124 protein-coding genes, 2 pseudogenes and 1 riboswitch (1 of these 127 running past the window's edge) are annotated in these 115343 nt (G+C 44.3%); of the genes and pseudogenes, 101 read left to right on the forward strand and 25 right to left on the reverse strand.

Translation table 11 applies throughout. From position 1 onward, the window contains the following. The first annotated feature begins 181 nt into the window (after positions 1–181). The 9 genes from IQ294_RS08290 to IQ294_RS08330 all read left to right on the forward strand — a co-directional run bounded on the left by IQ294_RS08290 (position 182) and on the right by IQ294_RS08330 (position 7753). Positions 182–1348 carry an MBL fold metallo-hydrolase gene (locus tag IQ294_RS08290; RefSeq protein ID WP_203333564.1) on the forward strand — a complete coding sequence of 389 codons (1167 nt, stop codon included), beginning with the start codon at positions 182–184 and terminating at the stop codon, positions 1346–1348. 1037 nt (positions 1349–2385) lie between these two features. Continuing rightward, on the forward strand, positions 2386–2916 hold the full coding sequence (locus IQ294_RS08295) for an RNA polymerase sigma factor (RefSeq protein ID WP_203333565.1): 531 nt from the start codon (positions 2386–2388) through the stop codon (positions 2914–2916). Positions 2917–2920: 4 nt separating this feature from the next. Next, positions 2921–3859: an anti-sigma factor C-terminal domain-containing protein gene (locus tag IQ294_RS08300; RefSeq protein WP_238942716.1), complete on the forward strand. Its 939-nt coding sequence runs from the start codon at positions 2921–2923 to the stop codon at positions 3857–3859. Between the two features lie 279 nt (positions 3860–4138). Then, complete coding sequence (locus IQ294_RS08305; protein WP_238942717.1) at positions 4139–4573, forward strand: hypothetical protein; 435 nt, start codon at positions 4139–4141, stop codon at positions 4571–4573. Between the two features lie 452 nt (positions 4574–5025). After that, the gene (locus IQ294_RS08310) at positions 5026–5538 is read left to right on the forward strand and encodes a GNAT family N-acetyltransferase (protein ID WP_203333568.1); all 513 of its coding nucleotides are present in this window, start codon (positions 5026–5028) and stop codon (positions 5536–5538) included. A gap of 13 nt (positions 5539–5551) precedes the next feature. Further along, entirely contained in the window at positions 5552–5800 is a 249-nt protein-coding gene (locus tag IQ294_RS08315; protein ID WP_203333569.1) for a DUF1871 family protein, read from the forward strand. A gap of 84 nt (positions 5801–5884) precedes the next feature. Beyond that, complete coding sequence (locus IQ294_RS08320; protein ID WP_203333570.1) at positions 5885–6646, forward strand: kanamycin nucleotidyltransferase C-terminal domain-containing protein; 762 nt, start codon at positions 5885–5887, stop codon at positions 6644–6646. A gap of 30 nt (positions 6647–6676) precedes the next feature. Next, positions 6677–7042: a hypothetical protein gene (locus tag IQ294_RS08325; RefSeq protein WP_203333571.1), complete on the forward strand. Its 366-nt coding sequence runs from the start codon at positions 6677–6679 to the stop codon at positions 7040–7042. A gap of 222 nt (positions 7043–7264) precedes the next feature. Beyond that, positions 7265–7753: a DUF5412 family protein gene (locus tag IQ294_RS08330; RefSeq protein WP_238942754.1), complete on the forward strand. Its 489-nt coding sequence runs from the start codon at positions 7265–7267 to the stop codon at positions 7751–7753. A gap of 42 nt (positions 7754–7795) precedes the next feature. Here the strand turns inward: IQ294_RS08330 and IQ294_RS08335 are convergent, their stop codons facing one another. Both IQ294_RS08335 and IQ294_RS08340 read right to left on the reverse strand, forming a co-directional pair. Next, the gene (locus IQ294_RS08335) at positions 7796–8407 is read right to left on the reverse strand and encodes an FMN-binding negative transcriptional regulator (protein ID WP_203333573.1); all 612 of its coding nucleotides are present in this window, start codon (positions 8405–8407) and stop codon (positions 7796–7798) included. Positions 8408–8461: 54 nt separating this feature from the next. After that, complete coding sequence (locus IQ294_RS08340; protein ID WP_203333574.1) at positions 8462–8755, reverse strand: hypothetical protein; 294 nt, start codon at positions 8753–8755, stop codon at positions 8462–8464. A 121-nt stretch (positions 8756–8876) separates the two neighbouring features. Here IQ294_RS08340 and IQ294_RS08345 point away from each other — a divergent pair, with 121 nt between their 5' ends. Then, on the forward strand, positions 8877–9737 hold the full coding sequence (locus tag IQ294_RS08345) for an SDR family NAD(P)-dependent oxidoreductase (protein ID WP_203333575.1): 861 nt from the start codon (positions 8877–8879) through the stop codon (positions 9735–9737). Then, complete coding sequence (locus IQ294_RS08350; protein ID WP_203333576.1) at positions 9730–11277, forward strand: AMP-binding protein; 1548 nt, start codon at positions 9730–9732, stop codon at positions 11275–11277. Before IQ294_RS08345 ends, IQ294_RS08350 begins: the two co-directional genes overlap by 8 nt. A 90-nt stretch (positions 11278–11367) precedes the next feature. Here IQ294_RS08350 and IQ294_RS08355 read toward each other — a convergent pair whose 3' ends face one another. From IQ294_RS08355 to IQ294_RS08375, 5 genes are all read right to left on the reverse strand, one after another. Next, positions 11368–13818 (reverse strand): PAS domain S-box protein, encoded by a 2451-nt coding sequence (locus tag IQ294_RS08355; protein ID WP_203333577.1) that lies wholly within the window; start codon positions 13816–13818, stop codon positions 11368–11370. 277 nt (positions 13819–14095) lie between these two features. Continuing rightward, positions 14096–14587, reverse strand: coding sequence for a DMT family transporter (locus IQ294_RS08360; protein WP_203333578.1), 492 nt, complete (start codon positions 14585–14587; stop codon positions 14096–14098). Positions 14588–14597: 10 nt separating this feature from the next. Then, positions 14598–15263 (reverse strand): Crp/Fnr family transcriptional regulator, encoded by a 666-nt coding sequence (locus IQ294_RS08365; RefSeq protein WP_203333579.1) that lies wholly within the window; start codon positions 15261–15263, stop codon positions 14598–14600. A gap of 12 nt (positions 15264–15275) precedes the next feature. Continuing rightward, positions 15276–15701 (reverse strand): DMT family transporter, encoded by a 426-nt coding sequence (locus IQ294_RS08370; protein ID WP_203333580.1) that lies wholly within the window; start codon positions 15699–15701, stop codon positions 15276–15278. Positions 15702–16294: 593 nt separating this feature from the next. Then, the gene (locus IQ294_RS08375) at positions 16295–17386 is read right to left on the reverse strand and encodes an NAD(P)-dependent alcohol dehydrogenase (RefSeq protein ID WP_203333581.1); all 1092 of its coding nucleotides are present in this window, start codon (positions 17384–17386) and stop codon (positions 16295–16297) included. Between the two features lie 281 nt (positions 17387–17667). Between IQ294_RS08375 and IQ294_RS08380 the strand changes: the two genes are divergently transcribed. After that, complete coding sequence (locus tag IQ294_RS08380) at positions 17668–18519, forward strand: MBL fold metallo-hydrolase (RefSeq protein WP_203333582.1); 852 nt, start codon at positions 17668–17670, stop codon at positions 18517–18519. A 333-nt stretch (positions 18520–18852) separates the two neighbouring features. Further along, positions 18853–20283 carry a proline--tRNA ligase gene (proS, locus tag IQ294_RS08385; protein ID WP_203333583.1) on the forward strand — a complete coding sequence of 477 codons (1431 nt, stop codon included), beginning with the start codon at positions 18853–18855 and terminating at the stop codon, positions 20281–20283. Between the two features lie 300 nt (positions 20284–20583). Here proS and IQ294_RS08390 read toward each other — a convergent pair whose 3' ends face one another. Then, complete coding sequence (locus tag IQ294_RS08390) at positions 20584–20871, reverse strand: hypothetical protein (protein WP_203333584.1); 288 nt, start codon at positions 20869–20871, stop codon at positions 20584–20586. Positions 20872–21074: 203 nt separating this feature from the next. Here IQ294_RS08390 and IQ294_RS08395 point away from each other — a divergent pair, with 203 nt between their 5' ends. Further along, the gene (locus IQ294_RS08395) at positions 21075–21524 is read left to right on the forward strand and encodes a DUF4362 domain-containing protein (RefSeq protein ID WP_203333585.1); all 450 of its coding nucleotides are present in this window, start codon (positions 21075–21077) and stop codon (positions 21522–21524) included. Positions 21525–21831: 307 nt separating this feature from the next. Here the strand turns inward: IQ294_RS08395 and nadS are convergent, their stop codons facing one another. From nadS to IQ294_RS08410, 3 genes are all read right to left on the reverse strand, one after another. Then, positions 21832–22155 (reverse strand): NadS family protein, encoded by a 324-nt coding sequence (gene nadS, locus IQ294_RS08400; RefSeq protein WP_203333586.1) that lies wholly within the window; start codon positions 22153–22155, stop codon positions 21832–21834. After that, complete coding sequence (locus IQ294_RS08405; protein ID WP_203333587.1) at positions 22152–22514, reverse strand: type II toxin-antitoxin system RelE/ParE family toxin; 363 nt, start codon at positions 22512–22514, stop codon at positions 22152–22154. The genes nadS and IQ294_RS08405 overlap by 4 nt, the downstream gene beginning before the upstream one ends. A gap of 201 nt (positions 22515–22715) precedes the next feature. Continuing rightward, the gene (locus IQ294_RS08410; protein WP_203333588.1) at positions 22716–22922 is read right to left on the reverse strand and encodes a hypothetical protein; all 207 of its coding nucleotides are present in this window, start codon (positions 22920–22922) and stop codon (positions 22716–22718) included. A 299-nt stretch (positions 22923–23221) separates the two neighbouring features. Here IQ294_RS08410 and IQ294_RS08415 point away from each other — a divergent pair, with 299 nt between their 5' ends. From IQ294_RS08415 to IQ294_RS08435, 5 genes are read left to right on the forward strand one after another with little or no spacing between them, the layout of a single operon-like run. Then, positions 23222–23578 carry a GNAT family N-acetyltransferase gene (locus IQ294_RS08415; protein WP_238942718.1) on the forward strand — a complete coding sequence of 119 codons (357 nt, stop codon included), beginning with the start codon at positions 23222–23224 and terminating at the stop codon, positions 23576–23578. 2 nt (positions 23579–23580) lie between these two features. Further along, positions 23581–24159, forward strand: a complete 579-nt coding sequence (locus IQ294_RS08420; RefSeq protein WP_203333589.1) for a histidine phosphatase family protein — start codon at positions 23581–23583, stop codon at positions 24157–24159. A gap of 30 nt (positions 24160–24189) precedes the next feature. Then, positions 24190–25260, forward strand: coding sequence for a tetratricopeptide repeat protein (locus IQ294_RS08425; RefSeq protein ID WP_203333590.1), 1071 nt, complete (start codon positions 24190–24192; stop codon positions 25258–25260). A gap of 51 nt (positions 25261–25311) precedes the next feature. Next, on the forward strand, positions 25312–25452 hold the full coding sequence (locus tag IQ294_RS08430) for a hypothetical protein (RefSeq protein ID WP_203333591.1): 141 nt from the start codon (positions 25312–25314) through the stop codon (positions 25450–25452). A 21-nt stretch (positions 25453–25473) separates the two neighbouring features. Further along, positions 25474–25740 carry a hypothetical protein gene (locus IQ294_RS08435; RefSeq protein ID WP_203333592.1) on the forward strand — a complete coding sequence of 89 codons (267 nt, stop codon included), beginning with the start codon at positions 25474–25476 and terminating at the stop codon, positions 25738–25740. Between the two features lie 20 nt (positions 25741–25760). On the opposite strand, the gene IQ294_RS08440 is transcribed toward IQ294_RS08435, so the two are convergent. Beyond that, the gene (locus IQ294_RS08440) at positions 25761–26198 is read right to left on the reverse strand and encodes a hypothetical protein (RefSeq protein WP_203333593.1); all 438 of its coding nucleotides are present in this window, start codon (positions 26196–26198) and stop codon (positions 25761–25763) included. A 116-nt stretch (positions 26199–26314) separates the two neighbouring features. On the opposite strand from IQ294_RS08440, the gene IQ294_RS08445 reads away from it, so the two are divergent. The 5 genes from IQ294_RS08445 (at position 26315) to IQ294_RS08465 (ending at position 29399) form a co-directional block, all read left to right on the forward strand. Beyond that, complete coding sequence (locus tag IQ294_RS08445; RefSeq protein WP_238942719.1) at positions 26315–26521, forward strand: hypothetical protein; 207 nt, start codon at positions 26315–26317, stop codon at positions 26519–26521. 192 nt (positions 26522–26713) lie between these two features. Then, the gene (locus tag IQ294_RS08450; RefSeq protein WP_203333595.1) at positions 26714–27322 is read left to right on the forward strand and encodes a bifunctional transcriptional activator/DNA repair enzyme AdaA; all 609 of its coding nucleotides are present in this window, start codon (positions 26714–26716) and stop codon (positions 27320–27322) included. After that, complete coding sequence (locus tag IQ294_RS08455) at positions 27273–28181, forward strand: DNA-3-methyladenine glycosylase family protein (protein ID WP_203333596.1); 909 nt, start codon at positions 27273–27275, stop codon at positions 28179–28181. The genes IQ294_RS08450 and IQ294_RS08455 overlap by 50 nt, the downstream gene beginning before the upstream one ends. Further along, positions 28174–28662 (forward strand): methylated-DNA--[protein]-cysteine S-methyltransferase, encoded by a 489-nt coding sequence (locus IQ294_RS08460; protein ID WP_203333597.1) that lies wholly within the window; start codon positions 28174–28176, stop codon positions 28660–28662. Before IQ294_RS08455 ends, IQ294_RS08460 begins: the two co-directional genes overlap by 8 nt. Positions 28663–28838: 176 nt before the next feature. Next, on the forward strand, positions 28839–29399 hold the full coding sequence (locus tag IQ294_RS08465; RefSeq protein WP_203333598.1) for a DNA-3-methyladenine glycosylase I: 561 nt from the start codon (positions 28839–28841) through the stop codon (positions 29397–29399). 28 nt (positions 29400–29427) lie between these two features. Here the strand turns inward: IQ294_RS08465 and IQ294_RS08470 are convergent, their stop codons facing one another. Next, entirely contained in the window at positions 29428–29817 is a 390-nt protein-coding gene (locus IQ294_RS08470) for a hypothetical protein (RefSeq protein WP_203333599.1), read from the reverse strand. Positions 29818–30158: 341 nt separating this feature from the next. Between IQ294_RS08470 and IQ294_RS08475 the strand changes: the two genes are divergently transcribed. From IQ294_RS08475 to IQ294_RS08485, 3 genes are all read left to right on the forward strand, one after another. Beyond that, a complete protein-coding gene (locus IQ294_RS08475; RefSeq protein WP_203333600.1) occupies positions 30159–30383 on the forward strand; it encodes a hypothetical protein in 225 nt (74 codons plus the stop codon). 23 nt (positions 30384–30406) lie between these two features. Then, positions 30407–31111 (forward strand): class I SAM-dependent methyltransferase, encoded by a 705-nt coding sequence (locus IQ294_RS08480; RefSeq protein WP_203333601.1) that lies wholly within the window; start codon positions 30407–30409, stop codon positions 31109–31111. A 321-nt stretch (positions 31112–31432) separates the two neighbouring features. Then, entirely contained in the window at positions 31433–32257 is an 825-nt protein-coding gene (locus IQ294_RS08485; RefSeq protein WP_203333602.1) for an MBL fold metallo-hydrolase, read from the forward strand. Positions 32258–32343: 86 nt separating this feature from the next. Here the strand turns inward: IQ294_RS08485 and IQ294_RS08490 are convergent, their stop codons facing one another. Next, a complete protein-coding gene (locus IQ294_RS08490; RefSeq protein ID WP_203333603.1) occupies positions 32344–32889 on the reverse strand; it encodes a hypothetical protein in 546 nt (181 codons plus the stop codon). Positions 32890–32908: 19 nt separating this feature from the next. Further along, positions 32909–33352, reverse strand: coding sequence for a hypothetical protein (locus IQ294_RS08495; protein WP_203333604.1), 444 nt, complete (start codon positions 33350–33352; stop codon positions 32909–32911). A 144-nt stretch (positions 33353–33496) separates the two neighbouring features. Here IQ294_RS08495 and IQ294_RS08500 point away from each other — a divergent pair, with 144 nt between their 5' ends. From IQ294_RS08500 to IQ294_RS08510, 3 genes are all read left to right on the forward strand, one after another. Next, entirely contained in the window at positions 33497–33937 is a 441-nt protein-coding gene (locus tag IQ294_RS08500) for an NUDIX hydrolase (RefSeq protein ID WP_203333605.1), read from the forward strand. 439 nt (positions 33938–34376) lie between these two features. Continuing rightward, positions 34377–34880, forward strand: coding sequence for a PH domain-containing protein (locus tag IQ294_RS08505; RefSeq protein ID WP_203333606.1), 504 nt, complete (start codon positions 34377–34379; stop codon positions 34878–34880). After that, entirely contained in the window at positions 34873–36357 is a 1485-nt protein-coding gene (locus tag IQ294_RS08510; RefSeq protein WP_203333607.1) for a PH domain-containing protein, read from the forward strand. The genes IQ294_RS08505 and IQ294_RS08510 overlap by 8 nt, the downstream gene beginning before the upstream one ends. Positions 36358–36420: 63 nt before the next feature. On the opposite strand, the gene IQ294_RS08515 is transcribed toward IQ294_RS08510, so the two are convergent. After that, positions 36421–37113 carry a DUF3169 family protein gene (locus tag IQ294_RS08515; RefSeq protein WP_203333608.1) on the reverse strand — a complete coding sequence of 231 codons (693 nt, stop codon included), beginning with the start codon at positions 37111–37113 and terminating at the stop codon, positions 36421–36423. Next, entirely contained in the window at positions 37110–37316 is a 207-nt protein-coding gene (locus IQ294_RS08520) for a helix-turn-helix transcriptional regulator (protein ID WP_203333609.1), read from the reverse strand. The genes IQ294_RS08515 and IQ294_RS08520 overlap by 4 nt, the downstream gene beginning before the upstream one ends. A 137-nt stretch (positions 37317–37453) precedes the next feature. On the opposite strand from IQ294_RS08520, the gene IQ294_RS08525 reads away from it, so the two are divergent. From IQ294_RS08525 to IQ294_RS08555, 7 genes are all read left to right on the forward strand, one after another. Beyond that, complete coding sequence (locus IQ294_RS08525; RefSeq protein WP_203333610.1) at positions 37454–37900, forward strand: hypothetical protein; 447 nt, start codon at positions 37454–37456, stop codon at positions 37898–37900. A 107-nt stretch (positions 37901–38007) separates the two neighbouring features. Continuing rightward, a complete protein-coding gene (locus tag IQ294_RS08530; RefSeq protein ID WP_203333611.1) occupies positions 38008–38511 on the forward strand; it encodes an RNA polymerase sigma factor in 504 nt (167 codons plus the stop codon). After that, positions 38504–39442: an anti sigma factor C-terminal domain-containing protein gene (locus IQ294_RS08535; protein WP_203333612.1), complete on the forward strand. Its 939-nt coding sequence runs from the start codon at positions 38504–38506 to the stop codon at positions 39440–39442. Before IQ294_RS08530 ends, IQ294_RS08535 begins: the two co-directional genes overlap by 8 nt. A gap of 468 nt (positions 39443–39910) precedes the next feature. Continuing rightward, entirely contained in the window at positions 39911–40306 is a 396-nt protein-coding gene (locus IQ294_RS08540) for a hypothetical protein (protein ID WP_203333613.1), read from the forward strand. Positions 40307–40458: 152 nt separating this feature from the next. Then, complete coding sequence (locus IQ294_RS08545; protein WP_203333614.1) at positions 40459–40842, forward strand: hypothetical protein; 384 nt, start codon at positions 40459–40461, stop codon at positions 40840–40842. A 52-nt stretch (positions 40843–40894) separates the two neighbouring features. Continuing rightward, positions 40895–41134 (forward strand): hypothetical protein, encoded by a 240-nt coding sequence (locus tag IQ294_RS08550; protein WP_203333615.1) that lies wholly within the window; start codon positions 40895–40897, stop codon positions 41132–41134. A gap of 158 nt (positions 41135–41292) precedes the next feature. Further along, positions 41293–41577: a 2-acyl-glycerophospho-ethanolamine acyltransferase gene (locus IQ294_RS08555; protein WP_203333616.1), complete on the forward strand. Its 285-nt coding sequence runs from the start codon at positions 41293–41295 to the stop codon at positions 41575–41577. A 35-nt stretch (positions 41578–41612) separates the two neighbouring features. On the opposite strand, the gene IQ294_RS08560 is transcribed toward IQ294_RS08555, so the two are convergent. Further along, positions 41613–42170, reverse strand: a complete 558-nt coding sequence (locus IQ294_RS08560; RefSeq protein ID WP_203333617.1) for a hypothetical protein — start codon at positions 42168–42170, stop codon at positions 41613–41615. A gap of 712 nt (positions 42171–42882) precedes the next feature. Continuing rightward, entirely contained in the window at positions 42883–43644 is a 762-nt protein-coding gene (locus IQ294_RS08565; protein WP_203333618.1) for an SDR family oxidoreductase, read from the reverse strand. Positions 43645–43785: 141 nt separating this feature from the next. Here IQ294_RS08565 and IQ294_RS08570 point away from each other — a divergent pair, with 141 nt between their 5' ends. The 8 genes and pseudogenes from IQ294_RS08570 to IQ294_RS08605 all read left to right on the forward strand — a co-directional run bounded on the left by IQ294_RS08570 (position 43786) and on the right by IQ294_RS08605 (position 49982). Continuing rightward, the gene (locus tag IQ294_RS08570; protein WP_203333619.1) at positions 43786–44343 is read left to right on the forward strand and encodes a TetR/AcrR family transcriptional regulator; all 558 of its coding nucleotides are present in this window, start codon (positions 43786–43788) and stop codon (positions 44341–44343) included. 24 nt (positions 44344–44367) lie between these two features. Further along, positions 44368–45219, forward strand: a complete 852-nt coding sequence (locus IQ294_RS08575) for a DUF2785 domain-containing protein (protein WP_203333620.1) — start codon at positions 44368–44370, stop codon at positions 45217–45219. A 2-nt stretch (positions 45220–45221) separates the two neighbouring features. Next, positions 45222–46079 (forward strand): phosphotransferase, encoded by an 858-nt coding sequence (locus IQ294_RS08580; RefSeq protein ID WP_203333621.1) that lies wholly within the window; start codon positions 45222–45224, stop codon positions 46077–46079. A 146-nt stretch (positions 46080–46225) separates the two neighbouring features. Then, positions 46226–47470, forward strand: coding sequence for a serpin family protein (locus IQ294_RS08585; RefSeq protein ID WP_203333622.1), 1245 nt, complete (start codon positions 46226–46228; stop codon positions 47468–47470). 320 nt (positions 47471–47790) lie between these two features. Continuing rightward, positions 47791–47940, forward strand: coding sequence for a 50S ribosomal protein L33 (gene rpmG / locus IQ294_RS08590; RefSeq protein ID WP_112221669.1), 150 nt, complete (start codon positions 47791–47793; stop codon positions 47938–47940). Between the two features lie 57 nt (positions 47941–47997). Further along, positions 47998–48267, forward strand: a complete 270-nt coding sequence (gene rpsN, locus IQ294_RS08595) for a 30S ribosomal protein S14 (protein WP_203333623.1) — start codon at positions 47998–48000, stop codon at positions 48265–48267. Between the two features lie 41 nt (positions 48268–48308). Continuing rightward, a complete protein-coding gene (locus IQ294_RS08600) occupies positions 48309–49340 on the forward strand; it encodes a metal ABC transporter solute-binding protein, Zn/Mn family (protein WP_203333624.1) in 1032 nt (343 codons plus the stop codon). 109 nt (positions 49341–49449) lie between these two features. Beyond that, positions 49450–49982, forward strand: a pseudogene (locus tag IQ294_RS08605) (DinB family protein). A gap of 239 nt (positions 49983–50221) precedes the next feature. Here IQ294_RS08605 and IQ294_RS08610 read toward each other — a convergent pair. Both IQ294_RS08610 and IQ294_RS08615 read right to left on the reverse strand, forming a co-directional pair. Then, positions 50222–50887 (reverse strand): class D sortase, encoded by a 666-nt coding sequence (locus tag IQ294_RS08610; protein ID WP_203333625.1) that lies wholly within the window; start codon positions 50885–50887, stop codon positions 50222–50224. Positions 50888–50890: 3 nt separating this feature from the next. Continuing rightward, the gene (locus IQ294_RS08615; protein WP_203333626.1) at positions 50891–52225 is read right to left on the reverse strand and encodes a processed acidic surface protein; all 1335 of its coding nucleotides are present in this window, start codon (positions 52223–52225) and stop codon (positions 50891–50893) included. Between the two features lie 158 nt (positions 52226–52383). On the opposite strand from IQ294_RS08615, the gene IQ294_RS08620 reads away from it, so the two are divergent. The 6 genes from IQ294_RS08620 to IQ294_RS08645 all read left to right on the forward strand — a co-directional run bounded on the left by IQ294_RS08620 (position 52384) and on the right by IQ294_RS08645 (position 56098). Further along, positions 52384–53058, forward strand: coding sequence for an HAD family hydrolase (locus IQ294_RS08620; protein ID WP_203333627.1), 675 nt, complete (start codon positions 52384–52386; stop codon positions 53056–53058). A gap of 191 nt (positions 53059–53249) precedes the next feature. Then, a complete protein-coding gene (locus IQ294_RS08625) occupies positions 53250–53801 on the forward strand; it encodes a copper resistance CopC family protein (RefSeq protein WP_203333628.1) in 552 nt (183 codons plus the stop codon). After that, positions 53798–54859, forward strand: a complete 1062-nt coding sequence (locus tag IQ294_RS08630; RefSeq protein WP_203333629.1) for a copper resistance D family protein — start codon at positions 53798–53800, stop codon at positions 54857–54859. Before IQ294_RS08625 ends, IQ294_RS08630 begins: the two co-directional genes overlap by 4 nt. Before the next feature lie 215 nt (positions 54860–55074). Beyond that, positions 55075–55371: a replication/maintenance protein RepL gene (locus tag IQ294_RS08635; protein ID WP_203333630.1), complete on the forward strand. Its 297-nt coding sequence runs from the start codon at positions 55075–55077 to the stop codon at positions 55369–55371. A gap of 5 nt (positions 55372–55376) precedes the next feature. Continuing rightward, entirely contained in the window at positions 55377–55613 is a 237-nt protein-coding gene (locus IQ294_RS08640) for a helix-turn-helix domain-containing protein (RefSeq protein ID WP_203333631.1), read from the forward strand. Positions 55614–55663: 50 nt separating this feature from the next. Then, positions 55664–56098, forward strand: coding sequence for a hypothetical protein (locus IQ294_RS08645; protein WP_203333632.1), 435 nt, complete (start codon positions 55664–55666; stop codon positions 56096–56098). Positions 56099–56378: 280 nt separating this feature from the next. Here the strand turns inward: IQ294_RS08645 and IQ294_RS08650 are convergent, their stop codons facing one another. Continuing rightward, positions 56379–57680 carry an MFS transporter gene (locus IQ294_RS08650; RefSeq protein WP_203333633.1) on the reverse strand — a complete coding sequence of 434 codons (1302 nt, stop codon included), beginning with the start codon at positions 57678–57680 and terminating at the stop codon, positions 56379–56381. A gap of 329 nt (positions 57681–58009) precedes the next feature. Beyond that, a riboswitch (cobalamin riboswitch) is annotated at positions 58010–58186 on the forward strand. A gap of 161 nt (positions 58187–58347) precedes the next feature. Between IQ294_RS08650 and IQ294_RS08655 the strand changes: the two genes are divergently transcribed. The 14 genes and pseudogenes from IQ294_RS08655 to IQ294_RS08720 all read left to right on the forward strand — a co-directional run bounded on the left by IQ294_RS08655 (position 58348) and on the right by IQ294_RS08720 (position 73388). After that, a complete protein-coding gene (locus tag IQ294_RS08655) occupies positions 58348–58833 on the forward strand; it encodes an acyl-CoA thioesterase (protein WP_203333634.1) in 486 nt (161 codons plus the stop codon). A gap of 1 nt (position 58834) precedes the next feature. Next, positions 58835–61117, forward strand: coding sequence for a ribonucleoside-diphosphate reductase subunit alpha (locus IQ294_RS08660; protein WP_203333635.1), 2283 nt, complete (start codon positions 58835–58837; stop codon positions 61115–61117). Between the two features lie 13 nt (positions 61118–61130). Continuing rightward, positions 61131–62177 (forward strand): ribonucleotide-diphosphate reductase subunit beta, encoded by a 1047-nt coding sequence (locus IQ294_RS08665; protein WP_203333636.1) that lies wholly within the window; start codon positions 61131–61133, stop codon positions 62175–62177. Continuing rightward, the gene (locus IQ294_RS08670) at positions 62158–62646 is read left to right on the forward strand and encodes a flavodoxin domain-containing protein (protein WP_203333637.1); all 489 of its coding nucleotides are present in this window, start codon (positions 62158–62160) and stop codon (positions 62644–62646) included. Before IQ294_RS08665 ends, IQ294_RS08670 begins: the two co-directional genes overlap by 20 nt. A 255-nt stretch (positions 62647–62901) precedes the next feature. Further along, the gene (locus tag IQ294_RS08675; RefSeq protein WP_203333638.1) at positions 62902–63231 is read left to right on the forward strand and encodes a helix-turn-helix transcriptional regulator; all 330 of its coding nucleotides are present in this window, start codon (positions 62902–62904) and stop codon (positions 63229–63231) included. A 5-nt stretch (positions 63232–63236) separates the two neighbouring features. After that, complete coding sequence (locus IQ294_RS08680) at positions 63237–64418, forward strand: DUF2812 domain-containing protein (RefSeq protein ID WP_349291345.1); 1182 nt, start codon at positions 63237–63239, stop codon at positions 64416–64418. 121 nt (positions 64419–64539) lie between these two features. Further along, a complete protein-coding gene (locus IQ294_RS08685) occupies positions 64540–64845 on the forward strand; it encodes a hypothetical protein (RefSeq protein WP_203333640.1) in 306 nt (101 codons plus the stop codon). 299 nt (positions 64846–65144) lie between these two features. After that, the gene (locus IQ294_RS08690; protein ID WP_203333641.1) at positions 65145–66659 is read left to right on the forward strand and encodes an amidase family protein; all 1515 of its coding nucleotides are present in this window, start codon (positions 65145–65147) and stop codon (positions 66657–66659) included. Between the two features lie 608 nt (positions 66660–67267). Next, positions 67268–67891, forward strand: coding sequence for an anthranilate synthase component II (locus tag IQ294_RS08695; RefSeq protein ID WP_203333642.1), 624 nt, complete (start codon positions 67268–67270; stop codon positions 67889–67891). Beyond that, a complete protein-coding gene (pabB, locus tag IQ294_RS08700) occupies positions 67866–69611 on the forward strand; it encodes an aminodeoxychorismate synthase component I (protein ID WP_203333643.1) in 1746 nt (581 codons plus the stop codon). Before IQ294_RS08695 ends, pabB begins: the two co-directional genes overlap by 26 nt. Positions 69612–69629: 18 nt before the next feature. Next, entirely contained in the window at positions 69630–70526 is an 897-nt protein-coding gene (gnd, locus tag IQ294_RS08705; RefSeq protein ID WP_203333644.1) for a phosphogluconate dehydrogenase (NAD(+)-dependent, decarboxylating), read from the forward strand. 151 nt (positions 70527–70677) lie between these two features. Further along, the gene (locus IQ294_RS08710) at positions 70678–71406 is read left to right on the forward strand and encodes a ferredoxin reductase domain-containing protein (protein ID WP_203333645.1); all 729 of its coding nucleotides are present in this window, start codon (positions 70678–70680) and stop codon (positions 71404–71406) included. A gap of 618 nt (positions 71407–72024) precedes the next feature. Further along, a complete protein-coding gene (locus IQ294_RS08715; protein WP_203333646.1) occupies positions 72025–72588 on the forward strand; it encodes an NADPH-dependent FMN reductase in 564 nt (187 codons plus the stop codon). A 152-nt stretch (positions 72589–72740) separates the two neighbouring features. Further along, positions 72741–73388, forward strand: a pseudogene (locus IQ294_RS08720) (SDR family oxidoreductase). Positions 73389–73599: 211 nt separating this feature from the next. Here IQ294_RS08720 and IQ294_RS08725 read toward each other — a convergent pair. Further along, positions 73600–73902 carry a glutamate ligase domain-containing protein gene (locus tag IQ294_RS08725; RefSeq protein WP_203333647.1) on the reverse strand — a complete coding sequence of 101 codons (303 nt, stop codon included), beginning with the start codon at positions 73900–73902 and terminating at the stop codon, positions 73600–73602. Positions 73903–74305: 403 nt separating this feature from the next. Here IQ294_RS08725 and IQ294_RS08730 point away from each other — a divergent pair, with 403 nt between their 5' ends. From IQ294_RS08730 to IQ294_RS08760, 7 genes are all read left to right on the forward strand, one after another. Continuing rightward, positions 74306–75157: a GAF domain-containing protein gene (locus tag IQ294_RS08730; RefSeq protein WP_203333648.1), complete on the forward strand. Its 852-nt coding sequence runs from the start codon at positions 74306–74308 to the stop codon at positions 75155–75157. A gap of 188 nt (positions 75158–75345) precedes the next feature. Further along, positions 75346–76086, forward strand: a complete 741-nt coding sequence (locus tag IQ294_RS08735; protein WP_203333649.1) for an SDR family NAD(P)-dependent oxidoreductase — start codon at positions 75346–75348, stop codon at positions 76084–76086. A gap of 78 nt (positions 76087–76164) precedes the next feature. Further along, positions 76165–77028, forward strand: coding sequence for a fumarylacetoacetate hydrolase family protein (locus IQ294_RS08740; RefSeq protein ID WP_203333650.1), 864 nt, complete (start codon positions 76165–76167; stop codon positions 77026–77028). Positions 77029–77064: 36 nt separating this feature from the next. Next, on the forward strand, positions 77065–77862 hold the full coding sequence (locus IQ294_RS08745) for a carbon-nitrogen family hydrolase (RefSeq protein WP_203333651.1): 798 nt from the start codon (positions 77065–77067) through the stop codon (positions 77860–77862). 533 nt (positions 77863–78395) lie between these two features. Next, a complete protein-coding gene (locus tag IQ294_RS08750) occupies positions 78396–79595 on the forward strand; it encodes a quaternary amine ABC transporter ATP-binding protein (protein WP_203333652.1) in 1200 nt (399 codons plus the stop codon). Further along, positions 79588–80448 (forward strand): ABC transporter permease, encoded by an 861-nt coding sequence (locus tag IQ294_RS08755; RefSeq protein ID WP_284699726.1) that lies wholly within the window; start codon positions 79588–79590, stop codon positions 80446–80448. The genes IQ294_RS08750 and IQ294_RS08755 overlap by 8 nt, the downstream gene beginning before the upstream one ends. Positions 80449–80516: 68 nt before the next feature. After that, the gene (locus IQ294_RS08760) at positions 80517–81446 is read left to right on the forward strand and encodes a glycine betaine ABC transporter substrate-binding protein (RefSeq protein WP_203333653.1); all 930 of its coding nucleotides are present in this window, start codon (positions 80517–80519) and stop codon (positions 81444–81446) included. A gap of 79 nt (positions 81447–81525) precedes the next feature. On the opposite strand, the gene IQ294_RS08765 is transcribed toward IQ294_RS08760, so the two are convergent. Then, a complete protein-coding gene (locus IQ294_RS08765; RefSeq protein WP_203333654.1) occupies positions 81526–82281 on the reverse strand; it encodes an IclR family transcriptional regulator in 756 nt (251 codons plus the stop codon). A 208-nt stretch (positions 82282–82489) separates the two neighbouring features. Here IQ294_RS08765 and IQ294_RS08770 point away from each other — a divergent pair, with 208 nt between their 5' ends. From IQ294_RS08770 to IQ294_RS08870, 21 genes are all read left to right on the forward strand, one after another. After that, the gene (locus IQ294_RS08770) at positions 82490–83437 is read left to right on the forward strand and encodes a sugar kinase (protein WP_203333655.1); all 948 of its coding nucleotides are present in this window, start codon (positions 82490–82492) and stop codon (positions 83435–83437) included. A gap of 36 nt (positions 83438–83473) precedes the next feature. Further along, positions 83474–84094, forward strand: a complete 621-nt coding sequence (locus IQ294_RS08775; RefSeq protein WP_203333656.1) for a bifunctional 4-hydroxy-2-oxoglutarate aldolase/2-dehydro-3-deoxy-phosphogluconate aldolase — start codon at positions 83474–83476, stop codon at positions 84092–84094. A 189-nt stretch (positions 84095–84283) separates the two neighbouring features. Continuing rightward, entirely contained in the window at positions 84284–85048 is a 765-nt protein-coding gene (gene kduD, locus IQ294_RS08780) for a 2-dehydro-3-deoxy-D-gluconate 5-dehydrogenase KduD (protein ID WP_203333657.1), read from the forward strand. A gap of 458 nt (positions 85049–85506) precedes the next feature. Further along, positions 85507–86283, forward strand: a complete 777-nt coding sequence (locus tag IQ294_RS08785) for an IclR family transcriptional regulator (RefSeq protein WP_203333658.1) — start codon at positions 85507–85509, stop codon at positions 86281–86283. Between the two features lie 75 nt (positions 86284–86358). Continuing rightward, on the forward strand, positions 86359–87249 hold the full coding sequence (locus IQ294_RS08790; RefSeq protein ID WP_203333659.1) for a fumarylacetoacetate hydrolase family protein: 891 nt from the start codon (positions 86359–86361) through the stop codon (positions 87247–87249). Positions 87250–87316: 67 nt separating this feature from the next. Then, positions 87317–88783: an alpha-ketoglutaric semialdehyde dehydrogenase GucD gene (gene gucD, locus IQ294_RS08795; protein WP_203333660.1), complete on the forward strand. Its 1467-nt coding sequence runs from the start codon at positions 87317–87319 to the stop codon at positions 88781–88783. A 221-nt stretch (positions 88784–89004) separates the two neighbouring features. Next, positions 89005–89754 (forward strand): IclR family transcriptional regulator, encoded by a 750-nt coding sequence (locus tag IQ294_RS08800; protein ID WP_203333661.1) that lies wholly within the window; start codon positions 89005–89007, stop codon positions 89752–89754. 238 nt (positions 89755–89992) lie between these two features. Next, positions 89993–91024, forward strand: coding sequence for a C4-dicarboxylate TRAP transporter substrate-binding protein (locus IQ294_RS08805; RefSeq protein ID WP_203333662.1), 1032 nt, complete (start codon positions 89993–89995; stop codon positions 91022–91024). 184 nt (positions 91025–91208) lie between these two features. Further along, entirely contained in the window at positions 91209–91973 is a 765-nt protein-coding gene (locus IQ294_RS08810) for an SDR family NAD(P)-dependent oxidoreductase (protein WP_203333663.1), read from the forward strand. An 84-nt stretch (positions 91974–92057) separates the two neighbouring features. Next, entirely contained in the window at positions 92058–93182 is a 1125-nt protein-coding gene (locus tag IQ294_RS08815; protein ID WP_203333664.1) for a UxaA family hydrolase, read from the forward strand. A 22-nt stretch (positions 93183–93204) separates the two neighbouring features. Next, on the forward strand, positions 93205–93522 hold the full coding sequence (locus IQ294_RS08820) for a UxaA family hydrolase (protein WP_203333665.1): 318 nt from the start codon (positions 93205–93207) through the stop codon (positions 93520–93522). Then, a complete protein-coding gene (locus IQ294_RS08825) occupies positions 93519–94676 on the forward strand; it encodes a UxaA family hydrolase (protein ID WP_203333666.1) in 1158 nt (385 codons plus the stop codon). The genes IQ294_RS08820 and IQ294_RS08825 overlap by 4 nt, the downstream gene beginning before the upstream one ends. A 69-nt stretch (positions 94677–94745) precedes the next feature. Next, complete coding sequence (locus IQ294_RS08830) at positions 94746–95639, forward strand: fumarylacetoacetate hydrolase family protein (protein ID WP_203333667.1); 894 nt, start codon at positions 94746–94748, stop codon at positions 95637–95639. Positions 95640–95799: 160 nt separating this feature from the next. Then, the gene (locus IQ294_RS08835; RefSeq protein ID WP_203333668.1) at positions 95800–96285 is read left to right on the forward strand and encodes a TRAP transporter small permease; all 486 of its coding nucleotides are present in this window, start codon (positions 95800–95802) and stop codon (positions 96283–96285) included. Continuing rightward, entirely contained in the window at positions 96286–97569 is a 1284-nt protein-coding gene (locus tag IQ294_RS08840) for a TRAP transporter large permease (RefSeq protein ID WP_203333669.1), read from the forward strand. A gap of 103 nt (positions 97570–97672) precedes the next feature. Further along, positions 97673–99133: a tagaturonate reductase gene (locus tag IQ294_RS08845; RefSeq protein ID WP_203333670.1), complete on the forward strand. Its 1461-nt coding sequence runs from the start codon at positions 97673–97675 to the stop codon at positions 99131–99133. Further along, complete coding sequence (locus IQ294_RS08850) at positions 99130–100140, forward strand: zinc-binding alcohol dehydrogenase family protein (protein WP_203333671.1); 1011 nt, start codon at positions 99130–99132, stop codon at positions 100138–100140. The genes IQ294_RS08845 and IQ294_RS08850 overlap by 4 nt, the downstream gene beginning before the upstream one ends. 310 nt (positions 100141–100450) lie before the next feature. Further along, complete coding sequence (locus IQ294_RS08855; RefSeq protein WP_203333672.1) at positions 100451–101182, forward strand: (Fe-S)-binding protein; 732 nt, start codon at positions 100451–100453, stop codon at positions 101180–101182. 2 nt (positions 101183–101184) lie between these two features. After that, the gene (locus IQ294_RS08860) at positions 101185–102615 is read left to right on the forward strand and encodes a LutB/LldF family L-lactate oxidation iron-sulfur protein (RefSeq protein WP_203333673.1); all 1431 of its coding nucleotides are present in this window, start codon (positions 101185–101187) and stop codon (positions 102613–102615) included. Continuing rightward, on the forward strand, positions 102616–103317 hold the full coding sequence (locus tag IQ294_RS08865; protein WP_203333674.1) for a LutC/YkgG family protein: 702 nt from the start codon (positions 102616–102618) through the stop codon (positions 103315–103317). It begins immediately after the preceding gene. 381 nt (positions 103318–103698) lie between these two features. Beyond that, positions 103699–105069, forward strand: a complete 1371-nt coding sequence (locus tag IQ294_RS08870) for a hypothetical protein (protein ID WP_203333675.1) — start codon at positions 103699–103701, stop codon at positions 105067–105069. A 1003-nt stretch (positions 105070–106072) separates the two neighbouring features. Here IQ294_RS08870 and IQ294_RS08875 read toward each other — a convergent pair. Continuing rightward, a complete protein-coding gene (locus tag IQ294_RS08875; RefSeq protein WP_203333676.1) occupies positions 106073–106324 on the reverse strand; it encodes a hypothetical protein in 252 nt (83 codons plus the stop codon). 733 nt (positions 106325–107057) lie between these two features. Between IQ294_RS08875 and IQ294_RS08880 the strand changes: the two genes are divergently transcribed. The 8 genes from IQ294_RS08880 to IQ294_RS08915 all read left to right on the forward strand — a co-directional run. Next, positions 107058–107708, forward strand: coding sequence for a helix-turn-helix transcriptional regulator (locus tag IQ294_RS08880; RefSeq protein ID WP_203333677.1), 651 nt, complete (start codon positions 107058–107060; stop codon positions 107706–107708). A gap of 712 nt (positions 107709–108420) precedes the next feature. After that, positions 108421–108885 (forward strand): RidA family protein, encoded by a 465-nt coding sequence (locus IQ294_RS08885; protein ID WP_203333678.1) that lies wholly within the window; start codon positions 108421–108423, stop codon positions 108883–108885. Between the two features lie 80 nt (positions 108886–108965). Then, entirely contained in the window at positions 108966–110018 is a 1053-nt protein-coding gene (locus IQ294_RS08890; RefSeq protein WP_203333679.1) for a DctP family TRAP transporter solute-binding subunit, read from the forward strand. 65 nt (positions 110019–110083) lie between these two features. Then, the gene (locus IQ294_RS08895) at positions 110084–110593 is read left to right on the forward strand and encodes a TRAP transporter small permease (protein WP_203333680.1); all 510 of its coding nucleotides are present in this window, start codon (positions 110084–110086) and stop codon (positions 110591–110593) included. A gap of 11 nt (positions 110594–110604) precedes the next feature. Further along, positions 110605–111885: a TRAP transporter large permease gene (locus IQ294_RS08900; protein WP_203333681.1), complete on the forward strand. Its 1281-nt coding sequence runs from the start codon at positions 110605–110607 to the stop codon at positions 111883–111885. A 108-nt stretch (positions 111886–111993) separates the two neighbouring features. After that, on the forward strand, positions 111994–113571 hold the full coding sequence (locus tag IQ294_RS08905) for an N-acyl-D-amino-acid deacylase family protein (protein WP_203333682.1): 1578 nt from the start codon (positions 111994–111996) through the stop codon (positions 113569–113571). A gap of 75 nt (positions 113572–113646) precedes the next feature. Beyond that, positions 113647–114894, forward strand: a complete 1248-nt coding sequence (locus IQ294_RS08910; RefSeq protein WP_203333683.1) for a threonine synthase — start codon at positions 113647–113649, stop codon at positions 114892–114894. A 173-nt stretch (positions 114895–115067) separates the two neighbouring features. Further along, positions 115068–115343, forward strand: partial view of an N-acyl-D-amino-acid deacylase family protein gene (locus tag IQ294_RS08915; RefSeq protein WP_203333684.1) — the beginning only. The gene runs 1329 nt beyond the window's last position; only the first 276 of its 1605 coding nucleotides appear in the window; it begins with the start codon at positions 115068–115070; its stop codon lies beyond the right edge, outside the window.

A 115343-nucleotide genomic window follows, 5' to 3' on the forward strand; every position in this document is an offset into this window, starting at 1 on the left:
GAAAAACTCCAATCCCTTAAGGAAGGCGTCGCGTCCGCGAAGCCTTTTTCATCTCCTGCTTGTGGTGGAAGAGCAGGATCCGGTTGTCCAGTCATCATGAAAATTGGGCAAGCCTGTTATAATAGAGTCACAATGCCTGTACTGCAGATAAACCAGTAAGACGAAGGAGAAAACACCAACTATGATACATGCGCCCCCAAATAGAAAGAAATCACCAAAAAGCAAAAAAAGCCTGCTCTGGAAAATACCGCTCGGTCTGCTGCTGTTGCTGGTTTTATTGACAATCGCGATTCTCATATTCACAGTGACCTATCCAACGTTCGGAAGCAGTCCGAGTAACGAACAGGAAGAATTCTTTGAGACATTCGAGAATTATGAGGACGGAAAATTCACCAATCTGCCTTCAGAGGAACCAGATGTCGAAATCGATATCCTTGCCGCGCCGGATGAAACCGGATCAGCCGATAAGGAGATGAATCCTGGCGGCGACTTGCCGATGGTGGAAATCGACTGGAAGAAAATCGAGGCAGAAGAAGACAGCCTGACCTGGCTCGGCCATTCCACTTTTATCCTGAGCATTGATGGCAATAAAATCCTGATTGATCCGATGCTGGGGCCGGTTGCTTCACCTGTTTCCTTTGCCGGACCGAAACGATATGGCGGAGATTTGCTGCATCTGGGGGAAGAGATGCCGGCCATCGACGCTGTATTTATTACCCATGACCATTACGATCATTTGGATTACGAGTCGATCATGAAGTTGGACAGCAAAGTTGCTCATTTTTTCGTACCGTACGGTGTCGGCAGCCATTTGATCGGGTGGGGCGTGGCGGAAGAAAAGATTACGGAAATGAACTGGTGGGGCGAATCAGAATATCAGGGATTGACTGTGGCGCTGGCGCCGGCCAAGCATTTCTCCGGCAGGGGGATTCTGGACCAGGGTTCGACGCTTTGGGGCGGCTGGGTCATCCTGGGTGAACAAACCCGAATGTACGTAACCGGCGACGGCGGATACGATACGCATTTCAAGGACATCGGCGAAAGATACGGTCCTTTTGATATCGCGCTGATTGAAGGTGCGCAGTATGATGAGCGCTGGGCTGAATCCCATATGATACCGGAAGAATCCGTGCAGGCGAGCATCGATTTGCAGTCAGAGCAAATGATGCTGATGCACTGGGCAGGCTTTACACTTGCCCGCCACAGCTGGACGGAACCGGTGGAGCGGGCGATTCTAGCAGCGGAACGAAAAGATGTGAACCTCTTCGTTCCGCAGATTGGGGAAACTGTTACGATTGGTGAGGGTATGCAGCTACCGTTTTCGGCTTGGTGGAGGTCATTGCAATAAATAAGAAAAAGGCGTTGCTGCAAATGCGGCAATGCTTTTTATTTTTATCCAGTTGGTTTTATTTCCAAATAAAGGTACACTATGTAAAGTGAATGACTATTCTGATTAGTCGAAAGGCAGCAAAGGATTGCTGAAAATAAAATAATCCAATGGAAGAAGTGAAACAATGGAACTGATAATGATCTTACTCGTTCTCCCTGCGCTGGGAGTTGTATGGTTTTTGAATCTCGTTACTCTTATGGAGAAATTACATAAAGGCAAAAGCATAAAAAATCAAAAGATTTTAGGCAGCCTTTGGACTTTCCTCTTTATCTTCTTGCTGATGTATTGTTTTCTCGCCATGACCTATAATTAGTCAGGAGAATTTTAAGATAACCAACCGAACCGAATGGATGCTTTTCGCTCAAACCCCTGCGAAAAGCGCAGAACCATAAATTCAAAACCACAGCGGACGTTTTTCGCCTTGCGAAAAACTCCTTCTTTTGGGAAACCTTCGAGTATGCGAAGGTTTTTTCAATATGGGGGTTGGCGGAGGAGAGTGGAGTCGGTGTAAATATATTCCATTTTGAAACTGGTAGATTGCCGATAGGTTATTTCGTGTCATAAAAGATGCTGCTTTCCATTGAATTAGGGCAGTTGGGCATATACAGAGAGAAGTTGAGCATAAATCAGTGAAAGTTGGGCATAAATCGAAGCTAGTTGGGCATAAATTTTGAAATGAGTAAGCCAATGAAATATTATGTTAAATTATTCCATCCAGAAAGCCGATTTTATCAGAAAATCTTCACCTTGTGAGGCAAAGGCTACTCTTTTCAACTGATTTTTGTCGAGTTGATCGTATTTCAGTGAAAGTTGATCGTATTCGGACTGAAGTTGATCGTATTTCATCTAGAGTTCATCGTATTCGACCCCCACTTGAGCGTATTGCTGATTTTTCATTCCACAATAGAAATCTTTTAAGAAATACTTCTGGAAAAAATGTAACATTATAGGAAGTGAGACGTGGTAATAGTAACAAAGCGATAAAGGGGGAGCGAATGAAAAATCAGCAGCTGGAAAATCTATTTAAACTTTATTCGCGCCCCCTTTATTATTATTTGTGGAAAATGTCAGGCTCTGCGCATGCGGCTGAAGATTTGACGCAGGAAACTTTTGTCCGGGCGACGATTTCACTGCATACCTATGAAGGGGAAGAAGCGCGCGCATGGCTGTTCAAAGTGGCACGGAACATCTATATCGATGAATGGCGAAAAAGGAAACGCAGGCAAGCCAATCCTTTATTGAAATTATTTTATTCGAATGAAGAACTGATCAGTCCCTATGGTTTGCCGGAAGATGAAATGCTGAAGCAGGAGAGGATCGGCGATTTGAATGAGCTGCTTGGATTCCTGCCGGAGCATTACCGGACGATTCTCTATTTAAGGGAAATGGAGCAATTCAGTTACGCCGAAATCGGGGAAGCTATGGACTTATCCGAATATCAAGTAAAGGTCAATCTGTACCGGGCCAGAAAAAAGCTGGAAACAGTCGCAAAAAAGAAAGGGTGGCAGCATGACCGAGTGGAATAAGGAAATGGAAAAGAAGATTTTGAAGAAGTCGCGTTTTACGCTGACGATCCGGATTCTCCGGCTGTTGCTCAATTTCGTTTCAGATAAATTGAATATGGCTAAAGAAAATGAGTTTTATACTAAGCTTGCTTTAGACTGGCAAGTGCCGAATCTGCGGGGGAATTTTGATTTTCAGGAAGAGAAAACCACTCCTCTCGGAACGAAGAAATTATCCTATCCTTTAATCAAACAAGTTGGAAAAGCCACGATCATGATGGGCGAGGCAGAGGTTACAAAACGCCTTTTAAACAGTAATTCGACTATCCAATATAATCTCCCCGGAAAAGAGCGGATCAATGATTTTTCCTTTTTCTATCCGGACGATCCGGACAGCGGAGAAAAGCTGTCGGCAGGTGCCCAGACGGGAGTATGGGAAACATTAGAAATGCTCCATGAAGGAACAGTGGCAGAATTGGCATTTTCGACCGACCGATTCATGTCGCCGGAAGAACTGCTGAAAACATTGTCATCCTATGATGTTGATGTACTCTGGATGCCGCTCCGCTCAGGCGAGTTTGAAGACTTCTCAACGGCTTCGACCATGAGTGAAGGAAGTCTAAGCGTCTTTAATACTATCGGTTTAACAGGTGGCCGTACTATTGATGAAGATTTTTATACAGATTCATTAGCCTACAGTATAAATCAGGCAAGCGTCGAAGAGAGCAAGAAAATCATGCTGCAGAATATGGAGAAATTGCTTGCTGAAAAGCCTTCGTCCTATTACGAAGGATTCCTTAGCTTGGGACATCTGGAAGAGCGATATAATTACCTGAAAGAAAATGGCTTCGTGGTTTATGGTGCAGTCGTAACAGGCCCGGTTAAAGAATTGCTGAAACTTCAAGATGAAGAAATGATTCGCGGAGAGCAGCTGGGCGAAGTGGAACTTTGGAATTGGGAGGAATAGTGAACTGATACGGCAAGATTAACAGGAAATAAACAGCAAAGACCGAGTCATAGCCTGGGACTCGGTCTTTGCTGTTTATATAGAAAAATTTATATCGAGAAAATAGAAATTTATGATAGAATTTTCTGAAACGTTAGTAGAGAAATGGGAGTGAATGACTTGCTCAAAAGATTTTTTATTGTCCTGGCTTCAGTCATTCTGGTCGTCATTGCCAGTTTTCTGACATTAAGGTTCATGTATATATACGAACCGACTCCCAACAAAGGAGATGTTGAGGAAATGGTGAAAGCACGTGATCTTGAGGAATTTGGCAAAGTTGAAGGTTCTTTTCTGTATACTCCCAAAAATTATGGCTTTTACAATGACACTAGTATTTATATCGTAGAACAGAATTTGGATAAAGGCCAAAATTATGAGGACCAGTTTGTCGTCATAGAAAAAGGCGTGGCACTAACAGATGAAGACTGTCCGGCGATCAGTCAAATCGAAGCCAGAGAAGGATTCAATGATGGTTACACAGAGGAGCTTCAAGTGCTGTCAAAGCATCAAATGACTGTCTACAGAGATAGTGAAGAAATTGAATCAGCCTGGCTGTATAAAATCACTTTTCATTCCAATGACGAATATTATTTAACTTTTTTGCTTCCTGAAGAGAAAGGAGGAGACAGATTCAACTTTTTCACAGAGGGATATGAGCAGTTTCGAGGGTTCTGACCCTGAAAGAAATTGGAATTTTGTCAGTAAAGTGAAAAGAGTTATTAAGCGTTAAGGTAATACCCAATCGCCATGAAAATGAAAAAGCTGAAAAACATAAAAATGTTTCCGATCAACAGGAAATAATGTCTGCCAAGAGCAGCAAATACAGCACCCACGATTCCAAGGATGAAAGTCCCCAGCCAAAACGGGCTGGCAATTTGAAAGACTATATTGGGAATCCATGCGAATAAAGAGAGAAGCAAGCAGAGAAGAGAAAGTTGCCTATACCTTTTTACAGTCATTTTCATCATCCTTTCTTCAAACAGGCTTAAGTTAAATTGCTTCCATCATTAAGAGCATATCATTCAGTTTACAGATAATGTATAATTTTATTGATTAGTTAGAAAAATATAAAGGTTTAACACGAATATTATATCTAACCGGATCCTGAGGAAGATTGGAGAATAGAAATGAAGGATGACAGGAAAGCATCGACCTGCATAACATTGAGACCTTTAGCCATCGAGGATTACGAGACGGTGCTGAAATGGAGCAAAGACGACGCCTTTTGTTCAGCCAATGGATGGGAATTAAATCGGAGTCCAGAAGAATTGGATAGATGGTGGGGCATGTGTGTTGAAAATGTCGTGGAAGATTTTCTGCGGATGGGAATCGAGTGTGACGGGAAATTAATCGGTTATGCGGATTTGGCAGGTATTCAGGATGGGTGCGCTGAATTGGGTATCGCAATTGGAGACAGCGAAATGTGGGGGAAAGGGCTCGGATCCCGTGCTGCGCTGGCCATGATGGATTTTGCCGCAGAGAAATTGAGCATCACGGGTTTTACCGCAGAAACAAACGAAGCAAATGTGCGGTCACGGAAAATGCTGGAGAAAATCGGTTTTGAAGAAGTCGGCAGTGACGGCAGGGAAGAGTATATGGGAATGGATGGTTTGCTGATTCAGTATAAGTTGGAAGTTTGAAGGGGCGAATGCAATGATGGAAAAGTACAATTTCACTAAGAAAATCGTTGATGAATGGGATCCGATCGGTTTATTGGCAATGGGCTGTCCGGATGACGAATACAGCCCGGAAATTGTTGATATTGTAAAACTCTTGCCTCAAATGCAATCCGTTGAAGAATTGGCATCAGGACTTCGCCAGGTTTTCCTAGAGTGGTTTGGCGAGCATCTGCCAATCGAAAAATGTTTGCCTGTGGCAGAGAAAATATGGAATAAAGACTGACTCGCATTTCATAAGATAGAAGAGATCGAAAAAATCCATACATAAAAAATCCATACATAAAACATCAGGAATCGGAGGTCCCCCATGCTCGCATATCCCGCTCCAACAACCAAGGAAGAGAAGATGGCAATGATCAGCATCATCAAAGACAGGCTGCTCGCTGCCCACGGTGAAAATATATTGGCCATCGGAGCCTATGGTTCGATCGGGCTCGGGACGGATGGTCCGTATTCGGATATTGAATGCCATGTTATTACGAGAGACGGCGTCCGGCTGCAGACGCTCGAGTTCGTCTGCGGCAAATTCAAGATCGAACTCAGCACGACTGACAGAAGCGGCTTCTTTAAACAGGCGAAAGAAGTGGATGATTCCTGGGCCATCAAGGCCGGGATCTTCATTCATGTTCTTCCGGTCCATGATCCGACGGGCTTGTTTGGGCAGGTTAAGAATCTTCCGCTCGAAATATCGGATGAGGCGAGGCAACATGTCATGAAAGAGTTCATGATTTGGGAGCCATACGAAACGGTTGGAAAGATCCGGAACAATTACAGCGTCGGGAATGCCGACTACCTGCATCTCGGCGCGAAGGATCTGCTGTGGCAGACAGCCAAGCTGATCGGGTTGGCCAATAAATCGTATTATACGACGCGGGCGAAGACGTACGCGGAATCACTGCAGATGGAGGCGGTTCCTGTAGGCTATAAGGAACTCCTGGCTTTTAACCTGGCAGGGGATCTGCGGGACCATGAAAAACTCTATCGGCTTTGCGAAGAGCTGTGGACCGGCTTGAATCTGTGGTTCGATGAGATGGGGCTGGATTACCGGATGACAGAACTGCCTCTTTGATTCGGATAAAAAATGAAAAGTGGTGACTTTATGACATACTATTATTACATTGCAGCTGACATCGAGCTGCCGAAAGAAAGTTTAAAAAATGTCTACCTGGATATCGATGAATCCGAGGAACGCATCAAAGGTTTTGAGTTTCCCATCCAGCTTGAGATTTATAATGGCATCGGCAGGGAAAGGGAAGCGCGGATTCTGCTGGAGTACCTTATGCAGCAAGCCGAAAAGCATAAGACGTGTACATTCCAGATTGCCAATCTTATCAATTCGAACCGTGTGCCTTTTAAAATTCTGGAGCGGAGGCAGGTCCAGCTCCATAAGATAAAGTCACCCGCGGAATTGATATTGGAGGAAGGAGAATTATTGACGATCCGGAAAGTGAATTTGGTGTATTGATGGAAAAAGATGAAGCTGCTGATCTGAGCAAATTCTCCTCAGATCAGCAGCTTTTCTATTATCTATGCATCTTCATTTCCTCTGCAAAATTTTTACAACAACACTGAAACTTGCTGGGTCAATTTATCGTTCATATGGAAAGGAGGCTGGATGATGCACCCACTGCTTAATCTAATCGGTTTATTTATATTATTCATTACAGTCATAATGTTCATGGTTTTCATGGTTAAGTTGGTCATTTATTTCTTTAATCGAAAAAACTTTCCCCGAAAAGCTTTGAGATCGACTTTCATAGGGGTCCTTTTGTTTTTCGGCATCTTTCTGTACATTCAATATTTCTTTTCGTTTGATGACATCAATCGAAAGTATATGCAAGAAGGACCGGAAATGTCATCACCGACCGGAAAATACATCGCCAATGCTTATTACGAACCTTATGGGGGTGCGGTGGGAGGAGTAAATGTCTGGATTGAAATCACAAGCGATGCCGGGAAAAAAGTCATTTATTATGCAGATGCAAAACATGATTTTGAGATGACTTGGATCGATGAAGACACTCTGTCGATTATCAATAAAGGCGGAGGGCCAGATTCAAATCGAAACATTGAATTAGATGTTAGAGATGAAATTTACCACGAAAATGGGTTGGCTTGCCAAAGTTTGCTGATGAAAAATGATTACGAAGAGTGTTACCGGTTTGAAGCTTCCTGACTCGTCCCATGAGACAAACTTTTCTCTCAGCCGATAACGTATTTATCTTCTTTTATCCATCTCATCCGCCATTTGGCTGGAGACAGGGTTTTCTTCTTTCTGCAATTGCTCAATGATGTTCCGGTAATCCGTATCATTGCGGTTCTGGCTCATCTTGTAGGCGGCCTGGATTTCATTCACCTTGATCTTGAATCCGACGATGCCTTTCAGTTCTTTTTCCAATAAAGACGGCGAGAGTTTCTCCCACAGGACGGGATTCTCGCGGTGTTTTTCATAAGTCTCCATGAGTCTCGTCAGATCCTGCTTCAATTCTTCTTCATCTAAAATCTGAGCCGCTCCGTAGAGGTGAACAGCCTGATAGTTCCATGTCGGCACATTTTCCTGCTCGTACCACGACGAAGAAATATAGGCGTGCGGCCCCTGGAACATGACCAATACTTCTTCGGAAGATTCGAACGTCCGCCATTGCGGGTTGCCGTATGCCATATGCCCGGTTATATAATAATTATCGCCTTCCTGAATCAGCTGGAGCGGCAGATGCGTTGCGATGGGCCGGCCTTTCCTCGTAGAGACGAGCGTGCCGAACGAATGGTGCTGCACAAATTCGCGAATTTCCTCAACATCAGTGATTTTATAAAATTTCGGGATATACATAGCAGGCTCCTTTTTAATAAAGTGATATTAAATTTATAGTAGCATCCGGATAATTTAAAACCAATGTTGAATAGGAAGCCGGAAGTGCCGAACGCCGATAAAAAGTGCTGAGCGCCGATATAATTCTTTGAACGCCGATATCCCCTCCACGAACGCCGATAAACGAATAAACCAGTCTTTTTCCAAAGAAAAAACGAGCGCCAAAGCCAGTGGAAGGCTAAGTCGTATCACTTTCTTCAGAAAAAATGGCCAATCACCATCAATCAAAAGAAAAATGGATGCTTTTCGCAAGCGAAAAGCGAAAAACCGACAGAAATTTCCGGACTTGTCTCCGCTGCCGATATTCAACTAATTATTCTCCGAGCAATTTCTAAAACCCCTCCCAATCCTGTAGTTTAATGGTAAAATTTATAAAAAGGAGTCGGAAAATTCTTGCTTCAATTCGATTCAATTAAAAGGTGCTGACCGGATGCGAAATTATACACGGCTAGAAAAGATTTTATACATATCCTCACCCTTCAATCCTAAAAAGCTGAAAAACGAATTGGATGGAAAGACCGTTCTGATCACCGGTGCAAGTTCAGGCATCGGCAGGGAATTTGCGTATCTGCTGGCAGGTACGACTGCGCATCTGATCCTGGTGGCCCGGCGAGAAGGGGACATGCGCATTATGAAAGAGGAAATCGAGAAAGGCTCGGCCAGTGTAATGGTGTTCCCGGCAGATTTGCGGAATGAGAAGGAATTGGCGAAACTGCTGGAATTGCTGCACGGGTTGCCGGACGGACTGGACGTCATCGTCAGCAATGCCGGCATATCCATCAACCGGCCGATCGAGAAATCACTCGATCGCTATCACGACTTCACGCGCACGATGGCCCTTAATTATTTTGCGCCGGTTCAGTTAATGCTGTCGCTCATCCCGCTGCTCGAGAAAAAGAACGGCCACATCGTCAATATCTCTACGATCAATGCATTATTATTGCCGGTTCCGCACTGGGCGGCTTATCAGGCATCGAAAACGGCGTTTGATACATGGCTGCGATCAGCAGAGCCGGAGCTGAAAAACCGGAACATTTCCACGACTTCGATTTACCTGCCGCTGGTGAGGACGCCGATGATCGAACCGACAACCGCTTACCGGAAAGCGCCGGCGATGTCACCTGTTCATGTGGCTGAAATCATCGGCGAGGCATTGTATTCAAAAAGAAAAGTATATAAACCGTGGTGGCTGATCTTCGGACAATTGGCATCGGTCGTTTTCAGAGCACCTTTATCATTCATCCTGCCGCGTTTGCTGAAGAAGAAGGAGGGCGGAAGAGCCGATGTTTAATCTACTGAAGATATTAGCGCAGCTGAATTTTCTTTCACCTCCGAATATATGGCATCTCGGCCGTGCCATCCGCCAAAACGGCATCAACCTGCCGCTTTTATTCACGTTGGCGGAAAAAAGGGACGGCAATCGCACCGCTTTAGTCGACAGCAGGGAAACCGTCTCCTACCAGGACCTGCAGGAGCGTTGCGGAAATCTTGCCTGTCATCTGGCGGATCAATACGGATTGGGAAGAAATCAAAAAGTAGCGTTCTTTTGCAGAAATCACGCTTCGCTGGTACAGGGCATCTTTGCTGTGTCACGTCTTGGCGCGGATGTCTTCCTGCTGAACAATTCCATGAGCCAAGCACAATTTGACCGGCTGGTGGAGGAGCATGGATTCGACTTCCTGATTCATGATGATGAATTCAGCGGGATGATCGAAAAATCACCTTACCGGAATCCGAAAATTTTCAGCTATCATGATACGGAAAAGGCAATCAGCCTATTGGCTGCTGTGCCTCCGGCTGCAATCCAAAAACTGCCGCCGTCTTCCAGCGGCAAAATCGTGCTGTTGACAGGCGGTACGACCGGCAAGCCGAAACAGGTGGTCCATAAGCCGTCCCTGTTTAATTTCCTGTCGCCATTTTTGGCTTTGCTGAACCGCCTGCAATTGCCAAAATACAGCACTGGCTACATCGCGACGCCGATTTACCATGGCTACGGGATTGCCGTGTTGCTGTCATTTTTTGCGCTTGGCAAGAAAGTGGTCATACAGGACCGCTTTGATGCGGAAAGCGCATGCACCCTTATCCGTGAACATCAGGTCGAGGTCATCACCGCAGTGCCGCTGATGGTCCATAAAATGCTGAAAGCCGATAAATCCGCTCTCGGTTCCCTGGCCTGCATAGCGTCGGGCGGTGCCAAACTGAATTCGGCATTAGTGGAGGAAGTGAACGATCACCTAGGGGGAGTGTTGTATAATCTGTACGGAACTTCCGAGGCGGGGCTTAATATCATCGCGGCGCCGGAAGATTTAAAGCAGCATCCGAACACGCTCGGCAGGCTGATTGGTGGCGGGCAGCTGCGCGTAATGAAAGATGGAAAAGAAGTGGAGCCGGGCATTACGGGTGAATTTTGTTTTCAAAACAAGTGGTCGATGCAGAACAGCCAGAGCCGCTGGATCCAGACAGGGGATATCGGCTGGCGGGATCAAAACGGTTATTTTTTCCTGTCCGGCCGCACCGATGATCTGATCATTTCAGCCGGCAACAACATCTATCCGCTGGAAATTGAAGCCGCGCTGACAAATCACCCACTCGTTGAAGATGCAGCAGTCATCGGAGTGGATCATGTTTACAGCGGACAGATTTTGACGGCTTATGTCCAGTTGCGTCCGGGAGAAAAGCTGACTGTGGATGCCTTAAAGGAATGGCTTCGCCCGCACTTGGCTGACTTCCAGGTTCCACGTGACATCGTTTTTGTCGATGAATTGCCTTATACAGCAGTTGGAAAGCTTGATAGGAAACGGGTTCAGAAGCTTATGCCCATTGGAGCCTGACGTTAAGTTAGACTAGAAGAACCAAAAAGCTTGCCCCCGTCAATTTCCGGGTGCAAGCTTTTTGGATTCAGGCTGTAGGTTCCTGCTGTTTTATTCATTCGGCTCCTGCACTTCTTCTAAACCATAGATCCTGTAGGCATCAATTCCCGATTTCTTCGCTTCGTATAAAGCAGTATCAGCAGACTTGATCAGCTGTTTTTCATTCGTGGAATGATCGGGATAGAGGGCAATTCCAATTCCGACGCTTATTTTAATTTCTGCGCCATTGAAAAGTATCGGTGGTTCATATGATTTCAAAATTTGGATGGCCATGTCTTCAGCTTCATCTAAAGAATCGATTTCCGGCAGAATGACACTCATCTCATCACCGCCAAGGCGTGCTGCGGTGCCTTTTGAGTAAACACACTGCTCAAGACGGAGAGCCATTTCCCTGATTACGGCGTCGCCTGCATCGTGGCCGAACTGGTCATTGATCTGCTTGAACTTATGTCCATCGAGCATGATTACGGCCACTTTCTTACCGCTTGTCTGTGCCTGGTTGAGGGCTTTTTCCAATTTATCGTCAAAAGTTCGCCGGTTTGGAATGCCGGTTAAGTGGTCGTAATAAGCCATGCGCGCTATTTCCTCCTGGAGTTCCCGGCGTTCCGTAATGTCCCTGGAAATCGTGAAGACCTGCTTAACTTCACCATTTTCCAGTACGGGGGTCGGCGATACTTCCATCCAGAGGTAATGGCCCTGTTGGTGCCTGAAACGAATTTCTATCGTGGCGGGCTTTCCGCCAGCAATTAGAGACTTCACACTTTCAATCAAAGTCTCCGCATCTTCCGGGTGGACGTTCTCCAATAAAGAGGTGCCGATGCAATCCTCAGACCTATAGCCGGTAATCGTTTCATAAGCGGGAGATACATACTCGACCAGACCGTCCATATTGACCATCGTAATGACATCGAATGTGCTTTCTGTAATGATTTTGTATTTCTCCTGGCTTTTCTGCAGCTCTTTTTCCGCTTTTTTCAGCTCGGTCACATCTTTATAGATGATGGTTGCTCCGATGACTTCTTTGTCAGCGTTCCACACCGGTGAATAGGACGAAATGATGTTAAGTCTTTTCCCGGATTTGGTGATGCGGATGGTATCGTGTGAATTGATGGTTTCTCCTTTAAGAATCTTTTCTACAACCCTGAACTGATCAGATTGCATCCCTTGTGGAATGATTGTGCCTTTGCCGGCCACCATCTCTTCTTCGGTAAAGCCGAAAGTTTTCTCAAATGCGGGATTCACCTTGAGGATATCACCTTTCGTATCGATGTAGAAAATGGGATCTGTGGAATTTTCCCAGAACACTTCAAGTTCTTTTTTTGTTTCCGACAAGGCCTGCTGAGCCGTGTGTATTTCTGTGACATCAGAAACGATGCCGTGGATTCCGACCAGCTTTCCATCGGCTATGATCGGGACATTCATCGCCTGAAGAATGATCAGCTCTCCGTTCTTGTGACGGAATTCCAAAGTGGAATGAGCCGGTTTCTTTTCATGGATCGCTTTATAGAAATGGTTCTGAATCGTTTCCGTTTCGCTTGGCAGAATAAATGATAAAAAAGGCCGGGATTTAAAATCCTGGATGGTGTACCCCAGGATATTTTCGGCACCCGCATTGATGCTCAGCAATTCTCCTTCCCGGTCAAAAGTCAGGATTCCGTGCGGATGATTTTCGAACAAGGCCTTGTAGCGCTGTTCACTTTCCAGCAGGCGCTGCTCCATTTCCTTCTGTTCGGTGATTTCTTTGGCAATGACATAGATGCCGATCACTGCACCCTCGACTATAATCGGTACAGTGTTTAGCTGGAACGTCGCCAGTTGCTGCGTTTTAGTCCAGATGGTTGTTTCAAAATCAAGTGCATGGCCAGCCAGCGACTTGTCAAAATTAGCAACCGTTTCTTTCATGCAGTTTTCCGTCACTACAAAAAGGATGGATTGGCCAATCAATTCCTCTTCGCTGTAACCGGTGGATTCTGCCACCATCTTATTGATGCGGGTGAATTTTTTTTCCTGATCAAATTCAAAAACCGCATTCGCATTATTTTCTATCAGGGATCTCAGTCTCAGACGTTCGATTTCCATTTCCCTTTGAGTTTTCAGCAAATCTTCTTTCTTTAATTCCCGTTCGGTGACGTCTCTGACGATCGCTAATATATACTGGCATTCACCCTCTTCGGTCAAGATCGGATTCAGCATGGTTTCCCCAAAAAAATCCCCGTTTTCTGTCCGGATGCGTTTTGTGAATTCAACGGGTTTTTGGACGGCCATGACTTTCAGGTAATAAGGGATGATCTCTTCGATTTGATCCGGCGGAAAGATCTCGTCAATCCGGCGGCCGATAAGATCCTGCGATGAAAGAAGAGCGAATGACGATGGATTGGCATAAACATAACGAAAGGAATCCTCATCTTTTTCCATCAGGAAAACCGGATCTTTCATTATATTCAATAAAGCTGTATAGCCTGAAATGTCCTGGCTGGATTTTTCTATGTTGTAATCATCCATTCTATTTTCCTCCCATCGGCACATAACCGGTTCAGTACGATTAAATATAGACTATGCTTATCAGCCGATCCAATTTCGAAACGAGTTAATAGTTATTATTTTCCATTAAATTTAAGTGTAGCTGATAAATCTGTAGTTAGATAGTATTTTAAATTATTTAAGCCAATGAATCCTAAATACTTTAAATTTTTTTAAAGTTTAATTAGCTAAAGTTTTCCGTATCAAAAAAATCCCAACTCTTCCTGCATCATCAGGCTGGTTGAGATTTCCTTATTTATCATCCGTCATTCGCATTGGCTGTCCGCGTATCCAAACGGGCATAGGGCTCTTTTTCCATTTTAGGTCCAAGCTGGAACAGCACCACGCCCCCGCTGATCAATATTACGCCGAGCAGCGATTGCCAAGTAAACGGCACTTTTTCAAGTCCGAACCAGCCCAGCGTGTCCCACATCAGACCGAAGAAAATCTGGGAGACCATGACGAGGGAGATGGCCCGGCTTGGTCCAAGCATCTGCACGCCCGAAGTTACGCAGGCCACGACGCCGACACCGACAATGCCGCTGAACCAAAACCAGGGTTCCGCCTGGAAACTGAACAATCCAGCTCCTTCGACTGCAAGCCCTGCCGCAAACGAAGCCGCAAATCCGAGAAACAGGACAAGGGCAGTGGTGGTCCAAACACTTACACGTTTTTTTACATTTGCATTAAAGGTATTCTGGATACTGACGAACGCGCCGCCGAGAATCGCCAATAAGATGCCAAGTGCCATATGTGTCCCCCTATTCATAAATATTCTGCCCAGCCTGTTCCAATAAGGCTGCGCGATCGAGCAAAGTGATTTTTCCACGCTTTTTCACAATCCATCCCGCTTGTTCAAACTGCTGCAGCACCCGGTTCAAATGACGATAGCTGGTACCGATCAAATCCGCCATATCAATGAGTGAAGTCGACTCGAGCATCTGCTGGGTGGGTGTCATCGCAAGCAGATAACTCGCGACACGGACGTCGACTGTATAGAGCAGATTGAAGTTCATCGCCCGTGTTTTCGTTTCAAATTTCTGCGTGATGGTCTGGAGAAGAAATTGGAGCCAGGCTGCATTATCTGCCATATTCCTGCGGAGTGCATCATAGGAGATCCCGATGACGACGATGTCCGTTACTGCTTCCACCGTATTGATAAACGGGATGCCTCTTACATATTCCACGTCGCCGACAATATCAAATGGCGTCTTGAAAGCGACAATCAGGCGTTTGCCTTCGGGTGACAGCATCGAGATTTTCAGTTTCCCTTTGATCAGCAGATAAAGTGTATCTGCTTTATCGCCTTGAGAAAATAAGCGTTCGCTGCTTGAATAAGTCGCGACGTTCATGTCTTCCCGGACGTGTTCCGGAAACAGATCGGATAATTGATGATGTTGAAGAAACTCCGCAATGCGCTGGTCCATGTTATTCCTCCTTTATAACTTCAGGATGATCACACCTGCAATCATCATGAGCACTCCGGCAATTTGGGTGCGGCCGATTTTCTTTTTCGGCATATCAAACCAGCCTTTACTGTCAATTGCGAGTGCCAGCATGAGCTGAGCGATCAAAAAGACGGCAATGGTCAGCGTCACTCCCATGATGTGGACGGCGGTCATATTGCTGAACAACACGATGGCTGCCAGCATGCCGCCGGAGGCATACAGGGGAGAAACCTGAGTCAATTGGCGATATGAACGGTCTCTGATGGTGATCACGATGGCGATCGCCAGCACAAAGCCGGTGAGCTGCGTCATCGCGGCCGCCTGCCAGGAGCCGATCTGACTGCTGATCGTCGCATTGGCAACACTTTGGAACGTTAAGAAAAAACCGCCCATTAATGCAAATACAATCCCTTTCATAGCCTGCACGCACCTTTCTCTAATACTAACCTACAAGGAAATAAAAGATACGAAAAGGACACATGTCCCATTCTTATTTTAAAAAGGAGTAAGAATATTAGAAGAAAGTGCAAAATTTTTAAAAATTTCATATGGAATAAGGATCAAATTTTTATTATTTCAAAAGAAGCGGGTTGAACTTGCGGTGAGAGGGTAATGCAAGGTATATCACCAATTTGAAATTTACCAGGGAGGCATTTGATGTCATATACTCTGACTCTCTTCGAATTCATGGAAATAAATGAATTGCTTTCTTTTAAAAGCAGGTCCCTGAGCCAAAGCAGATTATTTCTTCGGACGGTTGAAGGCAAGCGTGATTGCAGATCATTGGAAGCCGATATTAAACTTTCTGTTCAGGAGATTGCAGATTTGGAGGATTTGCTGCTTTGAACTGCCGATTAATTTACGGGGCATATATATTGCTCGAGCCGGACTGTTGCCAGCTGAAGCGGATAGAAGGCAGCAGAAGATGAAATAAATAAAACTGCAGGCAGGCTCTATCTGTCTGAGCCTGTCTGCAGCTTTGACGACCCAATCGGAAAGGGGCGTTTTTATTATTGGCCTATTTTTACGATCGGCTTGATGGAAGTTCCATTTTTCGAGTCTTCGAATGCTTCGTTGATCTGATCGAAATCATATATTTTGGTCAGTTTATCGAACGGGAACATGCCGCGTTTGTAATAATCGACCAGTCGAGGAATGAAGACCTGCGGAACTGAATCTCCTTCGATTACACCCATCACAGTTTTGCCTTCAGCCATGATGTCATTATGGACATCGAATGTAATTTCGGGTGTTACGCCGACAATGGCGCACGAACCGAGAGGGCGGAGCGCATGGATGGCTTGTTTGACGACAGGCGGGACGCCCGTTGTTTCAACAGCATAATGTGTGCCGCCCTTGGTGATTTTTTTGATCTCCGCTACAACATCCACGTTTTTGCCGTTCAGCGTATGTGTCGCACCGAGTTCTTTGGCCAATTCCAGGCGGCTGTCATGGATATCGACGGCAATGATATTGAGGCATCCGGCGATTTTCGCCGCCATTACCGCACTTAAGCCGACTGCGCCGCTCCCATAGACGGCGATGGAAGAACCGAATTCCGGTTTGAACCGGTTCAATACGGTGCCTGCGCCGGTCTGAATGCCGCAGCCTAAAGGACCAAGAAGCGACAGATCCACTTCCGGATCGACTTTTACGACATTCCGTTCATTGGCCACAGCAAAAGTACCGAAAGACGATTGGCCAAAAAATGTCGATACTCCCTGGTCATGATGATGGATCCGGTTGGTGCCGTCCTGCATCTTGCCGCCGAAATTCAGATCGTTGAAATTCAGGCATACGGTCGGATGTGCAGTACGGCAATTTTCGCAGTGCCCGCAATATGCGAACGACAGCACCACATGATCGCCTGCTTCGATGGCCGTGACCCCGGAGCCCACTTTTTCAACGATTCCTGATCCTTCATGTCCAAGGACCGCAGGGAACGGTGATAACCCCAAATCCCTTGCCACCGCATCGGTATGGCAGACGCCAGACGCAACGATTTTCACCAGCACCTCATCCGCTTTCGGTTCGCCAAGTTCCACTTCCTCAAATTTAAAATCTTCTCCCTGGCCGTGTGTAACGGCTGCCTTAATTTTCATTTTTATCCTCCTTTAAATTTCTGATACTGCTACACAACTACCCGATTCCTGAAGATTTACTCGCATTATTGCTGTTGAATGGCGATAGTGGCAGAATTTTTAGTGAAAATGAAAAATTCATCTTTTTATATGGTATGCTTTTCCATATTAATGGAGGAGGACAAGTCCGATGGTGAAAAAATAACACAGGAAAATCTCATCAATATTTTAGTGATCCATCAGATACGCATGCAGATTTTCTCTTACAACAGACCAATAATAGAAATAAGGAGAGAAATGGCATGCTGAATAAAATAAGTGATTCGATTTATTATCTATCCAACCAGGACGACCGGGAACGGCCGGTATTAGGGTTGGTATGCGGCGAGGAAGCAAGTCTGATAATAGACTGCGGAAATTCACCTCAGCACGCCAAAGAATTTCTGGCGGAAATCAGTAAACTGGACGTGCCACCCGTTAAATACGCCGTCATTACGCATGCACATTGGGACCATTTTATGGGCATGAATGAATTTGATGCAATGGCTGTCGTCAACACGGAAACAGATGGATTGCTGCAGAAATGGCAAAGTCTCTCGTATGGAGATAGTTCGCTTCAAACGTACGTAAATAGTGGTTTTATGAATGCGAAATGTATGGAAGTCCTGCAGGAAGACATGCCGAACCGGGAGACTTTTAAATTGAAGCCTTCCGATATAATCTTTGAAAAGACTCTGGTCATTGATCTGGGCAATAAAAAATGTGTGCTTGAAAAGATTAGGAGCACCCATACAGATGACTCCACTATCGTCTATATTCCGGATGATAAAGTCATTTTCCTGGGCGATGCTGCCTATGGCACAACCACAAATACCTTATTCCATATCAAGCAACCGCTGTTATTGCCCATGATCCAGGATATTCAAAAGTATGATGCGGAGTGGTCCGTGCTCGGCCATGAATCCATTTGCGACCGGGAGGAAATGGAACTTTACTGGAAAGAGCTGATTGCGGCAAGTGCTGCTGCAGAGTCTGCTTCAGTTGAAGCGGGTGAAGAGAACTTTAAAGTGCAAAATAACAGAGAACCGAACGGCAATGAATTATTTTTCATCAAAGCATTCGCAAATGACCATGTGATCCGTCATCAGCAGTGATGTCGACCCGGATGTACCAGTCTGAGAAAGCGTATTGACTTCTTTTGTGAATTCGATTAATCTGGATAAAATTCAAATATCGAACAATTCGCGCGTTTAAGGACCAGTAGATGAACAGGACTTTCCCAGAGAGGATATCGAAAGCTGCGAGATATCCAAAGGACGTTCTTCGAACCTGCCTTTCATACCTGTATTGAAAAATACAGCGGTTTATTCCGTTATCGATTTCGAGAGTAAAGCTTTGCTTTAAAGAAGGGTGGTACCACCTCAAGGGGTCCCTTTGTTTAAAGCGGGCTTTTTTTATTTTCCAAAAAACAGTGGAGGAGAATGGATATGACAAAGCAGATGGTTGAAAAAATCACCAATATGGATGAGGATTTTGCGCAGTGGTATACGGATGTCGTGACGAAAGCGGAACTGATCGATTACTCGAGCGTCCGCGGCTCGATGATCATCCGCCCTTATGGCTACGCGATCTGGGAGAACATCAAAGCTGCGCTGGATCATAAAATCAAGGAGACAGGGCACGAGAATGTCTATATGCCGCTGCTGATTCCGGAAAGCCTCCTTCAAAAGGAAAAAGATCATATCGAAGGCTTCGCACCGGAAGTGGCCTGGGTGACGCACGGCGGAGAAGAGGAACTGGCTGAACGGCTGTGCATCCGCCCGACTTCGGAAGTCCTGTTCGCCGAGCATTATAAGAACATCATCCATTCCTACCGGGATCTGCCGAAACTTTATAACCAATGGGCGAATGTCGTCCGCTGGGAAAAAACGACACGGCCGTTTTTGCGTACGCTTGAATTCTTGTGGCAGGAAGGTCATACATGCCATGAAACGGAAGAAGATGCCCATGAAGAAACGGTGAGAATGCTGGAAGTCTATGCCGATATCTGCGAACGTCTCCTGGCGATTCCTGTCTTGAAAGGGCGGAAAACGGAAAAAGAGAAATTCGCTGGAGCGGAGTACACCTACACGATTGAAAGCTTGATGCACGACGGAAAAGCGCTTCAATCCGGAACTTCCCATAACCTCGGTACGGGATTTGCGGAAACGTTCGGCATCGAGTTCCTGAACCGGGAAGGCAAACTGCAGCCGGTCCACCAGACTTCATGGGGTTTCACTACAAGAATCATCGGCGCCATGATCATGGTGCACGGTGATGACAAAGGACTGGTGCTGCCGCCGGAAGTTGCGCCGGTGCAGGTTCAGATCGTGCCGATTGCCCAGCATAAGGGAGGCGTGCTCGATGCGGCTTATGAACTTCAGCGGCAATTGAAGAAATCTGTGCGGGTAAGCATTGACGCGAGCGATAAGAAACCGGGCTGGAAATTCAACGAATCGGAAATGAAAGGCATCCCGATCCGTCTGGAAATTGGACCGAAAGATATCGAAGAAGGAAAAGTGGTGCTGGTCAGGAGAGATACGGGCGAGAAAATCCACGTCAACAATGCGGACATAGAAGCGGAAATCCAGCGCCTGCTGCAGGACATCCAAAAGTCGCTGTACGCTAAAGCACTGGAGCACCGCATGAATAAAACAAGCATTGCGCTGGATATGGATGAGTTCAAAGAGAAGCTCGCGGAAGTCGGCGGATTCATCAAAGCGATGTGGTGTGGAGATCGTGCCTGCGAAGATGCGATAAAAGAAGAGACGCAGGCGACATCGCGCTGCATCCCCTTTGAAGACGAGGCTGTTTCTGAGAGTTGTGTGTATTGCGGGAAAGAAGCGAAGGAATTGGTGTATTGGGCGAAGGCTTATTGAGTTCTAGAACTTTCTTTTGAAAAAAATGGGGCAGCAGAAGAAATAAGCCGGAGAATCTCTCATTTGCGAGAAGATTTCTCCGGTTTTTCGCTTTTCGCCTGCGAAAAGCATCCATTCTTTTCTTTTGATCTGGGCTTTTGCTTGAGGAGGAGGTGGGTTTGCGTTGAAAGTGACAATTTTAATAAGTGTAATTCGGCCACGAGAGCGGATATCCGCATTCAGCAGAAAATATCCGTGTTCAAAAGAAAATATCCGCGCTCAGCAATATATATCCGCGTTCGCCGATTTCTCGCCGTTTTTTCATTCGTCTTTACTCAGCACTACATCCGGAATATCCCAGATAAAATAATGGCTGGAATACTGCCGGGTTTCGATAATGATCGTATCTTCGCCTTTATCAAAAATAAGCCCGGAGCCCAGCTGTTCGGTGAATTTCCAGCCTTCAGCCGCCATGAAATCTGTGACGACGCCATATCGGTCGTCTTGTCCGGCTGCTGATATATATCTCGTTCCTGTCGGCTTTTCGAGTACTTCTTCATAGCCGTTATCGGAGAACTCATATTTGGCGATCGCCTTCAGATAAGGCATAGGATTGCCTTCCTGACCCAAAGCACTGCCAAATCTCAGGACAATGAAACCGGTAAATAACAGGGAAATTATCAATAGGATCAGCAAAAATTTTTTTCAAAACCTCAACTCCTTGTTAATTTTCATCCATCGAGTTTCTTCATAGACAGAATGTAACTTTTCATCTGCGGAAACGGTCTAGTCTCCATAAGGGGTGAGTGGATATGAAGAGGTTGCTGATTTTAGCTATAAGTTTGTTGAGTCTGTCTGGATGCGGCAATGGCCAAACGAATACGTCAGCTCCACAAATAAAAGAACAAAAGCAGACTGAGCCTGCATTTTCTTCGCTTCCGGCGGATGATGTAATTGAAGTTGCGAGTTCGAGCGAAATAGGAAATTTGAATCGCTTCTATAAGTTCCTGGAGAATATCGAAGCAAAAGAAGCGGACCACATTCAGATCAGACGGTTTACGACAGAAGGAGATCCGATTTCAAGGGACATCCAATTTGATGGATCCGTATTTCAATTCATCTTCAACAGTTCGCGGGATCAATACGGTGCCGAAGCGGTTTGTGACGAGTTGACCAGGACAGAGACAGTTGAAAGCACAGATTATCAGCTTGAGGGTTGTGAGAGTGACCAAGTGAATTCTTTGCTGACTGTCTGGAAATAGCCGGTGAGCGTGGATATGGCGCTGAGCGCAGAAATAATTCTCTGAACGCAGAATCAATTTCTCGCATGCTCATAACCGGCACTTTAACCTCGTCCACAGGTGGAATTGGCAGCGTAATCGCCTTAAAAGAGGAGGACTTAACTCCAATCTTATACAAAAGCTGAGTCAAAAGACAAATGGATGCTTTTCGCGGGCGAAAAGCGAAAAGAGCAGGACACTCCAAAAGTTAGATGATTAACTCTAACATTTGAGGTACCCTGCACTTGATTGTCTTTTATGATGATTTAATTGAGTAAATGATTTTAGGTCAGACTGAGACGATTTGTTGTTCCTCTGCAATATGAGGCTGATTGCTCAAAATTTCCAACAAACGTCGAGCCGCACCGCTGGGTTGGTTAGTGCCGTGCTCCCACGATTCTATCGTTTTGACGGAGACTCCCAACAAGGCAGCAAACGATTTTTGAGTTAAATTCATCTGCAGGCGCAAATCTTTGATGTCCTGTGCAGAAAAAGTGGCAAGCTCCTTAATGGCCACAGTTTTGGTCCGGACTTTTGATTGATTGCCTTCTGCGTAATCAATAGCTTGGCCCAAACTGGTTTTCAGTTCCTCGAAAAATTGGTTCTCTTTCATTTTTCATCCATCCTTTCGGAAGTGTACAAACTCTTCAGTTGCTCTACGAATTGTTTAAGCACCTTCTTTTGATCGGGCTTTAACGCAGCTTGCTGATTTTTTTCGTAAACCAGCAGCAAAATGGTATGTGAGGCTGTCTGAATATCTAAATAAATAATCCTGTAATCGCCGCTTTTTCCTTTATTCTCGCTTTCAGGTGAAAAGCGCATTTTTCGGAGCCCGCCCGTATCGGTGATAACAGCCCCTTGACCCGGATCCATCAGCAACTGAAACTCCAGTTCCCGCTGTTCAGCAGCACCAAGTCCAAGTTGTTTCCACTTTTGATCAAAATTTTCTACATATATAAATGTTCGTTTCATGACGACCTCTTCAATGAATGACTTATGCATTAAGTATACCCTATTAAATAGGGTTTAACAATTTTAGTGAAAGTTTATTTGCAAAGCAGTAAAAAAGAAAAGGTGCATATACTACTTATATTTACATAACCAGTATGAGTGCGAAGGACAAACGGCTGCTTTTCGCGGGCGAAAAGCGAAAAGGACGGAAAAAACATTAGCTTAAAATTGTGCAACAAGCCAGGTGCTTGCCTGGAATAGAACCGTCAAGATCAGAATATCCACCGCCATTTGATAGGAGAAGAATTTTCCGCCATCTTCTCTATCAAAAAAGCTTTTATAAAAACAAAGACTGCCGCAGCTGCCACGATTCCTAAAAACCCACCCCAGTTGAAATCCATTTTTCCCCCTGCTTCCTCTTCTATCCATTTTTAAAATCTCCTTGATACGATAATAAATATTATATTCTTAATTGTAAGAAACTTTGGTAAAATATAGAAGGAATTGTTTTGATATATATCGGTAACTTGATGTGTATAAACTGCGGTAGTTGTACGAGAAAGAGAGTGTGCAAAAATGGGCATTATGCTGGAATTGCTGAAGTATGAAGACGCAATGGACCTATTCCATTTTGAAAATGAGAATCGATTGTTTTTCGAGAAGATGGTGCGGGCAGAGGCGATGGCTATTATACGTGGGAGATATTTCTCCAGAGGCATCGCGAAATATTGGCTGAACAGGCGAGTGGCCTTTGCCGTTTTTATTTGGTTAAAGATTCTGGCGGAAATATTGCCGGACGGATCAACCTGGTCGATATTGATGCGGCGGCGGGCACAGCGGAAATCGGCTTCCGGATGGGCGAGAAGTTCGGAGGAAAAGGAATCAGAAGCAGCGCATTGAGTTTGCTGTTATCCACCGATTCTGCTGTGGACAAGATCCACGCAAAAACGACGACTGTGAATAAGTCGTCTCAGAGAGTTCTCGAGAGGAACGGATTTATCCACATGGGGATAAGTGATGCCGAATTCGAGATGAACGGGGAACGGATGAAGTTCGTGCATTATGTGTGGATAAGGGAGGACTAAACGTGGAATTGACTTTTATTCGACATGGTCAAGGGGAGCACACAATGAATCTGCCTGATAGTCTCCAAATGAATAGTCCTGCGTTGACTCACAAAGGAAGAATTCAGGCGAAAAGACTGAATCCTGAAATCCCTATAACTTCAAAAGACGCTCTAATCGCCAGCCCAACCTTAAGAACGTTGCAGACTGCTGCAATTTGGAGTGAGAATATGGATTGCCGTAAATTTGTATCTCCTTTGGCAGGGCCGCGCATTTTTCCGTACCGGCTGGATGCTGCGACACTGCCGTGTGATGAGCTGCTTGATTTAAAAAGATTTAAAGAGGAATTTCCGGACTTTATTCCAGTGCCGAGTTTGGCTGTTTCTTTGTGGTCGACGGGCATTAATGTAAAAACGGAAGATGAATTTAATCTGCTGGCTGAAGAGTTTATCGGATTTTGTCGGAGCTTACAATGTGAAAAAATCTATATCGTCACGCATGATGGAACGATTACGTCTTACAGGCAAAAAATTTCAGGACAGCCGCTTACCAGGGCAGATTTTCTGAAAGAGGCGGAATGGGTTCGGTTGATTTTGAAATAGATCTTGGGAAGAGTGAAGGGGTGGAACGATATGGATAAGTTGTTCAGATATGCGTTGGAAAAGCGCCGTAACGGAGACTTTCTGGAATCCAACAGACTTCTCAAAGAACTCCTTTCGCAAAATCCTGATGACGCTTTATTGCATTATGAATGTGCATGGAATCATGAAATTTTGCTGCAGGAAGAGGAAGCGATCCAATTTTACGGACGGGCGATAGAGCTGGGGCTTTCCGGCAAAGAAGGCGTGAATGCTTATGCGCAACTTGGTTCGATGTACAGACTGCATGGTCGGCTGAAAGAATCTGAGGAGATTTTAATGGAAGGGATGATGAAGTTTTGGGAATCCGGGAATTGCAGCGTCCTAAAAACTCTATATGCTTTTACGATGTATAAAATGAAAAAACCAGGCGAGGCCATGCGCTGGATGACGGAGGCTCTTCTGGATTCTGCAGCGGAAGAGGGGATCGTGAACAATCGGCGGATGCTGCAGTATCTCGGCAGCAATTTGGATGTTCCCGATATTATGGAGAAGCTGCGTGATGAGCCACTACCTGAGGCTGGATTTACAAATGACGGGAAGTCCACCGTGGAAAAAGTGGAGGATGTCCTGAAGAGGTTTCACCCGGCGTATTTCCACGGAGGATGGATACCTGACTTTGATCATTATGAACAGCATTTTACAGATCCGGACGCTGACACCCGGCGAGCGGCAATGGCGGCTTTCGCTATTATGATTGGGGCTTGGGAAACCTATAGCGCTTTCCCTTTCACGCCTCAGCACGAACGGAAGTATGATGGCGGCTATGATCCCGACGAACCCCATTTCGAGCTGAACGGCTACATTGCAGCTTTCTCTTCCAATTTCCTTGCCATTCAGCGAGAATTTCCGGTTATGACGGCTTATACTGTCGCTGCTTTGTCCGCTGTTGATGAAGAAAGTAAAATTGGTTTGGAACGCAAATTCCCGGAAACGGATGCGGATTTATTCCAGAAACTCCGTGAAGAAATCCTTCTGCCGTATCGGCAATCCAAGGAGAAACTGCCGCCTATTGAAGACTTTCTCGAAGAAATTGGTTGGAATTCGTCTTACAGTGGCTGGTGAATCGCATATTTCCAATGGAATAAAAAATTTATGATTCAGGAGGCGGATAAATTGGACTTTATTCTTGTGGGCTTATTGATTGTTGTCATAGCCATATCTTCAGGCAAAATAGAAAAGAAACTGGATGAGGCAAAAGAGCAAAACGAGCGGATGATTGGAATTCTTGAAGACATTAGAGATAAGAAACAGTAATGGAAATGAGGAGGCACAGCAATGAAACTCATCACCCGATCACTTATCGGAGCCACCGCTCTTTTCGGTATTTATACGGCCGGCACACTTACGTCAGGGTACATCAAAACGAAAAACTACGAACCGGATTTTGAGGCTGCTTGGGAAGATGCAGAAAATTTGCCGAGTGAAGCGGCTTTTGGCCAAGGCCCAGCCCTCGTTTCGTTGGCCGGCTTATTTGGTGGAATGGTGCTTTCGAGTGCGGTATTCCTATCTGTTTACGACAAGATCACACTGGAAAAAGTTTAAAGAATGAATGCGGAATTTCCTCATTCCCCCGACTTGAACATCTTGCCGTTATGCGGGACGACGAGGACCGAAACGGCTTCATCCGAATCCTTGTCACGTCCGCTGAACAAGTAACCTCTGCTTGATTCGAATGGATTCCAGCTCTTTGAAGTATCGAATGGAACCCTTTCGACTTTCACATCAACGAGGCCGTAATCATTTTCGACTTTCGCTTTCGCCTGTTCGTGCGTATATTCAGGCACGGAAAAATAAACGGCGGCGATGACTATAAGAACATACAAAAAGTAAGGACGGTACTTCTTTTCGGGAATGAGCGATTTATAAACCACTACATGCATGACCAGAAAAGTAATGATGAGATGGCCAGGCATGACGTTCATATAGACTTGCGAATCGACGATAAAGAATATGACCAACAAAACGAGTGAGATGATTGCGCCGGGCAGGTAGTCTTTCAAGGGAATTCTCCTTTTCATCAATCCATCATGGATGAGTACATAGTTTTAACTAATATTAGGGAGGGTGGGCATACACGGCTGATCCAGCTGATGTATGGCGAAAAAAGATGAATAAGATGACGAAGTACTATTTTATCGGTTATTTTCTTATGTTCCCCCTGGTTTACATAGTGAGTTCATTTATATGGAGATTTGTCATCAAAAGCTATGATCTGGCTGAAGTACTGACTGACACTCTATCCATTACGGCCATTTACTATGTGCTGATCAGCATTCTTTTTGTCCTATTCGGCAACAAGATACATAAGCGTGAAGCGAGCTAAGGCTGCCGGGCAGGCAGTCTTTTTCATTTGCAGTTAGATGGTATAATAAGTATAGACGAAGTCGGCGGAAAGTTCTGTATATTTTTTATTCGCATCAATCAAGACCGTAAGCGCAAAATCGAGGACGAAGCGGCAACGGTCCAATTGGTAAAATAGAGAGAGAAGAAATCCGCGAGTTGGGAGTGAAGCGTGATGGCAGGCTTTACGTTCGAAGAAATGTGGGAGAAGATCATGGCGTGTGACCAGACATACGACGGATTATTTTATACAGCGGTGAAAACGACGAAGATCTACTGCAGACCGTCGTGCCGGTCACGAAAACCTAAAAAGGTGAATGTGGAATTTTACGCGACGATGGAGGAAGCCGAAAGCAAGGGTTACCGGGCATGTAAAAGGTGCCAGCCGGAAACGGAGCGGACGCCGAATGAGGAAGTCACCCGGCAGGTGATGGCATTTTTGGCAGAGAACCATAAACGGAAGCTGACCCTGGATGAGGTGGCGGCTCATGTTGGACTGAGTCCTTCTTATCTGGACCGCATATTTAAGGAGGAAACTTCGGAGACGCCGCGCGTATTTCTGGAGAAAATCCGTGTCGACAAAGCGGCGCATTTATTGGAACACACGGATTACACGAATCTGGAGATTTGCTTCGAAGCGGGTTTCCAAAGCACATCGCATTTCTATAAAGCGTTCCGGCGGCTGAAAAATCTGTCGCCGAGTGAATACAGGAAAATGATGAAGGAGCTGCTGTATGAAGACGACAACAGACGACAATTGCTTGCGAATTCCTACTCCAGCTGACTTCAATTTTGAAGAATGCCTGATTTTCCTCAACCGCTCGCTTCAGGAAAACCTCCACCGAATAGAAGATGGCCGCATCCGGAAGCTGATCCGCGATGAGGAAGAAATGATTTTATTTGAGATAACGCATTCGCACCGGCATCTGCAACTTGAGTTTCTGAACGGGACGCCTTCTGAAGCGGGGCAGCGGGCAGCCGGCGATTATGTGTGGCAATGGTTTGATCTGAAAACGGACCTGACGCCATTTTATGAACTGGCAGAGCAGGATGCAATTTTGCAGCCGATCGTAAGAAGATATTACGGGCTGCGGATTCTGGGCATGCCTGATTTATTCGAAGCGATGGCCTGGGCGATCATGGGCCAGCAGATTAATCTGACGTTTGCCTATACGCTGAAAAAGCGGCTGGTCGAGAATTTTGGAAGTCCGTTCGTATACGAAGGAGAGGATTACTGGGCGTTTCCTTCCTTTGAGACGATTGCGGCGCTGTCGGTGAGCGATTTGACGTCCCTGCAATTTTCGGGCAGGAAAGCAGAATACCTTATCGGTGTTGCGGGTGAAATGGCTGAAGGCAAGCTGGCCAGGGAACAGTTCATGGAGCGGAATGACACGGAAGCGATTGAAAAAGAGCTTGTGGCTCTCCGCGGCATCGGCCCATGGTCGGCGAATTACGTAATGATGAAATGCCTGGCGATTCCGTCGGCTTTCCCGCTGGCTGACGTCGGCCTGCACAACGCGTTGAAGGTGCAGCTGGGACTGGAACAAAAGCCGACATTCGCGGAAATTGAGCGCTATGCAGAAAACTGGAAAGGGTGGGAAGCCTACGCCACTTTCTATTTATGGAGGAGTTTATATGAGTAACTTGCATCAAGTCGATCTGCAAACGCCGATCGGCATCATCGAAATCATGGGCACAGAAGAGGGAGTCTCCTCGGTTTTATTCACGGAGCGCGAAGAAATAAAACATTGCGTGCAGCCGGATACGCCGCAGGTTTTGAAAGAGTGTATGACGCAGCTGGAGGAATACTTCCGCGGGGAGCGTCTGGAATTCAGCGTTCCAGTCATGTCGAAGGGAACTGAATTCCAGACGAAAGTATGGTCGGCCTTAACAACGGTCGGTTATGCGGAAACGGCATCCTACCGTGACATTGCGGTGAAAGTTGGCAGCGAACGAGCTGTGCGGGCAGTGGGCAATGCGAACAGCAAAAATAAGCTGACGATCATCGTGCCGTGCCACCGGGTGATCGGATCGAGCGGGAAGCTGACGGGCTACGCGGGGACGCTGAGCCGGAAGGAATGGCTGCTGAAGCATGAACAGGAAGTGAGAAGGAAGAGTTTGTAGGGTGTTGGGGCTTTCGGAGAACATTGGAAAGGGGAGAAACTTGAAGGCGGTTTCTTCCCTTTTCCGGTTTGATTGAGATCAAAATCTGTTAAAAGACAAGGTCAAAGGACAGAATGGATGCTTTTCGCAGGCGAAAAGCAAAAAACCAGAAGAAAATGATAGGGGGCGGATCGCAGATGGAGAATTGTTCATGGCCGGGCAGCAGCGAAATGATGCAGGCGTATCACGACGAGGAATGGTGCAGGCCGACGCGGGATGAGCGCTATATTTTTGAGCTGCTGAACCTGGAAGGCGCGCAGGCGGGCTTGTCGTGGAGCATCGTGTTGGCAAAGCGGAAGGCGTACCAGGCAGCTTTTCGCAATTTTGATATCGGCTATTGTGCGGGATTGAGCGACGCGGATTTGGAAAACATTAAAGAAAATTTTGGCGTCATCAAGCATTTCGCCAAGATTAAATCAGTCCGCAGCAATGCGCAGGCGGTATTGGCGATTCAAAAGGAATTCGGCAGTTTCGCCGATTTCCTGTGGAGTTTTGTGGATAACGAACCAATTATAAACGCCTGGGAAGATCAATCGCAGATGCCTGCCGAGTCGCCGTTGTCCGCCAAAATCAGCAAGGAGCTGAAAAAGCGCGGCTTTAAATTCGTCGGACCGGTAACGACCTATTCGTTTCTGCAGGCGATCGGAATTGTCGATGATCATATCCGGACGTGTGCGTTTCATACGTTGAACCGGTGAGACTGGAAATGTGACTTTATATAGTGGGTTACGGCAGGAACTCAAAGAAATAATCTCTTATTTCTTCAGGCGCCTCTTCCACTTTCAGCACCTTTAATCTGTCTGTCCCCGGCGAAGTCATAATCACAAAAGTTTTATCATCATATTCAAACAGTGTGACTTGGCTTACACTATTGGCGGAGTTCTCCAGGCTATTGATGAAATCAAAATCCGCTTCAGTAAAATTGCCTTCGTAGCCATCCAGCATCAACTTTTGTGCGTCATTGAAGTCTTCTGCAAAGGAAATGCCCTGGTATAATTCGAGTGAATCTTTCGGTGTGTGGAATAAAACATAATAGGTGAATCCACCGATTATAAGAAAGCACATCAGCAAAAAAGAAATCCAGCTTTTCACGGTCATTTTCTTTGAGTTCCACATTTAGATATTACCTCATTTCCCAGCATTATTTATATTGCTGTGGCACATAATGGAGTTCTTTCTGAAGATGGTAAAAATTTGAATTTACTTTATTTTACACTAAGTATTCACAATTCCAATGAATTAATAAAGAAAGAGAATCCGCTCATAAATGAGTGGGTTCTTTTTTGTAGATTACTGTTAAGTAGGGACAAATGTTATGGGTGAAATGGTATAATTAGTAAAAGGTAAATGACGGAAATTTCTGCTTTTATTAGTAGAGAGAGAATAAAAACTAATCCTTCACCTGATATTCGTCTTACCGAAAAATAATCATTCATGTGAGAAAAGAGGAATTTACTTTGTCTGATTTAGGTCTATTGGCAAACGGCAGCTGGATAGGAATACTATCCATAATTTTATTGATCTGCGGTATCTATTTCACTTTCACCTTTTTTGAGTATTTGAAAGATGGCGAACAGCGACTGAGAAAACAGGCGAAATTTGCAGCTATCATATGCATAGCAGCGGCTTTGCTGGTGCCTGCGTTCCATCAGCTCTATCTTTATAACGAAATGATGAGATAAAACCGATGAAAGAAGGGCGACATATGAATGAAACAATCCGTAGCCACGACGATTTGCTGAACATGCTCGACTCTCTATTGCGGGAGCCGAGCGGATTTTGGAATGAGTTCTATTCAAACCGGGAGAAAGGTATCCCGTTTTTTGTGAACAAGCCGGATGAAAATCTGGTTGGCTATTTCGAAAAAGGGATTTTCCAGGCTGGAAAAGTTCTGGAGCTGGGAAGCGGCCCGGGAAGGAACGCTATTTACTTTGCCGAAAAGGGATGCGCGGTTGACGCAGTCGACTTGTCGGAAGAATCGATTGCCTGGGCGAGAGAGCGGGCAGAAGAGAGAAATGTTGAAATCAATTTTAGTCATAATAATATTTTTGAAATTGCGATTGAGGAAGGTACATACGATGTGGTCTATGATTCCGGCTGTTTTCACCATATTGCCCCTCACCGGCGGAATAATTATATCGAGCTGGTGGAAAGTGCATTGAAACCGGGCGGGCATTTTGCCATCACATGTTTTGTGGAAGGCGGGGAACTTGGCGGCTCGGATATCACGGACTGGGAAGTTTACCGGCAGCGAAGCCTGAACGGCGGTCTCGGCTTCACTGAAGAAAAGCTGCGCGACATTTTTGGGAGTCTGGAGCCGATCGAGATCAGAAAGATGCGAAAAGCGGAGGCATCGGACGATGTTTTTGGCGTTTCCGGCTTGTGGACGGCATTGTTTAAGAAAAAATGATCTATTTGGAGTTGAGAGAGGAGAAACTCAGATGCGGGTTTCTCTTTTTTATTCGCGTGAAAATTTCTATGAGCGGTTTATGGGGTTCTATGATCACTTTTCGGCAGTCTATGATCACTCAAACGATTCTATGATCATTCAAACGGTTCTATGATCACTTTTCCCGATTCTATGATCACTCAGCCTTTATTCGAATAACAAAGCAGTGACTTCAGTCGCTTGGCTAAGAAACAAGACCTATGGATGAATGCCCGCTGAAAATTCTGGGATACAATATAAAAAAGAATATATACATAGGAATGACAAGAAAGGATGAAAGAAATGAAGAATTTCATCTGCACGACATGCGGCGTTCAAACAGAAAGTTCAGCGACGGAGCCGGAAATGTGCACTATTTGCAATGAAGAGCGGCAGTATGTGAGCCCGGCCGGTCAAAAGTGGACGACGCTGGAAGAGATGGTCCAGTCACAGACCTACAAAAATGAGATCGTACCAGAAGAGGAAGGAATCTTCGCGGTTTCCACTTCGCCGGGATTTGCCATCGGGCAGACCGCGTATCTGGTGCAGGGGAAGAACTTTAATTTATTATGGGACTGCATTACTTATTTAGATCCGAAAGCGATCGGCGAAATCAAGAAGCGCGGCGGCATTGATGCCATTGCGTTGTCGCATCCGCATTATTACTCGACGCAAGTCGAATGGGCCGAAGCGTTTGATGCGAAGATTTATATTCACGAAGATGACCGGCAGTGGGTGACGCGGCCGAGCGACCGGATCGTCTTTTGGTCAGGCGAATCGGTGGAGCTGACGGAAGATATCCGTTTGCACCGCACCGGCGGCCACTTCAAGGGTGCAGCTGTCGCGGAATGGAAAACGGGAAACGATGGCAAAGGGGTATTGTTCACCGGGGATATAATCCGCGTAGTGGCAGACCGCGAGTGGGTGACTTTCATGTACAGCTATCCGAACTTCATTCCTTTGCCGGCATCAACCGTCGAACGGATGGCGGGGCAGCTGGATGCCATTCCGTTCAACCGGATTTACGATGCATTCAACCGTATTGTGAAGGAAGATGCGGGAGCGGCGGTTCAGCGCTCGGCGAAGCGGTACGTTGCTGCGTTGAGTGGGGAGCTTTTTGAGACGTAACCACTTATAGAAGATGACGAAAGGACTTCCATATAAGGGGAAGTCCTTTTCGTTTTTATTCATGGTATCTTCAATTCAAATACTGTTCACACCATGACTCTTTCATTATTGCGAATAAAGACATTGTAGAACCCGAAGAGGAAAATGACATTCAGAGCCAATAAGACACTCATCAGGATTGGGGCTATTCCAGGAATAAAGAAATAGCACAGCCCGGCGAAAGCGAATGTCATCATCATTAATACGACTACCATACTCAGTCTTCTCGCAGGAAACTCAATTTGTAAGCCTTCAATGAGGAAGGAAATAATGACGAAGACCATAAACATCCCTGCAATGGCAAAACCCAGTCCGACTAAAGAGACGATTGCGAGGCGAGAGTCCATGGGTATGGTCAAAGGTGATTTTCCGGAAATATTCAAGAGGAAAAAGAAGATGCTGTGCACCACCATAAAGATGACATAAGGTTGAGCCTTCAATACCTTTTCATACTGACGCCCCAACTCCCGAACTCCCAAAAACAGCAATAGATATCCAATAATATTGGTTAAATAATATACAATGCCGATATCGAGGAACTCAAAATTTGGTTTGAAGAATACAAACAGTAATCCAAATAAAACATTGATCATAATTAGCCTCCTTCATTACTTACTGATCTACAAACCTGCTGTTCCGAATGATGATTCCGGCTATGACGAGGATAATCAGCACTACAGTCGCTATTAAATAGGGACTCGTGAGTATATTCATAATGTGAAAAGGCGCTTTGTTGACATACACAGCCTTCAGCCACTGGCCGTCGACTTCTACAGCAATTGCTTCGGAAGTGGGGGTGCCTGTTATTTCGTAATATTTGGTCCCTATTGGATAATAATTGGAAGCATTCCCGTAATGAGCGCCGGTCATGTCATCGGCCTGCGTTTCGACCTCTCCGATAACTTCTCCAACTTCCTCGTCCTGCAGAAATTCCTCGTCCTTCACTTCATAGACATTCCCGTCCCAGACAACGAAACCGTAAGCCCAGGTCAAGGCCTGTGCTGAAGCAAAACTTGTAAATATTAGCACGAGCGATAACAGAAAGATCTTTTTCATGGGCACCTCTCAGTGGAAATCAATTTTATTTCATCGTAACAGAAAATTCTGGAAATAATAGATGATTTTCCAAATAAAAGCTGAGGGACAGAAATGATATGGTACATTTAATGTAAATAAAAGACAAAGAGTGGGGGATTTATCATGGCATCAACAGAAAAAAGTATTCAAGCGGTTTACACGCCGCCAAAGCATATCGTTTCAGCAGGGACGATTGTGCTGAATGAGCAAGGGGAAATTTTGCTGATCAAAGGTCCGCGCAGAGGCTGGGAAATGCCGGGCGGCCAGGTCGAAGAAGGCGAGTCGCTGAAAGGCGCCGCTGTCCGGGAAACGTTTGAAGAGTCGGGCATCGAGGTGGAAATCGTGAAGTTCTGCGGCATTTTTCAGAATGTGGAGGCGTCCATCTGCAACACGCTGTTCCTGGCGAAGCCGGTTGGCGGCACACCGACAACATCGTCAGAAAGTCTGGAAGTGGGATTCTTCCCGATTGCTGAAGCGCTCGAAATGGTGACGTGGAAAAACTTCCGGGAGCGGATCGAGCTTTGCCTGAATGAAGAGGCACAGCCTTTTCATGTGGAGTTTTGATTTTATTACGTGGAAAATGGAGAGGAAATTGCTGAACGCGCATATCTTTTTTTAATCGCGCATAAAACTTTCTAATCGCGCATAAAAAAATTTAATCGCGCATAAATTCTCCTCACCGCGCATAAAAGATTTTAATCGCACGCAAGCGACAGCTTATCGCACGCAAATGGATTTAATCGCACGCAAGTGACAGCTGATCGCACGCAAACGAAAATAATCGCACGCAAATCGTCTGACCAACCCATTTCCGCCTTTCCCAAAGCCCCAAAACCCAAAAGGAAGCTTTTCGCTGAGCGAAAAGCCTCCCTTTCACCAACCCAAAGCACAAATTCACTTTATTTAGCGACGCCCTATTCCAAATTGACTCATAAAACCGGAAACGTTCTCATTTTCCGAAACCTAACCCGCACACAATCGTATTACAATTGAGGTGAAACAGATGGAATACATATTAAAAGAGCCAGAGAGGCAGATTTCCACTAAAATCATTAAAATCTGGCGCACGACGAATACGATCGGACACGGCTCGTTCCTCTTGGTATTCGGCGCGCTGCTTGCCGCGAGCCACTACTGGGACTGGTATAATTGGGTCAACATCACGCTATACATATTAATTGGCATCACCGTTTTATCGGCGATCTTCAGTATTTTTTTCGAGCCCGTATTTATTCAGCGCACGTGGCGCTATGATGTGGATGAGAATTTTATCCAGCTGAAGCACGGCCGCTGGAATGTGGAACACACGATCATCCCGATGGCGAAAATCGAATACGTCACAACTGACCAGGGTCCGTTTCTGCGGAAAGCCGGTCTTTATTCGCTGAAAATCGGCACGACCGCTTCAAATCACACGATTCCGGCCATTCCGGAGGAAGAAGCGCTGGCGCTGCGGGCGCAGATTGCTTCCTATGCCAATGTGAAGGAAGATGATTCCCTTGGATAAAACGAAAAATGCGAAACGGTATCATCCGGCTTATTTGCTTGTTGAACTTTTTGGATTCCTGCGCAATAGCTTTTTCTTTATATTATTCCTTTTCATCTTGAATTATGACGTAACGGAAGGGTGGGTATACTGGGCGAAATATGTCTTTCTTGTCGCAGCCGCATTTACGATCGGGAAAATCTTCCTGTCGTGGTGGCTGAATACATATGAAATTACCCCTGCATCCATCACGTTGCGTGAGGGTGTATTCGTCAAGAAAGTGCGGACGATTGCGTTCGACCGCGTCCAGAATAAAAAAACGGCGACGACCTTCATCCATAATTGGTTCGGATTGACGTCGTTGACGCTTGAAACGGGGACTGCAAGCGAAGATGCTTCGGTGCGTTTCCCTGTGTTGAAAAGACAGGAAGCGGATGAAATTGTCCGTGTGATTGAAAGCGGAACATCGAATGTACTTCTGACGGCTGTAAGTGAAGACAAAGAAGAGATGGAAATCGAGACGACAGCACCGGTGAAAACAGAACGCCGCGAATATTTCAGGTCGACAAAAAAAGATACGCTGCGCGCCGCTTTCACGTCGCTCAGTTTCCTGGCCATTTTCCCGATTTTGCTGGCGCTGTATTTCCAGATTGATGATTTTTTCTCAATCGAAGATGAAGCGGAAAACGCGGTTTTCTTTTTCGTGGATCACCTTTGGCTGTTGGCACCGCTGTTCATCGCCGCAATTTTGATTTCTTCCGTGATCGGTTATGTGCAGACGACGATTCGCTACGGCAATTACCGGATCGAAGCCGACAGCGACCGGATTTACATTTCCCGGGGAGTCGGGCAGGTTCATACATTTACGATTAAACGGAATAAAGTGCAGGCCATTCAAATTGAACAGCCTCTGTTGAAGCGGGTCTGGGGGATTGTGGAGATTAAGCTGATCAGCGCGGAAGCTCTCAGCGTCGGTGAAGGGCCGGCAACTAATTCGCTCTACCCGTTCATGAAGACGAAAGACGCCTACAGATTATTGAACGAGCTGCTGCCGCAGTACACGGTTCAGGACCAGCTCCAACGTTTGCCGCGCAACACCATTTGGCTGAAAGTGCTCCGCCCGTATTATTTTACGGCCATTGCGCTTGTCGCATTGTGGATTTTCCAGCCTGGAATCTTGTGGGTGGCTGGAATCGTGTTTTTGCTGAGCCTCGGCAGCCGCTTGTTTGAGTATTTTTTCACGCGCTACGCAATCGAAGGCGATTCGATCCAGATCCGGACGGGCGGTTTCACGACGACAACGTTCATCACCCGCCGGGAACGGATCCAGGAAATCAAAGTGAGCCAGTCACGGCTGCAGCGCGCGTTCGGCGTCGGCAGTCTTGGCTTCACGAACCGTGCGAAGCCGATTCACGTCAGCTCAATCCAGGATGTGCCGGATGGACTGCGCCATGATTTTAAGCATTGGTTCGTGCAGCGGAAAGTTAAATTTGAATAAAAATAAGACCGCTCCAGCCGATTCCATAGGAAACCGGCTGGAGCGGTTTTTCATTTTCGCATCTTATTTATTTCGTATGCTGAACATGTACTGGGCATTGGTGACCGCCAAAATCGCGACGACCACGAATATGCCGAACAGCTGGGATGCGCCTGTCACCATCGAATAGAGCAGCAACAGTATTATCGCTCCAATCAGCAGGGAGTTCAGGCTCAAATAAGTTTTATACAAACCGTCGAGCATAACGTGTTTTTCGCCGTCATCGGAACTTTCCAGCAGTTTATTGGCATAATCCTTGTCACTGATGGAAGGCAGATTGCGCTCGGGATACATTTTGTGCATCAAGCCAGGCAGCAGGAACGAAACCACGAAACTGATGAACGTGAGCACGACGCCAGTTACCGCCGTCCATACAGGCTGCTCTGTCAGAAGCGCCAGGCATACAGCTGCAAGGCCGAACAGCAGAGCCAGGGTAATGCTCAGGTTGGCGTCGCTGTATTGTCTGTACATTTTTCCTTCAGCTGCGTCTTCCGCGTCACCGCTCAAATCCTGTTTCGCTGTTTTGCGGATGCTCGAGTAGCAGTACAATGAAAATACAATCAGCACAGCAGCAGCTGCAAGTATCACGATGCTGGCTGGATAGGCGTAGTTGCCAAAGTCAAAAGTGATTTCGGCCTCCAATAAAGCCAGCATTCCAAAAAATCCGATCAAGGCTCCTATTAACAGCTTTCCGCTTGTTGTTAATATTTTCTTCATTCCAGTTCCTCCTCTTCGAATCGAAAGATTTCTTCAATGGGTTCGTCAAATACGCGTGCGATTTTCATTGCGATGAGCAAAGACGGCATGAATTCCTCCCGCTCAATGAGGCTGACCGTCTGGCGTGAAATTTTCGCCCTTTTGGCCAATTCGGTTTGATTGATCCCGTGCCTCGCCCGCAATTCTTTCAGCTTTGTTTTCATCTCATCACCTCTTCATGATTTTATTGTATATGATTGATTTCAATTTGACAACTATAATGGTCAAAAAGAAAATGATGATGGTCTTTTTGTCGGAATGGTAGAATGGAATTAAAGAATAATTTGTGGGAGATGATTTTATGAAAAAGGTGAAGCTGGCGGATTGGGTGTTGGATGTGGACGCCGAAAAGACGCTCGATTACAATCGCAATAAATTGGACGTATGCGACTGCCTTTATTGTGAAAATTTCGCAGCAGTAATTGAACAGAAGCACGCGTTGCTCCGGGGGACCCTCTTGGAAATCGGTATCGAAGCGACGAGGCCGAATCATGTTTCATATTTCCCGGGAAATAAAGCCGGACAGCATCTCGCGATCGGCAATTATCATATTTCCGGCATATTGTTGAAAGGCGAGTGGAGCACGATGGAAGACTGGCATGCGGGCAACACCGTTGAAGTGGACGGGATGCAAATCGGCCTGTCGACAGAAATGGAATTGCTGCCGGACGATTTTCCGGAACCGGTGATTCAGGTGAATTTTGAGTTGGTGATGGAGTGGGTGCTGGAGGAGGATCCGGGGGAATAAAGTGGTGGGCGGTTGGCGGTGCGCCCGCCATTTTTTATTTTTATATGTTGTACGATTCTTGTTCACCTTTTCCCGAGTTGAACGTTTATATAGGGGGAGGCCGGTGAATGGGCGATTTGATGATGGACCAAAAATTATATGATTACTTGAAAATCGTGAAATCCTATTTGATGAAAATGGGCGCTTCAAAAGAAGATGCAGAAGATATCGTTCAGGATACCGCGTATAAATTCATCCTTTACATAGATTCCATCAGCCACAAAAACGTTGAGAGCTGGCTGTTCCGCGTGGCGGTAAATGGTTATTACGATTTGTACCGAAAGCGGTCGCGGCGGCAGGCGATCGATTTGAAGTTTAATTCCCAGCAATTATTCGAGGAATTCACGCCGGAACAGGCGGTGCTGGATAATGAGCGAAAGCAGGACGTGGATAGTGTGCTGAAACAATTAAAGCCGAAGCATCAGCAGGTTTTGCTGATGAAATACAGCCTCGACCTCGCAATCCGGGAAATTGCGGAGCTGTATGAAATGAAGGAAGACTCGGTCAAAACGACGCTGTACCGGGCGCGCCAGGAATTTGTGAAAGAGTACAGGAGGCAGGGCTATGAGTGAAAAAAATGAGTTGTTTCCGGGAGACGGCGATTTTTCGAAGTTGGTGAAGAAGGCGCGGAGGAAATCGTTGATCCGCACTACTTTGGTGTCGGTGATTGTGAGTTCGTTGCTGATATTTGGCCTCATGTGGCTGGGGACGTATCTGATGTATAAGAATATGGAGACTGAAATGGATTACTTCTACGCGACGGAATCCATCCGCGGTGCGAATGTGGAAACGGGCGGTTCCCATTATAATTACACGCCGTTTTCAGCTTCAGTTATGACTTCTTCCACGAAATATGTGGCGGGCGTGCCGGTTCCGTGGGAGACGAAAAAAAAGAACTTTTCTATTTTCGGCGCCTCGCAGCCTGTACAGACCCCTTCCTATTCCGGAAGAGGATCGATTGAAGATGACCGTATGGTTATGTATTTCGAGGGAGAGCGGCTGATTGAATTTTATTCGCCTGAGCTCGATTACGAATTCCTGCCGGATGAACGGTCGCTGTTGGAAGAAATCGATGGCAATAAAGTCGTGGAAATGGCTTTTTCGTTTGATGCAGCTTATGGACTGGAAGAAGTTGAGGAGCAGTTTGCCGAGCTGGCGGACTGGTATTGGGTGAATGTGAGCACCACTGCGGATCAAAGCGAAGAACAGCAGCCGGTTTACGGGTATGAAGCGTACGGCTTTTTCCAGGGTCGTGATGTGAGGGAGTCGGCAGATATGTTTATCCGCCAGCTGGACTGGCTGCGGAATGAAAAAGGTGATTTTCAGCAGGAAGCTGGGCGGATTTATGATGTGATCGCTGGAGACGATTCGTCTGAAGTGGCGGTGGACGAATTGTCGATTTCCGGAGTCGTTGTCACCGGTTCTCCGGAAGAATTGGAGGCATTTGCTGACTTTCCGATGGTGCGTGCCGCAGTTTTAGGTGCGACCACTGATAAATATTAAGGTTTTGAGGTTAATAGAGGCTTTTCGCACAGCGAAAAGCTTCTTTTTTTGTTTTATGGGGTTGGGTGAGAGAGAGAAATGGACGGTTGGCGAGCTTGCGGGCGATTAAAAAATAATGCGGGCGATTAGAAAGATTTGCGGGCGTTTAATTCAGAATGCGGGCGATTAAATTAAAATGCGGGCGATTAAAAATATTTGCGGGCAATCAGCAAAAAAACGGCAAATCCGACTGGCCAGCCTGTTCACCTTTACCCGATGCAAACGTTTTAAAGATGAAAGGGGCTAAAAAATGGTGAGTGATACAGAAGTTCAATTAAAAAACGAGCAGTTCAGTTTATTGGTCAAGCGTGCGAGGCGACAAGCCCTGTTGAAGAGTATGCTGATTTCAGTGGGTACAAGTATAGTCTTTCATTGTTTGATTGGACGGAAATTATTTAGACGCAGAGAGTCGGAGAAAGGGTGGAAATGATGTTGAAATCTAAAGGTGCGATGGTTGTGGGAAGTATGATTGGAATTTTTATCCTGGTTTATGGAACGGCAATTTTGTTCCGTTTGCTTTTTGAATCGTATTTGTTTGATGGCGGATTGCCGAATTTGAATTACGGACTTTTGGCTTTACTATGTGCAATCCCTTTTGTGCTGATCGCCATTGTTGGGAAAAAAGATGCTGCAACAAGTTACAGCGTTATCAGCGCCGCGTTATTATTTTCTGTTTTATTCGTGCTGATTCATCTTGTGCTGGTTGTGTCAGCGGGACCATTGGACGCCGCTGCAATTAGAAGGACGCTGGCCGTTTTCCCGGTAACAGCTTTGCTGCTCGTGGTGGTCCTGTATTTTACAGCTGGAAGAGAAAATATTGTTTAAAAACGATCGAAGAAGGGCTCGGATTTTGAGCTCTTTTTTTAATTTCCTGAATACAATAAAAACTGTATAGAGTTCTGGAAGCTCCTGCTATAATAAAGAAGAGATGGAAGGTATTACCTTCCGAATTTTGATAAAAGAGATGGGGAAAAGGTATGGGGGATTCTAAGAAGAAATCACGGAATGACAGGTTTGCCATTTACATTTTGGCAGCAATAATATTCGGCGTTCTCATCTATTACAATTTTTTTCTGACACCCAAGAACTCCATCGAATTACATCAGAAACTCCAATTTGCTGGTGATTTTGAAGAAGCACAAAAATATATACTGGAAGGCTATGAAGATAATTTCTCTGAAGATGATTTCGATTTCATTCAGGAAAACACTGCAAATAGGGTAGGGCAGTTTTCGCTGTTTGAGTATAATGACAAATCTTATGTAATTATGACTTCGCCGGGAACCGAAAAATTAAAAGTTTTGGATGTGGAAGAACTGCCGGAAGAAGCAAGAGATTTCTTTTGGGAATTTGGAAAATAAAAACCGGCTTATTGATAAATTGAGCAAAAATGACATCAAAGGGGAAACGAAAATGATTGAAGAAATCTATGTAAATTACGGTGATATTGCCGCAACAATTATCCTATTGGGCACAATGGCAGTTCTCTTTTTCCTTTTCTTCAAAGTTATTAAGGCCTTCAAGCGGGATGCAAAAAAGGCAAATGAACGGCTGGAAAACGAGAAAGAAAATACGCTGCTGCTGCAAAAACGCATCGACGACTTGAATGAGCGGGTTGAGGTGATTGAGAAGAAGCTGAGTATGGGCGAGTAAGGGTGAGTAAGGGAGGGGAACACCGCTGTGAGAGGGTGTTTTTTTCGTTCCTGCCGAAAAAAATATGCTCCGGCAGTGGAATATATTAGAATAGGGTAAACTGGCAGTGATGATTTTCCAACGGTTTCATCCCCAAATTCCAGAAATGAGGTGGCCACATGAAAAGAAAGGACTTGAAATTATTTACAAAAATTTCATTCTACATAGCACTTGCTGTGATTCTTCTATTGCCCATCTCGATAATGTTGACATTAAATGGCTTGGCAATATTCATATTTCTGGCTTCTGTTTTCGGCATTCCTCTCAGCATCGTCTCAATGTTCAGCAAAGAAAATCTGGCAATGCGCATTTTTTCGCCGATCATCAATTTTGCACCGAGTATGCTTATCGGCTATGCACTTTTCATGGATTTCGTGGACGAATTTCTCCGCTCGCCGCCTTGAGGATAATATATGAAACGAATTTTCCTCGAAAAACCTCATTTTAACTTCTCCAGCAGAATCCGTCTTTCATTGATTTCCACTGAAAGCTCTTCAGCATCCAATTGCATATCAGAAAGTTCCCTCAGCTCCTCCGCATCCAACTCAATCCGGCTGTGGCCGATTTTCGTATAAACAAAAGGCGCTGTTTTTTCGTACATATAGATATCCCGCGGATCGCCGCTGTCCGGATGCAGGCCATTCAAATGGCCAATCACAACCAAAAGCTCTTCATTGCTGAAAAATTGCCTGCTGTGTTCATCGTTGGCGTTCATTGCTATGTACAGAAAAGACACGAGAACCGAGAAAGGAATAAAAAATATCATCAGCGCAATGGAGATATACTTCATAGTGCGATTGGTTTTGAAGAAATTATAAATGCTGAAAAAGAATAGGGTTGTGAAGGCGATATCAGCATAGGGCAGCAGTAAGTCGAAATCATGATTGTTATAAATGAAAAGATGATTCTTGTCAGCCATCGCGAACAGCATGGCTAGCCTCGCGATGAAATAGACGGAAACTGCAGATGAAATTATTAGATTGAGTTTCTTTTTCATCTTATGAGTCCACCTTTCCCATCAATCTTATAAGACGGTTCAGCAATAGGGATAGTTGCTTGTTTTTGTAAGCTCGAGGTTAGAAAACGAAGAGAATTATAGATTTGGCATGTGGATCGGTGGCCGAATAAGGGTGATTTCTTATTAGGGAACAAGAAATAAGCAGCGGTCGGTAGTTTGTTTGCGCAGATTCAAATTTATTTGCGCTGACCCAATTTGAGCCGTCTTTCACCCGAATCTTCCCATCCGAATCAACCACTTCCGCCCCACCCAGCCTATCTAAACCCAAACCCAAACCCAAACCCAAACCCAAACCCAAACCCAAACCCAAACCCAAACCCAAACCCAAACCCAAACCCAAACCCAAACCCAAACCCATTAATATGAAAAAGCCTTAGCGGTCCAGCCGCTAAGGCTTCCTTAAAACCATGGAGTTTTTCGCACAGCGAAAAACATCCGCTGTAGCTCTTGTAACTGGTCATGAGGGTGATCTATTTAGCGTCTGGATAACAATTTGAGCGAAAATGCCACATGGTTTTTCCAGTAAATTGGATATACTATCCGGATTCATTGAAATACTATCCGCGTTTCGAAAATACTATCCGGAATCACTGAAATACTATCCGCATTCCCAAAATACTATCCAGATGCGAAAAACGCCATAAAAATACCCGCCCCACAATCTGTGGAACGGGCGCTATTACTTTTCTAATTAGAAAGCAGAAGTCCATCCTGCGTCGGCAACAATAACTGTACCGTTCACAAAGCTTGATTCGTCTGAAGCCAGGAATAACGCCACTTGTGCGATTTCTTCCGACTGGCCGACGCGCGGCATAACGCCTTGAACTGCTTGCAGACGGCCTGCGCCAAACTGGCTGACGTTTGTCATCGACGAAGAAATGTTTGTTGCGACGCCGCCTGGTGCGATGGCGTTGCAGCGGATGCCGGATTTCGCATACATGTAACCTGTGTTCTTCGTGAAACCAACGACCGCATGTTTTGATGCTCCGTATGCAGCACCAGCGTGAGCGCCGTTCAATCCGCCTGTTGAAGCGGTGTTGACGATGACGCCTTTGCCTTTTTCAAGGAAAATCGGAATCGCTTTACGTGTCGCGCGCATGACGCCTTTCGTATTTACATCAAAAATCAGGTCCCATTTTTCATCCGTGATCTCGCCGGCCGGCTCAAAATTGTCCATGATGCCCGCATTGTTGACCAGAATGTCCAATGTGCCGAATTCATTTACTGCTGTATCAATCATATTGTCGATATCTTCCTGGCTCGTGACGTTCACTTTCACCGCTTTAGCTGATCCGCCGTTCGAGGAAATGCCTTGCACGACTGCTTCCGCGCCGTCCAGATTCATGTCCGCAACGACCACTTTCGCGCCTTCAGCCGCATACAATTCCGCAATCGCCTTACCCATTCCGGATGCAGCTCCAGTAACTACCGCAACTTTACCTTCTAATCTCATCAATAAAACCTCCTCATATTTAATGAACAAGTGTACAATAAAATTATAATCCCTGAATGGAAGAACATTCAACAAACAAAAAAGTGCTAAGTGTTCGTTAATGTACAAAAAGTCAAAATATGTTCAATAAGGGGTGGGAAAATGAAGACAGACCTGCGGATTTTCAAGACAAAAGAAGCTTTGCGGAATGCACTCATGCATTTATTGGAACAAAAGAGCTTGAACTCGATTTCAGTAACGGAATTGTGCCAGCTGGCGAAGGTCAACCGGGGAACATTTTATGCGCATTACGGACAGGTTGAAAATCTGTTTGAGGAATACTTCAAAACCATCATGGAAGACTTGGCCGATTCATATCAGGAACCGTATAAATATGTGCAGAATCTGCTTTCCAAGGATCTTAACCCTGCGACCATCCGTATTTTCCATCATATTGAGAAATACCAGCCGTTCTACCACATCGTATTTTCGAAAACGGTGCCGCTGGCCTATTATTATCTTCTCTTCGACCACGTTCAAACACTCATCAAGGATGATGTCAGTGAACATTACGGCAACGGGATCGACATCGATATTTCGATGGTGAGCGCCTACCAGGCGAATGCCATTCTGGGCCTGGCAATCGAGTGGCATCGCCAGGATTTCAAGCAAAGCGCCGAAGATATGAATCAGCTGCTTGTGCGGGTTCTAAGTATATAGATGCAAGAGGAAAAGAGGGGTTACATGGATAAAACGGAGCACGTTGCTTTATTGACAGCAGCGGAGCTGAAAGAGTTCCTGAAAAAAATCCATTCCGGTGTAGAAGGCTGGGAAGAAGAAAAGAGCGAGGTGATCATCGCATCGATGCTCGAACACATCGGCTCAAGCGACAGCCTCTTGCGTGACACTTATATCTACGGCACATTCTGCAACCTGGTTCTAGAAAAGCGGCTGGATGAAAGTTTACTGGGAGAAATGCTAGGAGCTTGTTTGACGGACAAACTGTTATTTCACGGCATTGGTGAGGTGGATACGGATTCGGTGTTTACGAGGTCGTTCACAACCTTGCTGATTGCGCTCATCCTTTACAGTGACAATGAATCGCATTTCCTTTCAGCGAAGACAGTATCGGAAGTGAAAGAGAAGTTGATCGTTTATCTGGATGCCGAAAACGATCTGCGCGGTTTCGTGCCGGGCAAAGGCTGGGCCCATAGCATCGCTCATGCGGCGGATGCTTTTGATGAACTCGCAAAAAATCCATTTGCAGATATGGAAATGCAGGCGGAGCTTTTAGGTGCTCTATGGAATAAAGCATTTGTATCCGATTCCGTCTATCTCCATGATGAAGAAGAACGGATTCTGGTGCCGATTCTTGACATGTTGAACAGGGAACTGGACTTTGAAATTATCGAAAGTTTACTGCAGAAGTTGCCTGCGGACATACTTCAGCAAAAAGAATTTCTCCAAGAAGAGAATTACTGGTTCCTGATGGCCAATGCCAAAAAGTTTTTGAAGAGCTTCTATATGCAGATTGAGGGGAAAGATGAGTTGGGTAAAGTACAACAAACGATCAAAGAATGTCTAACGGCATTATAGGAGTGGTTAATATAAAGGTTCAACAAGTAATTTCAACGCTTCTCTCACGTAACGTCATACCTGCGGAACCGGCGAGCTTTAAGAAATTGAGCGGTGGGACTGTCAGTGAACTGTATCTATTGCATGTAAATAACTTGGAATTCGCATTGAAGTTCAATGAGCCGGATGTTACCGGTCCGGAGGCGCTGTTCCTGAATACATACGGTATGCAGCGGGTATTGCCCAAGCTCCTTTTTGTTGATCCGTCTCAGACTTATATGGTGTATTCCTTCATGAACGGTTCAACTGGCCATGAAGGAAGCCGCAAAAAAGAAGTTCTGAAACGACTGGTGGAAGAGCTGATCAATAATTATGTAAAAGTTGCTGCTGATCCGGGGTGGGGCTGGCTGGATTCGCCGTCCTCTTCCTGGCAGGCTTTTTTAAGAAATGAAACAAGCGCAGCGCGAAGGGGCATCGGTTCCTTACTGGGGGAAGATGACCACCGGTTAATAGCTGATCTCGTCGAAAAGCTTGAACCCGCTGGGGCCTCTTATTTATTGCACGGAGATTGTGGTTACCATAATTTCATATTTGATGAAAAGAAGCTGACAGGCGTAATTGATCCTGCGCCCGTTATCGGAGTTCCGCTGTATGATTTGGTGTATGCATTTTTTTCAGAACCCGAAGACTTAACAAAAGAGACGTTCGACTATGTCCTTCATTGGTTAAAGGAAAAGCCTGCCGAAATATACGGACAGGTGCTTGTCGGACTATACCTCAGAATGGCTCTGTGCAATAGACACCATCCCGAGGATTTGCCGGCTTACATGAAAGCCTGGTCTGAGTGGGTGGCTTCAACCGGAAATCCAAAAGAGGATTAAGAACAGGAGTCTTTGCTGAACTCCCGCTTCAGCACCGAATACATGTAAAGATCATCAAATTTCCCTTGGGTATATTCATAATTATGCAGCAGCCCTGTAACTTTTCATCTCTTTACCAGTCTACTCTGCAAAGGGGGATCTCACTGATGAAAAAATTGATTCTTTTTCTTATTGCACCGGGATTCATGGCGTTGATCGCGGGCTGCGGAAGTACGGGCGGCACAGCAGGCGCCAGTATGGAGATTGCGGATGGAGTGGAATACGGGGAGACGGATTATCAGCTGATTGCAGAAGCGAACAACGCCCTCGGCATGAAGCTGCTGAACGATTTGTCGGACAGGGAAGACGGCAATATCTTCGTGTCTCCGACCAGTTTGTATATGGCGCTGGCCATGGTGTATAACGGAGCGGACGGTGTGACGAAAGAGGAAATCGCGAAAGTTTTAGAGGCAGAAGGACTGACTGCTGAAGAAATGAATAAGGCGAATGCATCGCTCATTGCGAAACTGGGCAGCAATTCCGACGCCATCGAATTGAATATCGCGAATTCCATCTGGGCAAAAGACAGCTACCGGTTTCTCGAAAGTTTCAGGGAAAGCAGCCAGGATTACTTTAATGCAGAAGTGGAAATGATCGATGTGACGGATACAGCGTCAGCGGATGCGATCAATGAGTGGGTCCGGGAAGAGACGAACGACAGGATCGATGAAATGGTTGAAAGTCCATTGCCGGGCGATTTGGCAGCTATTTTGCTCAATGCTATTTATTTTAACGGGACATGGCAATACACTTTTATCGAGGAACTGACAGAAGAGCAGCCATTCTATCCGGCCGACGGTTCCACAGCGGAAGTTCCGCTCATGGTCCTGGAGGAAGAGCTCGCCTATATGGAGACCGACCAATTTCAGGCGGTGGCGCTTCCGTACGGGGAAGGCGAGATGAATATGCACGTCTTCCTGCCGGCAGAAGATTCTTCTCTGGGCGAATTCAAATCATCATTGGAGAATGAAAACTGGTCCGCCTGGATGACGAATTTTGAATCGCGGAAAGGCCTCGTGAAATTGCCTAAATTCGAACTGGAATACGAAGTGAATTTGAATGAAACCCTGCAGGATTTCGGCATGGAAACAGCTTTTGACACTGTCGACCTATCGAAAATGTTCGAGGAAAGCAGTGGTTTATTCATCAGTGAAGTGAAGCAGAAAAGCTTTGTCAACGTGAGCGAAGAAGGAACTGAAGCCGCAGCTGCGACGTCAGTGGCTGTTCTTGAAACATCAGGATCGGCGGAACCGCCATTTGAACTGATCGTAAACCGGCCGTTCTTCTTCACGATTACGGATGACGAAACTGGCGTGATCCTATTCATGGGTTTGATTGAGAATCCGTCATAGCAATTTGGAAGGCTGCCGCTGAAACGGCAGTTTTTCTTTTTTTTATACAGCTGTTCTGTGGATAAGGGGAGGTGTGAGAAATAGTCCACAGAAATTTTTCTGTGGATAATTAAATTTACCTTTGCGGATTTAATTTGTGGATAAAAATGATCGGTCTTTTAAGATCATTTGAAGACTTTTCTCTATTCAATGTCAATTGTTTGCGATAGGGGTAATTTGCCGAAATTCTATCGGTTGAAAAAACTTCTTGCAGGATCTCCGTTTTTATTATACGATGTAAAACGTAATCGTTACTATTTGTAAAAAGAGGAGGTAAATATATGAGAGTGAATATCACATTGGCGTGCACCGAAACCGGCGACCGCAATTATTCGACTGTGAAGAACAAGCGCAACAACCCCGAGCGGATCGAGTTGAAGAAATATTGTCCGCGTCTCCGTAAAGTGACATTGCACCGGGAAACTAAATAAAAATTTTTACGGTTTTACAAATCGTAATGATTACGAATGATAAGAGGTGATACATGGATGGCGAAAAAGTCCAAGCTGGCAAAAGCGCAGAAGCAGCAAGCGGCTGTCGATCGTTTTATTGACTACCGGAACGAACTGAAGGCAAATGGGGAGCACGAACAATTGAACCGGCTGCCGAAAGACTCATCGCCGGTGCGGCTGAGAAATCGCTGCGCCGTGACCGGCAGGCCCAGAGGCTATATGCGTAAATTCGGCATGTCGCGCATCGCGTTCCGGGAATTGGCTCATAAAGGCCAGATACCGGGAGTCAGAAAAGCAAGCTGGTAAAACAGGAAACGACCAATAATAAGCGAATAGAGGGAAGCCCTATGAAGAAATTACTCCTGCCCATCCTGCTGCTTTTGGCGGCGAGCGGCTGCGGCAATGCAGAAGAAGCGGAAACAACGGCGAATACGAACGGCGATAATGCGGCGACAGCAGAAAAAATCGAAATTTACACGACGGTTTATCCTCTTACATACTTCACGGAAAGAATCGGCGGCGAGCATGTGAATGTCCAGTCGATCTATCCGGCGGGTTCGAACGAGCACACTTTCGAGCCGACCCAGCAGGATATGATGGCGCTGGCGGAAGCGGATCTCATGTTCTACATAGGACTGGGGCTGGAAGGTTTTATTGATAATGCCAAAAAGACGTTAAGCAATGAAGCCGTGGAATTCATCGCAACCGGTGAATCGATTGCCGAAAGTGATCTGGGCGAAGGCCATTCGCATGAAGAGGACCACGACCATGATCACGGGGGAGGCACGGAAGAAAATCATGACCACGACCATGACCACGGGGAAGGCACGGAAGAAGCCCACGACCACAGCCACGACATCGATCCCCATGTCTGGATTTCGCCTGTACTGAGCCAACAGCTTGCAGAAGCGATAAAAGATGAACTGGTCGAGCGTAATGCAGAAAATGCGGAACATTACGAAGCGAATTACGAAGCATTGATTGAAGAATTGAAGGAACTGGACACTGCATTTATAGAGATGGGCGATGCAGCTGCACAGAAAACATTCTTTGTTTCTCACGCGGCGTTCGGCTATTTGGCGGAGCGCTACGGTTTGGAACAAGTGGCAGTTGCCGGCTTGAACAGCCAAGACGAACCGTCTCAGCAGGAACTCGTAGATATTGTGAAGCAGGCGGAAGAACTCAATATTGAGTCTATCGCCTTTGAACAGAATGTTTCTTCCCGGCTGACTGAAGTGATTCAGCAGGAACTCGGCGCGGAAGCTGTGCAATTGCATAATCTGAGTGTATTGACCCAGGAAGAGACCGATGCAGACGAAACATATTTTTCATTGATGCAGAAGAATCTTGAAGTGATGGAAGAAATCCTGCGGCAATAAAATAAAGAGTCGAGCAACGTCCTCGCTGGCCGGATATTGGAAGGAAAACAGCGGAACAAAGCGAATTCTATACAGGAAGAAAGTAAAATCACCAAAAAGGGGTGCCTGTATGAATTTGCGCTTTGAAGAAGCTATTCAATTGCTGTCGCGGACACCGGCCAGCCTGGAGGCGTTTCTTTCCGGCCTGCCGGAGAGGGATGGATCCACTGCAATGAAGGCGAAGGAACGTGGAATGCGGAAGAAGTGATTGCCCATCTGATTGAAGCGGAGATAAGCAACTGGATTCCGCGTATTGAAACACTGCTTCAGCAAGGAGAAAGCCGGACTTTTCCGCCGTTCGACCGCTTTGCCCATCTGGAAACCGCAGCTGACACCACTATCGAACGGAAGCTGGCGGCATTCAGGGAAATACGCATGGCCAATCTGGAGAAGCTGAAAGAACTGGTGGATCCGGAGGAAGATCTCGATTTGCGGGGGATGCATCCCGAATTCGGCTCCGTCACTTTAAGGGAACTGCTCTCTACGTGGGTCGTGCATGACCTGACGCATATTTCGCAAATCACACGCGTCATGGCTGAAAGATACCGGCAGGATGTCGGTTCGTGGCAGCAATACTTGAGTATTTTGAAAGCGAGAAAGTGATTCAATCAAAAAGTGCCCCACTCTACAATTTAGAGTGGGACGCTTTTATGTGAGAAATGGGAGAATCGCTGATAAACCGTGAAAAATCGCCGATAAACCCAATGTCGCTTTTCTTACTGGCCAGACTCCAGCGGCCCAGCTCTTCGGGTCATAAGTCGACTCAGCTGCCGTGGCAGAGACCGCCACTCTGCTGATTCGTCTTATGCCTTTCAGAGCTGAACGGGCGCTGTCGCTTTTCTTTATTCCTTCGAAACCAAATCAGCTACCAGGATAAAACGTTCGGGTGCATCCGGACCGATGAAGTCGAACGGGTAACAGGTCGAGACCGTCAGCGTCGCTTTCGGTTTCGGCACGATTACTGTCCGGTCATCGGCATCCACAATGCGGGTCATTTTCACTTTATACGTAAACGTTCCAGCCGATGTTTCGACAACGAGCAGATCGCCTTTTGCGACTTCGCCGAGCCGGCGGAATACGGTATCCATATGGCCGGAGAGAACCGAATTGTCGTTTTCCCCAGTCAACACGCTCCCTGCAAAATGGCCGACGCCTTTCAACAACTCGTCTTCATCGGTGCCGTGGAAAATCGGCAGCACCGCGTCGATGGATGGAATCGTCAGGTTGCCGATATTGTCACCTGTTTCCGGGCGAACCGGGTAGAGCACTTCATCGTCCGCATCCGCTTCGCCTTGTTCTTCCGGCAGGCTGAGCGTTTCATTGGATGGAGCGGTTTTTACGCTGAAATCGGCACTGTTGACCTGGCCGGATTTGAAGAGCAGGTAACCTTTCAGGAAAGAGGCGGCGTTCGTGCCGCTGAACCAAAGACCGAATGCTATCATTGACAGAGCCAAAGCCGTCAAAAAAATCTTTTTGCGGCCTTTGCCTTTATTCCTTTCGTTTCGCATCGATCAATTGCCTGCAGTTTTCATGCGGCGGAACAGGAGGAAGCCGGCCAGTACAAATGCCAGGCCGATCAGCGCGTTAACGCCGTAATCGGATGCTGTTTTCGGGAGCTTGCCGCCTTTGACGGTTTTCACCGCTTTCACGTCTTTTTGCACAGTCACCGGTTTTGGGGCGGCAACCGCTTCTTTCACAACTTCAATGTCCTTGCCTGTTTCTTTGATGATTTCTGAACCGAACATTTCGGCTGTGAAAATCATGTCTGCCAGGAAAGTGCCTTGAGTATTGTAAATTTCAATCAATAAATCCATGCCGTTTGTCGTTTCGAGTGCCATGAGAGCAGCCAGCGTGAGCGGTTGCTTGTCAGTGCCATCAGTCAGGTAGTATTTTATATCAAGTTCAAACAGGTCGATCAATTGGGTGAAGATGTCCAGAATTTCTGCAATTTGAGCTGCATCCAGATCATCTGCGCTTTCAAAGTCTTCCATGGCGTCAATGCGTACTAGCAGGGCATCGATCTGAGCCATGAAACCTTCATCTTCGATATCCAACGTCAGCAGATGGTCGAAAATACGTTCCAGCTCTTCATCAGTCAAACCGATTTCTTCAAACAGCCCTTCAATGCCGAAATCGATTTCTTCATAAGGCTCTTCGTTCACATAGTAATTGATCCAGTAATGGAGGTCTTCTTGGAAAATGATGTAAATTCCATCAAGTACATCTTCACCTTTTTCAATGTCGCCGAATTGCACAAGCAAGGCATTGAGTTCCTCACGGGTCAATTCGAATTCAGCCATTACAGCCTGCACGCCTTCTTCAGTCAAAGGCGTCCCCAGTTCATCTACAGACCAGTAATCTTCCAAAGACCAGTCTTTCGATGCAAGGTAAGCGATGTAGTCTTCTTGGGACCAGCCGATTTCCTTCAGGAATGCTAAGAATTCAGGATCATTTTCTTCAATTCCGGCTTCCAGATAATATTCTATATAGAAGTAAAGATCTTCTTCGAAAATCAGATATATGCCGTCAAGGACATCCTGGCCTTCTTCGATGTCGCCGTATTCGAAGAGCAGCCCATTCAATTCCTCGCGCGTCAATTCGAAAGCAGCCATAACTTCCTGCACGCCTTCTTCAGATAAAGGCGTTCCCAGTTCATCGGCGCTTTCATAATAATCAAGAGTCCAGTCTTTACTGTTCAAGTATTCAATATAGTCTTCCTTAGACCAGTTGATTTCTTTCAAGAACGCTTCAAATTCATTGTCGTCTTGTTCAAGCGCAAACGTTGAAGCAGGTACAGCCGACAGCACCAGAAGGACTGCCATCAATAAAACCAATAATTTCTTCATCTCTTTCCCCCATCAAACAAAATAGTGTTAGCCAGAAAATTATCATGTTTGTCCAGTCCGTCTAACATAGGTCATAAGTCATTAATTTCTAAAAAGTTCCAAACTCATGTATGATTTGTACTATCTGAATAAAAAACGTAGAAAACAGGTGAATTCCGATGATAAAAGCAGTTATTTTTGATTTGGACGGGACACTTCTGGACCGGGATTCTTCCATCCATAAGTTCATCTTGGAGCAATACGAAAGGCTGGAAAATAAACTGGGCCATATCGGGCAGGCGGAGTATGCGTCGCGGTTTATCGAGCTCGAGAAAAATGGCTATGTCTGGAAAGATGAAGTCTATCTGCAGTTGGTTGATGAATTTGACATCCAGGGCATCTCGTGGCAGGAATTATTGGATGATTACCTTGCGCAGTTCCCGAAACATTGCATCCCGTTTCCGGGGGTGGTCCCGCTACTTGAGGAGCTGAAGGGCAGCGGCATCCGGCTTGGCATGATCACGAACGGGTTTACGGATTTTCAGGCGGGCAATATCCGTGCCTTGGGCATTGAACCGTATTTTGATGAGATATTGATTTCTGAAAGAGAGGGTTTACGGAAACCTGATAGGCGGATTTTTGAACGGGCGCTGGAGCGGTTGGGCGTGGCTGCGAAAGAAGCCATTTTCGTCGGGGATCATCCCTTGAATGACGTGGAAGCTGCGTCGCTCGCCGGCATGGTCAGCGTCTGGAAACGGAACAGCCAGTGGGAAGAAGCTGCGGCAGACTTTATCATCGATGATCTGGGGGAAATTCCGGGGGGGATCCGTCGAAGATTCCGACTCGAATCGTGAATGTGCGGAAGGCCCGCGGGGGCGGGCAGTGAAATGTTATCCGGCCGCCATCCATCCGGGTGTTTTCGCGATGCAAAAACGGTGAAAACCCATCCTTTCTTTATTCACATAAGTTTCACAGGATCGCATGTTCAGAAAGGCAAATTCAAATAGTATTATTACCAAAGGCTTTATATCTTAAGGAGGATCTCATGAAAAAATTATTCGCATTCTTAATCCTGTTATTGATCATGCCGCTTTCAGTGAACGCGCACGCCGGACTTTCTTCATCCACGCCGATGGAAGGGGAAGCGCTCGATGTATCACCGGAGGAAATTCGTTTCCAATTCGATTCGGCGATTCAGCAGGGCGCCATGACCATCGTTGACGAATCCGGCAGCGAAATTGCATTGTCAGACGTCAGCCCCGAAGAGATGGAGCTGGTTGGCCAATTGGAAGATGAACTTCCGAACGGCACATATGTTGTGGACTGGAGCGTCATCAGCCAGGACGGACATGAAGTTGCCGGTACGCTGACATTCAATGTTGCAGCTGAAACCGTTGAAGCAGAAGCTGCAGAAGAGACGGCAGAGGCAACAGAAACGGAAGAAGCAACAGCTCCGCCTGCAGAAGAAGAAGCGTCGCAAACTGTAGCGGCGGCTGATGAAGCGGCCGCGGAAACGACTCCGTGGATGACCATCATCCTGATTGCAGTCCTGGCAATCGCCGCTGTTACGATTTTCGTAATGGCCAGAAGAAGATGATTTGGTTCACCATCGTTTCAGATTTTCTGTTATATGCTGTGGTTTCGTTATTGGCCGGCCACATCGTTCTGCAATTTGTACCGGATCACCGTAAGCCGGCCGTCACGATCAAAAAATCGGTGATCCTGCTGGCAATCGCATCCATACCGGTCCTGTCGGCGGCGCCGGCGATCCAATTGGCGGGGCTGTTGATGAAAAACAGCCCTCCCGGTTCAGCAATTTGGATGGCCATCACTGAATTTCAGGCAGGCCAAAGTTTCATATTCAGTCTGCTGCTGGCTTTTTTCTGGTTTGGCGCAATGGCGTTCAACAGTTCGAAAGAGATTCAGGCTTTCTGGTTCCTGCTGGCTGTTGTCAATATTGGTTTTGGGAGCCACGCCGCATCGCTCGAATTCTTACCGGGCATGCTCAGCCATACCGTGCATTTCCTGGCGCTCTCGCTATGGGCAGGCGTTTTGCTGGTCGTCACCTTTTTTGCGGCAGACCTTGGCAATTGGCGCAGCTTCCTGAAATGGTTCACGCCTTTTGCGTTTGGCATGGTAATGGTACTTCTGCTGAGCGGCATTGCAGTCTGGCTGCTGTTTTCAAATCCAGCTGATTACGCGGCTTCCTGGGTACTCCCGTATGGCCAGATGCTGTTATTGAAGCATCTGAGCATTTTGCCTTTATTGGCGGCGGCTGTCCTGAATGGTTTTGGCAATAAAGCGAAGGCACCTTCGCGCCCTCTGTTGAAGCTTGAAGTCTTCCTGCTCGGCCTGGTGTTTCTGGCCACTGCCACCATGAGCAAGCTTGCACCGCCCCATAATGTTGTCAATACGCTGCTGACTGAAGGCACAGCGCCGTTTTTGGAATTGGTAAGCGGCAAATTATTGCTGCCGATCGTCCCGCAACTTTCCATGTCGGTCGACGGTATTCTGCTGGTGTTGCTGGGATTCATGTCGCTCGGCCTGATGATCATGGGCTTTTTCAAAAAGCTGCCTTTATGGATTTTATGCCTTTCCGGCCTTATTTTTGTAGCAGCCTCATATATTGGATTAATGATGAATATGAATTTTTGAAGTCTATTTTATACCGACCCAAACGGCCGTTCCGGATTTTCGTTCCGGAATGGCCGTTTTTATTTCTATGTAAATTAAACCAGGAACGACTTTCCCAATAAGATTACAAATATTATTTTCTGATTTATCTGATAAGAAAATGATTAACTATTCTTTATAAAGGGTAAATATGTAAGAAGAAAATCGATATTTGAAATTTATGGGAGGCGCTATATATGGTAGGCAAATTTGCAATAAGCAGCAACAAAAGAATGGAAGAGAAGGATCTATTAAGGAAATCAAGACATTGTTTTGCAAGTGAAGATGAGAAGAGCAAAAAGAACGGGGAAGTATTCATGGTTTATTTCCTGAATAACTCTTCTTCGGAAGGTGTGCTGTTTAAGACGATCAAGGAAATTACAACAGATTTGAATATGTCTCATGCGGCTTTGACAAAAGTATTGAAAACGCTGGAAGATCATCGTTTCATCTATCGCCGCAATGGGATCATCGGCCTGCATCAGGATCTGTAGGCTGAATGGCATCAAGTTTGAGACAAAAGGAAGAGGTGGGGCAGATGGTCCAGGCAGTAAGTGGATTGCAGGAACTCCGGAAGGCCAAAGGGATTTCATCGCAGGAACTGGCCCGCGAGGTTGGAGTTGCCAAAAGCGCAATCTGGACTTATGAGAGCGGAAAAAAAGTGATCCCGGAAGATCATGCTGAGCGTTTTGCGGAATTTTTTGGCTTGCCTGCAGATGTGTTATTGGGTCCCTGATCCAATTCTGACTTTTCAATAGACCCAAGAGTGAAAAGGATGTGAACATCATGGAGAATACAAAAGCGGCAATAAATCATTTTTACCGGGAACGTGCTTTTACGGAATTGGCGGAAAGTCTGGAAGGCCATCAGAAGGAAGTGGCTCAAAATGCTTTATGGGAAATTCAGGTCTTAAAACGCGAATTGCAATTACTGCGCCGTGAAAAAGACACACTTCTGCATGAAAAAAAAGAGTTGAATGCATTATTGAAAAGCGAAAAATACCGATCCAAGGAAATGAGCCGGTACTTTAACCGCTGGACGGAAGATTATGCAAAAATCATTAAGATTCCAATCGATATGGAAAATGAAGCGCATATCCGCCAGCATTATTTCTCTTTGCGCGAATCGGCAAAGAATCTGGTCCACAGCTGCCGGCGCAAGCTCGACGATTACGATGCGCCAGAGAAGACTCCGGCAGAAAGTGGCGTTAAAAGGCATTAAATCCGGAGCCCGGTCAGACTGGCGCCTGTGTTTATCGAGTCCAATACGGTATTCCGGTTCTTTTTTCTCCTCCAATCAATAAAACCCGCAAATCCTATCAAACCGGCAATCATGCCAAAAAACAACCTATCTTCATCAGCTCCTTTTTCAGGCAATTTTAGCTATTGATATCGCCGTAAATGAAATAAAAAAAAACAGGAGGATCCGACTGGGGGATCTTCCTGTTTTCGTGTGGTTGCATGATTTGTAAAACGGCATTCAAGTTTAAGCTGCACCGGCTTTATTGCATAGAGGCTTTTTCAATGGGGAGCGGTGCGGGCAAAGCCACGATTTTTTCCTGTTTCATGTCTTTGGCAGGCGGTTCTGCCATAAGAGCGGCGGCCATTCCCAGTACCGGGAACAGCATCAGCGCCCAAAGGATTTCCGTGTAGCCGCCGAACAGGTCAAAGGCAATGCCGAGCGGCAAAGGACCAAGCGCTGAACCCGTTACGATCATCGCCATCGAAATGCCACTGATGCTGCCGATGTGCTTGCGGCCGAAATAATTTGGCCAGACAACAGCCATGACAATGCGTTCCATCCCCATGCTCACTCCCCAGACCAAACCGAAGACAATGGCAGCGGCAAGAAAATCCGCCTTTTGCAGGAGCAGCAGCGAAGCGATTTCTCCTGCGAAGACCAATACCAGCATATATTGCACTTTCACTTTATCGAGCAGCAGACCCGTAAGGAAAGTCACCGGCAAGCCGATCAATGCCGTCAGGCTGAGTATGCCTGCCGCAGCTTCAAGCGACAGGGAATTTTCATGGAAAATCGAAACAAGATGGAAAGTCAGTCCAGTGTTCACAATGCCGGGAATCGCCGCACAGACGAGCAACAGCCAGAAAGCCCGTGTTTTGGAAGCTTCCTTGACGGACCAGCTCACTTCTTCTATGCGTTTTTGCCGTTTCCCGGATTTTTCTGCGGCGCCGTTATCCGGCAGCAGGCCGACATCTTCCGGAGAATTGCGGATCAGAAATAAAGCGAGCGGCGTAAACAGGACAAGTATGATGGCCCCGAGCACAAGCCAGGACATGCGCCAGCCGAAAGAATCGATCAGCCAGACGTTCAGCAAGGGGAACGCTGCTGAGCTGACCAGTCCGCCAATTGCGGCAATGCTTAAGGCGCGTCCCCTTTTTTTGACGAACCACTGCGGAATCAGGGAATTCGAAATCAATGCCATGGACCCCTGGCCGAGCAGGCGGATGAAGAAGAAGCCGATGAACAGCATGACAAGGCTTGTCACAAAACTATTGAACAGGCAGGCGGCCGCCAGCAGGGCCGACACGATCACCGCCATTTTCCGGGAACCGTTACGGTCAATCAGCCGGCCCACAAAAAACAGCAAAAAGCCCGCTGCCAGTGTCGCGCCCGAATAGATGGCGGACACCGTTGAACGGCTCCAGCCAAAATCCTCTATATAATAATCGATGAAAATTGAATTGGAATAAGTTTGTCCGGGACCAGAGAAAAACTGGGACAACGCCGCAATGGCAACAATGACCCAGCCGTAGTGAAAATGATTGCCAGCAAATCGTTTCATTAGTAAAAGTGCATCTCCATTTAATGTAATAGCCAAAAATCCTAACAAAATAAAAGTCTCATATAATTGTTTTAATATCAGTTTCTTATCATAACATAATTATTTTCATTTTAAAGTATATGAGTCTAGAGTAATAAAAATGAAATCTATCTGATAATTGTTATTTTTAGATAATCATTTTATAAGATATTATTATTATTCACACGTAAATTTTGGAAATCCCGCATGATAAATACTGATCAAAACGGCCCTTGCTAAAAATATGCTGCTGATATATAGTTTAGGAGTACCATATTTAGTTTATATTAAATAAAAGAACACAATATATAGTGAAAACCGATAATGAAGGTGCCTGAAAGGGCTTAATAGGGAAGCCGGTGAAATGCCGGCGCTGTACCCGCAACTGTAAGTGCTGACGAGCTTTGGAAACCACTGTCGAAAGATGGGAAGGCCATAGCAGAGGATGACGCACGAGCCAGGAGACCTGCCTTCGTTATATGTTAATTGCCTTCTCCGGGAGCTGGGGGGTATGACGATGGTCTTGACGGGAATCAGTGCGTTTTTCTGCCGGTATCCCCTTTCATGCTGCGTTTATCCAACCCATCTTCTCTCCGGAGAAGATGGGTTTTTTTGTGTTTGGGTTTTATTTGAAAGGATGATGAATGTAATGAAGCAACAGATTTCAGCAGGTATATCACGCACAATCCAGACAAGGCTGGTGCTGCCGCCGGATACGAATCATATGGGTACGATTTTCGGAGGGACGGTGCTCGCCTATATTGATGAAATTGCAGCAATCACAGCAATGAAGCACAGCGGCCAAGTAGTGGTGACGGCATCGATCGATACGGTGAACTTCCTGTCCTCCGCGCGCATCGGCAATGTGCTGATCCTGGAAGGCGTCGTCATTTCGACAGGCCGGACGTCGATGGAAGTATATGTGAAAGCGGAATGCCAGAATATCGAAACGCGTGAGCGGACGCTTACGACGACGGCTATCCTAACGATGGTGGCAGTGGATGAGGGCGGTAACCCCACCCCCGTGCCGGGCGTGGTTCCGGAAACGGAAAAAGAGCAGAAATTGTTCGCGAACGCACAGGCGAGAAAAGAGCGGCGCATGAAACTGAACGAATTTGCGAAGGAGCTGGTGTAGGATGACGATGGAAATCTCAACAGAATTGGATACAGTCGAAAAAGCGTTGGAGCGTGCCGAGCGGCTGCACGGACTCGATACTGCAGCATTGCGGAATAAAATCGGAGAGCTGGTTGGCAAGATCGACACGGAACAGTCTATGCTTTATGCGCTGAACCGCATTTCGATGGATGAACCGAACTGGACGTTTCTGGCGGCGGAATTGTATGTTGGGGAACTTTACCGGCAGGCGGCTGGGAGCCGGGGTTATGACTCAGGAGGGAAATATGGAGGCTTCTATGAATTGATCGAGAAACTCTCACGTATCGGCATCTATTCGGATGAGTTGCTGAAAGCCTACTCGGAAGCGGAAATACGTGAGCTCGGCGCAATCATCGAACCGGAACGCGATCTGCTGTTCAATTACATCGGTTTGTTTTTACTTGCCGACCGCTACTTGGCGAAGGATTATGAAGGCAACCTCCAAGAATTGCCGCAGGAGCGTTTTCTGGTGATCGCCATGGCGCTGATGCAGAACGAGCCGGCAGAGCGGCGCATGGCATTGGTGAAGGAAGCCTACTGGGCGATGAGCAATCTGTATATGACGGTCGCGACACCTACTTTATCAAATGCAGGCAAAAGCTTCGGTCAGCTGTCTTCGTGTTTTATTGATACGGTCGATGATTCACTGGACGGCATCTACCTGAACAACTGGGACATCGCACGTCTGAGCAAAGATGGCGGCGGACTCGGCATCTATTACGGCAAAGTGCGCGCTTTGGGGTCGGATATCAAGAAATTCAAAGGCAATTCCTCAGGAGTCATTCCGTGGATACGCCTCGTCAATGATACGGCGGTCAGCGTCGATCAGCTTGGGCAGCGCCAGGGAGCAGTGGCGGTGTATCTGGACGTTTTCCATAAAGACATCATGAACGGCTTCCTGGATCTGAAAACGAATAATGGCGATGAGCGCCGTAAAGCGCATGATATTTTCACCGGCGTTTCGATTCCCGATCTGTTTATGGAAAAATTGAAGGAAACTGATGAAAATGGCCGCAGTGTCGGTGAATGGCATACGTTCTGTCCCCATCAGGTGAAAGAGGTGATGGGCTGGAAAGATGATTCTGGCGTTTCGCTGGGGTTGGAGGATTTCTATGATGAAACCGACCGGGCTCTTTTTACGGAAAAATACGAAGACGCGGTTTCTAATCCTTTATTGCCGCGGAAGACCTACCGGGCGATGGACATCATGGCGCGCATCATGGTGTCGCAGCTGGAAACCGGCACGCCGTATATGTTCTACCGCGACGAAGCCAATCGCCAGAATCCGAACAAGCATCTGCGCGGACGCGGGCTGACGTCGATTTACTGCAGTAATTTGTGTACAGAAATCATGCAGAATATGTCGGCGACGACGATTGTCAAAGAATTCACGGACGAAGACGGCAATTTGGTCATGATCCGCAAACCGGGCGATTTCGTCGTCTGCAACCTGTCCTCGGTCAATCTGCCGCGGGCGGTGAAGGCGGATGTCCTCGAGCGCCTGATTCCCATCCAGATGCGCATGCTCGATAACGTCATCGATTTGAATACGATTTCCGTAGGACAGGCCGATGCGACGAATAAAAAATATAGAGCAGTTGGTTTGGGGACGTTCGGCTGGCACCATCTGCTTGCGCTGGAAGGCATCCACTGGGAAACGGAAGATGCCGTTAAATATGCAGATAAACTGTATGAAGAAATTGCTTTTCATTCCATCCGTTCATCGATGGAACTCTCGAAAGAAAAAGGCAGCTACCGTGAATTTGCCGGGTCGGAATGGCAGACGGGTGAGTATTTCAGCCGTAAAGGCTATGAAGGTGAAAAGTGGCAGGAGCTGCAGAAAGAAATTTCCGAACACGGCGTCCGCAACGGCTGGATGATGGCCGTGGCGCCGAACTCATCGACGGCGAAAATCGGCGGATCGACAGATGGCATCGACCCGCTGTATGCCGTTGAGTATGCAGAAGAGAAGAAGAACTTCAAATTCAAGGTGACGGCACCGGATCTGGATCATAACACTTACGATTATTACCGCCGGGCGAGACACGTGCTGGACCAGAAATGGAGCATCCGCCAGAATGCGGCGAGACAGCGCCACATCGACCAGGCAATCAGCTTCAACCTGTATGTGCCGCATACGATTAAAGCGAAGGAATTGCTGGAGCTTCATCTGGAAGCATGGCAGCAGGGACTGAAAACGACTTATTACGTGCGCAGCACTTCGCAGGCGGAAATTGAAGAATGCGAAGCGTGCATGAGCTGAGGGAGGACTTATGATGACAATCCATACACCGTTAACAAAGATCAAATTGCTCAATCCGGAGCATCCGAACAAATCGACGGGCATCCTGAACGGCAAATCGTCTGGACTGCTCAACTGGAACGATATCGCCTATCCGCAGATGTACGATCTGTATCAGACGCTGCTGGCGAATTTTTGGAAAGCGCAGGAAATCAACATGCAGGACGATATCAAGCAATGGGATCACTTGAGCGACACGGAACGTGATGTCTTCCTCCGCATCAATACACAGCTGGCCTCACTCGACTCCCTGCAGACGCCGACGATGACGATGGTGATGGATTATGTCACCGATTCAAGCTTCAAGGCGATTTTCGCGGTCATCGCCCAGCAGGAAGCGGTCCATAACGAATCCTATTCCTATATATTGAGTTCGCTTGTATCGGTGGCGGAACAGAATGCGCGCTTCGATCAGGCAAAAAGCGATCCAGTCGTGCGGAAGCGCAATGAAGGGATTCTGGATGCTTATGAAGAGTTCCGCCAGAACCCAACGCCGCAGACTTTATTCCAGCTGGGCATCAATTCGATCAATCTCGAGGGCATTTATTTCTATGCCGGATTCGCGTTCTTCTATCACCTGGCGCGCCAGCAGAAGATGCTGAAAACGAGCACGATGATCAGCTATATCCAGCGCGATGAGATGCAGCATGCTTATTTCATCGGGCAGTTCGTGCGGATCCTATTGACGGAGAATCCTGAGCTGAACAATGAAGAAAACATTGCTTATATCTATCGTTCGGTGGACCACGCCGTCCAGCTGGAAAAGGAATGGGCGCATTATATTTTGGCTGATATTGATGGACTCGATCTGGAGGAGTTCGGTCATTATGTCGAATACTTGGCCAATAAACGGCTGCGGCAGCTCGGTGTGGACAATCTCTACGAAGAGCGCAGCAATCCCATGCCGTGGATCCAGGTGTTCGGCGACGATATGATGAATGGCACGAAATCGGATTTCTTCGAACAGAAATCCCGCACGTATTCGAAAGTGTCACAGTCGAATGGGTTTGATGAACTGTAAGGCGGAAATAGCCATTGTCTACAGCTCCATCACCGGTAATACGAGGGAACTGACAGGTATGCTGGTGGAAAGTGTGCAGGAGCAGGGAATGAATGTGCATGTATTCGCACCCGAACAATTCTGCCAGGCGGATATTGGTTGCTTCGACGCCGTGCTGGTCGGCACGTATACATGGGGCAGCGGGGAAATCCCCTATGAAATGAGGGACGTTTATCATCATATGGAGTCGGTTGCATCAAAGCATCTCGTAACGGCAGTGTTCGGCACAGGCGACAGTTTCTTTGCGGAATTCTGCGGAGCTGTCGACGGCTTTCGGGACATGCTGTATGCGCAGACGGACCTGGCAGCAGTGCTGAAAGTTGAATTAATGCCGCAGGAAAAAGATTTGACGCGGTGTGAAAAGTTTGTCGAAGCGGTGGGCAGCCGACTGGTAGAGAGTGAGGAAAAGAGAAAAAGCAAAGCGACTTGAAAGTGGAGTTGCTTTGCTTTTTTTACGGCCTGGGGAAGCTCGAATTTGGGAGAATCGCCGATAAACGTCCGGAAATCGCTGATAAACCTAAAAAAATCGCTGATAAACCCACAAAAATCGCTGATAAACCCGCGACTCCAGTTTTCTCAATGTGTTTCCAGCATTAAAAAAGCAAATTTTTTACAAAAATTCCTTCCCTTTTTATGTCACGACGTGATATAGTCGAGATACGACATAGTGAGAAGAGGGATACCGGTGGACATCCAGAAGTTGCTGAAGAAATATGTACCGATGACCGAGACGGCTTTTTATATTTTATTGTCATTAACGGAGCCCCGGCATGGCTACGGCATCATCAAGCATGTCGAGGAAATCACGGTCGGCCGCCTGAGTCTGGGTTCCGGTACGATTTACGGAACCCTGACCAAAATGCAGAAAGACGGCGTGATTACGGTGTTTGCCGACGAGCAACGGAAGACCGTCTACGAAATCACCGATGCCGGAAAACAATTGATGCAGGCAGAAATCAGGAGAATCAAAGAAGTGCATCACAATGCGATCGCGTTTGAGGAGGGATTCAGTTGAAACGAGTGTACAGGCCGTTATGGAGTTATGATGTAAGGAAGACAGAAGAATGGCTCGCAGGGATGGCGGAACAGGGCTGGATCTTTGAAAAGTTGAACCGCTGGTCGCGCTGCTTCCATTTTCAGGAGCGGAAGCCGGAAACGCGTGTTTACCGGATTGCTTATGAAAAAATGAGCTCTCCTGTATTGCCGAAGACGCTGCAGGCGGAAGGCTGGGAAATAGCCACAACTGCAGGGAAATGGGAATTCACTGCAAACAGTCAACCGGAATCGGCAATCAGGACGTCGCCGGTGCGGGACGGGGTGGTCAAGCATAACCGGTTCATTACTTATTTGTTTTTTGCAATGATCATTTATTTCACGGTCATCCTGCTGAATTTTTCTGCTGCAATGTTCACCGGCTGGGTAGTGGAAGGCGGCCGTAATGTTGTGGAAAGTCCGATGTGGATCGTGACGTATCTTTTCATGGCGTTTGTGCTGGCTAGCGTGATCTTTGGGATTTATTCGATCGTTAAAATCACGCGGACGAACAAACAGCTGCAAGGGACAGAAAATGTTGATGCGGTTTCCGTGCATCAGCAGCTGGACGGAAAGACGGAAAGTGAATTAAGACGGGCGGGCCGTCTGATAAGAAAAGTGAAATTCGCGTGGATTTATTCGCCCGATAAGATGGAGCAGTGGCTTGAATCCATGGAACTGAAAGGTTTTAATCTGTACCGGGTCAATAAAATCGGCAGCGTGTTTTATTTCATAGAAGGGGAACCGCGGCGCATCGCTTACCGGCTGGATTATCAAAGGGGCCCGACTGAAAGTTATTACGCGATTCACCGGGAAGCGGGATGGAAGGAAAAATTCGTTTCGTACTCGAATATGGAGAATTGGACAATCTGGAGCCAGGCATACGAGGAAGGAAGAGAGCGGCCGCAGCTTTACAGCGACCGGACCAGCCGGTTGAAACACGCGAAGAGAATCGCGATTACGTATACGGCAGCGTTCCTGCCTCTAATCACTTTCTATATTTACTTCATCATCAGCTATATCAGCAGAGCAGAGACAATTCAGGATTGGTTTTTATGGAACAGCAGCGGCCTGTTCATGATTGCCATTTTGATTTTCGGCTCAATCATCTTCCGGATATGGGCATACTATGGCCGTTTGCGCAGAGAGACAACGGCTGTGCATGGCTGAGAGTTTCTATTACAAAAACTTTTTTGGGAATGAATGACATTATTAAATAAGTTTTAGTCAGTTTTCTCCGGGTATAGGTGTTATATAGAAATAACGCATACAAACCGAGGAGGAACATATTATGGCACAAGCAAAATGGCTGAAACTTGGCGCAGCAACATTTCTGTCTGTAGGAATGCTGGCAGCGTGTGGAGATGATGAGCCGGATGTAGATCAGGACATCAATGTGGAAGATGACGACGGAGGCACAGTCGTACCAACAGATGACGGAGAAGATGACGGCGGCGACACCGATGTCGATGTAGACACGGATACGGATTCTGACGCGGACGACGCCGATACTGATGCAGATACGGATACGGAAAGTGACGACACCGATACTGACACCGACACTGATACTGATACAGACGAAGATAGTGAAGGGTAATATAAATGAAAACAGCGGACTGGAGTTTCCAGTCCGCTGTTTTTTGTGGTGTGCGCGGGAGAAGACGGTTTATGGGCGGGAGAAGGAACTTTGTGCGCGGGAGAAGCCCCGTTATGCGCGGCAAACGCATATTTGTGCTCAACTTAATATTTTTTCATCCAGAATGATATTTTTCGGACCGCTAATTCATTCGGATTTCGGGTTTCCAGTTCTTTCCCAAAATGCCGCACCCAAATGCTATACTCTGAATAGGTCTACATTAGATAGAAGGAACAGCTTCGGCCGAAAGGGGAATAAGGATGGATTTGAAGGAATATATGCAACTGGACGCAGTTGGAATGGCTGCTTTATTGAAAAATAAACAAGTGAACAGCGAAGAGCTGCTGAATTTAAGTTATAAACGGCTCGAACAGGTGGAGCCGCGATTGAACGCCTTTACCGAAACGCGGCGTGAACTGGCGCAAAAGGAATTAAAAGAAATGTCAGCCGGCGATTTCGCAGGCGTTCCGATGGCGCTGAAGAATATCTCCCAGTCGCTGAAAGGCGAGAAACTGACTTCCGGTTCGAAATTATTGAAAGATATGAAAGCCGGACAGGATTCACATCTGACCGCGAAACTGAGACAGGCGGGATTCACATTTGTCGGTCACACGAATACGCCGGAGTTTGGCTTGAAAAACATCAGCGAACCGGAACTTTACGGACCCAGCCGCAACCCATGGAATCCGGAATATTCCCCGGGAGGATCAAGTGGCGGCTCGGCTGCTGCGGTCGCTTCTGGAATTGTGCCGATTGCCGGAGCAAGTGACGGCGGTGGCTCTATCCGCATACCTGCATCTTTCACCGGATTATTCGGTTTGAAACCGACACGCGGCCGCATGCCGGTCGGCCCTGGTGCAGGACGGCAGTGGCAGGGGGCATCGATTGATTTTGTCTTAACTAAAACGATACGTGACAGTTCGGCCATGCTGGATTTATTGCAGACAGTGCAGCCGGCAGCAGCTTTCCACACGCCCTTATTTCCCGGGAAATACATGGCTGTTATGGAGCAGGACTTCACGCGTCCATTGAAAATCGTCTTCACCCTGGAGTCTCCTGTAAGAACACCGGTTTCCGAAGACGCACGCCTGGCGGTAATGAAGATGGTCCAGTGGCTTGAGCAGCAGGGACATGAAGTGGAAGAACGCGGCAACGGCATCGATGGGATTAATTTGATGCGCGATTATTATTTGATGAACAGTGGGGAAATGTCATTGCTGGTAAGAAACCTGAAAAAAGGCGCAGGGCGGGAGCTGACGGCGGATGATATGGAAATTGAATCGTGGTTATTAAGTCAGGCAGGGTTAAACGTGTCGGCGGCGGATTATTCGGCAAGTTTGGCTTCATGGGATGCAGCAGCTGCGAAAATGGCTGATCTTCATGAAGACTATGATTTCTATATCACACCGGCGACAGCTTATCCGGCACCGGAAGTCGGGGAATTAACCCACAGCAAGGAATCCCGTTCAGACCTGCTTCGACGCTGGGATCGCACCAGCACTATGTGGGATCAGCAGGAGATCATCTACGATATGTTCCTGCCGAGCCTCACCTATACACCATATACGCAGCTGGCGAATCTGACGGGGCAGCCGGCGATGTCGCTTCCTGTCCATGTCACAGAAAACGGCTTGCCTCTTGGCGTACAGGTGATGGCCGGAAAAGGGCAGGAGCACCTATTGCTGCAGCTCGCCCGCCAAATTGAGCAAACCGACCTGTGGCAGGGGATGAAAGGCAATCCCGGCATGGAGATTGGATGGAAATTCCAAGTTTGAATGATTTTTGCAGGCGAAAAGCGCTGAAACCAATAGAAAGACCAACTGAAGCTGCACCGCGACCCTTCGCGGCGCAGCTTTTTGGGGAGTCGTGAGATAAAAATGGCTATCCGTTAAATAAAGCTTTCTATCCGTTAAATAAAGCTTTCTATCCGTTAAATAAAAACGGCTATCTGTTAAATAAAAACGCTTATCCGTTAAACAAACCATCCTATCCATGAAACAAACCATTAAGGCTGCTCCTAATTGGTCCAACCCGCTCTCGGCAGTATCGGGCAGGCGCGAAAGCCCTGCCCCAGGGCAGTCCGCGGCCAGCGGACTGCTTTCCATCATGTACTTTTTCTTTATGAAAAACCTGTAGGAAAATTGACTCGTGAGATAAAAATGGCTATCCGTTAAATAAAACCTTCTATCCGTTAAACAAATCTCACTATCCGTGAGACAAATCTCACTATCCGTGAGACAAATCTCACTATCCACGAAACAAATAACGCCATCCCTTAAATAACCCCACCCTACATCCCCTCCCACCAATCAACACAGATTTTATTTGCAGTGGAAAACACGTATAATAAAGCAACTACAATCTTTATTGAAGAGGTGCAGACATGATTGTGATCATCGATAATCACGATTCATTTACCTATAATCTGGTGCATTACCTGGAACAGATTGCAGGGGACGTCCGGGTTTTTCAAAATGATGAGATAACCGGAACGGAAATCCGCAAAATGGCGCCGGAACTCATCGTGCTGTCGCCTGGACCGGGCCGCCCTGCTGAAACAGGTGCGACGCGTGAAGTGCTGGCGACATTGAGTGGTGAGACCCCGATTCTTGGAGTATGTCTCGGCCATCAGGCGATCGTCGAGTTTTTCGGCGGGCGCATCGTCAAAGGGGAACAGCCGATGCACGGCAAAACGGCAGCCATGTCTCACGATGGGAGAGGGTTGTTCGATGGGATCGAGTCCCCTGCGCAAATCACCCGCTACCATTCACTTGTTGCGGAGAAAGCGAGCATGCCCGCATGTCTGGAAGTCAGCTGTGAAACATCGGACGGGGCCATCATGGGCGTCCGGCACCGGCAACTTCCGGTCGCCGGCATCCAGTTTCATCCCGAATCGATCATGACGACAGAAGGCTATAAAATGCTGGAGAATTATTATAAACAGGCGAGGTTCTGGAACACCGTCAAGAAAGGAGACGCAAATGGCCAATCCGTATCTTCACTTTGAATTCCGGAATTCCACCGGCCGCATCGAACCGCTGATATTCAAGGATCCGCTGCGCGTGCTGCAGACGAATAAGCTCGAAGAAGTGGCAGCTGTTCTGGAAGAACTCCAAACCGCAGCAGAACAGGGCTATTATTCAGCCGGTTTTGTTTCCTACGAAGCGGCGCCGGCATTCGATCCGGCGATGGAAGTGCGTCCGGCTGACGATTTTCCGCTCATCTGGTTCGGGATATTCGGTGAACCGGAGCGCCCGGATCCTGACGCCGCAGCTACAGCCGAAGACTACCATGTTTCCGATTGGCGCATGGCGGGTTCCCCCGAAGCCTATAAAGAGGGCATCAAAAAGATCAAACAGGCGATTGAAGAAGGCGATACCTATCAAGTCAATTACACCGAGCGGCTGCATGCCGGTTTCAGCGGCAGTGACTTCGCTTTTTACCGCCAGCTCGCGCATAATCAGCAGGCAGGCTACGGGGCTTATTTGAATATCGGGGATCACCGGATCTTATCGGCATCCCCCGAATTGTTTTTCCGGATCGATGATGGCCGGCTGATGACGAAACCCATGAAAGGAACAGCGCCGAGAGGACGGACACTCGAAGAGGATGAAATGCGGGTCGCGGAATTGCTGGCATCCGAAAAAGAGCAGGCGGAAAACCTGATGATCGTGGATCTGCTGCGCAATGATATGAGCCGCCTGGCCACAAAAGGCAGTGTCAATGTCACGAAGCTGTTTGAAGTGGAAACGTATCCGACCGTCCACCAGATGACGTCGACTGTAGAAGCGCAACTTGCACCGGGGCTCACGGTTCTGGCTATTTTCAAAGCGCTGTTCCCTTGCGGTTCGATTACAGGGGCGCCGAAAATCAGCACGATGCACAGAATTGCGGAACTGGAAATGACGCCGCGCGGGGTTTATTGCGGAGCCATCGGTTTTCTGACGCCTGATAAAGACGCGGTATTCAATGTGCCGATCCGGACAGTCACCATCGATCAGTGGAACGGCCGCGCGCGGTACGGAGTCGGCGGCGGTGTGACGTGGGATTCGACTTCGGAAGGCGAGTTCAGGGAACTGCAGACAAAAGCGGAAGTCCTGACGGCGCGCAGGCCCGTGTTCGAACTCCTCGAATCGCTGAAGCTCGAGAATGGCGATTATCCGCTGAAGGGTTATCACCTCAGCCGCCTGGCCGATTCTGCTGCTTATTTTAACTTTGCGTTGGACACACCCGAGGTGGAACACCGGCTCACGCAGCTGTCAGCGGAATTTCCAAGGGGCAGCTATAAAGTGCGGCTGCTGTTGAGCCGTACTGGCGGTATCACCGCCGAAGCGCAGCCCCTGTCAGCCATCTCGCAGCCGGTGAAATGCGCCATGGCAGCGGCACCCGTCGACAGCAACGACCCCTTCCTGTATCACAAGACGACGCATCGTGAAATTTATGAAAAAGCGGCAGAAAAGATGCCGCAGGAAGCTTTCTCTGTTTTATTATGGAATGAAAGAGAAGAACTCACGGAATTTGCAATCGGCAACCTGGTCCTGGAAATAGGCGGTGAATTCGTTACGCCGCCGGTAAGCTGCGGTTTATTGGCAGGGACTTTCCGGCAGCAGCTTATCGGAAGCGGTAAGATTAAGGAAAAGGTCCTCAAGAAAAACGACCTCGCCATTTGCGACGCCGTCTGGTTCATCAACAGCGTCCGCGGCTGGCTGGAAGTGGAAATGATCTGAAGGGAAGAGGTGGCTCGGATGAAAGCAGGACTGATCGGAATCGGCAGGATGGGCGCCAATCTGGCATTGAATATGATGGAAAACGGGCATGAAGTGGTGGCGTACGATGCCAACAGTGAACAGGTCGATCACATCGCGGCAGCCGGTGCCATTGCGGCCTATACGCTGGAAGAACTCGTGGAAAAGCTTGAAAAGCCGCGTATTTTGATGATGCTGGTGCCGCACGGGGAAGTGACGGAAGCGGTCATCAGGGCATTAAAACCGCTTCTTGCTGAAGACGATATCCTTATGGACTGCGGCAATTCCAACTTCAGGGAATCGGTGAGACTTGGCGGCCAACTGAAGGAAAAAGGCATCCATTTCATGGATTGCGGCACGAGCGGGGGGATAGCCGGTGCACGGAACGGGATCTGTATGATGATTGGCGGCGATGTGCAAGCATTTCAAATCGTCGAACCGATGATCAAAGACATTTCTGTCGAAAACGGTTATTTCCATACAGGCGAACTTGGCAGCGGCCATTTCCTGAAGATGATCCATAACGGCATCGAATATGGCATGATGCAGGCGATGGCGGAAGGCTTCGAGATTCTGGAGAAGAGCGAGTATGACTACAACCTTGAAGGCGTGGCGAAAGTCTGGAATAACGGTTCGGTCATCCGTTCCTGGCTGATGGAACTGGCTGAAAACGCCTTTTCGAAAGACCCGAAACTGGAAGAGATCCGCGGGATCATGCAGTCATCTGGCGAAGGCAAGTGGACAGTGGAAACGGCACTCGATCTTCAGGTGCCGGCCCCGGTCATTGCCTTGTCGCAAATGATGCGCTACCGTTCGCTCGAAGACGATACCTTTACGGGCAAAGTCGTAGCGGCGCTCCGCAATGAATTCGGGGGACATGACGTCATCAAGAAATGAAGGTGGACGTCCACAACATGCTTAACGCATCTGTGGGCGTTTTTTAACTGAAATTTGGAAAAGAGAAAAAAATTTCTTATTTAATTGAGAATAATTATCATTTATTGTATAGTGGAGGTAATACGCACGGAAGTGTGAAGGAGGAAATGGGATGCAGATATACTGGACGAAGATAAATAAGATCATTGAAGAAACGGCTGAAGTGAAGACGTTCCTGCTCGATTGCCCGGAAGGTTTCGTATGGGAGGAAGGGGCGCATCTGCACCTGGCGCTCAGAGGATTCAATGAAGGCGAAAAGCCGAACCGCAGCCTGATCCGCCATATGTCGATTTCAACGCTGCCGAATGAAAATTCAATCGGCATCACGACGCGCATCAAAGAGCAGTGCTCGGAATTCAAGACGATTCTGAGAGAACTAGGTGTCGGCGGAGAAGTCGCGATTTTCAAGACACATTCCAATGTGCCGCTGAAACGGGAAGGCAGAAAAGTTTACCTGCTGTCTTCCGGAGTCGGACTGGCAACTTTCCGTCCGCTCGTGCTCGATTACTTCGAACGCGCAGACAATGTTGAAGGCATCCATTCCCTGAATGTCGATTCGACCAAAGAATTCCTTTTCACATCCATTTTTGAAACGGCATCCGATAAGAAGTTCACTTCGCAGTTTGTCGATAACCGCAAAGACTATTACGGAGAAGTGGAAAAACTGGCTTCAGACAAAGAAGGGCTTTTCTATGTTGTCGGCAGTGACGAGTTCCTCGCACAGAATATTTCAATCCTGCTCGAACAGGGCATTCCGCATGAACAGATCATGCTCGATAAGCATGAAAAGAGACGGAACGAGTTTTTAGGCATTGAAATGCCGGCGGTTCCTACTGCTTGATATCATAAGAACGTCCGCAACGTGCCTGGGCACAATCGCGGACGTTTTTTTTGTAAAGAAATAAAATGGCTGCTATCAGCTGAAAATCCTGTCTAAACTATAATAAGTCGAACAAAAAATAAAAACTTATAAACCGCTTTGGCGCTTTGGACAGTGCAAAGATTGTGCTCCGCCGCTGCGCTCGTCGCAAAGATGACGCCACCTTGGCGTACCTTGATTCCCTCAATAAGCCGGGAAGAACACCCGTCTTATTGCTCCATCCAATCCTGAGGCGCGCCTTCGCTTAGTTCCACCCAACAACCCGCAGGGAATATGAGAGTAACCCGGAAATTTAAAAGAACCTTCTAGAGAATAGTCTTTGAGATATGGAGCAAAACAGGGAAGACTCCCAGGGGATCAGAAACGGAGTTGGTTTTCCAACTCCGTTTCGAGCTCAGTGCGAGCCCCCAGGAAGCGAAGCTGTTTTGCAGATTATCGATTTTTATTATTTACTTGTTCGACTTAACCGGAATATTCAGTCTTTATATTTGTATTCCCAATCCTTTTTTTATATGATGAAAGGGCATCACGATGTGAACGCCCTAAGATTGAAATTACAATGGAGGAGGCATCATATTCATGACGAAGATCGGTATTATCACAGGAAGTACGCGCCCTGGACGCAACAGTCTGCAGGTTGCGCAGTGGGTGAAAAGCATTGCAGACAAGCGCGGTGACGCGGAATACGAAATTGTGGATCTGAAGGAATTCGATCTGCCGATGTACGCGGAACCGATTTCTGCGGCCTACAGCCAGGATTACCAGACACCTGAAGCCATGCCGTGGTCCCGGAAAATTGCAGAACTCGACGGCTACGTTTTTATCTGTCCGGAATACAACCATGGCGTGACCTCTGCACTCAAAAACGCCATCGATTATTTGTACGTGGAGTGGAACAATAAAGCGGCAGGCATCGTCAGCTACGGTTCATCCGGCGGTGTGCGTGCGGCGGAAGCTCTCCGCATCATCATGGCCGAACTGCAGGTGGCCACCGTCCGCTCGCATCCCGCGATGTCGCTGTTTACGGATTTCGAAAACATGAGCGAGTTCAAGCCGGCGGAAGTCCATGAAGGTTCGGTCACGACCATGCTCGATCAGGTCAATGCCTGGACGAATGCACTGCAGCCGCTGCGCAATAAATAAGGATGTCCCGCTTAAAAGGATATAGAAATTTTCGAAACCCTCCGCTGCTGCCGGAGGGTTTTTGGGTGAGTTGGACTGGAGCAGCATCTTTGATAGAGAGGCGGCCGCTTTGTTAAGGTGTAGAAGTAAACGATGAAAGGAGCAATCAGGACATGAAAGTATTCTTAATCGGCTCGAACGGACAAGCGGGAAAACATATGGTGAAATTACTGAATGAAAATGAGAAGCATGAATTGACGGCAATGGTCCGCAGCAGCGAATAGGCGGCAGAACTGAAGCAGTCTGGCATCAATGCGGTGGTTGCGGATCTGGAAGGCAGTGTGGAAGATCTCGCCAAAGCGGTGGAAGGACATGATGCGGTCATCTTTACCGCAGGGTCCGGTGGAAAAACAGGTCATGATAAAACATTATTGATCGATTTGGACGGCGCTGTAAAATCGATGGAAGCAGCGGAACAAGCAGGCGTTGGCCGTTATGTGATGGTGAGCGCATATAAAGCCTATGACCGCGAATCATGGAAAGACAGCCCGATCAAACCCTATATGGCTGCAAAATATTATGCAGACCGGATGCTCGAAGCAAGCAAGTTGACCTACACGATTCTCGGTCCGGGATTATTGGTGAATGATCCCGGTACGGGCAAAATCGCTGTCGGCGACGGCATTGCCGCAACCTCCATCCCCCGTGTGGATGTCGCCAGAGCGGCCGTTGCGGCGCTGAGTGAAGAAAGTACGTACAATAAAACAATCGATTTGATGTCCGGGGAAATTGAAGTGGCAGCGGCCTTGAAGAATATCTGATAAGTTGCTGGAAACGAAAAAAGAGAACAGTCGATGGGACTGTTCTCTTTTTTATTGGGTTGAAGCATTGACAGAAGCCAGAGCGGCGCTGATATTGTCTGCGTATTCCTTCAGCACAGGCAGGAACTCCTCCCGCAGGACCTTTTTTGAAACGCGGCCAACCAGCGGGTCTTCTTTGTCCCTAATCCAAAACCGCAGGCAAATTCAGCACTCAGGATGACTTCGAATGGATGCCGAAAAGCTGTTCCAGTACGGTATCTTTGTCGCTGTAGGGAATGCGGTCATCGCCGACCAGCTGGGAAGTCTCATGCCCTTTATCCGTCAGCAGGACAATATCATCTTTCCCAGCCTGCGCCACAGCTGTGCGGACCGCCTCTCTGAGATCGCCGATCAACGTGTAGTTGTCATGCTGCATGCCTTTCTCGAAGCCGGAAAGGATGGTTGAGACGGATTCTTTCCCCAGATTATTTGTGGTGATGATGACGTGATCGGCGGCGGAGGCTTTTTCTGCCATGACGGGCCTTTTCAGATGGTCACGGTAATTGCCGCTTTGCCCGCATTTGAAACTTTTTTTGTAAGCTTCAAAAATTCAAGGAATAAAAGAGGAAACGCCGAAAAAAGGTTCCCCTCTTTTCGGCGTTGTTCCATCCCTATTGTCTGACACACTCGACCAAATTTCTTCGATTTATTAAAGCGGCAAGGTTTATTGATAAATAAATTTTAAATGATTTATCAAAAATATGCCATCATGAAAGGTTTATTGTCCAAAGTTCTGTGGACCATGCCAGGAAACAGGAGGCAAAAGGATTAGAGCGGTGATAAAAGGGGTATTAGTAATGGAATTGCCTGAAAAAGAGAAGAGAAAATGTGCAGCCTATTAAGTATCAATTGCACTCCTAAAGGGGAGAAGAGAGACGATGGAACATGCGAAAACTGGCGGATCACGCCAATTTAAGAACTTTAATGAGGCCGCCAATCAGGTCCTTAAAATGCTCAGTGGCCAAATGAAGATCAACACCTTATTCATCGCAGAAAATGATGGGGTGACCAATACAATTACGAAGGCTTTCAATAGGACTGAGGAGCTTGTAACAGAGGGTTCCGAAGCGCCTTTGGAACAGACTTTCTGTGGCCTGGCGATCCGCCACGGCGAGGAAGTGCTCGAAATTGCCGATATCTCCAAAGATGAAAATGCGGCCGGCCTTGAAATTACGTCCCAATTCGACAACGGCTCATTCATGGGGATTCCGATCTATTACGACGACGGGAAAGTTTATGGCACGATCTGCGGTTTGGATAAGCATCCATTTACCTTCACCCCGGAACACCAGGAAATGTTCAGCATGATGTCGTCTTTGCTGACGTATATCCTGGAACTGGAAACGGCGAAAAAAGAGATTCAGAAACTGTCATCGCCGCTGGTTCCGCTGACGAACACCATTTCCATCCTGCCGATTATCGGACACATTACCTTTAAACGGGCGAAACAGATGGTGGATGATGTGGTGCACAAAGCGGATGATGCCCTGGATACGCTGATCATCGATTTCTCCGGCATCACGCAGATCGATCCGAAAATCGAGCAGCCGCTGCTGGATATGATCCAGACGCTGAAAATAATGGGGATCACACCGATCATTACAGGCATTACGCCTTCAATTGCCTTGAACGTCCCGCATTTCGCGCATTCGCTGAAGGCTGAAAAGAAAGAGGCGACATTGAAAATCGCCATTGAAAAAATGGGCTTCGCGATGCAGCAGCAGGATTAAATTTTACAGGCGCATCTTGAAACCGGCCCATGCAAATAAAATAGAAGTCGCGAGAAGCTGCTGATAAAAGGCAGCTTTTTTCAGTATTTCAGCAAATAGTAATATTAATGAAGTTGCTTTTAGTTTTAATTGACTTAAAATTCCGATAACATAAGAAGTGCAACCTTATCAAAAAGGAGGATACACAAATGGATTTAGCAGGAAAAGTGGCAGTGGTGACAGGCGGCGCTTCAGGAATCGGGCTTGCCACAGCAAAAATGTATTTAGCAAAAGGCGCGAAAGTGGTCATCGCCGATTTCAACGAAGAAGGCGGAAAGCAGGCAGCACAAGAGCTGAAAAGTGGCGGGGAAGTGGAGTTCTTCCAAGTGGACGTTTCAAGTGAAGAGGCCGTCGAGGGCATGATCAACTTTGCTGTCGATACGTTCGGCACCATCGACATCCTCGTCAGCAATGCCGGCGTCGGGGCGCTGAGCGAAACACACGAACTGAGCTACGAAGATTATCATAAAGTCATCGCAGTCAATCAGGACAGTGTATTCTTCGGAGCAAAACACGCCATCCGCCATATGATGAACAACGGCGGAGGGGTTATCGTCAATACCGCATCCATTCTCGGCAGTGTCGGTGAAGCCGGTGCCTTTGCGTATAATGCGTCCAAAGGTGCCGTAAATCTGATGACGAAATCACTGGCTCTCCAATATGCCGATAAGAATATCCGCGTAAATGCGGTGGCTCCGGGATATGTCGAATCCGGCATGGTCAACCGCGACGCACTCGGACCTGAATTCTACGATCAGCTCGTCAGCAAGCATCCGATCGGCCGCCTCGGCCAACCGGATGAAATCGCACACGCCATCATTTTCCTCAGCGAAAATGACTTCATGACGGGTGCGACCATCCTCGTCGACGGCGGCTACACGGCACAGTAAAAAGGATGAGAATCGCTGCCCCGGTAAAGGGGTGGCGGTTTTATTTGATAACATAACGTAACGGAAGGGTTGATACATATGCGTCTGGCAACAATCAAAATCCAGAGTGAGGAAACAGCGGCGGTCATTACGGCTGCTGGCGCAGTACCGATGGAGGCGATCAATAAAGAATTCAATCAGCAATGGCCGACAGCGCTTTTTGATTTGCTTCCGCTTGAGCAATTGGAACCGTTTAAAGAGTGGTTTGACGGACAGGATATGGATGAGTTGACCAAACTGGCTGTTGAAAATGTGGAATTCGGTCCTCTTTACCGCCATCCCCGAAAAGTTTGGGGTATCGGATTGAACTACGTCGAGCACGCGGCAGATCTGAGTGAAGTCTCGCCGAACACGGAGCCGGCAAGCTTCATGAAACCCGATACGACCATCATCGGTCCGGGTGATACCATCAAGGTGCCGCTGCAGTCCGAGCGCACAACGGCGGAATCGGAGCTCGGCATCGTCATCGGCAAAGTCTGCAAAGACGTCGAAGAAGAAGATGCGCTCAGTGTCATTGCCGGCTACACGACCATCATCGATATGACGGCGGAAGACATTCTGCAGAAAAATCCGCGCTACCTGACGCGCGCCAAAAGCTTTGACACCTTCTTCAGCTTTGGCCCGCAATTGGTTACAGCGGACGAAGTGGAAGATGTGCTCGGCCTGAAAGTGGCGACCGTCATCAACGGTGAAATCCACCGCGACAATCTTGTCTCGAATATGACGTTCCAGCCGCAGCACCTGATTTCATTCCATTCCAAAGTTATGACGCTGCTGCCGGGGGACATCATTTCAACGGGCACACCGGGCGCGGTCGTCATCCGGGACGGCGATGTGGTCGAATGCCGTATTGAGGGATTTGAGACGCTGGTGAATCGGGTGAGGGATTTGAAGGTTTATTAAAAATAAGGGCTAAAACTTTTGATGGGAGAGGTTCACATGAAATATTCGATTTTTCAAATGGATATCATAGCTGGAAAGCCTGATGCCAACCGGCTGAAAGTCTCTCAGTGGCTGGAAGCGGAGATGCGGGAGAACAAGCCGGATATTGTTGTGCTGCCTGAAATGTGGACCACTGCCTATACGCTCCATGCACTGGATAAAGTTGCCGACCAGGGCGGGGCCAAGACGAAAAGTTTTCTGAAGGAACTGGCGATGACTTTTCAAGTCAATATCATCGGGGGTTCTGTCGCCAATCAAAAAGACGGCAAATTCTATAATTCCTCTTTCGTCTATTCACGGAATGGAGATCTGGTTTACGAATACGATAAACTCCATCTGGTGCCGATGCTGAATGAACATGATTTCCTGACAGGCGGAGCGGCGGTACCGGAAGTCTTTGAGCTCGAAGGCATCAAAATGGGGTTGATCATCTGTTATGATCTTAGATTCCCGGAGATCATCCGGAGTCTGGCACTGGACGGGGCGCAGGTTTTGCACATCGTCGCCGAATGGCCGGAAGCACGCGCCAATCATTGGAAAATACTTCAGACAGCGCGGGCCATCGAAAACCAGATGTATGTGGTCTCCGCAAACAGAGTAGGTGAATATGACGGAGTCGCTTTTGCGGGAGCTTCAATGGCCATCGATCCATGGGGGGAAGTATTATTTGAAGCGAGTGACGAGGACGAAGAAACGATTTCAGTTTCGCTCGATTTGGAGAAGGTCCTAACAGTAAGGAAAGATGTTCCTATTTTTACGAGCCGGGTGCCGCATTTGTATAAGAAGGAAACTTAAAAGGCAGAGAGCATCGATTCACCGAAATTTTTCGGATGAATCGGTGTTTTTTTATGCAGAAAAACAACCGGATTTTGACCTGCAAAAGGGGATCCCAGAAACGAAATCCTTAGGAAAACGAATGATTAAAAAAGTTTTTTAAAAAAAGTTTTTACTGCGGTTAATGAAAAGTATTCGTATTTTTCAGGTAATTCTTTGAGCTACCGTCATAGAGAGGATGAAAGCATCTCGCATAATAAAAAAACGTGATTTTCTGCATCGAAATTTAGACGGTAAAAAGCCTTGAAAAGAGCCGGATTTCAGCAGGACGGTTTGAAAGGCTGGGTAATTTAGCGTATGGTTAGGTAGATGCAGCTTAGGTTCAATAGCACGGAAAGAGTTTATTTATATAGGTTTTTGTCAGATCCACGCCAGAAAAATGCTCAATTTCTGCCGGGCTGAAAAAACCTGAAAACAGAAAGAAGTTCTGAGAGCTTTAAAAAACTCTTGAAACCATAAGTAGCAAAAAAGTGGTATAGAGAGGTGTTGGATATATGCCAGTTATAAAAGTGGAAGGCCTGTCGAAAGTATTCGGCAAAAATGTTAAGCAGGCCTTGAAGTTGCTTGGTGAAGGCAAAACGAAAGAAGAAATATTAAAATTGACTGGCAGCACAGTAGGCGTAAACCGGGCTTCGTTTGAAGTCGAAGCAGGAGAGATTTTCGTCATCATGGGATTATCCGGAAGCGGGAAATCGACTTTGGTGCGCTTGCTCAACCGGTTGATCGATCCGACGGAAGGCCATGTATTTGTGGACAACGAAGACCTGGCGGCAATGAATAAAAAAGATCTGCTGCGGGTACGCCGGACAAAAATGAGTATGGTATTCCAGAAGTTTGGACTTTTCCCGTTCCGTTCGATACTGGAGAACGCTGAATATGGCCTTGAAATCCAAGGGATAACGAAAGAAGAGCGCAGCCAAAAAGCGCGTAAATCCCTTGAGATGGTTGGTCTCGGCAATTATGTGGACCAATATCCGTCGCAATTATCAGGAGGCATGCAGCAGCGTGTCGGTCTGGCGAGAGCGCTTGCCAATGATCCTGAAATCCTGCTGATGGACGAAGCATTTTCAGCACTCGATCCGCTGATCCGCAAGGAAATGCAGGATGAGTTGCTGATCCTTCAGGAATCGATGAAGAAAACGATCATCTTCATCACGCATGATCTGGACGAAGCACTTCGCATCGGCGATAAGATCGCGCTGATGAAAGACGGTTCCATCGTGCAGGTCGGATCACCGGAAGAAATCCTGATGAACCCGGCAAACGATTACGTCGAGAAATTCGTGGAAGATGTGGACCGCTCGAAAGTTTTGACGGCCTACAACATCATGAAACGCCCCGAAACGGTCAATATCGACAAACACGGTCCGCGGGTTGCGCTGGAACGGATGCAAAAAGAAGGCATTTCCACTATTTACGCAACAGACAGCAACCGGAATCTGAAAGGCTACGTCACAGCGGACGATGCGGTCATTGCCATGCGCAGCGGTGTGACAGACCTAACGGGAATCCTGAAAATGGACGCACCGGCTGTTACAAAAGATACATTGATGAACGCAATTTTTGAGATCAGCCATGATTCGCCGGTTCCGATTACGGTAGTGGAAGATGGCAAACTGCTCGGCATTATCGTGCGCGGTGCAGTTATAGCGGCACTTGCAGGACAAGGCGAGGTGAATCTGACACATGCTTAACTTCATGGAGAACGTTGAAAAAATTCCTTTGGGTCCGTGGGTGGCCAGGTTCACCGACTGGATCTCCGACACTTTTTCATTCCTGTTCGACCCGATCAAAAACGAATTCGGTGAAGGGCTCGAAGAATTCGCTTATATGCTGGCGGATGTTCCGCCTGCCATCGTGATTGTCATCGTCGCCGTACTGGCATTCTTCCTCAGCGGCAAACGCTTCGGCCTGGCCGCATTTTCGGTCGCCGGATTATTGCTGGTCTGGAATCAAGGCCTTTGGGAACAATTAATGCTGTCATTCTCTCTCGTGCTTGTCGCGAGTCTGCTGTCAGTCATCATCGGTGTGCCAATCGGTATCCTGATGGCGAAAAGTAAAATAGCCGAGAATCTCATTACGCCGGTTCTCGATTTCATGCAGACAATGCCTGCATTCGTTTACTTGATCCCGGCAGTTGCCTTCTTCAGCATCGGCATGGTGCCTGGCATATTCGCTTCATTGATCTTCGCGACACCGCCGACAATCCGGTTCACGAACCTGGGAATACGGCAGGTATCGGAAGAATTGGTCGAAGCGGCGGAAGCGTTCGGAAGCACCGGCGCACAAAAGTTATTCAAAGTGGAATTGCCGATGGCCAAAGATACGATCATGGCCGGCATCAACCAGACAGTCATGCTTGCACTGTCAATGGTAGTTATCGCATCGATGATCGGTGCGCCTGGCCTTGGCCGTGAAGTGCTCTCGGCCCTGCAGCGCACGGATGTAGGCAGCGGATTTATTGCCGGCCTGAGCATTGTCATCCTGGCAATCATCATCGACCGCTTTACACAAAGCTTCTCGAAGAAAAAAAGAACGAGCATCTGAACGAGCTGGAATCTTTTCTGAGAGGAAAAGTGCCATACATTTTATAGAAAAAGGAGATTGATTGATTTATGAATAAAGCAACATGGAGAAAATTAGGTCTGGCTGCCGCGGCAGCACCAATGATGTTCCTCGCAGCATGCGGAAATGATGACGAAGCAACTACGGACGAAGGAACAGCCGGCGAGTCGGGAGAAGTGAATTACGGTGAGGAAATGAACTACAAAATCACAGGCATCGAGCCTGGTGCAGGCGTAGTTGCGGCATCTGAACAAGCTACTGAAGACTATGAAAGCCTGGAAGGATGGGAAGTCGTAACTTCTTCAAGCGGCGCAATGGCAACAGAACTCGGTTCAGCGATCGATAATGAAGAACCGATCATCGTAACCGGCTGGAGCCCGCACTGGAAATTCCAGAAATACGATTTGAAATATCTTGAAGATCCAAACGGGGTCTTCGGTGATGCTGAAACGATCAACACAATGGTCCGCGAAGGCCTTGAAGAAGAAAACCCGGAAGCCTATGCAATCCTGGATAATTTCTACTGGGAAACGGCTGACATCGAAAGCATCATGCTGGAAGTTTCAAACGGCACAGCTGTAGAAGATGCAGCGGCAACATGGATTGAAGAAAACAGCGACCGCGTGGCTGAATGGACAGATGGCATCGAAGCTGTCGACGGTTCAGAAATCGAACTTGTCTATGTCGAGTGGGACACAGAAGTCGCATCCACGACTGTAGTCGGCCAAGTCCTTGAAGCTCAAGGCTTTGACGTAAAATTGACTCCGCTTGATAACGCAGTCATGTGGTCGGCCGTGGCTGAAGGCCAGGCTGACGCAATGGTAGCTGCATGGCTGCCGGGAACTCACGCGGCACAGTTTGAAACATACGGAGATGACATGGTGAACCTGGGTGAAAACCTCGAAGGCGCTAAAATCGGTTTCGTTGTGCCATCTTATATGGATATTGATTCGATTGAAGATTTGACGGCGGCTGAATAATAAAGGAATAAAATAACCGAACCCTGAGGAGATTTTCTTTGGGGTTCGGTTTTTTGTAGGGAGAAGAAGTGGGCTAAATTCAGTATCCCAATTGTTTTGAAATTTCTTTTGATGTATTTGCTATTTTTTCAATTAACTCGGATTCAATCAGTTCCATTGTAATCCGTGAACTGGGACCTGAAATACTGAAACTTGCGATAATGTTGCCTTTAGCATCTTTGATAGGTGCCGCAATACAGCGAATTCCATCTTCATTTTCAATATTATCCAGCGCGTATCCATACTTTTTCACACGTTCGATTTCCTCATCCAATTGCAGTTTGCTTGTAATTGTATTCTCCGTTTTAGGAGTGAAATCTGTATTTTCAATTGCTCTTTCATAAGAATGGGCAGTTTTTCCTGAAAGAAAAATTTTACCTACACCCGTACAGTAATACGGCGCGCGGCTTCCGATTCTTGAAAACATGCGGATAGTTTGCTTGGTTTCAATTTTATCGATATATAATACATCCCCGGAATCTTCAATACAAAGATGGATGGTTTCGTTTACTTCTTTTGAAAGCTCTTCCAGAAAAGGCTTTGCAATCGGAATAATATTAACATTGTTCAGTAGATTCTGAGCTAGTGAAACTATTTTATAGCTGACCCTATATTTTTCTGTGACAGCATCTTTTTGGACGTAACCTAAGTTGATGAGAGTAGCGAGTAATCTATGAACCGTGCTTTTTGATAAACCGGCTATTTCAGATAACCTGGAAATCTGCATTCCATCAGGGGATTCAGAAAGTGATTCCAGTAAAGTAAACGCTCTTTCAACAGATTGGACAGAAGACAATATGCGCAACTCCTTATTATTAAAGTTTAATTAAGAACCTTACCGAAACAAATATTTATTTGAAAATGAAAAAGTTAAGGTTATAATAAGTTGAAGTGGAACGGTGACCCGTATAGTGGAACAATATTGTTAAATATAACATATATTCTTTGCGAAAACCTAATTAAATTGAAGAGAAATAAAAGAAAATAAGAAAGGGAGTTTATTCATGGATATTATTACAATTGGAGATGGAATGATTACGTTTGATCCGAATTCCAAGGGACCAATGCGATTTGTAAATGAATTCACCCGAAAAATTGGCGGGGCTGAACTGAATGTAATGATCGGATGTGCAAGACTCGGGCTAAAGACAGGTTGGATTAGTCGTTTGGGTAAAGATGAGTTTGGGCGCCATATACTGAATACTGTGCGGGGAGAAGGCGTGGATGTTTCAGAAGTAGAACTCATGGAAGGTTACGCGACTTCACTTAATTTCAAGGAAGTTCAAGAGTCTGGCAATGGCCGCACGTTTTATTATCGGAACAATTCGCCTACTGAAACTTTCACTGTTGAAAATTTGCCGGAAGAGTATATTAAATCCGCGAAAATCCTTCATATCACTGGAGTGTTTCCTGCAATCAATGAAAAAAATAGAGTCGTTATTTTAAGAGCGATTGAAATTGCAAAAGAAAATGGAGTGAAAGTTTCCTTTGATCCAAACATCCGCCTGAAATTATGGACAAAAGAGGAAGCTAGGAAAACAATACTCTCTTATCTTCCTTATGTAGATTACTTATTGGTCGGAAGGGATGAACTTGAATTACTCTTTGAAACTAATGCTGACGAAGAGTTGATAAGTTGCCTGAAAGATTTTGATTTCAGTAAAGTGGTGCTGAAAGAAGGGAATAAAGGCAGTTACCTATTGAAGGATGACAAATGGGTACATTTTGAAGGCTTCAAGGTTAATAAAGTCGTTGATACCGTTGGGGCAGGAGATGGATTCGATTCAGGATTCCTATATGGGGTAAGCTGTGGCTGGTCTGATGAAAAATCGATTGAACTGGCGAATGCCATAGGTGCAATGGTTGTACAGGTGGCTGGTGATAATGAAGGATTGCCTTATCTGGAAGATGTAGAAGTCTTTCTTGGAGAAAGAGAGTCAATCGAACGATAAAATTATAGCTGTGAAAATGGCGGAAGGAGTTTTCTAATGATAGTAGAGCGTTTAAAATCATCGTTAATAATTCCGGTATTAAGAAAAGTGCCACAGGAGAAGAGTGCAGAAATTGTAAAAGCGTTATATGACGGTGGGATCCGGGCTGTAGAAATAACGATGGAATCCGAAGGTGCAGAAGAAATCATTCGGGAATCAGTAAAATCGTACGGAGAGAAAATCATCGTGGGAGCGGGAACGGTCTTGAATTTAGATGACTGTAAACGGGCGATTGCTGCTGGAGCTCAATTTATCGTATCACCGGCGCTGGATGAAGAAGTAGTCAAGTATGCTGTCGAACAGCAAGTTCCCGTGATTCCGGGAGTTTTTACTCCAAGCGAAATGTTGAGAGCCCACAATGCGGGGGCAGCCATGGTGAAGTTATTTCCGGCATCAACAGTGGGTCCAGGGTTTATAAAGGATGTAAAAGGGCCGCTTAATCATATAAGCATCATGACTACTGGAGGAATCAGCAGCGAAACAGCGAAAGCTTATTTGGATGCTGGAGCTGTGGCAATCGGTGCTGGAAGCGCATTGCTAAAAAAAGATTTAATTGGAAATAATGATTGGAACGCATTGTCTAAAGAAGTCGAAGACTGGTTTGAAAAACTGAATTAAGTTTGAAAGACTCTTCTCAGGAGCAGTCTTTTGATAGCAAAAAAATAAGTCCTTTTCAAATTGTCGCTGGAAATCCAAATCATGAAAGTTTAGAAAATGACATAGGAAGATTCAGACCGGTATCGATTACCCTGCCAAATAAAGAAGGAATATAAAAAGATAAAATATAATTACTCAGGAGGCTAAAGAGTGCCATTTTCACTTGATTCGTTTTCATTAAAAGGAAAAACAGCACTGGTCACGGGTGCCAGAACGGGCATCGGACAGGCGATTTCATTAGGATTGGCAACAGCCGGAGCGCATTTGCTGCTGCTTGGTCACCGGGACGATTTCGATGAAACAAAAGGAAAAATCAACCGGATTGGCGGCACGTATGAAACCATAATCCTGGATTTGAGCGAAGTCGCTTCCATCCGGGAAAAGCTGGCTCCTGTGCTGGAGAAATACGACATTGATATTCTGGTGAATAATGCCGGCATCATCCACAGAGAGCCGGCAACGGAATTCAGTGAAAGCGAATGGCTGCGTGTTATGGACGTGAACATCAATTCCGTATTCATCCTGTCGCAGGAAATTGGCAAAACAATGGTCCAAAGAGGCAGTGGGAAAATCATCAACATTGCTTCGCTTCTTTCTTTCCAGGGAGGATTGTTCGTTCCTGCGTATACAGCGAGCAAACACGCCGTAGCTGGACTGACAAAAGCGCTGGCAAACGAATGGGCCGGTAAAGGAGTTCAAGTGAACGCAATCGCGCCAGGGTATATCGAAACAAATAATACGGAAGCCATCCGTCAGGACGAAAACCGCAATCAGGCAATCCTTGACCGGATTCCGGCAGCTCGTTGGGGAGAGGCCGACGACTTGGCTGGGACTGCCGTGTTCCTGGCATCAAAAGCAGCCGATTACGTAAATGGCCATATCCTTGTCGTTGACGGCGGTTGGATGGGGAGATAAATGAGTTACTTTAAAACCATTGCTTAAGTATAGCGATGGTTTTTACGTATGAGAATTCAAAACTTTATTCTAGAAAATCACAAAGTTATCTTACTACGTAAACTGAAAAGCGACTCCCTTGTAAATAGTAGATACTCAAGGCAATTTAATAACGTTTACAGTTTTTAAAGGTCAAGTATTATTGTTAAGAATAATTTGACAACTAATACACTCGACTGTATACTGAACTTGCCTTTATTTGAAAACTCTGTTTTATAATATAAAACTATGAATTTATGGGAATATTATTAAAGAGGAAATTTGCATTACAATAATTTTTGTAATAGAGGAATATTTAAAAGGAAAGGGTGAATTTTAAAATAGTACTCTAAAAATTTTTGATTAATATATTTTGGTATCATAAAAGTTTGAGAATATAAAAAATCAAAATTAAGAACAAAACAAAGAGGATGTAAAATATGCCAATTATTCAATCAGTTGATCGAGCTATGCATATTCTGGACTTATTTGATGACTATAATAAAGAAATAAAATTAATTGAAATTGCAGAACGTATGGAACTACATAAAAGCACAGTCCATTCTCTTTTAAAAACCTTGCAGAAACACCACTATATTGAGCAAAATTCGGAAAATGGAAAGTATACATTAGGTATGAAATTATTTGAACGAGGAAACTATGTCATTCAAAGTCTAGATCTTCGGACTGTAGCTAAAGAAGATTTAGTCAATCTCTCGAAGGAAACTGGAAGAACTGTTCACCTCGTAATACTCGATGGTAAAGAGGGCATTTATATTGATAAGGTCGAAAACTCAAATGCTACCATTTTCTATTCAAGAATTGGAAGAAGAGTACCTTTACACAGTAGCGGTGTAGGAAAAGCACTTATAGCTTTCAAAAAGGCCAACGAATTGGAGAGTATAATGAAAGGTTATGAATTTACTAAGCAAACCACCCAGACACTAACTGATAAGAAATCCTTACTGAAAGAACTGGAAAATGTGAGGAAGCAGGGTTTTGCAATTGACAATGAAGAAAATGAACCAGGTGTCTATTGTGTAGCTTTACCAATTAAAGATCATAATGGCCAAGTTGTGGCTGCAATTAGTAGTTCTACTACAGCGAGCCATATCACTCAGGAAGATATAAAAAATATAGTCGATAGTTTAAAGAAGGCAGCAGATAATATCTCTAAAAAACTAGGATTTGGCTTTCGAGATATAGTCAGTGAATAAAAATGCTGTTATGAAAAGTTTAAGTTAGTAAAAGCTGAGTGATAAGTCAATTATCTATTTAGGAGGCATTTAACTATGAGGATTATCCGTTATATGAAAGGTGTAGAAAAGCAACTTGCCGCGGTCACAAGTGAAAATGAAGTAATTGATTTGCCGTACTCGGATTTCATGACTTTGGTCGCTGAAGCACGCCAATTTAACAGAACGCCATTTGAAATGGTAGGGCAAATTGTCGCTAAAGGACAGAAAATTCCATTTGACGAGCTGACTTTGACGACACCAATTGATGCTCCTGAAGTGTGGGCAGCAGGGGTTACCTATAAAAAAAGCAAGGAAGCTCGCAATTACGAAGCAACTCAAGGGAAATTGGACGCGGAAACTTTCTATGACAAAGTATATGACGCAGTCCGTCCGGAAATATTCTTTAAATCCACAGCAGCAAGAACAGTCGGGCCGAATGATCCCGTTTACTTGCGCTCCGACTCTACCTGGCAAATCCCTGAACCCGAACTAGGTTTAGTGGTCGACAAAGAAGGCACAGTGCTGGGGTATACAGCTGGAAATGACATGAGTTGCCGTGATATTGAAGGAGAAAATCCATTGTACCTACCGCAGGCCAAAGTCTGGAAAAACTCCTGTTCAATCGGTCCGTCGGTTTTATTGGCAGAAACGGTTGCCGATCCTTATGCATTCCAAATCATTTGCCGTATTTACCGCAACGAGGAATTAGTTTTTGAAGGAGATGCACAAGTAAATCAACTGAAGCGCAAATTAGAGGAACTGGTGCATTATCTGGTTTTGGATAATGAAATCTTCGATGGCACTGTATTGCTCACAGGCTCTTGCGTTGTGCCGCCGAACGACTTTACTTTGCAGGAAAATGACCGAATCGAAATCGAAATTCCGGGTATTGGCATTTTGAATAACCCTGTATTGCAGAGCAGGAAAGTGGATCAAGTCAAATAAGGGTGATGGCAAGGCTTAACCGCACGCAGGAATTCCAAAATGATGATGAAAAGGGGTTAACAACTATATGACTACAACAACTCAAGCAGATGCATACAGCAACTTCATTAACAATGAATGGGTAAAAACTGCATCAGGAAAAACAATTACAAGCATCAACCCGGCGACAAAAGAAGCGATGGGATATGTTCAAAGTTCATCGGTGGAAGACTTGAACAATGCTGTAGAAGCGGCATATAATGCCCGGAAAGTGTGGCGCAAGGCAGGCCAGGCGGCACGCGGCCAGCTGCTGTTCAAAACCGCCAGTATCCTGGAAGAAAATCTTGAAGATATTGCACAGTCTATGACGGCGGAAATGGGGAAAACCCTTCCGGAAGCCAAAGGCGAAACGGCACGCGGCATAGCAATTCTTCGCTACTACGCTGCTGAAGGCATGCGCAAAGAAGGCGATGTCATCCCGTCTTCCGACAGCGAAGCGCTGATGTTTACAAAACGCACGCCACTGGGTGTAGTAGGTGTTATTACGCCGTGGAACTTCCCGGTAGCGATTCCGATTTGGAAAATTGCGCCTGCGCTTGTTTATGGAAATACGATTGTCTTTAAACCGGCAAGTGAAGCTGCTGTAACGGCTGCTAAAGTTGCAGAATGCTTCGCTAAAGCAGGATTCCCAGAAGGTGTCTTTAATTTCGTGACGGGTTCCGGCTCAGTAGTCGGCCAAGGGCTGATCGACCACCCGAAATTAAACGCGATTACATTCACCGGCTCTGAGCAAGTGGGACAGAATGTAGCAAAATCAGCTGCAGCCCGCGGCATTAAATTCCAGCTGGAAATGGGCGGCAAAAACCCGGCTATCGTTACAAAAGATGCCAATCTTGAACAGGCAGTGGAAGCTGTCATTAATGGCGCATTCAAATCATCCGGCCAAAAATGTACGGCTACGAGCCGCGTAATCGTCGAAGCAACCGTATATGAAGAGTTCAAACAAAAACTTGTGGAAGCCACTGAGAAAATCACAGTCGGCAACAGCCTCGAGAAAGAGGTTTGGATGGGACCATCTGCAAGCGAAGGCCAATTCAACACATTCAATGAATACGTTGAGAAAGGCAAGCAGGAAGGTGCAAAACTGATCCATGGCGGCGAAGTGCTGACAGGAGAAGGCTATGACAACGGATTCTTTGTCAAACCGGCAATTTTTGATGAAGTGACTGCCGATATGGCAATCTCTCAAGAAGAGATTTTTGGTCCTTTCATCGGCCTGATCAAAGCTGCAGACCTTTCTGAAGCACTTGAACTAGCCAATAATACGAAATACGGTCTTTCTGCATCCATTTTTACTTCAAACATCAATTCGATTCTTGAATTCATTGACGAAATTGAAGTTGGGCTAGTCCGCATCAACGCTGAAAGCGCCGGTGTTGAACTGCAGGCTCCTTTCGGAGGCATGAAAGGATCAAGTTCAGGTTCCCGCGAGCAAGGCGAAGCGGCGAAAGAATTTTATACTGCTATCAAAACCGTCTTTATAAAAGGAAATTGAAAACAATAAAAGAGGGCCCCATTTGGGGTCCTCTTTTATTCAAGAGCTTATTGATACGTCAAGAACCAATTGAAATTTCAATCATATCTATTTGTAAAATTAAAATTAGAACAAATAGTCAAAAAACTATTTGCCCAATTGTTATTTTCGTGCTATATTATTTTTTGTAAACGCTTTCTAAAACTAGGTTTTTTATACAAAACCAAATAGTGAGGTAAAAAATGACTGAAAAATATTGGGTTCCTGCTATTGCTAAAGCTGATAATATCTTAACTATTATCTCTGAAGAATCTAAAGGCCTTAGATTAATGGAAATAGCTGAAAGAAGTAACTTGAATAAGAGTACTCTTTTCTCTTTATTGAATACCTTAGAACGAATTGGGTGGGTAGCGAAAGCCAACGATCAAACATATTCACTGGGAGCGAAGTTAGGATTTATAGGTTCCAAATATATTCATCAATTCGACTTAACGACTATGTTTAATCGAGAAGCAGAAAAAACTGTGAGAATAGTTGGGGAAACGATTCAACTATCAATCTTAGATGAGAGAGAGATAATCTATCTTGCAAAAAAAAATGGGACTTCCAGGGTCCGGGTAGCTACAGAACCTGGAATGAGGTTTCCCGCTCACGCTACTGCAATGGGAAAAGTAATGTTATCGGCATTTACAAAAGACGAACTTAAGGGCAAATATGGAGATTGTGAGTTTGAGAAATTTACGGATTATACAGTGGATAATCTAAATGATTTATTTAGACAACTTGATGCACTCAAGAAATCAGGTTATTTAATCGAATCTCAGGAGGCGGTCAAGGGCTTTACATGCATAGCTTCTCCCATCTTGAATGAGCGAAGTGCAATTATCGCCGCTGTAAGTATAACAATGGATAACGAGTGTTGGTCTCAGAAAAAAGACCTTTGTATAAAAGAAATACTCACCTTGTCTCAAAATCTATCAATAATGGGATGACTAAATGGGACGACTACTAGTGTTACTTCTAGTACATATAAAATTATAATTTAGGGAGGTGATTGCTAAGGAGATTGAATATTTTTTATTGAAGAAGGAATGTTGAGTGTATCCGTCAAATTTTGACTTATTGTCTAACTGCTTTGGGGTGGGAATGTATATAATTTAAAAAGTTTGAAAATGCATTCGACAAGAATTTATAGGTACAAAGATTTTTAAAAAGAAAAGGGGTATTCAAATGGGAAAATCGAAAAAATTATTAATGTTGCTACTTACATCTTTTGTTTTACTGATTCTGGCAGCTTGTTCTGAAGGAGCAGAGCCTGAAGTGAAAGCTGAAGAAGATGGGAAATCAGGAGAAAAGTATTCTATTAATGTCGCTTATGGAAACCAACCTGATGAACCAATTGGTCAGATGGCTACTAAATGGAAAGAATTAGTTGAAGAAAAGAGTGAAGGGCGAATTGAATTAAAACTTTACCCAAGTTCCCAATTAGGATCTGAAAAAGACGTTGTTGAACAAGCAATCATGGGTAGTAATGTTATCGTTTTAGGTGGTTATGATTTCTTGATGGATTATGTACCGGATGTTGGCATTTTAACAGGACCTTACTTAGTAGATGACATTGATGAATTAGTTTACTTGACTAAAACTGAATGGTTCGAAGAAATTAGAGAAGATTTACGGGAAGCAAAAATTGAAGTAGTAGTACCTGACACTATCTACGGAGAACGCCATTTAATGACGAATGAAAAAGTATTAACGCCAGAAGATTTAAAGGGAATGAAAATTCGTGTGCCAAATAATCAAATGTCAATAAAAACATTTGAAGCTATGGGGGCATCTGCTACTCCTACACCACTAGGAGACTTGTATACATCTCTTCAACAAGGCCTTATAGATGGAGCAGAAAATCCATTGCCAGTTTTACAAGGAGTTAAAACACAAGAAGTTTCCAAGCATGTTTCACTAACTGGGCACCAAAAATTCATCACGCCATGGGTTGGGGGAACAGAATTTCTCGACACACTGCCCGAAGATCTATTGACGCTTCTTTCAGAAACAGGAGCGGAAGCAAATGAATTTGGTGAAACAGTTTTAGACGAGCAAGTTGCATCAGTGAAAGCGGATTTTGAAGAAGCGGGTGTAGAATTCCATGAAGTGGATACAGAACCTTTCAAAGCAAACGTTTTAAGCGTGTATGAGGAATTCCCGGAATGGACATCAGGATTATACGATAGAATTCAAGAATTATTGAAAGAACAATAATAAGGTAATGAGATTCTGAATATCTCTTGTTTGAATAAGATAGCAGATGTGTCTATGACAGTTGTAATTTTAACTATAGGCATATCTGTCATCTGATTTTAATACATAGGTAGGAACTTGAATAGATAATTATCATAAATCGATTATTTTAATAAAAATAATTCTCGGAAATTAGGAGGATATGATGAGATTAAAAGATAAAATCGCCATCATAACTGGTGCTGGCTCTGGAATTGGTAGAGAAACTGCTTTTCTATTTGCAAAAGAAGGCGCAACAATTATTGTTAATGATTTAAATGAAGAAGCTGGAAAGAGTACAGTGAATGAAATTATTTCGAAAAATGGAAAAGCTATTTTCATTGAAGCTGATGTAACTCAAGTATCAGATGTCAAAAAGTTGGTGGAAGAAGTATTAAACAAATACTCGCGTATCGATATCTTATTTAACAATGCTGGGATTAGCGGAATAGGTCAAATTCATGAAATTGAAGCAGAAGCTTGGAATAATGTTTTTAATGTGAATGTAAATGGCGTTTTTTTGGTTTCAAAGTTCGTAATTCCTCACATGATTGCACAGAAGGCTGGATCGATAATTAATATGTCTTCGTGTATCGCTGAAATTGGTTTAGCTAATCGAGCTTCGTACGCTGCAACTAAAGGAGCAATATTATCACTTACCAAGTCTATGCAAGTGGATTATGCAAAATATGATATACGTATAAATGCGTTAATGCCTGGAACAATTTATACCCCATTCGTGGAAAAATATGTAGCTGATTCAGATGATCCTGAAGCAACCATTGCATCTATTAAAAAACGTCAGTTAAGTGAAGAACTCGGAAGACCCACAGATGTGGCCTATGCGGCATTATATTTAGCCTCCGATGAATCAAAATTTGTGATGGGCTCGCCTTTTTATATTGATGGCGGAGTGGTTAATGGAAAATAAGTTATTTTAAACTAATATAAAAAATTTTATCTAATTGTCACTTCGCCCAAGAATTATAGAAGAAAACTTTAAGGAGTGTCTGATATGAAATATTTTTTTAATGGTTTTCGAAGAAATGATGGAAGTGCAGGAACAAGAAACTATGTAGGTATCGTTTCTTCTGTTATATGTTCCAGTGCTGTAGTACGCGAAATTTCTGAGAAAGTAGATGGAACAGTTCCATTTGTCCATGCAAATGGATGTGCGCAACTTGGCGATGACTTGAAGCTAACCAAGAACATGCTTGTTGGAGTAACTACGAATCCTAACATACATTCAGCCTTGATAGTGGGTCTAGGGTGTGAAACAAATCAGGTTAGCGGAATGCTAAAAAGTATACCAAAGACAAAACCAATTACGGGAATTGGAATTCAACAACTTTTCGGTGGAGAAAATACAATAAACAAAGGTGTCTCTATTACTAAGGAATGGGTAGAAGCGGCAGCAAAACAAAAAAGAGAAAAAATTCCGCTTTCATCGCTGACCATCGGTGTTTTGGCAGTTGAACATGATGACCATTCTTTGGCTACTACAACATCCGTTATAGGACAAGTTGTCGATGAACTCGTTGATAGTCAAGTTAATGTAATTTTTGGTATGTCCAAGACTCTAGAGCCGGCTGGCGACATGTTAGCTGAACGAATTTCTGATGCAGACGAAAAAAAGAAACTTATTGATGCAAGTAAGGGGCTGGAACGTCTGCGTTGGTCTGATGCCCAACTAGGGTCCAAAACCTTTTCAGAGTTCACAGATGAGCAGCTACATTCGGCTAAACTTGAAGCAAAAATGGCAGGAAAAAAACCAATAAGCAGTGTATTGGATTTTGGAGAAATACCTAATAAAAACGGTCTTCACTTAATGCGGAACTCGAGTAATTTAGTGGAGTCTTTATCTAAAATGGCAGCAGCCGGATGCAGTGCAGTAATAATTGTGAGCAGCAGAGGAGTATTGACAGGTTCTGTTGCTTTGCCATGCATAACAATAACACCAGAAACTGATCCCAATTCGTTCGATGAACTTGTAGATTACACTATTAAAAATAATGGAAATAATGATTATAAAGAAGAAATAATAGCCCTATTACAAGAAGTGTGTTCTGGTAAGAAAACAAAGCTGGAGGAATTAGAGCTCGGTGAATTCTCCATTCCACATTTAGGAACTACATACTAACAAGGGATAGGAAGTGATTGTGATGGAACAAAAAATTGGGGCTCTCATGCTAAATAGTATGGATAATGTTGCTGTTGCATTGGAAAATCTGAAAGCGGGAGAATCCATTTCTATTCAAGGAAAAGAAGGGTTAGTAAAAGTTTTTAAAAGCATACCCTATGGGCACAAAATAGCTGTACATCCTATTCTTAAGGATGAAAAAGTTATCAAATACGGAGAATGTATGGGTATCGCTACAGAAACTATACCTGTCGGTCATCATGTGCATGTTTCAAACGTTCGCGGATTGAATAAGGAAGACAAAACGGCAGTAACTCTCAAAGGGGGAGTGGAAAAATGAAATTTTTTAAAGGATATCGAAGATCTGATGGCAGCATCGGTGTTAGAAACCACGTTATTGTAATCAACACAGTAGGAGAAGTAGCTAGTCTTACAAAAAAAGTTGCTCAAATGGTTCCGGGCGTGATACCCATTGTACATCAAGCTGGACAATCACAATCTCTTGAAGATATAGAACAAACTATGAATGCTTTGTTAGGAACTGCAGGGCACGCCAATGTAAGTGGAGCTTTAATTTTAGGGATGGGTCAAGATGACACTGCCGAAGAGATTGTAAAAGTCCTTAAAAATAAAGGAAGACATGTACATTCAATCAATTTTAATAAAACTCAATCCATCTCCGAAGCTCTAAGAGAAGGGAAATTATGGCTGGAAAACGCTAAAGAAAGAAGTGAAAATGAACCGACTGAAATGGCCGACGTATCTGAGTTGATTATCGGATTAGAATGTGGTGGATCAGATGCCTGGTCAGGGATTACAGCAAACCCGGCTATTGGAGCCTTTTCAGATTCTATTGTTAAAGATGGTGGGACCAGTATACTAGCTGAGACTACAGAGGCAGTAGGCACTGAACACATCTTAGCAAGACGGGCTGTAAACGAAGCTGTAGGTCAAAAATTTTTAGATATTGTGAAAAGGTATGAAGAACGTGCTTGGGCAGCGGGAGAAAATATTAGGTCTGCAAATCCATCGCCAGGGAATAAAGTCGGAGGGTTAACCACATTAGAGGAAAAATCATTAGGGTGTATCAAAAAGGGAGGAAACTCTACTTTAATGGAAGTTATTGACTACGCACAAAGACCAACTGAAAAAGGTTTTATATTTATGGACACTCCAGGTTATGATGTGGAATCTGTAGCGGGGCTGGTTGCTGGAGGCTCCCAAATAGTATTATTCTCAACAGGAAAAGGTTCGCCAACAGGTTCACCAATTGCTCCAGTAATAAAAATTGGAACAAATTCAAAGCTTTATCAAAATATGCCTGAGCATATTGATATTAATGCAGGGAAAATAATCGATTCATATTTATCTATTGAGGATATTGGAAAAGAGATTTATGAAAAAGTTATAAGCGTTGCCAATGGAGAAGTTACATCTTCTGAGAAACATAAGAATCAGGAGTTTAGTATTTGGAGATTAGCAGAGACGATGTAACCTGGGTCGCTTATACGAGAGATAGAGAAATTACATTTAAAATTCACTTTATAATGGAGGTCGCTCAGTTTGAAGCTAGTTACATTTATTAAAGAAAAAAATCAAGTACTAGGTGTGAAAGTTAAAGAAGGTATTATTGATATGGCTGCAGCCTTAAGTATTCACCCTAATGCACACATACCTCTAAACATAATGGATGTTATCGAAGGTGGAGAAGAGTCGTTAAATCGATTAGAAAATTATATTAAAACTTTGGATCGCGACTCCAAGAATTCCTATGTATTGGAAGAAGAAAAATTGGAGTGGGGACCATGCGTTACGCATCCGAATAAAATCATTTGTGTGGGACTTAATTATCGCAAGCATGCTGATGAAACGAATGCACCTTATCCCGAAACACCAATTTTATTTAACAAATTTAACAACACCTTAACGGGCCATTTACGTGATATATCTATACCTAAAGTAACAGACAAGCTGGACTACGAAGTAGAACTAGGAATTGTTATCGGAAAACCAACGAAATACATTTCAAAAGAAACAGCATTGGAAAATGTGTTTGGCTACTTTACTGCAAATGACCTTTCAGCAAGAGATTTACAACTAAGAACACCACAGTGGCTACTGGGTAAATCTTGTGATGATTTCAGTCCGATAGGGCCTTATCTAGTTACTGCAGACGAAGTAGGCAATCCAAATAATTTAAAATTAACTACAAAAGTAAACGGTGAATTGCGACAGAATTCAAATACTTCGGACATGATATTTCATTGTGATGAAATTGTAAGTTATATATCACAGCATATGACCCTTTACCCAGGAGACGTCATCTTGACTGGAACTCCAGAAGGAGTGGTATTGGGACTGTCAGAGGCAGAGCAAGTATACTTGCAACCGGGAGATCAAGTTACGGTTGAAATTGAAAAGTTAGGAATTCTAACTAACAATTTTGTAGCAGAGTAAAGTAGAAATATTATTTATAGGAAAATCAAGAGTTAAAATTAAGTAATATCAAGAAGTTTCATTACATTGATTTAAATATAGACCATCTAATGATCCTGAGATAACACTAAATTAGAAATGATTCGGATGTTTCAACCATACTCCGAATAGGAGGTTCCACATGATACTTAAATGGGTCAATCGAATTGATGATGTCATAGCCACAATAGCCTTAATTGGGATACTGATAATTACAATCGTCAATGTTTTCTGCCGCTTCATTTTAAACCAACCTTTTGCATGGGCAGAGGAAGTTAGTATTGGTTTATTTGTTTGGCTTGTCTTTATTGGAATAAGTTCTGCTATGAAACGGGGAGGGCATATAGGAGTCGATTACTTTGTCGAAAAAATGCCTAGAACTTTAAAAATTGTAGCTATAATCATTCGCGCTGTTTCAATCTATTTTGTGTTGATTTATATGTTTATATTCCTGGGATACGATTTGATGATACAGGCATCGAGTAAACTAACGCCAGTACTTGGAATCAGTTATCAATGGATTGATTTGGCTGTTCCACTAGGTGGTCTATTGACGGCGTATCACTTTACAAGACAATTATTAAAGAAAAAACAACAAGAAGAGTCTTCTCCAAGGGAGAGTGTCTAAATGGAAATGGTTATAGTTCTTTCAGTTTTATTATTGTTGTTTCTTTTAAACGTTCCAATAGCTTTTGCTTTAGTTATCAGTACAACTACATACTTTCTATTTCAGGATAGTTTTTCTACTACAATATTAATTCAACGAATGGTTGGAGGTATAGAATCGATACCTTTATTGGCGATTATTTTCTTCATTACGGCCGGTATTCTAATGAATTACACAGGAATTACTATGAGAATGCTGAGATTTGCAGAAATAATTACCCGTCCTCTACCTGGAGGGCTCGCACAAGTTAACGTGGTACTTAGTACAATGATGGGCGGACTATCGGGATCAAATATAGCGGACGCAGCGATGCAGTCCAAAATACTGGTGCCTGAAATGGTAAAGAAAGGCTACGATAAAGGATTTGCGACAGCTCTAACAGCCGCTTCTTCATTAATTACTCCGATTATTCCACCTGGAATTGCTTTAATAATGTACGGCTATATCGGAAATGTTTCCATCGGCCAATTGTTCCTAGCGGGAGTACTTCCGGGGCTTGCATTATGTCTAATGTTAATGGGTTATGTTTACTACTATGCAAAAAAGAATAATATTGAGGTAGAAAATAAGAAACGGATCACAGCAGGAGAATTTTTCTTCGCTTTGAAAGATGCGATTTTAGCCCTTCTTTTGCCTCTAATCATAATAGGCGGTATTCGACTTGGAATGTTCAGTGCTACAGAAGCCGGAGCGATTGCTGTATTATACGCTTTAATTCTTGGTCTTGTTGTTTATAGAGAAATGAGTTTAAAGCAACTACTCAAAGCTTTAATTGAAACTGTACATACTTCTGCATCAATTCTTATAATTATTGCTGCTGGATCAGCATTTGCATGGATACTTACGCTAGAACAAGTGCCGCAAAAAATGACGGAATTCATGACTGGCTTTATAAGTGCCCCATGGATGTTCTTCATAATCGTGCTTCTATTCCTGTTGCTAATAGGAATGTTTGTAGAGGGAAATGTAGCAATTATAATATTGACGCCACTATTTATACCGATGCTGTTTTCATATGGTATTGATCCAGTTCATTTTGGTATTTTCTTTATCATTTGTTTGAGTATAGGAACGATGACTCCGCCACTTGGCACGATAATGTTCACAGTTTGTGCTATAACAGGGACAAAAATAGAAGACTTTATTAAAAATAGTATTCCATTTTTGATTTTGCTAATCATTGCAGCATTACTTATTGCATTTGTGCCTGGCATTTCAATGTTATTACCAAATCTGCTATTTTAATTTAAGTGAGAAAGAAATTTTATTGAATTATGAGTTTAGTGTTTAATCACTCATTACTAATTTAAATATATTATCACTCTCGAAAATTTAAGGAGGATACGGGATGGGCGCATTAAAACAGTTGAACTCACAACAATTAAAAAACTTTTTTCAGATAGAAAAAGAAGCCCATATTCCAGAACGTATCTTACAGATAGGGGAAGGCAACTTTATACGAGGATTTATCGATTGGATGGTTTATGTATTGAACCAGAAAACGGACTTCCAAGGAAAGATAGTTACCCTCCAATCAACTCCCAAAGGCAGAACAGGACCTAAGCTGAACCAGCAAGATGGATTATATACTTTAATCCGAAGAGGGATCGAGAATGGAGAGACAGTTGAACACATCGATATTATCGACTCCATTTCTCGTGCAATCAACCCTTACGAGGAATGGGAGAAGATGTTAGGAATTGCAACTTCAGAAAATATCGAATTCCTATTTTCCAATACAACAGAAGCAGGTCTGAAATATAAAAAAGAAGAGTACCATCAAAACCGTTCACCAATCACTTTTCCAGGAAAGGTTGTAGCTTTACTTCATCATCGATTTGTGTTCTTTAATAGCGCGGCTGAGAAAGGGTGGACTATAATACCTTGCGAGCTTGTTGAAGATAATGGAGAAGTTTTAAAAGAAATTTGTAATCAAATTATAACCGATTGGGATTTGGGAAATGACTTTAGAGAATGGCTGAATACAAATTGCTGCTTCTGCAATACACTAGTAGACCGTATCGTTCCTGGATATCCCCAAGACGACAACCAATGGTTTAATCGGCTTGGCTATTCTGACAAATTGTTGACGATGGCTGAGCCATATCACTTATTTGTAATCGAAGGTGACAAAGACTTGCCTGTAAAACTTCCATTCCAACAAGCGGGTTTGAATGTACGCTTTGACGCTATAAAAAATTATCGAGATATGAAAGTTAAATTATTAAATGCGCCTCATACTATTTTGACTACTATAGGTTTACAGCTTGGTTTAGAAACTGTCAAGCAAGCAGTTGAAGACCCCTTATTAGGCGCTTTTATAAAGCAGGTTATGAAGGATGAGATAGTCACTGTGCTGCCTGCATCAGTTAAAGAAAAATCTATATCTTATATAGATGACATAATGGAACGTTTCTCTAATCCTTTTTTACATCATTATTTAACCGATATTAGCCTTAATAATTTCTCTAAATATCACGTAAGAGTTATGCCGATTATTGCTGCTAATACTGGACATAGAGATTGTTTGTTGTTTTCACTAGGAGCACTTATTGTTTATTATCAAAATACGGAAAACAGAAAAGATGAGAATGAAGTCTTGGAGGCTTTCTCGGAGTTGTATGCAGGTGATTATAGAAATGAATTGATATTGCAAGAATTTATGGAGCAGCAAATTTTTAAAGATTGGCTCGGATATGAAGATGAGCTGCCATCTTTAATATCAAAAGTCCTTGGTTATGTAAATTTGATACAAGAAAATGGAATGAATAAAGCGTTGAAATCTTTCTTGAAGGTAGGGGAATCATGAAAACTATTGTTTGCACTGAACCTAAAATATTGTCTGTAGTAGATACTGAGTCCCCTGTAATTTCGAAACAATCAGAGGTGAAAGTATCAATTAAGCGAGTAGGGATCTGCGGGACAGATATTCATGCTTTTGGAGGAAACCAACCTTTTTTTACCTACCCCCGTGTATTAGGGCATGAATTGTCAGGTGTTATTGAGGAAGTAGGCAGCGAAGTATCGAATCTCCAAAAAGGAGATTTAGTAGCAATTCTGCCTTATATTAATTGTGATGAATGCAGCGCCTGTCAGAATGGAAAGACTAACTGTTGCAAAAAAATGCAAGTGTTAGGTGTACATATTGAAGGGGGCATGGCTGAGTCAATAATTGTTCCATCTTTAAATGTGTTTCCGGTTAACCAATTATCTTTAGAGATGGCCTCTATAGTTGAACCATTAAGTATTGGTGCACATGCAGTCAGAAGGTCGGAAATTCAAACTGGTGAATGTGTATTAATTATTGGAGCAGGTCCTATCGGGCTGGGTGTTGCCAAGTTTGCAAAACTTCAAGGTGCCCATACTAGTATAATGGATATAAGTGAAAGCAGATTAGAATTCGCCAAGAAATGGACTGAATGTGATTCAACAATTTTAGCTTCTAAGGATACAGGTCAACTGTTGGAAGCACTTAATGAAGGCAATTTACCATCAATTGTTTTTGATGCTACAGGCAATCAAAAATCCATGATGCAAGCTTTTGATTATGTGGAACACGGAGGAAAACTGATATATGTCGGTTTAGTAAAAGAAAATATCAGTTTCTTTGACCCGGATTTTCATTCAAAAGAATTGACCTTGATGGGAAGCCGAAATGCCACAATTGAAGATTTTCAATACGTCATTCAATGTATGAATGATGGAGAAATAGATGAAGAATACATTTCATCGATCATCGATTTCAACGATGTAATATCACACTTTGAAAAAGGCGATTTCGGATCCAACAAAACACTCATTCGTTTTGGTAAATAACCGCGTTCATCACTTCTTAATTATAAAGCCCACCTATAAATTAGGCGGGCTTTTTCTATAACATAATTCAATCCATTGAGATAAAAAGATTCTTCCGTGGGGGGAGCCCTTCACCATGAAGAAGCCGTTCAAGAAAAGCTTTGAGTCAGTTGTCGCTTGAATCTTGCTGCAGGAGTATTGGACGTGCTTTTCTCACTTCGGATGACCGATACGCCTGGTAGTGGAATATAAAATGGCCTTCAATCCCGGTAATCGGAAAGTGGTTTTCGAAAAAACTTAGTAAGAAATTCAAAAAGAAAGAGTGGATGATATGAAAGTATCTTTATTTGTCACATGCCTTTCAGAAATGTTCTACCAAAATGTTGCGAAAGATGTTGTCGAAGTTTTGGAACGGCTAGGCTGTGAAGTTGACTTTCCGAGAGGACAAGTATGTTGCGGTCAGCCGGCATACAACAGCGGTTACAGGAAAGATGCACAAAAAGCAGCAAAACAGATGATTTCAAGTCTGGAAAACTCCGAACATATCGTTACACCGTCTGGTTCGTGTGCAGCGATGTTCAAAGAATATTCGGAGCTTTTAAAAGATGAACCGGCTTGGAAAGGACGCGCGCAGGCAGTCGCCGATAAAACTTATGAATTTACTCAGTTCATCGTAAATGTTCTAAAAATTGAAGATGTGGGGGCTGAATACCCTGCAAGAGCCACTTATCATACTTCCTGCCATATGACGCGGCTGCTGAATGAAAAAGAAGCACCATTTAAATTATTGAAGAATGTTAAAGGCCTCGAATTGATACCACTTGAGAACAGCTATGACTGCTGCGGATTTGGCGGCACATTCGCTGTAAAGATGGCACCTATTTCTGAACAGATGGTGGATGAGAAAGTCCGGCATATTGAAGATACGGCAGCCAATGTCCTGATTGCAGCAGATAATGGCTGCATGATGAATATTAAAGGCCGGATCGATCGGAAAGGAAAGCCGATTGAGGTAAAACATATTGCACAGATTCTAAATACGCGAGTGGAAGGGAGGATATAAAGATGGCGATGAAGATAGGCGATAAACCTTTTTTTGACCGGGTGGACGATGCGCTTGAAGATAATTTTATGCGAAACGCGATGGCTGAAGCACAGGATGGATTACGCGGCAGAAAATTGAAGGCAACCGTAGAGGATGAGCAGATTGGTGACTGGGAAGAGTGGCGCAGCGCCGGAGAGGAAATCCGCCGGCATACGCTGGAAAACCTAGACTATTACTTAAATCAATTAAGCGAAAACTTTGCCAGACAAGGTGGCCATGTCTATTTCGCTGAAACTGCCGAAGATGCCACGCGTTATATCCAGGACGTTGCCAAAAAAAAGAATGCAAAAAAAATTACGAAAGCAAAATCGATGGTGACGGAAGAAATCGGTTTGAACCAGGCGCTGGAAGAAATCGGCTGTGACGTATATGAAACAGATCTGGCTGAATATATCCTGCAGATAGATGATCATGACAGACCTTCACACATTGTCGTTCCATCGCTGCATAAAAATAAAGAGAAAATCCGCGATACATTCCGCGATAAGGCAAATTATACCGGAACCTCGGAACCTTGCGAACTGACTGCATTTGCACGGAGCCAGCTTCGGGAAACTTTTCTCGAGGCGGATATCGGTGTCACAGGCTGTAATTTTGCTGTGGCAGAATCCGGCACGATTTCTCTCGTAACGAATGAAGGAAATGCAAATATGGTGACGACATTCCCGAAAACCCAAATAACTGTTATGGGGATGGAGCGTCTTGTACCGACATGGGAAGAACTTGATGTCATGATCAATCTGCTGAGCAGAAGCGCCGTTGGACAGAAAATAACAACGTATGTGACCAATCTGACTCCACAATTGGAGGAGGACAGCATAGACGCTCCAAACGAATTTCACCTGGTTATCTTGGATGCCGGACGTTCCAATGCATTGGGAACCGAATTCCAGTCGGCGCTCCATTGTATCCGCTGCGCGGCTTGTGTAAATGTTTGTCCGGTTTACCGGCATATCGGCGGCCATGCATATGGCTCCATTTACCAGGGACCGATTGGCGCGGTATTGTCACCTATTCTTGGTGGTTATGAAGAATACGGGGAGCTCCCATATGCATCCAGCCTTTGCGCAGCCTGTACAGAAGCCTGTCCGGTCAAAATTCCGCTTCATGAACATCTCATAAAACATCGTGAAAACTATGTTGAAAAAAAGGGGATGACTGCTGAAAAAATGGCAATGAAGACATTTGGAATCGGGGCAAGTTCTCCTGCACTGTTTAAGCTTGCGGTAAAAGGTATGCCTGCAGTTCTCGGTCCTTTAGTGAAAGATGACAGCATCTCGTCAGGACCAGGACCGATGAAGCTGTGGACTTCAGTCCGGGAATTTCCGGCGCCCGGGAAGGGCAATTTCAGAAAATGGTTCGATGACCATAAAAAGGGGAGGAACCAGTAAATGGCTGTAGGCACAATCCATAATAAAGATGCGTTCATAAATAAAATTTCATCTAAGCTGGGACGTGATCGAAACGAATCAGTGATTCTTCCTAAATGGGAGCACCGGCCGCAATTTGAGGTCCTTAAAGGAGCTTCTTCGGATGAATTAGCTGCAGCTTTCAAGAACAATAGTCTGGAGAAGTCGACATATGTTGTAGAGACTGATGCAAAGAACCTGGCTTCAGCATTAGAAAAAGTAATCGAGAAATATGGCGGGGGACAGCTGGTGGCCTCCAATGATCAACGATTCACTGAATATGGTCTAGATGAGCTGTTAAAACAGACCAAAGCTCATGTATGGAATCCTGTTCTAGGAGAAGAAAATATTGCTGTAACGAAAAAAGCCAATATCGGGATGTTCTTCAGTGATGCTGCTCTGGCAGAGTCAGGGACAGTCGTCCAATTCAATGACAAGGATATTGCACGTTCCATCAGTTTGCTGCCGATGGCTTATGTATCCATTATTCCCAAGTCCACTATCGTTCCACGCATGACACAGGTTGCTCAAGCTATTCACAAGTCGGTTGAGGAAGGAAACAATCTCGCCACCTGCATCAATTTCATCTCAGGTCCGAGCAATAGTGCTGATATTGAAATGAACATTGTTATTGGGGTGCATGGTCCTGTTGAAGCTGTGCATGTGATTGTGAATGATATGTAATCAAACGCTTTATAAGGTAAGGTAATTTGCTATAGATTTAAAATTTAAAGCTAAAAGTATAATGAAATAAATGAAAAAACAGGCATAGGGATTTAATGCCCTGCTCTGAGCTGACCAAAAAAAGTTAAGCTTAAAATTAAGCGGTTTGTTGTACATGAGTTCAGTATAGTTGCTTTGAAAGCAGGCGATTCGGCAAATCAGTCAAGTCATTGTAAACTGTTTCAATTTTTCTCTCTTCCAATAAGTTTTTTTCGTTTTAAATTCTGAAAAAATTGTAATGACGATAAATATTTAGATTTCATAAAGGAAGGATACTAAATAAAATGATTACGGAAATTATTTGTAATTTTTCAGAAATATTAAAGTAGCTCAGGAGTTTAAATGGCAAACTATATTTTTTCTAAAAACTTATATTTTTTTTATTCTTTCGTTTTTTTACTCCATATTATAAATGTCTTTCTGGAGAGTGAAAATCTTAATTACACATTAGGTGTTTTGGCGATTGTTATGTTGATCGTTTCATATGGCAAGGCTTCTTGCCTTTTTAAAATTCTTAGTGGAGCATTCATCGTGGCAGGTATGTTATTGTTTTCTTCTGCAGGACAGCCATTGAAGCAACTGCCGCCTATGCTGATATCGAATATGTCTTTACTGACATTGCTAGTAATGCTGCCGTGGATGAATAGTGTAGTCAGAAGTGGCAGATTCGACAAAAACTTAAAGCAAGTGATGGAAGTAAATGTGAACGATCTTGGACAACTTTATTCCCGGAGTTCAATTATTACTTTGCTTTTAGCTTCTTTTCTGAATTTATCGGCCGTTTCTATAACACAAGATGTGTTAAAAGAGAATTTAAAGACATTCAAAGGTGAGGTAAGAAACGAATTTGTCAATAGTGCAACCTTAAGAGGGTACTCGTTGGCGTTAGTTTGGAGCCCTCTGGAAATTTTACTTGCAACTTCGATTTTTGTTACAGGAGTAAATTACATTTCTTTACTACCTTGGCTTCTGCTTATTTCCGCGGTAACTTTTATCATGGATTCTTTTTGGGGAAGGCTGCATTATAAAAACTATATATATAATCATAAGCTAGCTGTAGAGCGGCCGATAAACACGAGAATATTAGTGAAAAAATCAGCTTATTTAATTTGTGCGCTTGCTATTTTTTTGTCACTCGTTATTCTCCTTGGCAATCTATTCAATTTTGAATTTATTTTTACCGTCACAATATTAATTTTTCCTTTTTCTTTCTTATGGTCTTTTTTGCTGAAGAGGACTCGAAGTTTTTTAGTAATTGGTTGGAATACTTGGAAGGTCAAAACAAATACCATGCAAAACTTTATCGTTTTGTTCATTTCACTTGCATTTTTCGCTAATACTATAAATGGCTCCTCCTTTTTGGGGATGATTCAAAATCCAATCATAGCAATGGCTGATAAGCCTCTCTTTATCATGATTACCATTCAGCTACTATTTATCTTCCTTAGCATGTTTGGTGTCCACCCAGTGGCAACAATCGGTGTTTTAAGCGGCGTCATTTCAACACTAATCACTTTTATGAATCCAATTAGTTTGGCGATAGTTTTAGTAACAAGTTCTATTTCAACAGTGACTGTTGGCACTTATGGACTCGTTGTGACCCTAACTTCAGTGAATATGGAGCAAAGTCCATATAAAATAACATTACAAAATTTGCCTTATGCTCTCGTTTTTGGTGGAATAGGGATTCTAACAGCATATTTATTATTGTGATTCCCTACTTAAAATTTTTTAAAAATAATTTTCAGCCTAGGCCAAAGTTTATTATTATATGAAAATAATAAGTAAAGCTAATGTTCTCGATATAAAAGTAAATGTCAAAAAGTGAGTCCATTTTGATAATAGATTTTTATGAGATATTTTTTTAGGATTGAATTCATGCGAAGACTTTTTTATATAAGAAAAAAAAGAAATTTACTGCCATGAATGAAATTGCGAACATTAGCAAAGTGATTGAACAACTTCAGCTCATTTACAGCTTGTCTGCATTGTGAAAAGGTGAATTCATAAACCCCTTCAATAAAGCGATGATCCCAAATTTAGTTATCTTAAAAGGAATGACTTAACTTTCTGCAACGGCTTTCATCATGTCGCAAAAATTTGTGAACGGACTTCCGCTTTATCGCCAAGAAAATTAATTGAAACGTAATGGGCTTCTGTGGGAGTGCTAGACACTCTCATTCTGGATAATTACGAGAACATCCTGCAGCTTAAATCATTTATACAAGTACTACCACTGGCATAATCCAAGTTGTACAATAGCTCTCTAGCACGAGCGAAGTAATGTGAGAAAACCGGTTGTCCTTTCAATTACTGAGCGAGCCGAGTGAGTGAAATTCCCAAGGGTGTCTTGAGTGGATGCAAGAGTATCTCAATGTCGACGGATACGTCGGTAATGAATCAATAGAGAATGTAGAATCAATGTAAACTACTGGGTGGTCAGGTGTGTGAGAAATTCGATGAGGCGGTAAAACCTTAAATAGTCTCTCGTCAAGCAACAACCAATCGGCACTAACTTACAAGAGAATCAAATTCTGTAACCAATTATTCGCGATTGAGTACAATACCAAAAACATAAAGTAATAAGAATGGTTGAAAATAAAAAACTATTCACCCCGCGCTAAATGCTTATTTAGCATGTTTAAACGAAAAAATCATTGCATATTAATCAGCAACCGTTAAACCCGTTACTTTTATACAAATAGATGGAATGAAATTACATGTCTCTTGAAATACAGACTATTATGATTGCCGAAAAATACGCTGAGCGGTCGATTAAACCTTTGGTCGTCGGTAAAAAGTCGGCTCTTTTCTGCTTTATTTTGACGGCATTGCGTAATGCTTTTGCATGATGGTTTGAATCGCGTGGCGATGTCGCATCAGCTTGTAATTGTCCTTCAATACCTTCTTTTTCCGATGGCCAAAACGATATTTTTTTCTTGCACAGCGCGATAATCGCTTCTTCCACCTCCAATCCTCTGGTAGCACCATCGGCGAGCCACTTATAATAAAATGTACATGTTGTCGCTTTTTCTTCTACTCTTCATTCGCGAATTCTCGTCCATGTTCATATGAATATTGCTTACCGCACTGGTGGTCGAACCGGTAAATTTTATTACCTCGATACTATTTTATCCACGTCTTGATATGTAATTTATTTTTAATCTTCTGTTTCTTCATAATCTCTTCATTTGTCATTTGACCGCTCAGTTTGTCTTTTACGGTGGCCAATTTTGTTTCACTTGAATATACGTTTCTTTCTATGCAAAAACACCTCCGTTTTTAGTACTTGTGGTAAGTGCCATTGCGGAGGTGTTTTATATTGCTCAATTTAATTATGTTAGTATACATTTCTTTTCTAAGAAAGTAGGTATTCTTTATGAGATGTATCCGTGTCAGCTAGGCTTTAGGTGGAAATAGGTATAATTGGGGACGGGGAAATTAGACCAGATAATTAATTGTTAGTGCAAGCTGGTCTAAAACTTAAAAAATGAAGGAAGAAATCCGTAATTGCCATTATCCTTTTTTCATGAATAAAGCGGTGAAAGACATATAAAATTAACTAAGAGTTTTGCATTGTTAAAGTAAACACAGACTTATTTTTCTACTAACTAGAAAAAACAAACTTTTTTTCGAAATTAAAAACTTTTTGTAAATTACAGAAAATTGTGTTATTCTATTTTCGAAAGTGAGGTATGATCATGGAAAATGTTAAACAAGAAAGAAAATTTTTGAAGGCTGTAGTTAAGGGGATAGCTGCACAATTTGGGGAGAATTGCGAAGTTGTCCTCCATGATTTGACAAGACAATATGACAGCACAATCGTTGCAATTGAAAATGGTCATGTCACGGGAAGAAAGGTAGGTGACCCAGGAACCAATTTAGGTTTAGAAGTTTTAAGGGGAACTGTTGAAGGAGGAGATAAATATAACTATATAACCCAAACAAAAACCGGTAAAATACTTCGATCAACCTCCATTTATATAAATAATGAAAAAAATGAAACTATAGGATCCCTGTGTATAAATTTTGATATTACAAATTTATCAATGGCAGAGAAGACAATCCAATCATTAACTTCTAGTAATTTGACTCAAGAGGTCAAAGAAGATTTTGCAACAAACGTTAATGAACTGTTAGATGCTCTATTGCAAGAAACAATAGAAAAAGTTGGAAAACCCGTAGCTTTAATGAATAAAGAAGATAAAATCAAAGGCATTTTGTACTTAGATCAAAGGGGCGCCTTTTTGATAAAAAAAGCAGGAGACAAGATAACGAATTTTTTTGATATCTCAAAATATACGCTGTATAACTATTTAGAAGAAGGTAAAAAAGAAAATCAACACATATAAAGATTTTTATAAAGATTTGAGAAAAATTGACTCAGCACTAGTGTCTTTTTAAAAATGGAAATAATTTTAAAAAAGGTTGCCTCTTCAAGTTGAAAGTACCAATAGATAACAAAAGAAGAATGCGAACACACTTTCATTTCAACGGTTTTCTTCATGATATTAAAGAGCTTGAAATTTCTTACAATCAAATAGTAGGCGCTTATTTTCGGGTTAGAGCTCAGCCAACAATCAACTGTAAGCGCTTGCGAAGCTTCAATCAAAGAGGGTATCTGAAAAAATGTTTTTAACAACGTTATATGTGAAATCTTTCTGTTTTTATTAACATGATTTACTTTTGCTTCCGTCTCTCCAATTGAATACAGAGCCATTTTTAATTTCTAAATATAGCTGAAAATTACTTCAGACATATACTTCTAATTGTAAGTAAAAAGTATATATTTTCAAATAATGTAAAATTTTTAAAATGAACTCTGGATAAATGAATTCTAGATAATATAAAATGATTTTTTATGGATTTAATTAACTGAAAATAAATTATATTTAAACTAAATTTACTATTTTGAATACGAAAACATTTTGCGATAAAGTTTCGTATAAAGCGCATTCTCAATTATTTGAAATAAGCTTTTAAGTATTTTCTGTTTGCAATTTAAAACCATTTAAGAATTGGAATATTGTTCCCTGCTAAAAATAAAAATATGAGGTGATTCTTATGTCAGCAGTTCAAAAGCGACTAGATAAATTAGGAATAGAATTATCAAAGCCATCAAACCCAAAGTTCAGTTATGTTTCTGTGAATCAAGTTGGAAATCTACTTTATTTATCTGGGTTAGATTGTAGAAAAAATGGTGAACTGATTTTTGAAGGGAAGCTTGGAAAAGATTTAACAATTGAACAAGGTCAAGAAGCAGCTCGACAGGTTATTATAAATGGTTTATCTGTTCTTCATGATTATTTAGGGGATTTGGAGAGAGTAAGTAAAATTGTGAAGTTGTTAGGGTTTGTCAATAGTGCAAGCGGTTTTGTAGATCAACCTTATGTAATGAACGGTGCTTCTGATTTGTTGGGAGAAGTATTTCAAGAGAAAGGCAAGCATGCTCGCTCCGCTATAGGTACTAATGAGCTTCCTTTTAATACTCCTATTGAAATAGAAATGATTGTAGAAATTGACAATTAGACATACTAATTTTTTGGACAGTAGATCTATCAATTGTAAGAAATAACTAAATAAAAATTAAAAAACGGAGGTTTTTGTATATGAGAAAACTATTAATGCTACTTACAAGTTTAATTGTTTTTTTTGTAGTTGGATGTTCAAATGAGGGTGCTGGTTCTGGGGGGACATCAAATAATAGTCAAGAGTCAAACTCATCGGAAACTATAGAATTTCGTATCGGAACGGGGAATAATGAATCACACCCACATTATCACGGGATGGTTAAATTGAAAGAGGTACTAGAAGAAGAAGGTGGGGATAGATTCGATGTAAAGTTCTTCCTTAATTCTACTGTTGGCGATGATCGAGAAATGATAGAAGGACTTCAAATGGGGACTTTAGACGCGACAATACCTGCTGTAGGAGTCGTATCTAATTTCGTTACTGACTTTGAAATATTTAATTTTCCATTTCTATTTCCTAATGAGGAAGTAGCAGATGAAGTATTAGGCGGGCCAACAGGTCAGCAGATATTAGATCGATTACAAGAACAAGGTCAAGGTGTTCTTGGTATGGATTATTGGGAGCAAGGCTTCTTTCTTCTAACAAATAGTTCACGTGAGGTTAAGACTCTTGAAGACTTGAAAGGCTTATCAATTCGTACAATTGAAAATGAGATTCAGGTAGATACATTGCGCGCCCTTGGTGCGAACCCGACCCCGATGCCTTGGGGTGAACTATTTACAGCTATGCAACAAGGAGTAGTAGATGGACAACAAAATCCAATTGCGAATATTCATTCAGCCAAATTCTACGAAGTACAAGACTACCTAACAATTACGAACCATCATTATGGACCATCTATCTTCTTGGTTAGTGAAATTTTTTGGAACAAGCTTTCAGAAGAAGAGCAACAGCTAGTTGATAAAGCCATTAAAGCTGGTAATACAGAAGCGAAAAGAGTAATGAGGGAACAAAATGCAGCGCAGTTACAAGAAGTAGAGGAGTATGGTATGACCATTACTGAATTAGATGATTCAGAAATTGATAGAATGCGTGAGCTAGCTCAACCAGTAATTGAGAAGTATTCAGAAGAAATTGGCAAAGACTTTGTTAATGAATTCTATCAAGCTGTTGAAGATGCTCAAAAATAACAACAATGAAAAAAGATGAGTGTTTTACACTCATCTTTCTCATCATTTGAAAAGGGGGAAAAAAATTGAAATGGTTGAAGAAGCTAGATGATCACTTCGAAGAGTCGGTTACGTTTATTCTGTTTGCAATCTTAATTATAGTAGTCTTTTTACAAGTTATCTTTCGTTACATATTTCAATTTTCATTACATTGGGGTGAAGAAACAGCTAGATATACATTTATTGTCCTTGTGTATTTTTCAGCTATTGTTGCTGTGAAAAGAAGCAAACACTTACGAACAGAGGGGTTCGTAGAAATGCTACCTTATAAAGTGAAAAAATGGGTCAAAATCCTTTCAGATGTTATTTGGCTTGCTTTTACTCTATTAATGGTTAGATTGAGTTTCATCTCAACAATGACTGTACTTGCCTCTGGGCAACAATCTCCGGTTCTAGGATTTACAATGGGTTATGTATATGGAGTTATACCGATTTGTTTTACGTTAATGTCTTTCCGAATCATACAAAAAATTATACAAAAAATAAAAAACCAGAAAAATGATGAGGATACTTCCTCGGCCGAAACCCTGATTTAGGAGGTGGATTAATGGAAATCGTTTGGATTATGCTTATAGCTTTAGCTGTTTCACTAATTTTGGGAGTGCCAATTGCTTTCTCTATTGGTATTGGTACGTTTGTCGGATTACTAATTGGTGGAATACCCACTGAACTGTTAGGACAAGGGGCATTTACTGCATTGAATAATTATGCCATTATGGCAGTTCCTTTTTTCATTTTAACAGGTATGATAATGGAGTCTGGTGGTTTATCAAAAAGATTGATTGACTTTGCTAAGAGTATCGTAGGTAATGTAACAGGTGGATTTGGAATAGTAACCGTAATAGCTTGTGGGTTCTTTGCAGCAATTAGTGGATCCAGTCCTGCTACGGTAGCGGCAATAGGTACAATCATGATACCAATGATGGTTAAAAATGGATATTCAAAAGGATTCGCTTCTTCAATTACAGCTACAGCAGGAGGATTAGGAGTAATAATTCCGCCATCCATAACCATGATTGTATATGCTGTTATAGCAGATGTATCAGTTTCAGATATGTTCTTATCTGGTATTGTGCCAGGAATTGTTACGGTTATTTTTATATGTTTAACTGTATTCTTGATCGCCAAAAAGACAGGTATTCCTGGAGATGGAAACCAAATAGCAGTTAAGGAAGTTTTAAGAACATTTTGGGCAGCGAAGTGGGCTTTAATGGCACCAGTTATTATTTTAGGGGGGATATATAGTGGCGTATTCACTCCAACAGAATCAGGTGTAATTGCAGTGGTTTATGGTCTAATAATCGGTCTATTTGTGTACAAAGAATTGAAGTGGAAAGACATACCGAAAGTGTTAATTGACGCAGGTATTATGACGGGTGCAGTCCTGATTATTTTAAGTACAGCAACTACTCTTGGTCGTGTATTTACACTTCAACAAGTTCCGCAAATACTAAGTGATGCTCTATTAAGTATAACTGAATCACCTTATATTATATTATTATTAATTGCAGGAATAATGATAGTTTTAGGGACATTTATGGAAGCGCTTTCCCTAGTTATTATTCTCACACCAATTTTTATACCTGTTGTTATTCCATTGGGGGTAGATCCAGTTCATTTTGGAATCATTTTGATTATAGGTGCAGTAATTGGCATGATGACACCACCTGTTGGAGTTAATTTATTTGTTGCGTCAGGTATATCAGGAGTCTCAATTGAGCGTTTAACAAAATCGATGGCACCATTTTATTTGACGATGATCCTGTTATATTTAGTAATTATTTTCATACCAATTTTGTCTACAGGACTAGTAGAAATGTTTCGTTAGGAGAGACTAAGATGTCATATTATTTAGTAATAATAAATTTGTAAATTATTTAAAGATAAAGATTAATTAAAACGAATTTTTGTCAATTTATCAAAAGGAGTGTTATGTATGTACGATATTATTATAAGAAATGGAAGATTATTTGATGGCAGTGGAAATCCTTGGACAAATTTAGACATTGCTGTTAAAGATGGAAAGATTGTAAAAATAGGGAAATTAAATACTGAATCTGCTAAGAAGGAAATAGACGCAGAAGGATTAGCAGTTGCACCTGGATTTATTGATACACACGTGCACTCTGATTTATTATGTACAAAACCTGATGTGCATAAAATCAAAGTTTTACAAGGCGTTACTACTGAGCTATTAGGACAAGACGGGATTTCAGTTGCACCTGTATCAGAAGAAACGAAGCCCTTATGGCAGAAACAATTAGAAGGGTTAAACGGTACAATAGGCGATTGGAAATGGAACAGTATCTCAGAATATTTAAAATTTCTTGAAGAACATCATCTATTAGGGAATGTCACATATTTAGTGCCACATGGAGCAGTAAGAACACTTGCTATGGGCTTTGAAGGCCGTGAAAGTACAAAAAAAGAAATGACAAAAATGCGTGAACTAGTAGAAGAAGGTATGCGACAAGGAGCATATGGTGTTTCAACAGGTTTGATTTATCCTCCAAATTCATATTCAAACAAACAAGAACTCATTGAAATATGTAAAGGAGCAGCAAAATATGATGGGTGCTTCGTAGTACATATCCGAAATGAAAGTACTACTTTGCTTGACTCGCTAGATGAAGTAATTGATGTGGCAAGACAGACTGGTGTAAGACTCCATGTATCACATTTTAAAAGTGTCGGTTTAAAAAACAGTTATAAATATGAAATAGCCTTACAAAAATTGGATTTAGCACGTTTTGAAGGCATTGAAGTTACATTTGATCAATATCCATATACAGCTGCATCAACTGTTCTCCATTCTATTCTTCCTCCTTGGGTGCATGCAGGTGGGGCTGAAAAAATGCTTGATAGGCTCAGGGATCCTGAGTCTAGAGAAAAAATTAAATATGATTTTGAAAACAACATAAACTATGAAAATCCTATTTATAGTTGTGGGTGGGAAAATATTATTATATCAGCAACAGGGACAGAGAGAAATAAATCTGTAGAAGGAAAGAGTGTCTTAGAAATAGCTAACTTGAAAAACAAAGAACCTGCAGATGCAGCTATGGACCTCCTATTAGAAGAGGAAGGGAATGCTACGATGGTACTCCATTGGGGGAGAGAGATTGATATTGTCAAGGCCATGAAAAGTCCTTTGTATATCGTAGGTTCTGATGGGATTTTTGGTGGGAAACCGCACCCCAGACTATATGGATCCTTCCCGCGAGTATTGGGGCGTTATGTTCGAGAATTAGAAACTATATCTTTATCAAATGCAATTCATAGTATGACGGGTAAGGCAGCTCAGTTACTACGTTTAAAAGATAGAGGTCTTCTTCGCGAAAATTATTTTGCTGACATCGTCGTGTTTGACCCTGAAAAGATTGAAGATAAAGCTACGTTCGAAGACCCGCTTCAAGAACCTGTTGGAATAAATTATGTAATTGTTAATGGGCATTTAACAGTAGAAAATGGAGAGATTACTAGTGAGGGTAAGGGTGAAGTTCTTAGATATTAAGTGACATTTATATTTTGCTGAATTAAGAGATGTGTTAGGACCGATGTTAATAGTTGTAAAGGAGGGGTCAATAGTATGAAACTGAAGTGTATTAATTGTGCTGAAACCTATCCCCCAGAAATGCTATATTCCTGTATTAAGTGTGACGGAATATTAGAAGTATACTATGAAAAAGATTTTGTCAAGAATGACTCTAATTCTTTCAATGCAAACTTGTCAAATACTATGTGGCGGTACTCGTCCCAGTTATCAGTTGAACATCACGATAATATTATTAGCTTACATGAAGGTGGAACACCACTACATTTTTCTGACAGGTATAAGAAAGAATTAGATGGCTTTCAAGGGGAGCTCTATTTTAAAGATGAGACTGTTAATCCAACAGGGTCTTTTAAAGATAGATTGATTAGTACAGCCATAAGTAAAGCGAAAGAATTTGGCTATGAAAAAGTAGTCTGTGCATCAAGTGGTAATGCAGGTGCATCTGCAGCTGCTTATGCAGCAAAAAGTGGGATTGAGGTTGTGATTTTGGCTCCGCAGAGCACTCCAAAAGAAAAGATAGTACAAATATTATCTTATGGCGCAACAGTTCTCCTTGTTAAAGGACATTATAGTGACTCTTACAAGTTAGCGAAAGACTTGTCAGAAAACTATGGGTTTTGTAATTTGAGCACAACATTTCTTAATCCATACGGAACAGATGCATTGAAAACTGTAGCATATGAATTGGATAATCAACTTAAAGGTGAGATGCCAGACTATGTATTAATTCCTGTTGGCGCGGGACCATTATTAAAAGGGTTATATCAAGGCTACAGTGAACTAAATAAATCATTAAAAAGTGTTGGAGCAACCATTCCGAAACTTATCGGGGTACAAGCTGAAGGTTGTTCACCAATAGTATCTGCCTTTGAATCTGATCAAGAAATTGTTTCAGCATGGGAAGGGTCAAATACAATAGCTTCTGGTATTTCAGACCCATTAATTGGATATGAAAAAGATGGGACGTATACCTTGAAATTAATTAGGGAGAGTAAAGGTGTCGCCATTTCAGTTACAGATGAAGAAATAAAGAAAGCAATGCAAGATTTATCTCAACTTGAAGGAATATTTGCGGAACCCACAGGTGCAGCCCCATTAGCAGCATTGAAAAAATTATATGAAAAAAATATGATTGACCCTAACAGTCGCGTTGTTTGTTTAATTACAGGTCATGGTTTTAAAGATATGAATATATATCAGAAAATGGATAATAATATACATTATATCGATAACGTGAATGATATAGATTCGGTTCGCCGAATTCTAAACATTCCTACTTAACATAAAAAATATCTGGATTTCGAGTTTGCTGGCCCAATAATGAATTGTAGTTGGAGGATTAAACAAATCTTTCATTTCAAGTGAAAAATATCCATTTGGTAGAAACTAAGAGGAATTGGAACCTATTATATCTAAGTGATAGGTTCCAACGCCTTTTTGGAGGTGTTATTAACATGTATGATTTATTACTTACTAATGGAAGAATAATAGATGGTAGTGGCGCTAAGTCATATATTGGATCAATTGCAATTAAAGATAATAAAATTGTAAAAGTTTCTCCTGTTATAGAAGAAGAGAGTTTAACAACGGTTAATGTAGAGGGATCTTGTGTTAGTCCAGGGTTTATAGATGCACACACGCATGATGATTTAGCAATCTTAGAGGATGGAAGTCATGCTCCGAAATTGTTTCAGGGTGTAACTACGGCAGTGTTAGGGAATTGTGGACAC

This window comes from Planococcus beigongshangi, assembly GCF_016820495.1.
Classification (GTDB): Bacteria; Bacillota; Bacilli; order Bacillales_A; family Planococcaceae; genus Planococcus; species Planococcus beigongshangi.

What these genes read in the sequence shown, in the direction of transcription:
- IQ294_RS08290 (WP_203333564.1), top strand. Translation starts at nt 182, where the DNA reads ATGATACATGCGCCCCCAAATAGAAAGAAATCACCAAAAAGCAAAAAA.
- IQ294_RS08295 (WP_203333565.1), top strand. Translation starts at nt 2,386, where the DNA reads ATGAAAAATCAGCAGCTGGAAAATCTATTTAAACTTTATTCGCGCCCC.
- IQ294_RS08300 (WP_238942716.1), top strand. Translation starts at nt 2,921, where the DNA reads ATGGAAAAGAAGATTTTGAAGAAGTCGCGTTTTACGCTGACGATCCGG.
- IQ294_RS08305 (WP_238942717.1), top strand. Translation starts at nt 4,139, where the DNA reads ATGGTGAAAGCACGTGATCTTGAGGAATTTGGCAAAGTTGAAGGTTCT.
- IQ294_RS08310 (WP_203333568.1), top strand. Translation starts at nt 5,026, where the DNA reads ATGAAGGATGACAGGAAAGCATCGACCTGCATAACATTGAGACCTTTA.
- IQ294_RS08315 (WP_203333569.1), top strand. Translation starts at nt 5,552, where the DNA reads ATGATGGAAAAGTACAATTTCACTAAGAAAATCGTTGATGAATGGGAT.
- IQ294_RS08320 (WP_203333570.1), top strand. Translation starts at nt 5,885, where the DNA reads ATGCTCGCATATCCCGCTCCAACAACCAAGGAAGAGAAGATGGCAATG.
- IQ294_RS08325 (WP_203333571.1), top strand. Translation starts at nt 6,677, where the DNA reads ATGACATACTATTATTACATTGCAGCTGACATCGAGCTGCCGAAAGAA.
- IQ294_RS08330 (WP_238942754.1), top strand. Translation starts at nt 7,265, where the DNA reads ATGGTTAAGTTGGTCATTTATTTCTTTAATCGAAAAAACTTTCCCCGA.
- IQ294_RS08335 (WP_203333573.1), bottom strand. Translation starts at nt 8,407, where the DNA reads ATGTATATCCCGAAATTTTATAAAATCACTGATGTTGAGGAAATTCGC.
- IQ294_RS08345 (WP_203333575.1), top strand. Translation starts at nt 8,877, where the DNA reads ATGCGAAATTATACACGGCTAGAAAAGATTTTATACATATCCTCACCC.
- IQ294_RS08350 (WP_203333576.1), top strand. Translation starts at nt 9,730, where the DNA reads ATGTTTAATCTACTGAAGATATTAGCGCAGCTGAATTTTCTTTCACCT.
- IQ294_RS08355 (WP_203333577.1), bottom strand. Translation starts at nt 13,818, where the DNA reads ATGGATGATTACAACATAGAAAAATCCAGCCAGGACATTTCAGGCTAT.
- IQ294_RS08360 (WP_203333578.1), bottom strand. Translation starts at nt 14,587, where the DNA reads ATGGCACTTGGCATCTTATTGGCGATTCTCGGCGGCGCGTTCGTCAGT.
- IQ294_RS08365 (WP_203333579.1), bottom strand. Translation starts at nt 15,263, where the DNA reads ATGGACCAGCGCATTGCGGAGTTTCTTCAACATCATCAATTATCCGAT.
- IQ294_RS08370 (WP_203333580.1), bottom strand. Translation starts at nt 15,701, where the DNA reads ATGAAAGGGATTGTATTTGCATTAATGGGCGGTTTTTTCTTAACGTTC.
- IQ294_RS08375 (WP_203333581.1), bottom strand. Translation starts at nt 17,386, where the DNA reads ATGAAAATTAAGGCAGCCGTTACACACGGCCAGGGAGAAGATTTTAAA.
- IQ294_RS08380 (WP_203333582.1), top strand. Translation starts at nt 17,668, where the DNA reads ATGCTGAATAAAATAAGTGATTCGATTTATTATCTATCCAACCAGGAC.
- proS (WP_203333583.1), top strand. Translation starts at nt 18,853, where the DNA reads ATGACAAAGCAGATGGTTGAAAAAATCACCAATATGGATGAGGATTTT.
- IQ294_RS08390 (WP_203333584.1), bottom strand. Translation starts at nt 20,871, where the DNA reads ATGCCTTATCTGAAGGCGATCGCCAAATATGAGTTCTCCGATAACGGC.
- IQ294_RS08395 (WP_203333585.1), top strand. Translation starts at nt 21,075, where the DNA reads ATGAAGAGGTTGCTGATTTTAGCTATAAGTTTGTTGAGTCTGTCTGGA.
- nadS (WP_203333586.1), bottom strand. Translation starts at nt 22,155, where the DNA reads ATGAAAGAGAACCAATTTTTCGAGGAACTGAAAACCAGTTTGGGCCAA.
- IQ294_RS08405 (WP_203333587.1), bottom strand. Translation starts at nt 22,514, where the DNA reads ATGAAACGAACATTTATATATGTAGAAAATTTTGATCAAAAGTGGAAA.
- IQ294_RS08410 (WP_203333588.1), bottom strand. Translation starts at nt 22,922, where the DNA reads ATGGATAGAAGAGGAAGCAGGGGGAAAAATGGATTTCAACTGGGGTGG.
- IQ294_RS08425 (WP_203333590.1), top strand. Translation starts at nt 24,190, where the DNA reads ATGGATAAGTTGTTCAGATATGCGTTGGAAAAGCGCCGTAACGGAGAC.
- IQ294_RS08435 (WP_203333592.1), top strand. Translation starts at nt 25,474, where the DNA reads ATGAAACTCATCACCCGATCACTTATCGGAGCCACCGCTCTTTTCGGT.
- IQ294_RS08445 (WP_238942719.1), top strand. Translation starts at nt 26,315, where the DNA reads ATGACGAAGTACTATTTTATCGGTTATTTTCTTATGTTCCCCCTGGTT.
- IQ294_RS08450 (WP_203333595.1), top strand. Translation starts at nt 26,714, where the DNA reads ATGGCAGGCTTTACGTTCGAAGAAATGTGGGAGAAGATCATGGCGTGT.
- IQ294_RS08455 (WP_203333596.1), top strand. Translation starts at nt 27,273, where the DNA reads ATGAAGACGACAACAGACGACAATTGCTTGCGAATTCCTACTCCAGCT.
- IQ294_RS08460 (WP_203333597.1), top strand. Translation starts at nt 28,174, where the DNA reads ATGAGTAACTTGCATCAAGTCGATCTGCAAACGCCGATCGGCATCATC.
- IQ294_RS08465 (WP_203333598.1), top strand. Translation starts at nt 28,839, where the DNA reads ATGGAGAATTGTTCATGGCCGGGCAGCAGCGAAATGATGCAGGCGTAT.
- IQ294_RS08470 (WP_203333599.1), bottom strand. Translation starts at nt 29,817, where the DNA reads ATGTGGAACTCAAAGAAAATGACCGTGAAAAGCTGGATTTCTTTTTTG.
- IQ294_RS08480 (WP_203333601.1), top strand. Translation starts at nt 30,407, where the DNA reads ATGAATGAAACAATCCGTAGCCACGACGATTTGCTGAACATGCTCGAC.
- IQ294_RS08485 (WP_203333602.1), top strand. Translation starts at nt 31,433, where the DNA reads ATGAAGAATTTCATCTGCACGACATGCGGCGTTCAAACAGAAAGTTCA.
- IQ294_RS08490 (WP_203333603.1), bottom strand. Translation starts at nt 32,889, where the DNA reads ATGATCAATGTTTTATTTGGATTACTGTTTGTATTCTTCAAACCAAAT.
- IQ294_RS08495 (WP_203333604.1), bottom strand. Translation starts at nt 33,352, where the DNA reads ATGAAAAAGATCTTTCTGTTATCGCTCGTGCTAATATTTACAAGTTTT.
- IQ294_RS08500 (WP_203333605.1), top strand. Translation starts at nt 33,497, where the DNA reads ATGGCATCAACAGAAAAAAGTATTCAAGCGGTTTACACGCCGCCAAAG.
- IQ294_RS08505 (WP_203333606.1), top strand. Translation starts at nt 34,377, where the DNA reads ATGGAATACATATTAAAAGAGCCAGAGAGGCAGATTTCCACTAAAATC.
- IQ294_RS08515 (WP_203333608.1), bottom strand. Translation starts at nt 37,113, where the DNA reads ATGAAGAAAATATTAACAACAAGCGGAAAGCTGTTAATAGGAGCCTTG.
- IQ294_RS08520 (WP_203333609.1), bottom strand. Translation starts at nt 37,316, where the DNA reads ATGAAAACAAAGCTGAAAGAATTGCGGGCGAGGCACGGGATCAATCAA.
- IQ294_RS08525 (WP_203333610.1), top strand. Translation starts at nt 37,454, where the DNA reads ATGAAAAAGGTGAAGCTGGCGGATTGGGTGTTGGATGTGGACGCCGAA.
- IQ294_RS08530 (WP_203333611.1), top strand. Translation starts at nt 38,008, where the DNA reads ATGGGCGATTTGATGATGGACCAAAAATTATATGATTACTTGAAAATC.
- IQ294_RS08535 (WP_203333612.1), top strand. Translation starts at nt 38,504, where the DNA reads ATGAGTGAAAAAAATGAGTTGTTTCCGGGAGACGGCGATTTTTCGAAG.
- IQ294_RS08540 (WP_203333613.1), top strand. Translation starts at nt 39,911, where the DNA reads ATGTTGAAATCTAAAGGTGCGATGGTTGTGGGAAGTATGATTGGAATT.
- IQ294_RS08545 (WP_203333614.1), top strand. Translation starts at nt 40,459, where the DNA reads ATGGGGGATTCTAAGAAGAAATCACGGAATGACAGGTTTGCCATTTAC.
- IQ294_RS08550 (WP_203333615.1), top strand. Translation starts at nt 40,895, where the DNA reads ATGATTGAAGAAATCTATGTAAATTACGGTGATATTGCCGCAACAATT.
- IQ294_RS08555 (WP_203333616.1), top strand. Translation starts at nt 41,293, where the DNA reads ATGAAAAGAAAGGACTTGAAATTATTTACAAAAATTTCATTCTACATA.
- IQ294_RS08560 (WP_203333617.1), bottom strand. Translation starts at nt 42,170, where the DNA reads ATGAAAAAGAAACTCAATCTAATAATTTCATCTGCAGTTTCCGTCTAT.
- IQ294_RS08565 (WP_203333618.1), bottom strand. Translation starts at nt 43,644, where the DNA reads ATGAGATTAGAAGGTAAAGTTGCGGTAGTTACTGGAGCTGCATCCGGA.
- IQ294_RS08570 (WP_203333619.1), top strand. Translation starts at nt 43,786, where the DNA reads ATGAAGACAGACCTGCGGATTTTCAAGACAAAAGAAGCTTTGCGGAAT.
- IQ294_RS08575 (WP_203333620.1), top strand. Translation starts at nt 44,368, where the DNA reads ATGGATAAAACGGAGCACGTTGCTTTATTGACAGCAGCGGAGCTGAAA.
- IQ294_RS08585 (WP_203333622.1), top strand. Translation starts at nt 46,226, where the DNA reads ATGAAAAAATTGATTCTTTTTCTTATTGCACCGGGATTCATGGCGTTG.
- rpmG (WP_112221669.1), top strand. Translation starts at nt 47,791, where the DNA reads ATGAGAGTGAATATCACATTGGCGTGCACCGAAACCGGCGACCGCAAT.
- rpsN (WP_203333623.1), top strand. Translation starts at nt 47,998, where the DNA reads ATGGCGAAAAAGTCCAAGCTGGCAAAAGCGCAGAAGCAGCAAGCGGCT.
- IQ294_RS08600 (WP_203333624.1), top strand. Translation starts at nt 48,309, where the DNA reads ATGAAGAAATTACTCCTGCCCATCCTGCTGCTTTTGGCGGCGAGCGGC.
- IQ294_RS08610 (WP_203333625.1), bottom strand. Translation starts at nt 50,887, where the DNA reads ATGCGAAACGAAAGGAATAAAGGCAAAGGCCGCAAAAAGATTTTTTTG.
- IQ294_RS08615 (WP_203333626.1), bottom strand. Translation starts at nt 52,225, where the DNA reads ATGAAGAAATTATTGGTTTTATTGATGGCAGTCCTTCTGGTGCTGTCG.
- IQ294_RS08620 (WP_203333627.1), top strand. Translation starts at nt 52,384, where the DNA reads ATGATAAAAGCAGTTATTTTTGATTTGGACGGGACACTTCTGGACCGG.
- IQ294_RS08625 (WP_203333628.1), top strand. Translation starts at nt 53,250, where the DNA reads ATGAAAAAATTATTCGCATTCTTAATCCTGTTATTGATCATGCCGCTT.
- IQ294_RS08630 (WP_203333629.1), top strand. Translation starts at nt 53,798, where the DNA reads ATGATTTGGTTCACCATCGTTTCAGATTTTCTGTTATATGCTGTGGTT.
- IQ294_RS08635 (WP_203333630.1), top strand. Translation starts at nt 55,075, where the DNA reads ATGGTAGGCAAATTTGCAATAAGCAGCAACAAAAGAATGGAAGAGAAG.
- IQ294_RS08640 (WP_203333631.1), top strand. Translation starts at nt 55,377, where the DNA reads ATGGCATCAAGTTTGAGACAAAAGGAAGAGGTGGGGCAGATGGTCCAG.
- IQ294_RS08645 (WP_203333632.1), top strand. Translation starts at nt 55,664, where the DNA reads ATGGAGAATACAAAAGCGGCAATAAATCATTTTTACCGGGAACGTGCT.
- IQ294_RS08650 (WP_203333633.1), bottom strand. Translation starts at nt 57,680, where the DNA reads ATGAAACGATTTGCTGGCAATCATTTTCACTACGGCTGGGTCATTGTT.
- IQ294_RS08655 (WP_203333634.1), top strand. Translation starts at nt 58,348, where the DNA reads ATGAAGCAACAGATTTCAGCAGGTATATCACGCACAATCCAGACAAGG.
- IQ294_RS08660 (WP_203333635.1), top strand. Translation starts at nt 58,835, where the DNA reads ATGACGATGGAAATCTCAACAGAATTGGATACAGTCGAAAAAGCGTTG.
- IQ294_RS08665 (WP_203333636.1), top strand. Translation starts at nt 61,131, where the DNA reads ATGACAATCCATACACCGTTAACAAAGATCAAATTGCTCAATCCGGAG.
- IQ294_RS08670 (WP_203333637.1), top strand. Translation starts at nt 62,158, where the DNA reads ATGGGTTTGATGAACTGTAAGGCGGAAATAGCCATTGTCTACAGCTCC.
- IQ294_RS08685 (WP_203333640.1), top strand. Translation starts at nt 64,540, where the DNA reads ATGGCACAAGCAAAATGGCTGAAACTTGGCGCAGCAACATTTCTGTCT.
- IQ294_RS08690 (WP_203333641.1), top strand. Translation starts at nt 65,145, where the DNA reads ATGGATTTGAAGGAATATATGCAACTGGACGCAGTTGGAATGGCTGCT.
- IQ294_RS08695 (WP_203333642.1), top strand. Translation starts at nt 67,268, where the DNA reads ATGATTGTGATCATCGATAATCACGATTCATTTACCTATAATCTGGTG.
- pabB (WP_203333643.1), top strand. Translation starts at nt 67,866, where the DNA reads ATGGCCAATCCGTATCTTCACTTTGAATTCCGGAATTCCACCGGCCGC.
- gnd (WP_203333644.1), top strand. Translation starts at nt 69,630, where the DNA reads ATGAAAGCAGGACTGATCGGAATCGGCAGGATGGGCGCCAATCTGGCA.
- IQ294_RS08710 (WP_203333645.1), top strand. Translation starts at nt 70,678, where the DNA reads ATGCAGATATACTGGACGAAGATAAATAAGATCATTGAAGAAACGGCT.
- IQ294_RS08715 (WP_203333646.1), top strand. Translation starts at nt 72,025, where the DNA reads ATGACGAAGATCGGTATTATCACAGGAAGTACGCGCCCTGGACGCAAC.
- IQ294_RS08725 (WP_203333647.1), bottom strand. Translation starts at nt 73,902, where the DNA reads ATGGCAGAAAAAGCCTCCGCCGCCGATCACGTCATCATCACCACAAAT.
- IQ294_RS08730 (WP_203333648.1), top strand. Translation starts at nt 74,306, where the DNA reads ATGGAACATGCGAAAACTGGCGGATCACGCCAATTTAAGAACTTTAAT.
- IQ294_RS08735 (WP_203333649.1), top strand. Translation starts at nt 75,346, where the DNA reads ATGGATTTAGCAGGAAAAGTGGCAGTGGTGACAGGCGGCGCTTCAGGA.
- IQ294_RS08740 (WP_203333650.1), top strand. Translation starts at nt 76,165, where the DNA reads ATGCGTCTGGCAACAATCAAAATCCAGAGTGAGGAAACAGCGGCGGTC.
- IQ294_RS08745 (WP_203333651.1), top strand. Translation starts at nt 77,065, where the DNA reads ATGAAATATTCGATTTTTCAAATGGATATCATAGCTGGAAAGCCTGAT.
- IQ294_RS08750 (WP_203333652.1), top strand. Translation starts at nt 78,396, where the DNA reads ATGCCAGTTATAAAAGTGGAAGGCCTGTCGAAAGTATTCGGCAAAAAT.
- IQ294_RS08755 (WP_284699726.1), top strand. Translation starts at nt 79,588, where the DNA reads ATGCTTAACTTCATGGAGAACGTTGAAAAAATTCCTTTGGGTCCGTGG.
- IQ294_RS08760 (WP_203333653.1), top strand. Translation starts at nt 80,517, where the DNA reads ATGAATAAAGCAACATGGAGAAAATTAGGTCTGGCTGCCGCGGCAGCA.
- IQ294_RS08770 (WP_203333655.1), top strand. Translation starts at nt 82,490, where the DNA reads ATGGATATTATTACAATTGGAGATGGAATGATTACGTTTGATCCGAAT.
- IQ294_RS08775 (WP_203333656.1), top strand. Translation starts at nt 83,474, where the DNA reads ATGATAGTAGAGCGTTTAAAATCATCGTTAATAATTCCGGTATTAAGA.
- IQ294_RS08785 (WP_203333658.1), top strand. Translation starts at nt 85,507, where the DNA reads ATGCCAATTATTCAATCAGTTGATCGAGCTATGCATATTCTGGACTTA.
- IQ294_RS08790 (WP_203333659.1), top strand. Translation starts at nt 86,359, where the DNA reads ATGAGGATTATCCGTTATATGAAAGGTGTAGAAAAGCAACTTGCCGCG.
- gucD (WP_203333660.1), top strand. Translation starts at nt 87,317, where the DNA reads ATGACTACAACAACTCAAGCAGATGCATACAGCAACTTCATTAACAAT.
- IQ294_RS08800 (WP_203333661.1), top strand. Translation starts at nt 89,005, where the DNA reads ATGACTGAAAAATATTGGGTTCCTGCTATTGCTAAAGCTGATAATATC.
- IQ294_RS08805 (WP_203333662.1), top strand. Translation starts at nt 89,993, where the DNA reads ATGGGAAAATCGAAAAAATTATTAATGTTGCTACTTACATCTTTTGTT.
- IQ294_RS08810 (WP_203333663.1), top strand. Translation starts at nt 91,209, where the DNA reads ATGAGATTAAAAGATAAAATCGCCATCATAACTGGTGCTGGCTCTGGA.
- IQ294_RS08815 (WP_203333664.1), top strand. Translation starts at nt 92,058, where the DNA reads ATGAAATATTTTTTTAATGGTTTTCGAAGAAATGATGGAAGTGCAGGA.
- IQ294_RS08820 (WP_203333665.1), top strand. Translation starts at nt 93,205, where the DNA reads ATGGAACAAAAAATTGGGGCTCTCATGCTAAATAGTATGGATAATGTT.
- IQ294_RS08825 (WP_203333666.1), top strand. Translation starts at nt 93,519, where the DNA reads ATGAAATTTTTTAAAGGATATCGAAGATCTGATGGCAGCATCGGTGTT.
- IQ294_RS08835 (WP_203333668.1), top strand. Translation starts at nt 95,800, where the DNA reads ATGATACTTAAATGGGTCAATCGAATTGATGATGTCATAGCCACAATA.
- IQ294_RS08840 (WP_203333669.1), top strand. Translation starts at nt 96,286, where the DNA reads ATGGAAATGGTTATAGTTCTTTCAGTTTTATTATTGTTGTTTCTTTTA.
- IQ294_RS08845 (WP_203333670.1), top strand. Translation starts at nt 97,673, where the DNA reads ATGGGCGCATTAAAACAGTTGAACTCACAACAATTAAAAAACTTTTTT.
- IQ294_RS08850 (WP_203333671.1), top strand. Translation starts at nt 99,130, where the DNA reads ATGAAAACTATTGTTTGCACTGAACCTAAAATATTGTCTGTAGTAGAT.
- IQ294_RS08855 (WP_203333672.1), top strand. Translation starts at nt 100,451, where the DNA reads ATGAAAGTATCTTTATTTGTCACATGCCTTTCAGAAATGTTCTACCAA.
- IQ294_RS08860 (WP_203333673.1), top strand. Translation starts at nt 101,185, where the DNA reads ATGGCGATGAAGATAGGCGATAAACCTTTTTTTGACCGGGTGGACGAT.
- IQ294_RS08865 (WP_203333674.1), top strand. Translation starts at nt 102,616, where the DNA reads ATGGCTGTAGGCACAATCCATAATAAAGATGCGTTCATAAATAAAATT.
- IQ294_RS08870 (WP_203333675.1), top strand. Translation starts at nt 103,699, where the DNA reads ATGGCAAACTATATTTTTTCTAAAAACTTATATTTTTTTTATTCTTTC.
- IQ294_RS08880 (WP_203333677.1), top strand. Translation starts at nt 107,058, where the DNA reads ATGGAAAATGTTAAACAAGAAAGAAAATTTTTGAAGGCTGTAGTTAAG.
- IQ294_RS08885 (WP_203333678.1), top strand. Translation starts at nt 108,421, where the DNA reads ATGTCAGCAGTTCAAAAGCGACTAGATAAATTAGGAATAGAATTATCA.
- IQ294_RS08890 (WP_203333679.1), top strand. Translation starts at nt 108,966, where the DNA reads ATGAGAAAACTATTAATGCTACTTACAAGTTTAATTGTTTTTTTTGTA.
- IQ294_RS08900 (WP_203333681.1), top strand. Translation starts at nt 110,605, where the DNA reads ATGGAAATCGTTTGGATTATGCTTATAGCTTTAGCTGTTTCACTAATT.
- IQ294_RS08905 (WP_203333682.1), top strand. Translation starts at nt 111,994, where the DNA reads ATGTACGATATTATTATAAGAAATGGAAGATTATTTGATGGCAGTGGA.
- IQ294_RS08910 (WP_203333683.1), top strand. Translation starts at nt 113,647, where the DNA reads ATGAAACTGAAGTGTATTAATTGTGCTGAAACCTATCCCCCAGAAATG.